This is a genomic window from Dokdonella sp., assembly GCF_035511235.1.
Taxonomy (GTDB): domain Bacteria; phylum Pseudomonadota; class Gammaproteobacteria; order Xanthomonadales; family Rhodanobacteraceae; genus Dokdonella.
Map to the genome: position 1 here is coordinate 1 of NZ_DATKFQ010000045.1, position 113,618 is coordinate 113,618.

102 protein-coding genes, 1 pseudogene and 1 riboswitch (1 of these 104 running past the window's edge) are annotated in these 113,618 nt (G+C 69.7%); of the genes and pseudogenes, 40 read left to right on the forward strand and 63 right to left on the reverse strand.

Annotated elements, in window-relative coordinates; all coding sequences use genetic code 11:
- From VMR06_RS17630 to VMR06_RS17645, 4 genes are all read right to left on the reverse strand, one after another.
- On the reverse strand, nt 1-899 hold an 899-nt coding region (locus VMR06_RS17630), incomplete at its 3' end, for an ABC-F family ATP-binding cassette domain-containing protein (RefSeq protein ID WP_325378827.1).
- 104 nt (nt 900-1,003) lie between these two features.
- Nucleotides 1,004-2,131 carry a TIGR03032 family protein gene (locus tag VMR06_RS17635; protein WP_325378829.1) on the reverse strand — a complete coding sequence of 376 codons (1,128 nt, stop codon included), beginning with the start codon at nt 2,129-2,131 and terminating at the stop codon, nt 1,004-1,006.
- 212 nt (nt 2,132-2,343) lie between these two features.
- Nucleotides 2,344-3,240 (reverse strand): acyltransferase, encoded by an 897-nt coding sequence (locus VMR06_RS17640; protein WP_325378831.1) that lies wholly within the window; start codon nt 3,238-3,240, stop codon nt 2,344-2,346.
- Between the two features lie 8 nt (nt 3,241-3,248).
- Nucleotides 3,249-4,508 carry a 6-phosphofructokinase gene (locus VMR06_RS17645; protein ID WP_325378833.1) on the reverse strand — a complete coding sequence of 420 codons (1,260 nt, stop codon included), beginning with the start codon at nt 4,506-4,508 and terminating at the stop codon, nt 3,249-3,251.
- A 150-nt stretch (nt 4,509-4,658) separates the two neighbouring features.
- Here VMR06_RS17645 and VMR06_RS17650 point away from each other — a divergent pair, with 150 nt between their 5' ends.
- Genes VMR06_RS17650 through VMR06_RS17665 form a run of 4 tightly spaced genes read left to right on the forward strand, consistent with a single transcriptional unit; the run spans nt 4,659 to nt 8,135 of the window.
- Nucleotides 4,659-5,222 carry an adenylate kinase gene (locus VMR06_RS17650; RefSeq protein ID WP_325378835.1) on the forward strand — a complete coding sequence of 188 codons (564 nt, stop codon included), beginning with the start codon at nt 4,659-4,661 and terminating at the stop codon, nt 5,220-5,222.
- Nucleotides 5,223-5,276: 54 nt separating this feature from the next.
- Nucleotides 5,277-6,635, forward strand: coding sequence for a UDP-N-acetylmuramate:L-alanyl-gamma-D-glutamyl-meso-diaminopimelate ligase (gene mpl / locus VMR06_RS17655; protein ID WP_325378837.1), 1,359 nt, complete (start codon nt 5,277-5,279; stop codon nt 6,633-6,635).
- A 44-nt stretch (nt 6,636-6,679) separates the two neighbouring features.
- Complete coding sequence (locus VMR06_RS17660) at nt 6,680-7,279, forward strand: LON peptidase substrate-binding domain-containing protein (protein ID WP_325378839.1); 600 nt, start codon at nt 6,680-6,682, stop codon at nt 7,277-7,279.
- Nucleotides 7,280-7,313: 34 nt separating this feature from the next.
- Nucleotides 7,314-8,135, forward strand: coding sequence for an NAD(P)-dependent oxidoreductase (locus tag VMR06_RS17665; RefSeq protein WP_325378841.1), 822 nt, complete (start codon nt 7,314-7,316; stop codon nt 8,133-8,135).
- Between the two features lie 7 nt (nt 8,136-8,142).
- Here VMR06_RS17665 and VMR06_RS17670 read toward each other — a convergent pair whose 3' ends face one another.
- The 23 genes from VMR06_RS17670 to xerD form a co-directional block, all read right to left on the reverse strand.
- Nucleotides 8,143-9,057, reverse strand: coding sequence for a class I SAM-dependent methyltransferase (locus VMR06_RS17670; protein ID WP_325378843.1), 915 nt, complete (start codon nt 9,055-9,057; stop codon nt 8,143-8,145).
- Complete coding sequence (locus tag VMR06_RS17675) at nt 9,047-10,288, reverse strand: ABC transporter ATP-binding protein (protein ID WP_325378845.1); 1,242 nt, start codon at nt 10,286-10,288, stop codon at nt 9,047-9,049. The genes VMR06_RS17670 and VMR06_RS17675 overlap by 11 nt, the downstream gene beginning before the upstream one ends.
- Before the next feature lie 109 nt (nt 10,289-10,397).
- A complete protein-coding gene (locus VMR06_RS17680) occupies nt 10,398-11,174 on the reverse strand; it encodes an ABC transporter permease (RefSeq protein WP_325378847.1) in 777 nt (258 codons plus the stop codon).
- Between the two features lie 90 nt (nt 11,175-11,264).
- A complete protein-coding gene (locus VMR06_RS17685; protein ID WP_325378849.1) occupies nt 11,265-12,206 on the reverse strand; it encodes a peptidylprolyl isomerase in 942 nt (313 codons plus the stop codon).
- A 121-nt stretch (nt 12,207-12,327) separates the two neighbouring features.
- Nucleotides 12,328-13,626, reverse strand: coding sequence for a hypothetical protein (locus VMR06_RS17690; RefSeq protein WP_325378851.1), 1,299 nt, complete (start codon nt 13,624-13,626; stop codon nt 12,328-12,330).
- A gap of 17 nt (nt 13,627-13,643) precedes the next feature.
- On the reverse strand, nt 13,644-15,104 hold the full coding sequence (locus tag VMR06_RS17695; RefSeq protein ID WP_325378853.1) for a hypothetical protein: 1,461 nt from the start codon (nt 15,102-15,104) through the stop codon (nt 13,644-13,646).
- A 188-nt stretch (nt 15,105-15,292) separates the two neighbouring features.
- Nucleotides 15,293-15,856 carry a hypothetical protein gene (locus VMR06_RS17700; RefSeq protein ID WP_325378855.1) on the reverse strand — a complete coding sequence of 188 codons (564 nt, stop codon included), beginning with the start codon at nt 15,854-15,856 and terminating at the stop codon, nt 15,293-15,295.
- A complete protein-coding gene (gene gspD, locus VMR06_RS17705) occupies nt 15,853-18,159 on the reverse strand; it encodes a type II secretion system secretin GspD (protein ID WP_325378857.1) in 2,307 nt (768 codons plus the stop codon). The genes VMR06_RS17700 and gspD overlap by 4 nt, the downstream gene beginning before the upstream one ends.
- A 137-nt stretch (nt 18,160-18,296) precedes the next feature.
- Entirely contained in the window at nt 18,297-19,004 is a 708-nt protein-coding gene (locus tag VMR06_RS17710; RefSeq protein ID WP_325378859.1) for a type II secretion system protein N, read from the reverse strand.
- Nucleotides 19,001-19,612 (reverse strand): type II secretion system protein GspM, encoded by a 612-nt coding sequence (gspM, locus tag VMR06_RS17715; protein WP_325378861.1) that lies wholly within the window; start codon nt 19,610-19,612, stop codon nt 19,001-19,003. Before gspM ends, VMR06_RS17710 begins: the two co-directional genes overlap by 4 nt.
- Nucleotides 19,602-20,780 carry a PilN domain-containing protein gene (locus VMR06_RS17720; protein ID WP_325378862.1) on the reverse strand — a complete coding sequence of 393 codons (1,179 nt, stop codon included), beginning with the start codon at nt 20,778-20,780 and terminating at the stop codon, nt 19,602-19,604. Before VMR06_RS17720 ends, gspM begins: the two co-directional genes overlap by 11 nt.
- Before the next feature lie 2 nt (nt 20,781-20,782).
- A complete protein-coding gene (locus VMR06_RS17725) occupies nt 20,783-21,691 on the reverse strand; it encodes a type II secretion system protein GspK (protein WP_325378863.1) in 909 nt (302 codons plus the stop codon).
- The gene (locus VMR06_RS17730) at nt 21,688-22,431 is read right to left on the reverse strand and encodes a prepilin-type N-terminal cleavage/methylation domain-containing protein (RefSeq protein WP_325378865.1); all 744 of its coding nucleotides are present in this window, start codon (nt 22,429-22,431) and stop codon (nt 21,688-21,690) included. Before VMR06_RS17730 ends, VMR06_RS17725 begins: the two co-directional genes overlap by 4 nt.
- Nucleotides 22,428-23,033 (reverse strand): prepilin-type N-terminal cleavage/methylation domain-containing protein, encoded by a 606-nt coding sequence (locus VMR06_RS17735; protein WP_325378867.1) that lies wholly within the window; start codon nt 23,031-23,033, stop codon nt 22,428-22,430. The genes VMR06_RS17730 and VMR06_RS17735 overlap by 4 nt, the downstream gene beginning before the upstream one ends.
- 30 nt (nt 23,034-23,063) lie before the next feature.
- Entirely contained in the window at nt 23,064-23,522 is a 459-nt protein-coding gene (locus VMR06_RS17740) for a GspH/FimT family pseudopilin (RefSeq protein ID WP_325378869.1), read from the reverse strand.
- Nucleotides 23,523-23,562: 40 nt separating this feature from the next.
- A complete protein-coding gene (gspG, locus tag VMR06_RS17745; RefSeq protein ID WP_325378871.1) occupies nt 23,563-23,997 on the reverse strand; it encodes a type II secretion system major pseudopilin GspG in 435 nt (144 codons plus the stop codon).
- A 30-nt stretch (nt 23,998-24,027) separates the two neighbouring features.
- On the reverse strand, nt 24,028-25,245 hold the full coding sequence (gene gspF / locus VMR06_RS17750) for a type II secretion system inner membrane protein GspF (RefSeq protein ID WP_325378873.1): 1,218 nt from the start codon (nt 25,243-25,245) through the stop codon (nt 24,028-24,030).
- Between the two features lie 10 nt (nt 25,246-25,255).
- Nucleotides 25,256-26,968 carry a type II secretion system ATPase GspE gene (gene gspE / locus VMR06_RS17755; protein ID WP_325378875.1) on the reverse strand — a complete coding sequence of 571 codons (1,713 nt, stop codon included), beginning with the start codon at nt 26,966-26,968 and terminating at the stop codon, nt 25,256-25,258.
- Between the two features lie 46 nt (nt 26,969-27,014).
- Entirely contained in the window at nt 27,015-27,689 is a 675-nt protein-coding gene (locus VMR06_RS17760) for an exosortase H-associated membrane protein (RefSeq protein WP_325378877.1), read from the reverse strand.
- 1 nt (nt 27,690) lies between these two features.
- On the reverse strand, nt 27,691-31,542 hold the full coding sequence (purL, locus tag VMR06_RS17765) for a phosphoribosylformylglycinamidine synthase (RefSeq protein WP_325378879.1): 3,852 nt from the start codon (nt 31,540-31,542) through the stop codon (nt 27,691-27,693).
- Between the two features lie 110 nt (nt 31,543-31,652).
- The gene (locus tag VMR06_RS17770) at nt 31,653-32,387 is read right to left on the reverse strand and encodes a DsbC family protein (protein WP_325378881.1); all 735 of its coding nucleotides are present in this window, start codon (nt 32,385-32,387) and stop codon (nt 31,653-31,655) included.
- 26 nt (nt 32,388-32,413) lie between these two features.
- Complete coding sequence (locus tag VMR06_RS17775; protein WP_325378883.1) at nt 32,414-33,175, reverse strand: DsbC family protein; 762 nt, start codon at nt 33,173-33,175, stop codon at nt 32,414-32,416.
- 162 nt (nt 33,176-33,337) lie between these two features.
- The gene (gene xerD / locus VMR06_RS17780; protein WP_325378885.1) at nt 33,338-34,270 is read right to left on the reverse strand and encodes a site-specific tyrosine recombinase XerD; all 933 of its coding nucleotides are present in this window, start codon (nt 34,268-34,270) and stop codon (nt 33,338-33,340) included.
- A 167-nt stretch (nt 34,271-34,437) separates the two neighbouring features.
- On the opposite strand from xerD, the gene VMR06_RS17785 reads away from it, so the two are divergent.
- The 3 genes from VMR06_RS17785 (at nt 34,438) to dxs (ending at nt 38,137) form a co-directional block, all read left to right on the forward strand.
- On the forward strand, nt 34,438-35,496 hold the full coding sequence (locus VMR06_RS17785; RefSeq protein ID WP_325378887.1) for a hypothetical protein: 1,059 nt from the start codon (nt 34,438-34,440) through the stop codon (nt 35,494-35,496).
- Entirely contained in the window at nt 35,496-36,050 is a 555-nt protein-coding gene (locus tag VMR06_RS17790; protein ID WP_325378889.1) for a GTP-binding protein, read from the forward strand. Before VMR06_RS17785 ends, VMR06_RS17790 begins: the two co-directional genes overlap by 1 nt.
- Before the next feature lie 197 nt (nt 36,051-36,247).
- The gene (gene dxs / locus VMR06_RS17795) at nt 36,248-38,137 is read left to right on the forward strand and encodes a 1-deoxy-D-xylulose-5-phosphate synthase (RefSeq protein ID WP_325378891.1); all 1,890 of its coding nucleotides are present in this window, start codon (nt 36,248-36,250) and stop codon (nt 38,135-38,137) included.
- 227 nt (nt 38,138-38,364) lie between these two features.
- On the opposite strand, the gene prmC is transcribed toward dxs, so the two are convergent.
- The 3 genes from prmC to VMR06_RS17810 form a co-directional block, all read right to left on the reverse strand.
- Nucleotides 38,365-39,213 (reverse strand): peptide chain release factor N(5)-glutamine methyltransferase, encoded by an 849-nt coding sequence (gene prmC / locus VMR06_RS17800; RefSeq protein WP_325378893.1) that lies wholly within the window; start codon nt 39,211-39,213, stop codon nt 38,365-38,367.
- Nucleotides 39,210-43,307: a hypothetical protein gene (locus VMR06_RS17805; RefSeq protein WP_325378895.1), complete on the reverse strand. Its 4,098-nt coding sequence runs from the start codon at nt 43,305-43,307 to the stop codon at nt 39,210-39,212. Before VMR06_RS17805 ends, prmC begins: the two co-directional genes overlap by 4 nt.
- A 116-nt stretch (nt 43,308-43,423) precedes the next feature.
- Entirely contained in the window at nt 43,424-43,975 is a 552-nt protein-coding gene (locus VMR06_RS17810) for a Pycsar system effector family protein (RefSeq protein ID WP_325378897.1), read from the reverse strand.
- 368 nt (nt 43,976-44,343) lie between these two features.
- On the opposite strand from VMR06_RS17810, the gene oxyR reads away from it, so the two are divergent.
- On the forward strand, nt 44,344-45,276 hold the full coding sequence (oxyR, locus tag VMR06_RS17815) for a DNA-binding transcriptional regulator OxyR (RefSeq protein ID WP_325378899.1): 933 nt from the start codon (nt 44,344-44,346) through the stop codon (nt 45,274-45,276).
- Nucleotides 45,277-45,421: 145 nt separating this feature from the next.
- The gene (gene rnk, locus VMR06_RS17820) at nt 45,422-45,838 is read left to right on the forward strand and encodes a nucleoside diphosphate kinase regulator (RefSeq protein ID WP_325378901.1); all 417 of its coding nucleotides are present in this window, start codon (nt 45,422-45,424) and stop codon (nt 45,836-45,838) included.
- A 51-nt stretch (nt 45,839-45,889) separates the two neighbouring features.
- Here rnk and metB read toward each other — a convergent pair whose 3' ends face one another.
- The 4 genes from metB to VMR06_RS17840 all read right to left on the reverse strand — a co-directional run bounded on the left by metB (nt 45,890) and on the right by VMR06_RS17840 (nt 49,466).
- Nucleotides 45,890-47,083, reverse strand: coding sequence for a cystathionine gamma-synthase (gene metB / locus VMR06_RS17825; RefSeq protein WP_325378903.1), 1,194 nt, complete (start codon nt 47,081-47,083; stop codon nt 45,890-45,892).
- Nucleotides 47,080-48,072 carry an alpha/beta fold hydrolase gene (locus tag VMR06_RS17830; protein ID WP_325378905.1) on the reverse strand — a complete coding sequence of 331 codons (993 nt, stop codon included), beginning with the start codon at nt 48,070-48,072 and terminating at the stop codon, nt 47,080-47,082. The genes metB and VMR06_RS17830 overlap by 4 nt, the downstream gene beginning before the upstream one ends.
- Nucleotides 48,073-48,125: 53 nt before the next feature.
- Nucleotides 48,126-48,243, reverse strand: a riboswitch (SAM riboswitch).
- A gap of 60 nt (nt 48,244-48,303) precedes the next feature.
- Entirely contained in the window at nt 48,304-49,221 is a 918-nt protein-coding gene (locus VMR06_RS17835; RefSeq protein ID WP_325378907.1) for a DMT family transporter, read from the reverse strand.
- A complete protein-coding gene (locus tag VMR06_RS17840) occupies nt 49,218-49,466 on the reverse strand; it encodes a DUF2007 domain-containing protein (protein ID WP_325378909.1) in 249 nt (82 codons plus the stop codon). Before VMR06_RS17840 ends, VMR06_RS17835 begins: the two co-directional genes overlap by 4 nt.
- Nucleotides 49,467-49,618: 152 nt before the next feature.
- On the opposite strand from VMR06_RS17840, the gene VMR06_RS17845 reads away from it, so the two are divergent.
- From VMR06_RS17845 to dbpA, 14 genes are all read left to right on the forward strand, one after another.
- Nucleotides 49,619-49,915, forward strand: coding sequence for a DUF3253 domain-containing protein (locus VMR06_RS17845; protein ID WP_325378911.1), 297 nt, complete (start codon nt 49,619-49,621; stop codon nt 49,913-49,915).
- Nucleotides 49,915-51,123, forward strand: a complete 1,209-nt coding sequence (locus tag VMR06_RS17850) for an acyltransferase (protein ID WP_325378913.1) — start codon at nt 49,915-49,917, stop codon at nt 51,121-51,123. The genes VMR06_RS17845 and VMR06_RS17850 overlap by 1 nt, the downstream gene beginning before the upstream one ends.
- 72 nt (nt 51,124-51,195) lie before the next feature.
- A complete protein-coding gene (locus VMR06_RS17855) occupies nt 51,196-52,926 on the forward strand; it encodes a glutamine--tRNA ligase/YqeY domain fusion protein (RefSeq protein ID WP_325378915.1) in 1,731 nt (576 codons plus the stop codon).
- Nucleotides 52,923-53,285, forward strand: a complete 363-nt coding sequence (locus tag VMR06_RS17860) for a hypothetical protein (RefSeq protein ID WP_325378917.1) — start codon at nt 52,923-52,925, stop codon at nt 53,283-53,285. The genes VMR06_RS17855 and VMR06_RS17860 overlap by 4 nt, the downstream gene beginning before the upstream one ends.
- On the forward strand, nt 53,285-53,845 hold the full coding sequence (locus VMR06_RS17865) for a nucleoside deaminase (protein WP_325378919.1): 561 nt from the start codon (nt 53,285-53,287) through the stop codon (nt 53,843-53,845). The genes VMR06_RS17860 and VMR06_RS17865 overlap by 1 nt, the downstream gene beginning before the upstream one ends.
- Nucleotides 53,846-53,897: 52 nt before the next feature.
- Nucleotides 53,898-54,971 carry a 23S rRNA (cytidine(2498)-2'-O)-methyltransferase RlmM gene (gene rlmM / locus VMR06_RS17870; protein ID WP_325379030.1) on the forward strand — a complete coding sequence of 358 codons (1,074 nt, stop codon included), beginning with the start codon at nt 53,898-53,900 and terminating at the stop codon, nt 54,969-54,971.
- A gap of 55 nt (nt 54,972-55,026) precedes the next feature.
- On the forward strand, nt 55,027-55,782 hold the full coding sequence (locus tag VMR06_RS17875; protein ID WP_325378921.1) for a TVP38/TMEM64 family protein: 756 nt from the start codon (nt 55,027-55,029) through the stop codon (nt 55,780-55,782).
- Between the two features lie 53 nt (nt 55,783-55,835).
- Nucleotides 55,836-57,527, forward strand: coding sequence for a hypothetical protein (locus tag VMR06_RS17880; RefSeq protein ID WP_325378923.1), 1,692 nt, complete (start codon nt 55,836-55,838; stop codon nt 57,525-57,527).
- An 84-nt stretch (nt 57,528-57,611) separates the two neighbouring features.
- Complete coding sequence (locus tag VMR06_RS17885; protein ID WP_325378925.1) at nt 57,612-57,869, forward strand: hypothetical protein; 258 nt, start codon at nt 57,612-57,614, stop codon at nt 57,867-57,869.
- A 194-nt stretch (nt 57,870-58,063) separates the two neighbouring features.
- Nucleotides 58,064-59,221 carry a right-handed parallel beta-helix repeat-containing protein gene (locus VMR06_RS17890; protein WP_325378927.1) on the forward strand — a complete coding sequence of 386 codons (1,158 nt, stop codon included), beginning with the start codon at nt 58,064-58,066 and terminating at the stop codon, nt 59,219-59,221.
- 237 nt (nt 59,222-59,458) lie between these two features.
- Nucleotides 59,459-62,053 (forward strand): glycosyltransferase family 2 protein, encoded by a 2,595-nt coding sequence (locus VMR06_RS17895; protein ID WP_325378929.1) that lies wholly within the window; start codon nt 59,459-59,461, stop codon nt 62,051-62,053.
- 118 nt (nt 62,054-62,171) lie between these two features.
- Entirely contained in the window at nt 62,172-63,920 is a 1,749-nt protein-coding gene (locus tag VMR06_RS17900; RefSeq protein ID WP_325378931.1) for an autotransporter assembly complex family protein, read from the forward strand.
- A complete protein-coding gene (locus VMR06_RS17905) occupies nt 63,917-67,657 on the forward strand; it encodes a translocation/assembly module TamB domain-containing protein (protein ID WP_325378933.1) in 3,741 nt (1,246 codons plus the stop codon). The genes VMR06_RS17900 and VMR06_RS17905 overlap by 4 nt, the downstream gene beginning before the upstream one ends.
- Nucleotides 67,658-67,797: 140 nt before the next feature.
- Entirely contained in the window at nt 67,798-69,162 is a 1,365-nt protein-coding gene (dbpA, locus tag VMR06_RS17910; protein ID WP_325378935.1) for an ATP-dependent RNA helicase DbpA, read from the forward strand.
- Between the two features lie 136 nt (nt 69,163-69,298).
- Here the strand turns inward: dbpA and prpC are convergent, their stop codons facing one another.
- The 4 genes from prpC to prpB all read right to left on the reverse strand — a co-directional run bounded on the left by prpC (nt 69,299) and on the right by prpB (nt 72,647).
- Nucleotides 69,299-70,447, reverse strand: coding sequence for a bifunctional 2-methylcitrate synthase/citrate synthase (prpC, locus tag VMR06_RS17915; protein ID WP_325378937.1), 1,149 nt, complete (start codon nt 70,445-70,447; stop codon nt 69,299-69,301).
- Entirely contained in the window at nt 70,444-71,067 is a 624-nt protein-coding gene (locus VMR06_RS17920; RefSeq protein ID WP_325378939.1) for a DUF1003 domain-containing protein, read from the reverse strand. The genes prpC and VMR06_RS17920 overlap by 4 nt, the downstream gene beginning before the upstream one ends.
- A gap of 64 nt (nt 71,068-71,131) precedes the next feature.
- On the reverse strand, nt 71,132-71,737 hold the full coding sequence (locus VMR06_RS17925; RefSeq protein ID WP_325378941.1) for a hypothetical protein: 606 nt from the start codon (nt 71,735-71,737) through the stop codon (nt 71,132-71,134).
- Between the two features lie 13 nt (nt 71,738-71,750).
- Nucleotides 71,751-72,647 (reverse strand): methylisocitrate lyase, encoded by an 897-nt coding sequence (gene prpB, locus VMR06_RS17930; RefSeq protein WP_325378943.1) that lies wholly within the window; start codon nt 72,645-72,647, stop codon nt 71,751-71,753.
- A gap of 139 nt (nt 72,648-72,786) precedes the next feature.
- On the opposite strand from prpB, the gene VMR06_RS17935 reads away from it, so the two are divergent.
- A complete protein-coding gene (locus tag VMR06_RS17935; protein ID WP_325378945.1) occupies nt 72,787-74,016 on the forward strand; it encodes a citrate synthase in 1,230 nt (409 codons plus the stop codon).
- Nucleotides 74,017-74,105: 89 nt separating this feature from the next.
- On the opposite strand, the gene VMR06_RS17940 is transcribed toward VMR06_RS17935, so the two are convergent.
- Complete coding sequence (locus VMR06_RS17940; protein WP_325378947.1) at nt 74,106-74,228, reverse strand: hypothetical protein; 123 nt, start codon at nt 74,226-74,228, stop codon at nt 74,106-74,108.
- Nucleotides 74,225-75,475 (reverse strand): MFS transporter, encoded by a 1,251-nt coding sequence (locus tag VMR06_RS17945; RefSeq protein ID WP_325378949.1) that lies wholly within the window; start codon nt 75,473-75,475, stop codon nt 74,225-74,227. Before VMR06_RS17945 ends, VMR06_RS17940 begins: the two co-directional genes overlap by 4 nt.
- Before the next feature lie 136 nt (nt 75,476-75,611).
- Here VMR06_RS17945 and VMR06_RS17950 point away from each other — a divergent pair, with 136 nt between their 5' ends.
- The 3 genes from VMR06_RS17950 to VMR06_RS17960 all read left to right on the forward strand — a co-directional run bounded on the left by VMR06_RS17950 (nt 75,612) and on the right by VMR06_RS17960 (nt 77,549).
- Nucleotides 75,612-76,178, forward strand: coding sequence for a TetR/AcrR family transcriptional regulator (locus VMR06_RS17950; RefSeq protein WP_325378951.1), 567 nt, complete (start codon nt 75,612-75,614; stop codon nt 76,176-76,178).
- A 94-nt stretch (nt 76,179-76,272) separates the two neighbouring features.
- A complete protein-coding gene (locus VMR06_RS17955) occupies nt 76,273-77,100 on the forward strand; it encodes an SDR family oxidoreductase (protein ID WP_325378953.1) in 828 nt (275 codons plus the stop codon).
- A complete protein-coding gene (locus VMR06_RS17960; protein WP_325378955.1) occupies nt 77,097-77,549 on the forward strand; it encodes a PaaI family thioesterase in 453 nt (150 codons plus the stop codon). The genes VMR06_RS17955 and VMR06_RS17960 overlap by 4 nt, the downstream gene beginning before the upstream one ends.
- A gap of 48 nt (nt 77,550-77,597) precedes the next feature.
- On the opposite strand, the pseudogene prpE reads toward VMR06_RS17960, so the two are convergent.
- From prpE to VMR06_RS17990, 6 genes and pseudogenes are all read right to left on the reverse strand, one after another.
- Nucleotides 77,598-79,496: pseudogene (gene prpE / locus VMR06_RS17965) on the reverse strand (propionate--CoA ligase); the annotation flags it as partial.
- A 355-nt stretch (nt 79,497-79,851) separates the two neighbouring features.
- Complete coding sequence (metJ, locus tag VMR06_RS18165; protein WP_345786055.1) at nt 79,852-80,307, reverse strand: met regulon transcriptional regulator MetJ; 456 nt, start codon at nt 80,305-80,307, stop codon at nt 79,852-79,854.
- Nucleotides 80,308-80,700: 393 nt separating this feature from the next.
- The gene (gene gcvPA / locus VMR06_RS17975; protein WP_325378957.1) at nt 80,701-82,065 is read right to left on the reverse strand and encodes an aminomethyl-transferring glycine dehydrogenase subunit GcvPA; all 1,365 of its coding nucleotides are present in this window, start codon (nt 82,063-82,065) and stop codon (nt 80,701-80,703) included.
- A 110-nt stretch (nt 82,066-82,175) separates the two neighbouring features.
- Entirely contained in the window at nt 82,176-82,571 is a 396-nt protein-coding gene (gcvH, locus tag VMR06_RS17980; RefSeq protein ID WP_325378959.1) for a glycine cleavage system protein GcvH, read from the reverse strand.
- A 142-nt stretch (nt 82,572-82,713) separates the two neighbouring features.
- On the reverse strand, nt 82,714-83,802 hold the full coding sequence (gene gcvT, locus VMR06_RS17985) for a glycine cleavage system aminomethyltransferase GcvT (protein WP_325378961.1): 1,089 nt from the start codon (nt 83,800-83,802) through the stop codon (nt 82,714-82,716).
- Nucleotides 83,803-83,888: 86 nt separating this feature from the next.
- On the reverse strand, nt 83,889-84,926 hold the full coding sequence (locus tag VMR06_RS17990; protein ID WP_325378963.1) for a type IV pilus twitching motility protein PilT: 1,038 nt from the start codon (nt 84,924-84,926) through the stop codon (nt 83,889-83,891).
- 147 nt (nt 84,927-85,073) lie between these two features.
- On the opposite strand from VMR06_RS17990, the gene VMR06_RS17995 reads away from it, so the two are divergent.
- The 4 genes from VMR06_RS17995 to VMR06_RS18010 all read left to right on the forward strand — a co-directional run bounded on the left by VMR06_RS17995 (nt 85,074) and on the right by VMR06_RS18010 (nt 87,682).
- Nucleotides 85,074-85,754: a YggS family pyridoxal phosphate-dependent enzyme gene (locus VMR06_RS17995; RefSeq protein WP_414648170.1), complete on the forward strand. Its 681-nt coding sequence runs from the start codon at nt 85,074-85,076 to the stop codon at nt 85,752-85,754.
- Nucleotides 85,755-85,825: 71 nt separating this feature from the next.
- Entirely contained in the window at nt 85,826-86,650 is an 825-nt protein-coding gene (gene proC, locus VMR06_RS18000) for a pyrroline-5-carboxylate reductase (RefSeq protein WP_325378965.1), read from the forward strand.
- Between the two features lie 13 nt (nt 86,651-86,663).
- Nucleotides 86,664-87,242: a YggT family protein gene (locus VMR06_RS18005; protein WP_325378967.1), complete on the forward strand. Its 579-nt coding sequence runs from the start codon at nt 86,664-86,666 to the stop codon at nt 87,240-87,242.
- A 47-nt stretch (nt 87,243-87,289) separates the two neighbouring features.
- On the forward strand, nt 87,290-87,682 hold the full coding sequence (locus VMR06_RS18010) for a DUF4426 domain-containing protein (protein WP_325378969.1): 393 nt from the start codon (nt 87,290-87,292) through the stop codon (nt 87,680-87,682).
- A gap of 24 nt (nt 87,683-87,706) precedes the next feature.
- On the opposite strand, the gene VMR06_RS18015 is transcribed toward VMR06_RS18010, so the two are convergent.
- The 3 genes from VMR06_RS18015 to pdxH all read right to left on the reverse strand — a co-directional run bounded on the left by VMR06_RS18015 (nt 87,707) and on the right by pdxH (nt 90,515).
- Nucleotides 87,707-89,017, reverse strand: coding sequence for a 2OG-Fe(II) oxygenase (locus tag VMR06_RS18015; protein WP_325378971.1), 1,311 nt, complete (start codon nt 89,015-89,017; stop codon nt 87,707-87,709).
- Between the two features lie 65 nt (nt 89,018-89,082).
- A complete protein-coding gene (locus tag VMR06_RS18020; protein WP_325378973.1) occupies nt 89,083-89,892 on the reverse strand; it encodes an ABC transporter substrate-binding protein in 810 nt (269 codons plus the stop codon).
- Complete coding sequence (pdxH, locus tag VMR06_RS18025; RefSeq protein WP_325378975.1) at nt 89,892-90,515, reverse strand: pyridoxamine 5'-phosphate oxidase; 624 nt, start codon at nt 90,513-90,515, stop codon at nt 89,892-89,894. The genes VMR06_RS18020 and pdxH overlap by 1 nt, the downstream gene beginning before the upstream one ends.
- Here pdxH and VMR06_RS18030 point away from each other — a divergent pair.
- On the forward strand, nt 90,514-91,341 hold the full coding sequence (locus VMR06_RS18030) for a kinase (RefSeq protein WP_325378977.1): 828 nt from the start codon (nt 90,514-90,516) through the stop codon (nt 91,339-91,341). The genes pdxH and VMR06_RS18030 overlap by 2 nt on opposite strands.
- A 9-nt stretch (nt 91,342-91,350) precedes the next feature.
- On the opposite strand, the gene VMR06_RS18035 is transcribed toward VMR06_RS18030, so the two are convergent.
- The 6 genes from VMR06_RS18035 to hslV all read right to left on the reverse strand — a co-directional run bounded on the left by VMR06_RS18035 (nt 91,351) and on the right by hslV (nt 97,859).
- Nucleotides 91,351-92,892, reverse strand: coding sequence for a hybrid sensor histidine kinase/response regulator (locus VMR06_RS18035; RefSeq protein ID WP_325378979.1), 1,542 nt, complete (start codon nt 92,890-92,892; stop codon nt 91,351-91,353).
- Nucleotides 92,889-93,392 carry a Rab family GTPase gene (locus VMR06_RS18040; RefSeq protein WP_325378981.1) on the reverse strand — a complete coding sequence of 168 codons (504 nt, stop codon included), beginning with the start codon at nt 93,390-93,392 and terminating at the stop codon, nt 92,889-92,891. The genes VMR06_RS18035 and VMR06_RS18040 overlap by 4 nt, the downstream gene beginning before the upstream one ends.
- On the reverse strand, nt 93,389-95,092 hold the full coding sequence (locus VMR06_RS18045) for a hypothetical protein (RefSeq protein WP_325378983.1): 1,704 nt from the start codon (nt 95,090-95,092) through the stop codon (nt 93,389-93,391). Before VMR06_RS18045 ends, VMR06_RS18040 begins: the two co-directional genes overlap by 4 nt.
- An 18-nt stretch (nt 95,093-95,110) precedes the next feature.
- Nucleotides 95,111-95,653: a hypothetical protein gene (locus VMR06_RS18050; RefSeq protein WP_325378985.1), complete on the reverse strand. Its 543-nt coding sequence runs from the start codon at nt 95,651-95,653 to the stop codon at nt 95,111-95,113.
- 273 nt (nt 95,654-95,926) lie between these two features.
- On the reverse strand, nt 95,927-97,264 hold the full coding sequence (gene hslU, locus VMR06_RS18055) for an ATP-dependent protease ATPase subunit HslU (protein ID WP_325378987.1): 1,338 nt from the start codon (nt 97,262-97,264) through the stop codon (nt 95,927-95,929).
- A gap of 61 nt (nt 97,265-97,325) precedes the next feature.
- Nucleotides 97,326-97,859 carry an ATP-dependent protease subunit HslV gene (gene hslV, locus VMR06_RS18060; protein WP_325378989.1) on the reverse strand — a complete coding sequence of 178 codons (534 nt, stop codon included), beginning with the start codon at nt 97,857-97,859 and terminating at the stop codon, nt 97,326-97,328.
- A 153-nt stretch (nt 97,860-98,012) separates the two neighbouring features.
- Here hslV and VMR06_RS18065 point away from each other — a divergent pair, with 153 nt between their 5' ends.
- Nucleotides 98,013-98,453 carry a hypothetical protein gene (locus VMR06_RS18065; protein WP_325378991.1) on the forward strand — a complete coding sequence of 147 codons (441 nt, stop codon included), beginning with the start codon at nt 98,013-98,015 and terminating at the stop codon, nt 98,451-98,453.
- A gap of 479 nt (nt 98,454-98,932) precedes the next feature.
- Here the strand turns inward: VMR06_RS18065 and VMR06_RS18070 are convergent, their stop codons facing one another.
- The 4 genes from VMR06_RS18070 to lptM form a co-directional block, all read right to left on the reverse strand.
- On the reverse strand, nt 98,933-99,832 hold the full coding sequence (locus tag VMR06_RS18070) for a tyrosine recombinase XerC (RefSeq protein ID WP_325378993.1): 900 nt from the start codon (nt 99,830-99,832) through the stop codon (nt 98,933-98,935).
- Nucleotide 99,833: 1 nt separating this feature from the next.
- Nucleotides 99,834-100,520 (reverse strand): DUF484 family protein, encoded by a 687-nt coding sequence (locus VMR06_RS18075; RefSeq protein WP_325378995.1) that lies wholly within the window; start codon nt 100,518-100,520, stop codon nt 99,834-99,836.
- A 102-nt stretch (nt 100,521-100,622) separates the two neighbouring features.
- Entirely contained in the window at nt 100,623-101,432 is an 810-nt protein-coding gene (dapF, locus tag VMR06_RS18080; protein WP_325379034.1) for a diaminopimelate epimerase, read from the reverse strand.
- Nucleotides 101,433-101,491: 59 nt separating this feature from the next.
- Entirely contained in the window at nt 101,492-101,614 is a 123-nt protein-coding gene (lptM, locus tag VMR06_RS18085; protein ID WP_325378997.1) for an LPS translocon maturation chaperone LptM, read from the reverse strand.
- A gap of 107 nt (nt 101,615-101,721) precedes the next feature.
- On the opposite strand from lptM, the gene VMR06_RS18090 reads away from it, so the two are divergent.
- A complete protein-coding gene (locus VMR06_RS18090; protein WP_325378999.1) occupies nt 101,722-102,399 on the forward strand; it encodes a hypothetical protein in 678 nt (225 codons plus the stop codon).
- A 13-nt stretch (nt 102,400-102,412) separates the two neighbouring features.
- On the opposite strand, the gene VMR06_RS18095 is transcribed toward VMR06_RS18090, so the two are convergent.
- Nucleotides 102,413-102,886 (reverse strand): GNAT family N-acetyltransferase, encoded by a 474-nt coding sequence (locus VMR06_RS18095; protein WP_325379001.1) that lies wholly within the window; start codon nt 102,884-102,886, stop codon nt 102,413-102,415.
- A gap of 217 nt (nt 102,887-103,103) precedes the next feature.
- Between VMR06_RS18095 and VMR06_RS18100 the strand changes: the two genes are divergently transcribed.
- Together VMR06_RS18100 and VMR06_RS18105 are read left to right on the forward strand one after the other, a co-directional pair.
- Nucleotides 103,104-104,588, forward strand: coding sequence for a RimK family protein (locus VMR06_RS18100; protein WP_325379003.1), 1,485 nt, complete (start codon nt 103,104-103,106; stop codon nt 104,586-104,588).
- Nucleotides 104,589-104,814: 226 nt separating this feature from the next.
- On the forward strand, nt 104,815-107,055 hold the full coding sequence (locus VMR06_RS18105) for a hypothetical protein (protein WP_325379005.1): 2,241 nt from the start codon (nt 104,815-104,817) through the stop codon (nt 107,053-107,055).
- Here the strand turns inward: VMR06_RS18105 and VMR06_RS18110 are convergent.
- On the reverse strand, nt 106,983-107,456 hold the full coding sequence (locus VMR06_RS18110) for a hypothetical protein (protein ID WP_325379007.1): 474 nt from the start codon (nt 107,454-107,456) through the stop codon (nt 106,983-106,985). The two genes, VMR06_RS18105 and VMR06_RS18110, sit on opposite strands and share 73 nt — an antisense overlap.
- A gap of 353 nt (nt 107,457-107,809) precedes the next feature.
- Here VMR06_RS18110 and VMR06_RS18115 point away from each other — a divergent pair, with 353 nt between their 5' ends.
- From VMR06_RS18115 to VMR06_RS18125, 3 genes are read left to right on the forward strand one after another with little or no spacing between them, the layout of a single operon-like run.
- Nucleotides 107,810-109,600, forward strand: coding sequence for a monovalent cation:proton antiporter-2 (CPA2) family protein (locus VMR06_RS18115; protein WP_325379009.1), 1,791 nt, complete (start codon nt 107,810-107,812; stop codon nt 109,598-109,600).
- Nucleotides 109,597-110,925: an FAD-binding oxidoreductase gene (locus VMR06_RS18120; RefSeq protein ID WP_325379011.1), complete on the forward strand. Its 1,329-nt coding sequence runs from the start codon at nt 109,597-109,599 to the stop codon at nt 110,923-110,925. Before VMR06_RS18115 ends, VMR06_RS18120 begins: the two co-directional genes overlap by 4 nt.
- Complete coding sequence (locus VMR06_RS18125; protein ID WP_325379014.1) at nt 110,922-111,689, forward strand: SDR family NAD(P)-dependent oxidoreductase; 768 nt, start codon at nt 110,922-110,924, stop codon at nt 111,687-111,689. The genes VMR06_RS18120 and VMR06_RS18125 overlap by 4 nt, the downstream gene beginning before the upstream one ends.
- A gap of 58 nt (nt 111,690-111,747) precedes the next feature.
- On the opposite strand, the gene wrbA is transcribed toward VMR06_RS18125, so the two are convergent.
- A complete protein-coding gene (gene wrbA / locus VMR06_RS18130; RefSeq protein WP_325379016.1) occupies nt 111,748-112,347 on the reverse strand; it encodes an NAD(P)H:quinone oxidoreductase in 600 nt (199 codons plus the stop codon).
- Nucleotides 112,348-112,581: 234 nt separating this feature from the next.
- Here wrbA and VMR06_RS18135 point away from each other — a divergent pair, with 234 nt between their 5' ends.
- Nucleotides 112,582-113,076 carry an acyl-CoA thioesterase gene (locus tag VMR06_RS18135; RefSeq protein WP_325379018.1) on the forward strand — a complete coding sequence of 165 codons (495 nt, stop codon included), beginning with the start codon at nt 112,582-112,584 and terminating at the stop codon, nt 113,074-113,076.
- Between the two features lie 384 nt (nt 113,077-113,460).
- Here VMR06_RS18135 and VMR06_RS18140 read toward each other — a convergent pair whose 3' ends face one another.
- Nucleotides 113,461-113,618, reverse strand: partial view of a hypothetical protein gene (locus VMR06_RS18140; RefSeq protein ID WP_325379020.1) — the end only. Its footprint extends 244 nt past the window's final position; only the last 158 of its 402 coding nucleotides appear in the window; its start codon lies off the right edge, out of view — the gene reads right to left on this strand; its stop codon occupies nt 113,461-113,463.

Below are 113,618 nucleotides of genomic sequence, written 5' to 3' on the forward strand. Positions count from 1 at the left end.
ATCCGGATCTGCCGCTCGGCGCGCACCGCCTCGGTGCCGGTCAGCTTGGCCAGCCGCTTGACGCGCGACTGCGCCTGGCGCGCCTTGCTGGCCTTGGCCTTGAAGCGGTCGATGAAGGCCTGCAGGTGCGCGCGCTCGGCCTGCTCCTTCTCGAACGCGATCTGCTGCAGCCGCAGATGCTCGGCGCGCTGGCGCTCGAAACTGGTGTAGTCGCCGCTGTAGAGCTTGGCGCGCCCTTCGTGGAGGTGCAGCGTATGCGTGCACAGGCCGTCGAGGAATTCGCGGTCGTGCGAGATCATCAGCAGCGTGCCCGGATACTTGAGCAGCCACTGCTCGAGCCAGAGCACGGCGTCCAGATCCAGGTGGTTGGTCGGTTCGTCGAGCAGCAGCAGGTCGCTCGGCATCATCAATGCGCGCGCCAGGTTCAGACGCACGCGCCAGCCGCCCGAGAAATCCGAGACCGGGCGCTCGTGCGTGTCGGCCGCGAAGCCGAGACCGTGCAGCAGGCGCCCGGCGCGCGCGGTCGCGTCGTAGCCGTTGATCTCGGCCAGGCGCTGATGCGCGGCCGCAACGCCGTCCCAGTCCTCGGCCGCCATCGCCGCCGCCTCGGCACGCAGGATGCCGTGCACCTCGGTGTCGCCGGACAGCACGAAATCGATCGCCGGATCGGGCAGCGAAGGCGTCTCCTGGGCAACGCTGGCGATGCGCAGCCGCCCGGGCAGGTCGAGGTCGCCGCGGTCGGCCTCGACCTCGCCCATGATCGCGGCGAACAGGCTCGATTTGCCGCAGCCGTTGCGGCCGACGACGCCGACGCGCGCGCCGGCATGCAGCGCGATGTCGACATCGGACAGCAGCAGGCGCTCGCCGCGCCGCAGGGCGAAGTTTCGGAAGGCAATCATGATCGGCGTAGTGTAGCCGATCGGCTCTCGCGGACGCGTCGCGCCGCCCGCATCCGCTGCCGATCGTCGCGCGCCGCTGCGGACGATCGCCCGACGTGGCGGCGCTATGCCTTCGCGGTGCCGGCCGGCGCGGACGAGAACTTGACCTGGCGCAGGGCCTCGTCCGGCAGCGCGTAGGCCGATTCGAGCAGTTCGCCCTCGTGGACGATCTCCGGGAACAGCGTGCCCGGCAGCGCCTGCACCGCGAAGATCTCCTGGACGCCGCCGGTGAACTTGAGCAGGCCGATCGTCTGGCCGGTGCCGATGTGGACCGCCCAGACGCCGGAGAGCCGGTCGGCATTGTCCTCGGTGATCGGGATGTCGGTGAACGCGTTGCTCTCGCGCAGCTGCGACAGGCCGATGAACGCCACCGGCCCGAGGAAATCAAGTCCGCGCGCGAAGCCCGGCACGCGCGCCACGTCGGTCTTGGCGCCGGTCTTCGGATCGACCGTCACCAGCGCGCCGCGACCCGATTCGAGGACCCAGAGCCTGTTGTCGTACCAGCGCGGCGAGTGCGGCATCGACAGGCCGCGCGTGACGACCTTGTTGGACTGCATGTCCAGCAGCACGCCGCCATCGCGCTTGTTGACGCGCCAGCCCTGCGGCGTATTGGTCTCGCCGAGTGCGGTCAGATAGCGCGGGCGGCCGTCGCGCATGCCCAGGCCGTTGAGGTGGCAGCGGTCCTCCGGCGCGAGATGGCTGACGAACGAAGGCCGCCAGCGCGGCACGAAGCTCGACTTGGTGTCGAGCGTGCACAGGCACGAGAACAGCGTATTGACGAACCACAGCTCGCCCGACCGGTCCCAGGCCATCTCGTGGATGTCGATCGCGCCGGTGACGTGGCCGCGCCGCGCCAGGTAGACCGCGTCGTGCCGCGGCGGGTCGTTCAGGCGGGCCGCCACGGCCGGCATGTTGCGGAATTCGGCGATCTCCACGCGCGTGCCGAGCGCGATGCGCTCGCCATCGGCAGCCAGGCCCATCGGCCGGTCGAACGTGCGGAAATGCGTGTTGATCGACGCGCCGTCCGGCCGCAGGATGACCAGCTTGCCGGCCTGGTAGGTACTGACGATCAGGCAGCCTCCGAGCTGGCGCAGCAGGTCGGGGAGATTGGTCGTGTGGACGCTGGCCAGGGCCGAGGCGACGGCCTCGGCGTCAGCCGGATCGGGCGCGGAAGTCGGAGTCGGGCTGCTCATCGGTCGGACGTGTGCTGCGAACGGAGACGAACGCGCATCGTTGACGATCTGCCGGGCGCTTGCAATGGCTGCGGCCTCGTCAGCGGCGCATCGCAGCGCGGTCGTGCGGCACCGGTCCGGCGCCGCGCGGCACGCTCGGAGGCGGACGCGGGCGCGCCACGAACGCGAGCAGGCGGTGCGCCCGCTGCCGACGCCCGTGCTCGCGGTCTTCGTCAAGAGGGGTTCAGTGCTGCCTCGATCGTGGCGTCCTTGTCGCGCCACAGCGCATTGATCCAGTCCTGGAAGCGCGCGCGCGCCTGCGGATCGCGCTCGTAGCCGCCGTCGAGCCGATCGCGCGGCACGGCCAGGCGCCGCACCACGACACGCACCTGGCGGACGCGACCGCTCAGCAGATCGGTGACGCTGGGCCGTCCCTGCGGATAGATCACGGTGACGTCGAGCACGGCCTGCATCAGATCGCCCATCGTCTCGAGCACGAACGCGACGCCGCCGGCGCGCGGCGGCAGCAGATGGCGATACGCAGACCGGCTGGCCGCGTGCTTGGCCGGCGTGAAGCGCGTGCCCTCGACGAAGTTCATGACCGACACCGGCAGTTCGCGGTAGCGCTCGCAGGCCCGTCGGGTCGCCTCGATGTCCTTGCCGCGGAGCTCCGGCCGCCGCTCGATTTCGGCACGCGAGTAGCGCCGCATGAACGGAAAGTCGAGCGCCCACCACGCCAGCCCCAGCACCGGCACCCAGATCAGCTCGCGCTTGAGGAAGAAGCGCATGAACGGAATGCGCCGGTTGAACACCGACTGCAGCACCGGAATGTCGACCCAGCTCTGGTGATTGCACAGCACCAGATACCATTCGTCGCGGCGCAGCCCGTCCAGTCCGTCGACCTCGATGCGGGTGCCGCCGAGCGAGGCCATCAAGGCGCTGTTGACCGCGATCCAGTTCTCGGCGATCGCGACCAGCGCGCGCGACAGCCCGCGCCGCCACGGCGCGATCGGCAGCACGAATTTCAGCAGCGCCAGCACGAACAGCGTCGAGGCATGCACGAAGGTGTGGGCCGCGATCAGGATCGACGCGATGGAGACGGTCAGGACCTGCCGGAGCCGTGCGCGCATGCTCGGACTCAGGCGTCCGGCTCGTAGGCCGGCAGCACGCGCTCGACCGCGACGTTGCGCAGTCGCACGTAGCGCGGCAGCCCGTCCTTGCCGGACGGCGGCGGATCCTCGCCGCGGATCAGCGGCTCCAGGTAGCGGCGCGCGCGCTCGGTGATGCCGTAGCCGTCGCGGCGGATGAACGAGCGCGGCAGCTTCTTCTCGGCATTGGCCACCTTCGTCAGCGGTATCGGCTCGATCTTCCACCTGTACGGCGTGTCCGAGGTCCGCACGATCGCCGGCATCACGCCGCTGCGGCCGGCCAGCGCATAGGCGACCGCCGCCTTGCCGACCGCGACCGCATGGGCGACGTCGGTCCTGGACGCCAGATGCCGCGCCGAACGCTGCAGGTAGTCCGGCTGCGCCCAGTGGTACTTCAGGCCGAGGCGGTCCTTGATCAGCTGCGCGATCCACGGCGCGACGCCGCCGAGCTGGACGTGCCCGAACGCATCGCGGCCGCCGGTCTCGGACACGAAGCGTCCGTCCGGCATCTTGACGCCTTCGGAGACGACGACCGTGCACCAGCCGACGCGCTCGACGGTGGCCTTCACGCGCGCGAGGAAGGCCTCCTCGACGAACGGCACCTCCGGAAACAGGATGATGTGCGGCGGATCGTCGCCGCCCTTGCCGGCGAGGCCCGCCGCGGCCGCGATCCAGCCGGCATGGCGCCCCATGACCTCCATCACGAAGACCTTGGTCGAGGACTCGGCCATCGAGGCCACGTCCAGGCTGGCCTCGAGCACCGAGACCGCGGTGTACTTGGCGACCGAGCCGAAGCCGGGGCAGCAGTCGGTGACCGCCAGGTCGTTGTCGACGGTCTTGGGCACGCCGACGACCGACAGCGGATAGTCCAGCGCGCGGGCCGCCTGGGCGATCTTCAGCGCGGTATCGGCCGAGTCGTTGCCGCCGTTGTAGAGGAAGTAGCGCACCTCGTGCGCGCGCAGCACCTCGATCAGCCGTGCGTACTGCGCGCGGTTCGCCTCGAACGTGCCGAGCTTGAACCGGCACGAGCCGAACGCGCCGCCCGGCGTGTGGCGTAATGCCGCAATCGCCGCCGCCGACTCGGCGCCGGTGTCGATCAGATCCTCGCGCAGCACGCCGACGATGCCGTTGCGCCCGGCCAGCACCGGGATGCGGCGGCGGCGTGCCGCCTCGATCACGGCGCCCGCAGTCGCATTGATCACCGCGGTGACGCCACCCGATTGCGCATACAGCAAATTGCCGCGTTTCATCGCTCCTCCACCGTCGCCGGGGCCGTTTGACACTCCCGGGTGCACCCGTTAGCGTAGCCCGCGCTCGTTTTGAGGGTCTGCCTCTCGTCGGGGCAGTCTAGCGGATCGCGACAGTCCGGATCGCTCCGCCCACATCCAACGGAACACTCTATGCGACTCGTCCTGCTCGGCGCGCCCGGATCGGGCAAGGGAACCCAGGCGGCCAGACTGAAGACCGCGCTCGGCATCCCGCACATCTCCACCGGAGACCTGCTGCGCGCCGCCGTCAAGGCCGGAACCCCGCTCGGCCTCAAGGCCAAGGCGGTCATGGAAGCGGGTCAGCTGGTCTCCGACGACATCGTGCTGGGCATGCTCGAGGAACGTCTCGCGCAGGCCGATGCGGGCGCCGGCTTCATCCTCGACGGCTATCCGCGCAACGTCGCGCAGTGCCGCGCGCTGGAGGCGCTGCTCGAGCGGATCGGTCAGCCACTCGACATCGCCGTCAAGCTCGACGTGCCGAACGAGACGATCATCGGCCGTTGCGAGATCCGCTACGAGGCCGAGGGCCGCGCCGACGACAAGCCCGAGACCGTGCGCGAACGCCTGCGCGTCTACGCCGATCAGACCGCGCCGGTGGCCGACTACTTCGCGAGCGTCGGCAAGCTGAGCGTCGTCGACGGCGTCGGCGAGCTCGACGAGGTGTTCGACCGCATCATGGCGGCACTGCCGCGCTGACGCCCGCGCGAAGGCGCTGAACCGACCGCACCGGCCGCGCCGGGAACGGGCCCGATGAAACTGCACATCCTCGGCATCTGCGGCACCTTCATGGGCGGGATCGCCGCTCTCGCACGCGAGCTCGGCCACGAGGTCGAAGGCTCCGACGCCAACGTCTATCCGCCGATGAGCACCCAGCTCGAAGCGCTCGGCATCGCGCTCGACGCCGGTTACGCGGCCGGGCATCTGATGCCGCCGCCCGATCAGGTGATCGTCGGCAATGCGCTGTCGCGCGGCAATCCGGCGGTCGAATACATGCTCGACGCGCGCCTGCCGTACCGCTCCGGCCCGCAGTGGCTCGGCGAGCACGTGCTCGGCGACCGCCAGGTGCTGGCCGTGGCCGGCACGCACGGCAAGACCACGACGACCTCGCTGCTGGCCTGGCTGCTGGAGGCGCAGGGCCGCTCGCCCGGCTTCCTGATCGGCGGCGTGCCCGGCAACTTCGAGCGCTCGGCGCGCGTCGGCAGCGGTCCGTTCGTGATCGAGGCGGACGAGTACGACACCGCGTTCTTCGACAAGCGCTCCAAGTTCGTGCACTACCGGCCGTCGATCGCGATCCTCAACAATCTCGAGTTCGACCACGCCGACATCTTTCCGGACCTGGCCGCGATCGAGCGCCAGTTCCATCACCTGGTCCGCATCGTGCCCGGCAACGGACGCCTGATCGTCAACGCCGAGGACCGCAACCTGGCACGCGTGCTCGCGATGGGCTGCTGGACGCCGGTGGAGACCTTCGGCATCGATGCCGGCGACTGGCGCGCCGAACTGGTCGAGGCGGACGGCTCGGCATTCCGCGTCAGCCATCGCGGTACGCCGTTCGGCGAGGCGCGCTGGCCGCTGGTCGGGCGCCACAACGTCATGAACGCGCTGGCTGCGCTGGCCGCCGTGCACGCCGCCGGCGGCTCGGTCGCCGAGGCGCTGACGGCACTGGCGGACTTCGCCAGCGTCAAGCGCCGGCTCGAGCGCCTCGACGCCGGCCGGCACGGCGGCATCGCGGTCTACGACGATTTCGCACACCATCCCACCGCGATCGCGACGACGCTCGCGGGGCTGCGCGCCCGCGTCGGCGACGCGCGCATCCTGGCCGCCGTCGAGCCGCGCTCGAACTCGATGCGGCTCGGCGTGCACGCCGACGAACTCGCGCCGTCGCTGCGTGACGCCGACCGGATCGTCTTCCTGCAGCGTCCGGAACTGCCCTGGGACGCTCAGCGCGTGATCGCGGCGCTCGACGGCCGCGGCCAGGCTGCCGCCAGCGTCGACGCGCTGCTCGAAGCGCTCGGCGCGCTCGCGCGCCCGGGCGACCACGTGGTGTTCATGTCGAACGGCGGATTCGAGGGCGCGCCGCAGCGGTTCGCCGCGCGGCTGCGCGGCTGAGGGGCCGATCGCTGCCGGTACGCGGCCTTGCTAGACTCGTCGCGATGGCTTCCGCCGACCGCAACGACCTCCCGCTGTTCCCGCTGTCCAACGTGCTGTTCCCGGGCGGCGTGCTGCGGCTGCGCATCTTCGAGCCGCGCTACCTGGACCTCGTCCGCGAGTGCTGCCGCGACGGCAGCGGCTTCGGCGTGTGCCTGATCATCGAAGGCCACGAAGTCGGCGCTCCGGCGGTGCCGGCCGCGATCGGCACGATCGCGCGGATCACCGATTTCTACACGCTCGAGCGCGGCCTGCTCGGCATCACCGCCGAGGGCGGCGAGCGGTTCCGGGTCGAACGCACGCGCGTGCGCGACAACGGCCTGATCCGCAGCGAGGTGTCGCGCTGGGAAGCCGAGGCGAGCGAACCGGTGCCGGCCGAGTTCGGCCTGCTGCCGGTCATCCTCGACCGCCTGCTCGGCCAGATGAACCTGCCGGCGCGCAACGAAGACCGGCGCTGCTTCGACGATGCGAGCTGGGTCGGCTTCCGCCTCGCCGAGGTGCTGCCGCTGGCGACCGACGAGCGTCAGCAGATGCTCGAGACCACCGATCCGCTGCATCGGCTGACGCTGCTGCGCGATGCGCTGCCGCGCTTCCAGCGCGAATGACCGCAGTACCCATCCGAGATTCCGAGGAACCGACATGACTTCTCTGGCCGGCAAGACCCTCTTCATCACCGGCGCCTCGCGCGGCATCGGGCTGGCGATCGCGCTGCGCGCGGGCCGGGACGGCGCGAACGTCGTGATCGCCGCCAAGAGCGACGTGCCCAATCCGAAGCTGCCCGGCACGATCCACAGCGCCGCCGCCGCGGTCGAAGCCGCCGGCGGCCGGGCGCTGGCGCTCAAGGTCGACATCCGCGAGGAGGATCAGGTCCGCGCGGCGATCGAGCACACCGTCGCCACGTTCGGCGGGCTGGACGTCCTCGTCAACAATGCCAGCGCGATCTGGCTGCGCGGTACGCTCGACACGCCGATGAAGCGCTTCGACCTGATGCAGCAGGTCAATGCGCGCGGCAGCTTCGTCTGCGCGCAGGCCGCGCTGCCGCATCTGCTCGCCGCCTCCAATCCGCACATCCTGACGCTGGCGCCGCCGCCGTCGCTCGATCCGCGCTGGTGGGCGCCGCATACCGGCTACACGCTCGCAAAGATGGGCATGAGCCTGGTCACGCTGGGCCTGGCCGCCGAATTCGCCGGCCGCGGCATCGCGATCAACGCCTTGTGGCCGCGCACGATCATTGCCACCGACGCGCTGAACATGATTCCCGGCGTCGCGCTGGAACGCTGCCGCAAGCCGGACATCGTCGCGGAAGCGGCGCATGCCATCATGACCACGCCGGCTGCCACGCTCAACGGACGCTTCCTGATCGACGAGGACGTGCTGCGTGCGCGCGGCGTCGAGGACTTCTCGGGCTATGCGGTCGACCCGGCGCAGACGCCGCTGATCGACCTGTTCCTCGAGGACTGAAGCCCGTTCAGCGCAGCCAGCGCCGCCAGCCGCGCGCCGGACGCTCGCGGTCGGCAGTCGCCGCCTGATCGACGGCCTGCGCCCGCAGACGGGCCACTTCCGCCTCGAGCTCGGCGATGCGCGCGCCGGCCGCCATGTTCTGGCGCACCTCGTGGTTGTAATGCGCATACACCGATTCGCCGCGGTCGCCGAACAGCGACAGCGCCGGCAGCTCGGCCGGGAGCTCGCCGCGGCTGCAGACCGCGACGTAGTAGATCGGCGCGTAATCGAGTCCCGGCACCGGCGCATCTCCGGCCTCGGTCGAAGTCCACAGCTGGCTGCCGCCCGGCGTCCGGTCGAGCGCCCACAGCGCCGACTGGAACAGCAGCTTCTGGCCGTACAGCCGGATGCTGCGGAAATGCGGGCTCAGCAGATCGATCAGCTCCTCGCGGTAGAGCTCGCGTACGTGAAACTCGTTCTGGAAACCCATCGCATCGGAGTACGTGCGCTTGTCGGGCGAAGAGATGATCAGCAGGCCGTCCGCCGCCAGGACGCGCGCGAAGCCCTCGATCAGGCGCTCCTGCGCGTGCAGATGCTCGAGCGTCTCGAACGAGACGACCACATCGAAGCGCGCGTCCTCGAACGGCAGTCGCGTCGCGTCGCCGTGCACGAACTGGAGATTCGGCCGCGCGCCGTAGCGCTGGCGCGCATGCGCGATCGCCTCGCCGGACAGATCGACGCCGACGACGGACGCCGCCGACCGCGCCATCAGATCGGACCCGTAGCCCTCTCCGCAGGCGGCATCGAGCACGCGCCTGCCGCGCACCACGTCGAGCGCGAATGCATAGCGGTGCCAGTGCTCGTACCAGATCTCGCGCACGCATTCGGGCGTGAAGCGCTCGCCGGTGAATGCCAGCGCGTCGGTATCGGTTTCATCGGTCATCGGACACCTCGTCGGTTCGGTGCACGCCCGAGCCGGCATCGGGCCAGCGGTGCTCGAGTCGGACCAGCCCGAACTCGCGCGACTCGCCGCGTATCGTGACGGCACGTTCGACGGTATCGAATGCCCGCACGCCTTCGCTGTCCATCGAATGCACGCGCAGGCTGTAGCTGCCCGGCAGCAGCGGCAGTCGCGGAAAATCGATCCTCGCGACGAATCCATCGCCCTCGCGGATCGGCGCGACGGACTCCATCTCGGTCGTCACGCCGTAAACCGGCGTGCCGTCGGCGCGCGCGAAGCCGAACGCCACGACCGGCAAGCGCCCGTCGCGCGAATGGATCCTCGCTTCGACATGCAGATCCGCGCCGCGCTCGAGCACCGTCGGCCGGTCCGCCGCCATGCCGTTGAGTGCGAGGCCGGTCACCGCGAACTCCTGCGAGGCGTCGACCTTGTGCGACAGCGCCGCCTGTTCGCCGCTCTTGCGCTCCTGGTAGGCGAGGTAGGCCTGCGTCACGTCGAATACGTCGCCGTACGCCGCCACACTGCCGTCGCGCAGCCAGAGCGCGTGCCGGCACAGCTTCTGCACGTGGTACATGCTGTGCGACACCAGCAGCAGCGTGCCGCCGGCACCGAGGTAATCCTCGATCCAGCGAATGCACTTCTTCTGGAATGCCTCGTCGCCGACCGCGAGCACCTCGTCGGTGATCAGCAGGTCCGGCCGCAGCGCGGCCACGACCGCGAAGCCGAGTCGCACGACCATGCCCGAGGAGTAGTGCTTGACCGGTTCGTCGATGTAGCGGCCGATATCGGCGAACGCGATGATCTCCTCGAGCTTGGCGCGCAGCTCGGCCGGCTTCAGACCGTACAGCACCGCACTCATCGTGATGTTGTCGCGCCCGCTGTACTCGGGATGGAAGCCGGCACCGAGTTCGAGCAGGGCACCGACGCGTCCGTCGACGCGCACGCTGCCCTCGCTCGGCGTCAGCACCCCGGCGATCAGTTTCAGCAGCGTGGACTTGCCTGCTCCGTTCTCACCGATGAGCCCGAGCGATTCTCCACGCCGGACGCACAGATCCACATCCCGCAGCACCGGGATCGAGTCGACACCGCGGCGTCCGGTGATCAGCGATGCCAGCGCTCTCAGGCGATCACGACGATGGAACACCTTCGGATAGCGCTTGCCCAGGCCGGAAGCCTGCACCAGCACCGAGGACGGGCCGGAGTCGGGGGTCATCGCTGGCCCCGCACGGCGAGGTGGACGATCGAGGCCGGCCGGACGCCCTCGCCGTTGCACCACGGCGCCCGCGTGCGGGTCTCTCGTTCGCGTACCGAGGGCCGGGCGTTCAAAGGAAGTCCTCGAAATGCCGATCCAGGCGCCGGAAGAACCCGCTTCCGATCAGCAGCGCCGCCACGGCGACCAGAACGGCGATCGCCAGCCGCGTCGGATCGATCTGCCCGTACCCGAGCAGCACGCTGCGGAAACTCTCCGCATAGAACGTGAACGGGTTGAGGTCCAGCCAATGCCGCAGGTGCTCGGGCAAGGATTCGCGCGCGTAGAACACCGGCGCAGCGAACATCATCAGCATCAGGATCTGACCCAGAGCCTGGATCAGATCGCGAACGAACACCTGCAGCGCGGAGAGGATCAGAGCCAGTCCGGTCGTCAGCAGCAGCAGGGGCACGTACAGCAGCAGCGCCAGCGGCAGACCGGCCAGGTCGATACGGTGGCCGAGCAGCTTCAGGATCAGCACGATGGCGACGAAGCCGAGCGAATGGACCAGGAAGCTCGCACCGACCGCCGCGAACACGAACACCTGGCGCGGCAGCGCGATCTTGCCGATCAGTGCAGCGTTTTCCTGGATCGCCGTCGTCGAGCGCAGGATCGCTTCGGAGAATGCGGTCCAGGGCCACAAGGCCGTCACCAGGAACGGAACGAAGCCCGGCGCATCGCTGCCGGGCAGCCGCGCCTTGAACACGTGCACGAAGACGAACGTATAGACGGCCAGTTGCACCAGCGGCTGGATGAGCGCCCACAGACCACCGCTGAAGCTTCCCGAAAAGCGGTTGCGCAGCTCCCGCCGCAGGAACTGACCGATCAGTGTCAGGGAATGCGTCGGCACGTCGGCGAATGGCTAGCGGATTGTGGCGGGCTTAGGAGCGGACCGATCGCCCTGCTCGGTCTTGGCATCTGGAGAGAGAGACGATCGCTCTCAAGGACTGCTCTTCGCGGCGGGGGTCGCGTAGCGGTCCCGCAGCGAGGCGAGCGCCTCCGGGTTCGCCTCCAGCGGCGTCTTGCGCAATCCGCCGACGTACTCGTCGACGGCCAGCCGCACGTAGTCTCGCTGCTTCTGCTCGATGATCGCGTCCTTCACTTCGGCGAAGCTCAGCTGCCGATCCTCTACCCGCGAAGTCACTTTCAGGATGTAGAAGCCGCTGACGGTTTCGACTGGGCCGGTGACTGCACCCGGGCCGGCGGCTGACCGAGCCGCGGCTTGAAGCGCGTCGGGATGACGATCCGACCCGACGTCCTCGAGTTGGCCGACTTCGATGTCGGCCTGACCGGACTCGGCCAACTCCCGACTGATCGCGTCGAAGTGTTCGGAGCTGCCATCGACTCGCTTCATCAGCTCGGCTGCTCTTTGCTGCGCCGCGGCGACGCTGTCGGCTTTGGGCTTGCCGCGCGCTCGCTCCAGTTCGGTCTTCACCAGAATGTAATCGGCGTCGATCCGACCGGCCTCCACGTAGCGTTTGCGATCCGCCTGATAGCTCTCCTCGGCAAGCGCGGTCATATCGGGCACGTTCGAAGCGTCCCGGATGCGTTCGATCTGCTGTCTGAAAAGCACGTCATCGGGCGTCTGCGCAGCCTGTGCCTTGAGGATCGGATCGGAACCGATATGGTTCTCGCGCACATCCCGAGCGACCAGTTTCTGGCTGAGCAGATTCTGCAGCACCTGCTCGATGCGCTTGGGGCTGTCGAAGAAACCGGCCCGATCCTTCTCGGGGATCGTCTCGGCGAAGCGGTCGACGTCTTCGAAGCGTACGTCGATGCCGTCCTGGCGGACCAGAACGTCTGCGGGCAAGCCTTCGGCTAGACAGGTCGCAACCGGACTGGCCACGAGCAGGGCGAGACATACCACTTTCTTCAACATCATCAGACTGTCGATTCGCTAAAAAAAGCCGCTTCGTCGTGCGAAGCGGCTTTCGGTCGGTGACGATAGGCCAGCATCGGTGAAACATCCGGACGCATCGTGTGGATGCACCCGGACGAGAACGTCACTGCGATGGCGGATCGGGACAAGGCACAGCGGTGTCGAAGCACTGTGCCTGATACTGCATTCGACAAGCTCCAGATCCCGCCGCGCATTCGGTCGGTGTCTGCGGAGTCGTCGGCAGGGCAGCATAGATCATGTTGATGTAGTACTTCTGCCCCACCTGCAGATTGCACGCGGCCGAGCCACCGACGCTGTAGAAGAGCGAACCGGACCCTCCCATGCCGCTCCTGAAGCAAGTCGGCGGAATCGCGGGGCTGGTCTGGGACGTACCGAAGTCACCGCACAACGTGCTGATCGTCATCGATATTCCCTGTCCGCCGCCGCCCCAGTCCTGAAATGCGGTCGGACTGCCGGCGAGCGAGAAATTGCCGGTCATCGTCGGCGTAAACTCCAGCGACACGTACTGGCGGCCACCGAACTGCACACCAGCGACGATGTTCCGACGGTGCGGCCACGGCAGCAATGTACCGCCCTGATTGCCGTTACGGCCAAAGACATGATCCCATTTCGTCGTCGGCGAGACGACCGACACCCCTGTGCCGGACTGATAACGCACGGTGCCCTCGGTCACGCGAGTCCAGCCGGTCGGCGCGACGCAGCCAGTCGGCGCAGCCGCGACCGTCGCCGAGATTTCCGACACATTGGCGGTCTGGGCGTTGCCGTTGTACGTACACGTCAGCTTGAACTTGTAGGTTCCGGCGACAGCGGGCGTCAGCGTCAGGTCGTGCTGGGCCGCACAGCTCGACGTCGAGTTACATGCCACGCCGCTGGTCGGCCACGGCCAGGAGCCTTGCTGGCCGGCCGGAATCTCGCTGCCGTCGTAGACGCACAGGTCGGCATTGCTCGCCGCCCACTGTACCTGCGTGCTGGCACCTATCGTCCAGTCGCCCGGCAGCGCCCAGTTGGCCGGACCCGGATTGATCAGAGGCGTTGGCGGCGGCGCCGTCTGACAGTTCTGCCCGAACGTGCCCGTCGCCCTCAGGTGACCGGTACTCGGGTCAGCCGTCACACCCGACGCATTGGTCGTGAAGATGCACGGATTCGGCGACTGGGTAGGATCGGTCAGTTCGATCACGGTCTGGCCGTGCGCGACAGATGAGACGGCCAGGAAGGCCGTGAGTGACACGAAGCAGCGATTCAAGCGGGACATGAGCGGCATTGCAGGGCTTCCCTGAACATAAGCGCTCGGATTGTAGTTCGTTTTCTCGCGGAGCGGTGCAAATTCGTCGTTAAATTTGCGCACGCCCTTAACGCCTGAAAACAAAAAAGAGGGGGCTTGCGCCCCCTCTTCTTGAAACACCAAGTCGAGCTTGGAGATTACGAGCAGACGCTCTCACCCGCCGTGCACGACCGGCTCGAACGATGACGATACACGCCCGAGTAGTTCGACATCACGCCAGCGGTCACGTTCTCGTTGACCAAGTTGGTCGCCCAGAAGCCCGTGGTCGGCAGACCATGGAACACGTTGCCGTTCAGCGACGGACGCAGCGCGTGCGCTTCGCCGGCCGGGGTCAGGTCGAGGCGGACCCAGCCATCCGTACCCACGGTCGGGCGGATGTTGGTGACCAGCTTCGAACCCAGCACGCCGGACTCGGTCGGAGCCGCGCTGACGTCCAGGAAGCTGATGACGTTGGTCTCACGGCACAGCGACGACGGCGGGGCACCCGGAGGCGGCGGCGAGAAGCCCGACGTCGGGCCGGACGTGGTGCGCTCTTCGCGGTCGTAGATGCTGATGCCGATCTCGACGCACGAACGACCCGAAGCGAACGCCTCGGTGAACGGCGCAACCGGAGCGGCCGCGTTGAACAGACGGTCGACGTAGAAACGCTTGGTCGGGAACGTCACGACCCAGTCCGAGTTCGCGCCGATCGCCGGAGCGACGGTGTACTCGTTGTAGATCGAGTCGGCCGTCAGCGTGGCGCTGACCGCATCGATCGCCGTGCGCGGATCCGTGGCGTCATAGACGCTGGTCGCGACGTACGTGCCCAGCGGCACGAACGCGGTAGCGGTGGCGCCACCGGCGTCGTTGACGCTCGACAGAGCCGGGAACAGGTTCTCGGTACCGGTGAAGATCGTCGTGGCCGAGAAGCCGTCCAGCGCGTCGGCGTTGAACGAGTAGTAGGTACCCTGACCGACGTTGGCGATGGCGCCGCCGCCGAACAGACCGCCGCTCGGCGCCGACATGTCGGCGTTGGCAGCAATCAGATTACGAACGGTCGCGCAACCGCCCGGCGTGCCGCTCGAGCCGTGCGTGATGGCGTTCTCGGTCGAACCGGTGAGCGTCGCCATTTCGATGATCTCGAAATGACCTTCGCGAGTACGGTTGATCGTCTGCGGACCGGAATCGCCGGCATAGCCGAACGAACGGAACTCGACGTACGGTGCACCGCCAACCGTGCCCTCACCTTCCGTGAAGGCCGGCGAGGTGCAGCTGCGATCGCGCGTCAGGATGGCGGCGCCTTCGCTCTCGACACCGATGTCCTCGAGCGCGAAGATCGTCGCGGTCCACACGTCGTAACGCGACAGCCACAGGTTGAAGTCGAGCACTTCGCGGCTGTTGTAGCCTTCCAGGAAGCGGACCTTGACGGCCTTGCCACGGCTGGTGGTGTTGACGACCGACAGATAGGTCTGCTGACCCTTCTCGACCGTGTAATACGGATAGAGCAGGACCTGGCCGAGACCATCGGGATTCAGGTCGACGGCGTTGGCCAGGCTCGCGAAGCCTGCGACGCCGGCGATACCGGCGATCACAGCAGTCGTCAAGCTGTTCTTCTTCATCACAAACTCCTAATTAGGACCACAGGGCTTTTTTGCTTTCACCAGTCCCACGCCGGCGATCAGCGACTCCCCGACTGCCGCTATCGGGACTGGGCAACAGCGCCGCCATGTTAAGGCAAAGGAAAGTGGCATGCAATCCCCACCTGGAACCCCATCTTATGGCAGCGAAATCAATCACTTGATGCTCATCATTCACTCGGCAGATAGTACCAGCGACCGCCCGATCGGATCCAGGTTTCACGCAGCGGAGCGAATGTTTCCTGAGGCTTTGCGACACCCAGACCGGGCAGGCGGATCGTATGGTCGACCAGCAGGAACACGTTGCAGCGATCGGCCTCGCACTCCTTCTTGACGAAGGTCACCTTCTTCCAGCCGATCGGCCGCGCATTCATCGCCGCCGCGTAGGTTTCACGCGTGCGCGTGGCGCGATAGCCGGGCGACAGCAGGTCGTAGGCCTTGTCGGCCTGCCGGGCGATCAGAAAGTCCCAGCGCTGTACCGCGAGCGCATCGATGGCATCGGGCGAACGGCCGCCGCGCACGCCGCCGGCGGCACAGCCGCCGATCAGTGCGGCCAACGCGGCACAGGCGAGAAGACGTCCGAGAAGGCTGCGCCTGGGATTGTCGAGAATCATCTTGAGGTCCTTAGGAGGGGTGGAGCGCGTGTCGTGCCGTGAACCGGCGATCCGGCGCAGCCGCCACACGGGGCGACGCTCGGACATCGCCGAAACGTCACGGTTCAATCCGGCACTCACGGCGTCGGCTGCAGCGGCACCGTCTCGGCCGGGCGCAGCGGTTCGATCGTCACGTTGGATTTCGGCAGCGGGCGCAGCGACTCGAACTGGCGCTGGTATTCGTCGGTCACGCTGCGCGCATCCTGGCTGTTGGCGATCACCTGCGGCGTGATCACGACGATCAGCTCGGTGCGCTGACGGGCCTTGGTGGTGCTGCCGAACAGCTTGCCGATCAGCGGAATCTTGCTGAGACCCGGCACGCCCGATTCGCCATTCTGCTCGTTCTCCGAGATCAGGCCGCCAAGCAGCACCGACTCGCCGCTCTGCACCGCGATCTGCGTCTGCAGCTGACGCTGGTTGATCGGCGGGTTGCCGTTCGCGGTCGGCGTACCGGGATTGCTGACCTCCTGCGAGACCTCCATGTAGACCAGACCACCCGGATTCACGCGCGGCTTGACCTGCAGGATGATGCCGGTGTTGAGGTACTGCACGGTGCCGTAGCCGGAGGACGTCGTCGCCTGGGTCGCCGACGATCCGGTTCCGACCGTCGTCGGCACCGTGTAGCCGGTGTAGTAGGTCTGCTGCACCGGAATCTGCTGGCCGACGTTGATCTGCGCTTCCTGGTTGTTGGTCACGACCAGCGAAGGTGCCGACAGCACCTTGGCCACGCCGCTCGTCTGCAGCGCGCTCAACGCGACCTGGAACTTGCTGTTGAGGTACGACCAGAAGATCGTGGAGGACGCTGCGCTGGGGCCGGCATCGCCGAGCAGACCGCGCTGACGATCGTGCGTGCGCACGTAGGGCTCGCCGTTCGGATAGCCCTCGCCCTGCAGGCCGGCGAACCACCACTGCACGCCGTACTGGAGGTCACCGGTCAGGCTGACCTCGAGAATCTTCGTCTCGATGTGGACCTGCAGCGGCGCGATGTCGAGCTTGCGGATCGCGGCCTGCACCGAATCCCATTCCGAAGGCGTCGCCATCACCAGGATCTGGTTGTTCTCCTCGATCGCCGTGATGCGCATCTGGTTGTCCTCGCCCGAGCCGCCGGAACTGGCCGGACGCGGCGTCGACTCGGTCTTCGGCGCCTCGGTCTGTGCGTTCTGGGTCTGGCGATTGCCGTAACCCATCGACGAGCCGCCGGTGCCGCCGAGCGCGCCGACGGTCACCGGCTTGAGGCCTGGCGCGACTGATCCGGACGTGCTGCGCCGGCCGCCGCCGCCACCGCTCGCGCCGAAGATGTCGCTCAAGTAATCGGCCAGGTCGACCGCCTTGATGTTCTTGACGTCGTAGGTGTAGAGCTGGGTGGCGTTCTCGGCGGCGCCGGTGTCGAGACGGCGCAGCCACTGCTCGGCCTGCTCGAGATATTCCGGCTGCGGCGTGATCACGATCACCGAGTTGACCGATTCCAGCGGCATGAAGCGGAACATGCCGGCCAGCGGCGATTCGCCCTCGGCACCGAACAGCTTCTGCAGCTCGGGCAGGATCTTGCCGACCTCCTGGTGCTGAAGCGCGTACACGCCCATCGACATGCCCTTGAGCCAGTCGACGTCGAAGGTCTCGATGGTGCGCTTGTAGTTGACCAGTTCCGACGCCGTGCCGGCCATGACGAGCAGGCTGCGCGCGGTGTCGATGTTGATGATCGCTTCGGGCTTGGCGTAAGGCTTGAGCAGATTGGCCATCTGCGAAGGCGATACGTAGCGCAGCGGGAACACGCGCAGCTCGTAGCCGCGCGCCGCGTCCGGCGGCGCGATGCGCGGCGTCAGCTTGCCGGGAATCGCATCCTTGAGCTGCAGCACCGTGTACCGACCGCCTTCGCGGACCAGCGTGTTGCCGGTCCATTGCAGCAGCGTCTCGAGCGTCGACATCGCGTCCTCGGGACGGATCGGCTTGGACGTGGAGAACGTGACGTTGCCGCCGACGTTCGGCGCGATGATGTAGTTCTCCTGCAGCAGATCGCCGAGGATCGCCTTGACGACGGCCTGGATCGGCTGATTCTCGAAGTTGAACACGACCTGGCCTTCGCCAGCGGCCGCCGTGCCCGAACCGCGTGCGGCCTGCTCGTTGAAGAAGCGGCCGGTGCCGACCTGGATTTCCGGCTTCGGCGGCTCGCGGCGCGCACTCTCGTCCGGATTGATCGAGATCGCCCCGCTGCCGCGCTCCTGCTCGTCGGCCGCCGATCGCAGCACTGGTGTCGGCGTGATCGCATTGTCCGCGGTCATCGGACCGCCTTCCGGAGCGGTGGCGCGCGGAGCCGGCGTGGTGGCGCAGCCGGCCACCAGGGCCAGCGAAAGCGCGATCAGCAGGGTCTTCGGTTTCAACGACACGTCACTCTCCATCAACTTGACCGCAGCATGAGGCGGTTCTGCGATACGGCGATCCAGGCTATGCGAGGCTTCGCGAGCGTCTGTCCAGGCGGGCTCCCGCGCGGCACGCGGTCGAGCGGACGTAGGTTTCGATCGCATCATTTTTTCTCACCCGCCTGCTGTTGCTGCCGCAGCTTCTCGGCTTCCTCGCGCATCTGGCGCCTGCGCGCCTCGATGCGCTTGGCGAGGTCTTCGTTGCTGCTGCCGCTCTGTACCGGCTGCCCACCCGCCGACGGGTTGGCCGGCCTGACGTTGCCGGGCGGCGCACCGCCCGGCGAGCGCATGTTCGGCGGCGGCACCACCGTGCCGGCGACCTCGAGCTCGACCTCGCTGCGCTCGTTGTTGATGCTCTCGAACACGACCGAACGCGGGTTGATCTGAACCAGCGTCCAGGCGGCCTGGTCGCCCTCCAGCGGCATTCCGACCTTCAGCGAGAGCGGCTGGTTCCGCGTCTTGTCGGTGATCAGCGCGATACGCGTCTGCGGCGTGACGATCACGCCGGTCAGCTGGATGTTGAGCGGCACCTGCGGCGGGGCGTCGCTGGCCGCGGTCGCCTCGACCGGAGCCGGCTGGCGGTCCTCGTTGAACAGCGGGCGCTGATCGATCGCGGCGAAGGTCGTCAGCGGCGGCGGCACGAACGGGGCGCGGTCGATGCTGCCCGCGGCGAGCTGACGCGCGCCTTCGGTGTCGCTCAGCCAGCCGTAGCCGCGCCCGTAGCCGGCATACAGCACGAGCAGCAGGGCGCCGAAGAACGCGCAGACGCCGAGCAGCACCCGGGTGGTCATTTCGGCGGCGCGGATGTTCATTTGGGCGCCCTCCCCGACTGCCTGATGTAGCCCGACAGATTGAATCGTACGTCCAGCGGCTGCACCGCGGCGCGACCGCCCGGCGGCACGTAGCTCTGCTGCTTGTAGATCATCAGCTGGTCGGCGAACAGATACGGCTTGCCGCTCTCCAGGTCGTACAGCACGGCCGACAGCTGCTCCAGATCGCAGCGCATGCGCACGCTGATCGTGACACGCCGGTACAGCTCTTCCTCGGTGCTGGTGTAGGACTGCGAGCTGACCACCTGGCAACGGTTGCTGTCGGGCGCGTGTTCGCCGACGACCTGCTTGAGGCGCTGGATCAGGCTGGCCGACGCCGCATTGACGTCCGCCTCCGGCATGAAGGCCTGGTTCTCCTGCTCGTAGGCGCGGATTTCGCCCATCTTGAGGTCGATCTGCGGCTGCTCGGCGATCGTGCGCGCGAAACGCAGCTGCTGCTCGCGCAGATCGGCCATCTGCTCGGTGTACTGCAGATGCGGCGACACGAACCACCAGTGGAAACCGAGCATGTAGACCAGCAGCAGCACGATCGCCAGCAGGATCACCGCCAGCAGCCGGCCGTCCTTGGGGGCCTTGATCTCAAGCGCCATCGCCGGCCTCCTTGCCACCTTCGCCTTCCGCGCCCTCGGCCGCGGTCGTCCGCTTGAGGCCGGCCGTGATCTGGAAGCGTTCCTTGCTCGTTCTCGCATCGGGCTGGATCGCGCCCTGGAACGTGGGATTGGCCAGGTAAGGCGACTCGGCGAGCAGGCCGATCAGCTTGGCCGCCTCGCGGCTCTGCCCCTGCAGCTGCACCTGTCCGTTCTCGATGTTCATGCGCTCGAGAAACGTGTCGTCGGGTATCCGCTGCGTCAGATCGGCCAGCACCGCGACCATCAGCGGCTCGTTGCGCTTCTTGTCGGAGAGGAAATTGGCGCCGGAGATCGAGTCGACCAGGCTGCGCTTGAGCTCGGACACCTGCCGCGCCTGCGCGTCGGACTGGCTGACCTTCTCGCGCATCGACTCGACCGCCGCGGCGCGGTTGTCGAGCCACTTGGACATCGCCAGCAGCAACAGCACCACGGCGAGGACGATCAGGCCGAGATTGAGTGGCAGGCGCAGATCGCGCCGGTGCGCGCGCCGCTCCGGCGGCAGCAGGTTGACGTGGCTGCGCTGGCCGCCGTGACCGGCGCGCCAGATGTCGACGCCGTCGATCGCCAGCGCGCCTCCGGCCAGGCCGGTCAGTTCGGCATCCAGTGCCGGCCGCGGCAGCAGTACCAGCTCGATCTGCAGGTTGCGGCCGGAGGGATCGCGGCCGACGATGCGGCTGTCGAAATAGACCTGATCGGCCTTGAACGGGGTCTGCCGGTCCATCTCGAACGACAGCACCTGGCGCAGGTTCTCTTCCGCGGCGGCCGGCAGCGTGATCGTCCGGCGCAGGACGCGGCTCGAATCGATGCAGTAGATCGCCTGGACCGCCGGATCCTCGATGCGTTCGCGCAGCCGCCGGTACTCGGCGACCTGTGCCTCGGCAGACAGGCTGCGCGCGATGCGGCCCAGCTCGGTCGGCGCGGCGCGTCCGCGCTCGCGCAGGACCACCACCTCGTCGCCCTGCTGCTCGAGCAGCAGCGTCTCGTTGCGGTCGGCGATCCGGTCGCGCCAACGCTGCGGCAGACAGGCGAGCAGGCTCTCGCCCCACCAGGCGAAGAACGCCGGCAGCGGAGTCTTGGCAAGGCGCGTCCGCAGACGCGCCAGCTGTCTGTCCAGCGTTTCGATCAGCACGTTCAGGAATTTTCCCCATCCCGCCAACGCAGGATTGCATAAGGGCGCCCCGCGGCACCGGCGCCGCCCATGCGGACCGTGGCGTCCAGTTCGGCACTGGCACCATTGGGCAGCGTCGCACGGCAACGCACACTATACGTCAGCCCCCCTCCGTCCGCCATGAGCGGGGTCCCGTCGGGCAGCGTCAGGCTCTGCAGCTCGGGCGAGCCGGGCTGCAGCATCTGGCGCTGCTGGATCAGCTGCTGGGCGTAGTCGTTGGTCATGCCCGGCAGCGCCCGCAGCGCCTCGATCGGGGCATAGGCCGCGCTCGGCGTGTTGCGGCCGGAATAGATCGTGATCGCCGGCTCGATCGCGGTGAAGATCTCGTAGCTCATGCCGAGCACCTGCTGCAGCTCCGAGACGGTCTCGAACGGCCCGTTGCGCGGGCCGTAGGACAGCCCCACGTCCTTGTAATCCTTGGCCTCGGCGCCGAGCGGCCGGGCCAGATCGTCCGGATCGCGCCAGTCCTCGATCGCGTCGGCCAGCTCCTGGGCCTTCTCGAACTCGACGCCGGCCGAGGTCAGCAGATTGGTCATCACCATGATGTCGGCGGTATTGATGTCGATCTTGCCGGCATCGTCGGTGATCCGTACATCGATCTCGGCGTCGCCGAACGCGAACCGGTAGCTGCGTCCATCGGCCTGCCAGCGCTGCATCGGGTCGTGCATGCGCAGTTCGTAGACGGCCAGGTTGAGGCCGGCCTCGGCGGCGTAGCGCGCCTGCGTGGTCTCGAACAGGTGGCGCGACTGCAGGTTTTCGGTACGCGCGATCATCGAGAAGCTGCCGAGCAGCACCGCGACCATGGCGATGACCCAGAGCACCAGGACGAAGGCGATGCCGCGCTGCGCCCGCGCCAGCGGTGCGCGGCTCATCGGATCTGCCCCTGCATGTTCTTCTGCGGCACGCCGTAAGCCGACTGCGGCGGTGGCGACTGGCCCGGAATCGGCTGCTCGCCGTCGCGTCCGATGTACGGCCGCCGCATCGAGCCGACGTCGAGCACGAGCGGAATCTCCATGTCCGGGAAGACCGCCTGGCTGTCGTCGGCCATCTCGAGCCGGATCCGCACCATCACCGGGGTCAGGCTCGGATCCTCCCAGTCGTCCTGCCAGTCGCCGAGATTGCCTTCCTCGTCGAAGCCACGGTACTCGAAGCGGCCGCCGCGGATGCGGTCGACCAGCATCACCGGTTCCAGATCGGCTTCGCGCAGCTGACGCAGGTCGAATCCGTTCAGCATCGCATGGGTGAACACCAGCTCCTTGCCGCCGCGCACGTTGGCCAGTTCCAGCGTCTGCACGTACGGGCCGCCCTTGGACAGGTAGCCCGGCATCGGCGCGACGAAGCGCATGAAGTCGCGCTTGCCCTCGAACACGAAGTTGACGCCGGTGCTGTCGTCGCGGTCGAAGCCGAGCGGCATGCCGCGGCTGATCTGGCGGCGGATGAACTCCTGCGCGACGCGGATCCGGTTGATCGTGTCGACGGCGCTCTCGCCGGACTGCATCGCCTTGACCGTGGTCCTGATCGCGCCATAGGTGCCGGCCAGCAGCAGGCCGAGCAGCATCGTGGCCAGCATGACCTCGATCAGCGTGAAGCCGCGGGCGCGCACCGCGCTCATCGCTTGGTACCGCCGGCCCGGCTGCCGGTCGCGCCGGCATTGGCGGACGGCGCCTGATTGCGCATGCTCGGCATGTTGACGCCGCCGCCCGCCATGCCGCTGCCGTCGTCGGGATTGGTCGCCCGCAGCGTCGAGAAGGTCTCGCTGCGCGGGTTGTTCCTGGACCCCCAGATCACGGTCAGGTCGAGCTGGTAGATCTCGACCGGCGACACGCTCAGCGCGCCGCTGTTGCCGACCTGGGCCGCCGCGGCCACCTGCTGGCCGGCCTCGAGGCCGGCAATGCCACCGCCCATGGCCTGCGGCGGCACGATGCCCTGCGGGTCCACCTTGTGGATGCGCAGTTCCCAGCTGTAACGATCGTCGAAGCGCCCGGACGAATCGCCTTCCTCGATGCGCTCGCCGACGCCGACCACATCGAGCCGCGACTGCGCCCACAGCGCGGCCTGCGTGTACTCGGCCGAGCGGCGCGTGGTGTGCAGCGAGGTGGCGAGAATCTGCATCTGCACGCCGACCGCGATCGCGAACACGAGGAACGCGGCGACCATCTCGATCAGGCTGAAGCCCCGAGCGCGGCGCGGAGAGAAGGAAGTGGGACGCGGCATGCCAGTCTGACCGTGCTGTACCGGTTTCGTTCAGTCGGGCGGCTGGTCGAGCGTGATCTCGCCGGTCAGCCACGCCACGTTGATGCGCCAGACCCGCTCGCCCATCAGCACCGCAATGTTGCCGCCGGTCGAGCTGCCGTCCGGGAAGAAGCGGATGCCGCCGGCGTTCTCGCCGGTCAGCTCCTGCTCGGCCGTCGTCAGCTGCAGCTTCATGTCCTTGGGCAGCTCGACCGAACCGCGATTCGGCGCCTGGTAGCTGTTGTGCTCCAGGTCCAGCATGAGCACCTTCTGCTCGCCCTTCACGATCGCCTGGCCGCGCGTATAGCGCAGCGCGGCGACCAGATCGCGGCTGGCCGCACGCACCTTGGCGGTGGTCAGGCTCTTGGAGAACGAGACCGAGACGACCGTCAGGATGATCGCGATCAGGACCACGACCGCGATCATCTCGATCAGCGTGAAACCCCGGGAACGCGGACGGAGGGCGCGCACGGCGATGGCTCGAGGCAGCTGCGCGCGCCGTGCGGGCGGCTTACTGCCAGTTGCCGTAGTCGGAGTTGAGGTCGGCGCCGCCGGTCTGGCCGTCGCGACCGAGGAAGACCAGATCGAAGTCGCCGTGCTCGCCGGGCGCCTTGTACTGGAACGCATTGCCGAACGGATCCTTGAGGTCCGATTCCTTCGCGTACGGGCCATTCCAGTTCTTGGCGTTGCCGCCGCGTGTGACCAGATCCTCGAGCCGCTGCGGCGGCGAGCCGTTGTCGAGCGCATAGGCCTCGACCTTGCCGGCCAGCGACTGCACCTGGGCCTTGCCGGCGTTGTACTTGCCGGTGTTGACGCGATTGCCGACGTTCTGCACGACGATCGTCGCGACGATGCCGATCAGAACGATGACCGCGAGCATTTCGATCAGACTGAAGCCGCCGCTGCGCGACAGCGAACGGGCGAAGGGGCGATGGGGCAGATTCATGGGAGACCTCGTATCGGAAGGTGCGGAGTCTTACTGTATCGAACCGGCGATATCCATGATCGGCAACACGATCGCCAGCATGATCATGGCGACGATCGCCGTCATGACGACGGTCGTGAGCGGAACCAGCGCGGCCAGCAGCCGGTCCAGGGTGTTCTTGACCTCGATGTCGAAGGTGTCGGCCACCTTCATCAGCATCGCGTCGAGCTGGCCCGATTCCTCGCCGACGCTGATCATCTGCAGCGCCAGTTTCGGGAACTGCTTGGACTGCGTCAGCGAATAGCCGAGCCCGCCGCCGGTCTTGACCTCTTCGGTGGCCTGTTCGACCGCCGTCGCCAGGACCGTATTGCCCATGACGTTGCGCGCGATCGCCAGGCCGTTCAGCAACGGCACGCCGTTGTGCAGCAGCGTACCGAGCGTGCGCGCGAGCCTGGCGATCTCGAGCTTGCGGATCAGCTCGCCGACCAGCCTCAGGTTGAGCAGGCGCTGGTCCATCTTGAGCCGGCTGGCCGGATCGGCCATCTGCCGGCGCACCCAGCTGACCGCGAAGATCACCAGGCCGATCAGCAGCCACCAGAAGTTCTGCAGCGTCGAACCGACGCCGAGCACGATCCGCGTGATCAACGGCATCTCCACGCCCATGTCGGCAAACATCGGCGCGAACTGCGGCACCACGTAGGTCAGCAGCACCAGCAGCGACAGCAGCACCATGCCGACCAGGAACGCCGGATAGATCATCGCGTTGATGACGCCGGCCTTGAGCAGGCGCGAGCGCTCCAGATAGTCGCCGAGACGCTTGAGCGTGTCGTCGAGCGAGCCGCCGGCCTCGCCGGCCCGCACCATGTTGATGTACAGGCGCGAGAAGTTGCCGGTCTCGTTCTCGAGCGCATCGGACAGCGGCGCGCCGCCGCGCACGTGGTCGCGGATGCGCTCGAGCATCTGCCGCGCCTTCTCCGATTCGGGCAGGTCGAGCAGGATCTGCAGCGCGCGATCGAGCGGCTGTCCGGCGCCGAGCAGGGTCGCCAGCTGCTGAGTGAACAGAACCACCTGCTGCTCGCGCAGCGTGGCCTTCTTGAACATGCCGGCGAACAGACCGGCGCCCGATCCGGTGCCGGCCTCACGCACGTCCAGCGGAATGTTGCCGGCGTCCTGCAGCTTGAGGATCGCCTCATCGTACGAGGCGACGTCGAGCTGCCCCTCGAGCGTGTCGCCGCCGGGCGTGACGGCCTTGTAGCGATAGAGCGTCATAGGGGGCGCCTCAGCCTTCCTGGGTCACGCGCAGCACTTCCTCGAGCGTCGTCGAGCCGCCGAGCGACTTGACGATGCCGTCCTCGTACATCGTGCGCATGCCTTCGGCGCGCGCCTGCTCTTCCAAGGCACCCATCGTCGCCTTCTGCATCACCTGCCGCCGCAGCGCATCGGTCATGACCAGGAACTCCATGATCGTCGTGCGCCCGAAGTAGCCGCTGGAGTTGAGCGGCGAGGGCATCGGCTTGTACAGCTTGATCGGCCGCTCGTCGGTGTAGCGCTCGAGATTGAACTCGCGGATCACCTCCGGCGGCGCCTCGTACGGCAGTGCCGTATTGCGATCGAGCCTGCGCACCAGGCGCTGCGCGAGGATGCCGTTGACGGTCGAGGTCAGCAGGTAGTCCTCCACGCCCATGTCGAGCAGACGCGTGATACCGCCGGCCGCGTTGTTGGTATGCAGCGTCGAGAGCACCAGGTGTCCGGTCAGCGCGGACTGGATCGCGATGCGCGCGGTCTCCAGGTCGCGCATCTCGCCGATCATGATGATGTCCGGATCCTGACGCACGATCGAGCGCAGCGCATGCGAGAAGTCCAGGCCGATCTGCGGCTTGGCCTGGATCTGGTTGATCCCCTCGATCTGGTATTCGACCGGGTCCTCGACGGTGATGATCTTGACGTCGGGCGTGTTGAGCTTGGACAGCGCGGTGTACAGCGTCGTCGTCTTGCCCGAGCCGGTCGGACCGGTCACCAGCAGGATGCCGTGCGGCTGGTCGAGCACTTTCATGAACTTCGGCAGGAACTCGTCGGTGAAGCCGAGCGTCTCGAAGTCGAATACCACCGCCTCGCGGTCGAGGATACGCATGACCACCGACTCGCCGTGCGCGGTCGGCACCGTCGAGACGCGCAGGTCCAGCTCCTTGCCCTGCACGCGGATCATGATGCGGCCGTCCTGCGGCAGGCGGCGCTCGGCGATGTTGAGCTTGGCCATGATCTTGATGCGCGAGATCACCGCGGCGGTCGAGGCCGCCGGTGGCGACTCGACTTCGTGCAGCACGCCGTCGATGCGGTAGCGCACCTTCAGCCGGTTCTCGAACGGCTCGATGTGGATGTCCGAGGCGCGCTGTTCGACTGCGCGCTGGATCACCAGATTGACCAGGCGGATCACCGGCGCCTCGGACGCCAGGTCGCGCAGGTGCTCGATGTCGTCCTCGCCGCGGCCGCTTTCGTCGCTGAGGTTCTCGACGATCGTGCCCATCGCCGAGCGCCCCTGGCCGTAGTAGCGCTCGATCAGATCGTCGATTTCCGATCGCAGCGCGAGGCGCACCTGCACCTTGCGACCGGTCGCCAGCTTGACCGCTTCGAGCGGGTACGGGTCGGCCGGGTTGGCGATCAGCAGCGTGATCTCCTCGTCGGTCTCGGCGATCGGACAGACATGGACCTGTTTGAGGAAGCGCACCGACAGCTGCACGTTCGGCGGCGGCGTCTCGGGGAACTCCTTGGGCGGCAGCAGCGCGATGTCCATCAGCTCGGACATCGCCTCGGCCATGTCGCGCTCGGACACCAGGCCCAGCCGCGTCAGCAGCGACAGCAGGCTCGAACCGGTGTTGTCCTCCTCGTGCAGGCGCCGGCCGCGCACGAGATCGGTCTCCTTGAGGCGGCCGCGCGCGACCAGGAACTGGCAGACGCGCTCGCCAAGCACCTCTTCGGCGACGACGGCGGGCATGCCGGCGGCAGGTTCGATCACGCTGGCCAACACAGGCGATTCCGATTCATTCGACATGGCTAAGACTCTGCTTTCGGTCGCCAGGTTCCCCGGGCGGCCCGACCAGCGATTCGATGAACGTCCGGTTGAAGCCCACCCACAGCGCCACCGGAACCAGGGCGGGGAGGATCAGATAACCGAACTGATAGGCCAGCGCAATCACATTGGGCTCGAGTCCGGCCCTCTGCGTCGCGGCCACGCCGGGCGCCCCGGACTGGAACGCGACGATCTTGATGCTCTCGGCGACGACGCCGAACGACTGCGCCAGCCAGATCACCGCGAACGCGGCCGCCAGCTGCAGCAGGCGCCGCCGCACCGGCATCGGCGTAGCCAGCGTCAGGCCCGAGAACAGCGGCAGCGCGTAGCCATAGACCATCGGATTGACCGTCGTCTCGAGCACGCCGAGGCCGACCCGGCCGCCTTCGTCCGCACGCACCAGCACCGTCGTCGTGATGTCGAGCAGGTAGTCCGCGTGCCCCAGCACCTGGCCGGCATGATCGATCGCCTGGCCACCCTGAACGAGACCGCTGAACAGGTCCGGCCAGACACCGACCAGGATCGCGCGCGCCGCCACGCCGACCGGCCAGACCAATAGCGGCGCCAGCACGAACCAGCACACGAAACTGAGCGGTAGCCACAGCAGCGCCTTCAGGGCGAATTCGCGCAGCGGCGACAGTCTCATCTCAGCCGATCCAGGTTCGCGCGTTGCGGAACAGCCGCATCCACGGAGAATCCTCGGCCCATTCGCGCGGCCGCCAGCTCATCTGCACGCTGCGGAAGACGCGCTCGGGGTGCGGCATCAGGATCGTCACGCGTCCCGATGCAGCCGTGAATCCGGTCGCGCCGCCCGTCGATCCGTTCGGATTCAGCGGATAGCGCTCGGTCGCCTTGCCGGCATCGTCGACGTAGCGCAGGCAGACGTCGGCCTGCCGCGCAGCCGCGGCATCGGCATAGCGCGTGCGGCCTTCGCCATGCGCGACCACGACCGGCAGACGCGAGCCGGCCATGCCGGCCAGCAGGATCGACTGCGACTCGAGCACCTCGAGCGTCACCAGGCGCGCCTCGTACTGCTCGGACGCATTGCGCTCGAACGTCGGCCAGTGCTCGGCACCCGGAATGATCGGCTTGAGCTGCGCCATCATCTGGCAGCCGTTGCAGACGCCGAGCGCAAACTTGCCGGCGTCGTCGAAGAATGCGGCGAACTGGTCGCGCAGCGCCGGGTTGTAGAGGATCGAGGTCGCCCAGCCGCGTCCCGCACCGAGCACGTCGCCGTAGCTGAAGCCGCCGCAGGCGGCCAGTCCGACGAAGTCGGCCAGACGATGCCGGCCCTGCTGCAGATCGGTCATATGCACGTCGATGGCGTCGAAGCCGGCCCGCGTGAACGCGGCCGCCATCTCGATCTGGCCGTTGACGCCCTGTTCGCGCAGGATCGCCACGCGCGGCCGCGCACCGGTCGCGACGAACGGCGCCGCGACGTCCTCGGCCGGATCGAAGGTCAGACGCGGCACGATGCCGCGATCGCCCTCGTCGCAGCGCCAATCGCGTTCGGCGTCGGCGCTGGCCGGGTTGTCGCGCAGGCGCTGCACCGCCGAACTGGTCTCGCTCCAGGCCGACATCAGGTCGGTCCAGGCCCACTTCGCCAGCGTGCCGTCGCCCTGCAGCAGCTGGATGCGCAGCTTCTCGACCGGGCGGCCGACCACATGGGCCAGCGCGCGCAGCCCGTGGCGGTCCAGCAGCGCTTCGAACGCCGCGCGGTCGGCACTGCGGATCTGCAGCACCGCGCCGAGCTCCTCGCAGAACAATGCCCCGAGCGTGTTCTCGCCCCAGCCGTCGAGGCGGACATCCAGACCGCAGTGGGCGGCCAACGCCATCTCGATCAGCGCGACGATCACACCGCCGTCGCTGCGGTCGTGATAGGCCAGCGCCAGACCGGCCTGGTGGACCTCGGTCATCATCTCGAGGAATGCACGCAGCCGCTGCGGATCGACGTCGGGCGCGAGGCCGCCGGCGCGCTGCGAGCATTGCATCAGCACCGAACCGCCGAGCCGGTTGGCGCCGCCGCCGAGGTCGACCAGCCATAGCTCGGTGTCGCCGCAGTCGAGCGCCAGCTGCGGCGTCAGCGCGCCGCGCACGTCGGCGACGCGCGTGAACGCCGAGACCACCAGCGACACCGGTGAGACCGTGCGCTGCTCCTGGCTGTCGGCGGACCAGCGCGTGTGCATCGACAGCGAATCCTTGCCGACCGGGATCGAGATGCCCAGTGCCGGGCACAGCTCCATGCCGACCGCCTGCACCGCGTCGTACAGCGCGGCGTCCTCGCCGGCCTGGCCGACGGCCGCCATCCAGTTCGCCGACAGGCGCACCTCGCCGAGCCGCACCGGCGCGGCCGCCAGATTGGTCAGTGCCTCGCCGACCGCCATGCGTGCCGATGCCTTCGCGTCGAACGCGGCCAGCGGCGTGCGCTCGCCCATCGCCATCGCCTCGCCGGCATAGCCGTCGAAATCGACCAGGGTCACCGCACAATCGGCGACCGGCACCTGCCAGGGTCCGACCATCGGATCGCGCGCGCAGAGGCCGCCGACGCTGCGGTCGCCGATCGTGACCAGGAACGACTTGCTGCCGACCGCCGGAAAGCGCAGCACGCGCTGCAGCGTCTCGTCGAGCTCCAGGCCGGCAGTGTCGGCGATCAGATCGAGCCGCTTGGGCTTGCGCACCGCCTCGCGCTGCATGCGCGGCGGCTTGCCGAACAGCACCTCGAGCGGCAGATCGATCACCTCGCCGCCGAGCAGCGGGTCGGACACGAGCAGACGGCGCTCGGCAGTGACCGTGCCGACGACCGCGTAGACGCAGCGCTCGCGCGCGCACAGCGACTCGAACAGCGCCAGCGCGTCCGGACGCACGCCGAGCACGTAGCGCTCCTGCGACTCGTTGCACCAGATCTGCATCGGCGACAGGCTCGGATCGTCGCAGGGGATCTTGCGCAGGTCGATGCGGCCGCCGACCGAGGAATCGTTGAGGATCTCGGGAATCGCGTTGGACAGTCCGCCGGCGCCGACGTCGTGGATCGACACGATCGGATTGTCCTCGCCGCGCGCCCAGCACGCGTCGATGACCTCCTGGCAGCGCCGCTGCATCTCCGGGTTGTCGCGCTGCACCGACGCGAAGTCGAGCTCGGCGCTGCTGCTGCCGGCCGCCATCGACGAGGCGGCGCCGCCGCCGAGGCCGATCAGCATCGCCGGACCGCCGAGCACGATCACCGCGTCGCCCTCGCGCAGCATCTGCTTGGTCACGTGATCGCGGCGCAGATTGGCGATGCCGCCGGCGATCATGATCGGCTTGTCGTAGCCGAAGCGCTTGCCGGGCTCGCCGTTGTCCTGTTCGAACGTGCGGAAGTAGCCGCCCAGGCACGGACGCCCGAATTCGTTGTTGAACGCGGCCGCGCCGAGCGGCGCGTCGCGCATGATCTCGAACGCGGTCGCGAAGCGCGGCGGCAGCGGCCGTTCCGGCTCCCACGGCCGCGCCAGCCCCGGCACGCGCAGATGCGAGACCGAATAGCCGACCAGGCCGGCCTTGGGCTTGCCGCCGCGCCCGGTCGCGCCCTCGTCGCGGATCTCGCCGCCCGAGCCGGTCGCGGCGCCGGGGAACGGCGAGATCGCGGTCGGATGGTTGTGCGTCTCGACCTTGATCGCGTACGGCACGGCTTCTTCGTTCGCACGATAGCGCCCGTCCGAGGGCGACGCGTAGAAGCGGCGGGCGAGGCTGCCCTCGATCACGGCGGCGTTGTCGGCATAGGCCGACAGCGTATGTGCCGGCGACACCGCATGGGTGTTGCGGATCATCGCGAACAGCGACTTGTCCTGGGCGACGCCGTCGACCGTGAACGCGGCGTTGAACACCTTGTGGCGGCAGTGCTCGGAGTTGGCCTGCGCGAACATCATCAGCTCGGCGTCGCTCGGATCGCGTCCGAGCGCGCGGTAGCTGTCGGCCAGATACGCGATCTCGTCGTCGGCCAGCGCCAGACCGAGCCGGCGGTCGGCCGCGGCCAGCGCCGCCTGCGGATCGGTACCGAGCGCGACGGTCTGCAGCGACGCCGGCGCGCCGGCGTCGAACAGCCGGGCCGCCTCGGCCAGCGAGGTCACGACCGACTGCGTCATCGGGTCGTGCAGCGCCTCGAGCATTGCCTGCCAGGCGGACGAACCGGTCGCCGGCGGCCGCTCCAGCTCGATCGCCATGCCGCGCTCGACGCGCCGTACCGGCAGCCCGCAGCCGCGCAGGATGTCGGTCGCCTTGCTCGACCACGGCGAGCGCGTGCCGAGCCGCGGCACGATCCACAGCGTCGCCGGCCGCGGTGAGCCGGGGACGGCCTGCAGCGTCTCGTACAACCGCGGATCGCCGGCGGTGCCGGGATCGGCCGCTACGAAGTAAACATGCCGGGTGTCGCGCAGACGGCAGTCGCGGACTTTCGCCGCGAGGGCGGCGTTGATCCGGTCGACGCGGAAGGGCGACAGCGCGGTCTGGCCGTCGATCGCAATCATGAGGGTCGGGAGCGGAGGAGCATCGGGAAGCCGCCTATTCTAGCCGATGCGCGCGCGATCCTCCCGCCCGGAGGCGATGCCCGGGCCGCACGGCCCGGGCGTGGCGCGGTTCAGCTGCCGGACTTGGCGCCGTCGAGCTGCTGCAGGCGCTCGAGCATCTGCGCCGGCGGCAGATAGCCGCCGATCTTGACGCCGCCCGGCGAGTAGATCGCCGGCGTGCCGTCGACGCCGACGTCCAGACCGAGCTGGAACTGTGCGGCGATCGGATTGTCGCAGGTGACCGGCGTCGGGGTCGCACCGCCCTTGGCTGCGGTGAACGCCGCCTTCTTGTCCTCCGCGCACCAGACCGAGACGGCCTTCTTGTACGACGGCGAGTCGATACCGCTGCGCGGGAAGAACAGATAGTCGAACTCGATGCCGAGCTTGTTGTACTCGGCCACTTCCTGGTGCAGCTTGCGGCAGTAGCCGCAATCGATGTCGGTGAAGACGGTCAGCTTGTACTTGGGCTTGTCCGGCCCGAACGCCAGCACCTGGTCCGGCGGCACGTTCTTGAGCTTCTCCACGCGCGCCTTGCCCAGACGCACGTCGGTCAGGTCCGAGCGCGTCGCGGCGTCGTAGAGCTTGCCCTGCAGCAGATAGCGCCCGTCGTCGCTGACGTAGACCAGTTGCCCGCCGAGCAGCACCTGGCGGAACCCGGCCATCGGCGCCGGTTCGATCGAATCGATCGTCGCCTGCGGCACCAGCTTCAGGATCGCCGCGCGGGCAGCGTCGTCGGCCTTGTCGGCGGCCGTCGCGGCCAGCGGCAGCAGGCCGGTGAGTAGGACGGTCAGCGTGGAGCGCATCATGGTGGCCTCGGCGGTTCGAAGAAGGTCTAAGGAGCGGAAGCGGCGGCCAGGCGGTCGAGCTCGGCGGCCAGGCGGTCGGGGGACATCGCGATCTCGGGCGCCACGTGGGTGCCGTCGGCCGCGATCAGGGTCGGCGTGCCGTTGATGCCGAGCGAGTCGGCCAGATGGGTCAGTTCGTTCAGCGGGTTCGGGCAGGTGGCCGGCGCCGGATCCTGGCCGGCCATCGCGGCGTTGAACGTGGCGATGCGGTCCTTCGAGCACCAGATCGCCTCGGACTTCTTGTCGGCGCCCGGATGCAGGCCGACCAGCGGGAACAGGATGTAGTCCACGGCGATGCCGTGCGCGTTGTACTGCGCGATCTGCTCGTGGAAGCGCTTGCAGAACGGGCAGTCGATGTCGGTGAATACCGTGACCGTATGCCGCGGCTTGGCCGGCGCGTAGATCAGCTTGCGCTCGTCCGGCACCCGGGTCAGCGCGGCGCGGCGGACGCGGTTGCGGGCCGTGTCGCCGAGCTCGCGGCGCTGCTCCACGTCGAACGCGCCCCCCTCGAAGACCAGCTTGCCGTCCTTGCTGACGTAGAGAATCTTGACCCCCGACAGCACCTCGTAGAAGCCCGGCACGACCGATTCCTGGATCGCGTCGATCGGCAGGCCCGGCGCCAGCTTGGCGACCGTGGCGCGTGCAGCGGCGTCGTCGGCGGCCTGCGCGAGCGGCGCCGCGGCCAACGCGAGCGCAAGCAGGATCAGGCCACGCTGCAGCGTGTGGCGGAGGAACGCGGGATTGAACATGGATGACCTCTGTCTGGGTGCCCTGGCCGGCGACGTCGGCCCGACGCAGGCCACGCAGCCGAACCCGATCGGGCATGGACCGAACACGGACGGAAAGGTTCCCGCCCGGATCGGCCATCTTCTCACGACCTTGCCGCGGCGGCCAAACCGCCGCCGCATCGTTCAGCCACGCGGATGGTGACGCGCATGCAGCCGCTTGAGTCCTTCCTTGGCGACGTGGGTGTAGATCTGCGTCGTCGTCAGCGAGCTGTGGCCGAGCATCATCTGCAGCGCACGCAGATCCGCGCCGTGGTTCAGCAGATGCGTCGCGAACGAGTGGCGCAGCACGTGCGGCGAGATCCGCGAGGACGCGATGCCGACCGCCGCCGCGTGCTTCTTGACGATGTTCCAGAACATCTGGCGGCTGAGGCCGGCACGCCGCGCCGTCACGAACAGCGCCTCGGCCTGGCCGCCCTTGAGCAGGGCCGGACGGGCCGATATGACATAGCGCTCGAGCCAGTGGCCGGCTTCGGCGCCGATCGGCACCAGGCGCTCCTTGCCGCCCTTGCCGACGACGCGCAGCACGCCCTGGCGCAGATTGACCTGCGCGGCGGTCAGGCCGACCAGTTCGCTGACGCGCAGGCCGGTCGCATAGAGCAGCTCGAGCATCGCGCGGTCGCGCAACCCCAGCACGGTATCGACCGCGGGCGCCCGCAGCAGCGCCTCGACATCGGCCTCGCCGAGTGCCTTGGGCAGCGATCGCGGCAGTTTCGGCGCGTCGACCAGCAGGGTCGGGTCCTCGACGAGGCGCCCTTCGCGCTGCAGCCAGCCGTAGAACTGGCGCAGGCACGACAGCAGGCGTGCCGTCGAACGCGCCTTGTAGCCGCGGCCGCTGGTCCCGCCTTGCGTGCTGCGCCGGGCCAGGTAGTCCTGCAGCTGCGCGCGCGTCGCGCCGGCCAGCGTGCCGCCCGCGCCGGCCAGCCAGCGCGCGAAACCCTGCAGATCGCGCCGATAGCTGGCGACGGTGTTCTGCGCGAGGCCCGTCTCGGCCCAGGCCGTGTCGACGAAGCGCTCGACGAGCGCTTGGTCGGACGGGGTCGCTGCCGCTTGTTCCATCAAGGTGACACCTGCCGACAGAATGTGACGAAAACCAATCCTTCACCGGCACCGTCCCTTCCGCGACGCGGCCGGGACTTCTCGAAAGCTTGCGCCAGCGCGCGTTTTGGCCCGGATCGGGCATGGCTCAATACGCCGCGCGGGACAGCCTGGCAGGAGATGGTCCGATGTCAATGTTCAATGGATTGATCGAGTCGCCGCCGGGCGCAGCCGCCGCGGCGGCGCCCGGGCATCAGGCCGACGGCGGCGCGCCGCTGCACGTGGCGGCATACGGACTCGAGGCGGGCGAACTGCACACGCTCGGTGCGATCCTGCACGTGCTCAAGACGCGCACCGAGGCCGCCTGGGAACTCGGCGACCTCGACCGGGCCGATTTCGTGATCGCGCCGCTCGCACTGGCGCGCGATCCCGATCACGGCCTGCCGCTGCGCGGGCGCAACGTCATCCCGCTGGTCGCCGAGGACGGCCCGCTGCCGCGCGAAGGCGACCTGGTGCTGACCTCGCCGATTCGCGTGATGGCGGTGCTCGAGGTGCTCAACCTCGCCTCGCGCCGGCTCGGACAGGTGCCGCAGGCGCCGCCCGAGGTGCCCGCCAGGGCCGACGAGTCCGCTCATGCCGATTCGAGCCTGGGCGCCGTGCTGAGCGCATCGCTGGCGCGCACGCGCGACGATCACGCGCTGAGAATCCGCATCCTCAGCGCCGGCACGATCTACGTCTGGCCGAGCGAACGCCGGTTCCACGTCGATTTCCCGCTGTCGATGCTGCCGCGCATCGTGATGGAACGCCGGTTCGTCATGACCACCGCACCGGTCCGGGCGCCCGAACTGGCCGAGATCCGGCCGCAGGCGATGCCGCTGACGCCGCTGCTGTGGAGCATCGGCATCGCGCAGACCCGCTGCACCGACCCGTCGGCGACGGACGCCTACCGCCTGCTGCGCTGGCCCGAGTTCGATCGCCTGCCGCACGAGATGGGCCATCTGCGCCTGTGCGGCGTCATGGCCGGAACCGCCTGGACCGTAGAGGACCTGCAGCGGCACAGCGGCCTGCCGGCGCCGTTCGTCGCCCGCTTCCTGCGCGCCTGCGTGGCCTGCGGCTATGCGACGACCGAACCGCGCGCGGCCGAGACGCCTCCGGCCGCCGTGCGGACGCCGCATGCGTCCGCGAACGCCGAAGGCGGCCTGCTCGAGCGGCTGTGGCGCCGCCTCGGCTTCGGAGCCGCCGCCTGATGGCCCGCGAGCACGTCATCCTGTTCGCCGGGCCGATGGGCGCGGGCAAGACCACGGCGATCGCCAGCCTCAGCGAGATTCCGGTCGTGCGCACCGAAGCGCACAACACCGACACCGACCGCCATGCCAAGGCGACCACGACGGTCGCGCTCGACTACGGCGAGATCACGCTGGCCGACGGCGACAAGGTGCGCCTGTACGGCCTGCCCGGCCAGGAACGCTTCGATTTCATGTGGCGCATCCTGGAGCCACGCGCGATCGGCATGGTGCTGCTGATCGACAATGCCGGCGCCGATCCGCTCGCCGACCTCGACCATTATCTGAACGCGTTCGCGCGATTCCGCGATCGCGGCGCCGTCGTGGTCGGCATCACGCGCTCCGACCTCGCGCGGCAGCCGTCGATCGACGACTACTACGCACGCCTGCGCAACCGCGCGCTGTTTCTGCCGGTGCTTGAGGTCGACGCCCGCGATCCGGCCCAGGCCGGCATCCTGCTCTCGGCCCTGATCGTTTCGATCGAGGCCCGCAGCGGCGCGGCGAGCGCGCCGGCCTAGGCGGCCGGCTCCCGGTTGGCGCTCGCCGCGGACCGGGGCTCGCGACGCCGCCGTGGTCGGGGCACCGCGAACGGCGCCCCGGATGCCCCCGTTTGCCCGCGCATTGCCCGCCGCCGCACCTGAACCGCCCGCGGCGCTTCCTTGCTCCGCCCGTCCGGCTGACCGAAAATGGCGGCCCGTTGAACGCGTCGCCCCTGATGATCGATCCCAGCCGCTATCCGCGCCTCGCGCGCATCGACAGCCCCGCCGACCTGCGTCGGTTTCCCGAATCGGAGCTGCCGGACATCGCCCGGGAGGTGCGCGAGTACCTGATCGAGTCGGTCGCGACCTCCGGCGGCCACTTCGGCGCCGGCCTCGGCGTGGTCGAGCTGACCGTCGCGCTGCACTATCTGTACGAGACGCCCGAGGACCGTCTGGTCTGGGACGTCGGCCATCAGTGCTATCCGCACAAGATCCTGACCGGCCGCCGCGACCGCATCACCTCGATCAAGAAGAAGGACGGACTGGCGCCGTTTCCGCGGCGCGAGGAGAGCCCGTACGACACCTTCGGCGTCGGCCATTCCTCGACCTCGATCGGCGCCGCGCTCGGCATGGCGCTGGCGGCGCAGCGCAAGGGCGACCCGCGCCGCGTCGTCGCGGTGATCGGCGACGGCGCGATGACCGCCGGCATGGCGTTCGAGGCGCTCAACCACGGCGGCGACGTCGAGCCGAACCTGCTGGTGATCCTCAACGACAACGGCATGTCGATCAGCGAGAACGTCGGCGCGCTGACCAAGATGCTGGCGCGGCTGATGACCAGCAGCACGCTCAACCGCATCCGCGAGCACGGCAAGAAAATGATGAGGCGCGACAGCTTCCTGTGGCGCTTCATCAAGCGCTGGGAAGAGCACGCCAAGGGCATGTTCATGCCGAGCACGCTGTTCGAGGAGTTCGGCTTCCACTACTCCGGCCCGATCGACGGCCACGACCTGCCGCAGCTGGTGCAGGCGCTGCGCACGCTGCAGGGGCTCAAGGGCCCGCAGCTGCTGCACGTGATGACGACCAAGGGCAAGGGCTATCCGCCGGCCGAGCGCGAGCAGATCGAGTACCACGCGGTCGGACCGTTCGATCCGCAGGCGGGCCTCGCGCGCAAGGGTGCGTCGAAGCCGACCTACACCGACGTGTTCGGCGACTGGCTCTGCGACATGGCGCAGGCCGACGAGCGGCTCTACGCGATCACGCCGGCGATGCGCGAAGGCTCGGGCCTGGTCCGGTTCTCGAAGGAACACAAGAACCGCTACTTCGACGTCGGCATCGCCGAGCAGCATGCGGTGACGCTGGCCGCCGGCATGGCCTGCGAAGGCGCCAAGCCGGTCGTGGCGATCTACTCCACGTTTCTGCAGCGCGCCTACGACCAGCTGATCCACGACGTCGCGCTGCAGGATCTCGACGTGCTGTTCGCGATCGATCGCGGCGGCGTGGTCGGCCCCGACGGTGCGACGCATGCCGGCAGCTTCGACCTGTCGTACCTGCGCTGCATCCCGAACATGGTCGTGATGGCGCCGGCCGACGAGGACGAGTGCCGCAAGCTGCTGACGACCGGCTTCCGCCACACCGGACCGGCCGCGGTGCGCTACCCGCGCGGCACCGGACCGGGCGCGGCGATCGATCCGGCGCTGACCGACCTGCCGATCGGCAAGGCCGAGCTGCGCCGCAGCGGCCACGGCGTGGCCCTGCTCGCGTTCGGCGCGATGGTGCAGCCGTGCGCGAAGGTCGCCGAGGCGATCGATGCGACCCTGGTCAACATGCGCTTCGTGCGGCCGCTCGACGAGGCCCTGATCCTCGAGCTCGCGCGCAGCCACGCGGCGCTGGTGACCGTCGAGGACAATGCCGTCGCCGGCGGCGCCGGCAGTGGCGTCGCCGAACTGCTGACCGCGCATGGTCTGGCCGTGCCGCTGCTGCAGCTCGGCCTGCCCGACCGTTTCCTCGAGCACGCCAGCCGCGAGGAACTGCTCGCCGAGTGCGGGCTCGATGCGGCCGGCATCGAAGCGGCCGTGCGCGCCCGCTACGGCGCGCATCTGGCGCTGCCGCTGCGCCAGGCCGGCTGACGATCGCACGCTCGCCGCGCGCATTGGCGCTGCAGCGCGCCGCCAGTCGGCTGCGGCGCATTCATGCCGCCGGGGACGCACATGAAACGGGACCGTCGCGCCTGCGCGACCGGTTCGCGCGCGGTGACGGCTGCGCAGCCGCAGTCCGCTTCGATACCGAGCAAGCCGGCTGCCGCACCCGCAGCGCAGACGGTTAGCCCAGATGTCGCCGAGCGCGTACGCCGGCCTCAGCCCGGCAGGCGGCCCAGGCTGACGCGCTCGCGCGCTTCGATGTCGCGCGCGGTCTCGATCTCGACCATCCCGGCCGTCTCGAGCAGCGCCCGCACTGCCGCGCCCTGGTCGTAGCCATGCTCGAGCAGCAGCCATCCGCCGCGCTGCAGATGCGCCGGCGCGTGCGCGACGATCGTGCGAATCGCATCCAGGCCGTCGGCGCCGGACGCCAGCGCCGCGGCCGGCTCGTGACGCAGATCGCCGCGCGCCAGATGCGGATCGCCGTCGCGGATGTACGGCGGATTCGATGCGATCAGCTCGAAGCGCCCGGTGCCGAGCGCCGCGGTCCAGTCGCCCTGCGCGAACGCGACGTTGGCCAGGCCCAGCCGCTGCGCATTGGCCTGCGCGACCGCCAGCGCCGCCGCGCTGGCATCGGTCGCGGTCACCCGGGCCAGCGGCCGCTCGCTGGCCAGCGCCAATGCGATCGCGCCCGAGCCGGTGCCGAGATCGGCGATCCGCGCCGGCGCGCGCGCATCGATGCGCTGCAGTGCGAGCTCGACCAGAATTTCGGTATCGGCGCGCGGAATCAGCACGTCCGGCGTGACCGTGAGGTCGAGCGTCCAGAAACCCTGCGAGCCGATCAGATATGCCAGCGGCTCGCCGGCCGCGCGGCGCTCGACCAGCTCGGCGAAGCGCAGCGCCTGCACGGCGCCGGGTTCCGCGTCGCCGTGCGCATAGAGCCAGCCGCGCGGCTGCCCGAGCGCGGCCGCCATGAGCCGCTCGGCTTCCAGACGTGCGGATTCCGACGCTGCCAGCCGTGCCGCGGCCGCCGACAGCAGACCGCTCACCGTTGCCGCCGCGCTCATGCCGGCGGCGGTGACGGCGGCGGCAGATCGCCGATCGGATCGAGCTGGGCGGCCGGCGCCGGCGAGCGCCAGTAGCCGCCGCGCTGCCAGGCCGCGAATCCAAGCCGCAGCCAGTCGACGACGGCCCAGGCCAGCCACAGCGCCCAGGCCAGCATCGCCAGCTTGTAGACCCACAGCGGCAGCGAGATCGCGCCGGCCACCGGCAGCGCGTCGGCACTGCGATCGGCGAACCAGCGCAGCAGCTGCGCGTCCGAGCCGTTGCCGGTCACGTACATGTCCGGCGCGCCGAGCAGGCCGTTGCGGATCGCATTGAACATGCACAACAGCGCGGCCAGCGTCAGCACCGGCAACGCGATCTGCACGAGGTTGAAGCGCAGCGCGCCGGCCGGCGCGTGACGGCGGCGCGCGTCCATCGCGAACAGCCAGACCGCGACCACGATCAGGGCCGCCCACGAGAACGTCGAGAAGCCGAGGCCGAGCAGCAGCCACTGGTGCATGCGAAGCGGCGAATGCCGCCAGCGCGCGAGCATGATCGCGGCGATCACCATCACCAGCAGTTCGCCCCAGAGCAGCACGGCCGGACCGACCGGCGGACCGTACGCGGCCAGCAGCCAGCGGTCGTGCGGCAGCCGCAGAGACAGATCGATGTTGGCGGCCGGCAGGCCGAGCGAGACCGCCGGTGTCGTGACCCGCGTCGCGATCGGCGACGCCTGCCGGAACGTGATCTCGACCTGCTGCAGGCCCGGCACGACCGGGACGGTCAGGCGCCCGTCCTGCAGCCGCAGATTGAGCGCCTCGCCGCCGCGCCGGACACCGATCAGCTCGGCGCCTGCCGGCAAGGCGAGCACCTGCTCGCCGCCCTGGCTGGCACGCAGATCCAGCTGCACGGTGTGCGTGGCCGCGCGCTGGCCGATCTCGCTCGACAGCGCGACGCGATCGATCGCGCGCGTCGCGCCGGCGACCGCGGTCGGACGGGTGATCTGAAGATTCAGCGTCTCGCCGGGCAGCGGATGGAACTCGAAGACGCGGTAGTCGGCGGCCGACTCCTGCGCGGCGTCGAAGCCGGCTTCGGGCACGCCGTCGAAGCGAACGTTCCAGATCGGGCTGACCACGATGCGCCAGGTCTCGGCATGACCGCTCAACGGCGGCGCGGTCAGCGTCAGCGTATCGCGCGGGTCGAGCGTCGCGGCGTACTCGGCCTGGTCCTCGCCGTCGGCGATCGGCAGCTCGACCCGGCCCTCGGCGACGCGCGCACCGGCGCTCAGCACGCGTTCGCCCGGCAGCGACGGGATGTTCGCGACCAGACCGCCCTCGCGCGGCGCCATCCGCTCGATGCGCGTGGTGACGCGCCAGTCGACGTCGAGCGAGAGCTCGCGCACGACGCGGACGAACGGCGCGAACTGCTGGTCGCCGCCCGGCACGCGCGCGCCGTCTGCGCCTTCGCGCAGCCGGATCAGACTCAGCGTTTCGGTCAGCAGGCGCCCGTCGGCGCTGCCGGCGGCCTGCCAGCCGCTGCCGGAGAACGCGATGCGGCGCGGCTCGAGCGGAAACGCCAGCGCCACCTTGTCGGCCAGTGCCTGCCAGCGCAGCTCGACGCGATGCACGCCGCGCGGCACCAGGATGCGCGCGCCGCCGGCGACACCGGCGATGCCCTCGATCATGCCGTTGTCGAGCCGCGCCGCGCGCAGCGCCAGCGTCGTGTCGTCGGCCGGCACCGGCACCGCGCTGCGCTCGAGCGCGTGCACTTCGAGCACCGCGACGACCTCGTCGCCCTCGGCCGAGAGCTCGGCGAGCGCGATGTCCGCACACTGCGGCGCGCAGCGCGGCGCTTCGACCAGGCGATCGCGCAGCTGGCCGAGCAGCTCGTCCGACGGGAAACCCTGTGCCTGCGCCGATGGCGCGAACACCGCCGCCGAGCACGCCCATGCGACCGCCGCCAGACCCGCCGCGGCCGGCCGCACGCGCACCGGCAGCAGCGGCGCCTGCCGCACCAGCCGCCAGATCAGCACGGCCAGTAGCGCGACCAGGACCAGCTTGAGCGGCCGCACCAGCCACGGCGGCGCGATCAGCAGCCGCACCTCCTGGCTCGGCAGTACCGGTCCGCTCCATTCGAGCCGGTAGGTGCGGCCGAGCCGCCAGCCCGGCTCGCCGCCGCCGGTCTGCACGACGCTGGTCTGCGCATAGCGCTTGAGCGCCTGCGAGCGCAGATTGCGCGATCCGGTGACGGTAACGCTTTCGAGCACGTCGTCGGCTTTGGCCCGTTCGGCAGGCTCGGGTGCCGGCGGAGACGGAGGCGGCGGCGCCGGCTCGGACATCACCATCGTATCGGCCGCACCGGCCGCGATCTGCGCATAGGCCGGCTCGACCGGGCCGCCGCCGGCCTCCAGCTGCGGATACAGCGCCGTGCGCACCTGCGTGATCGCGAACGGCAGCGTCACCACGACCAGCAGCGCGAGCGCGACCAGGCGCGCGAGCGCGGCCACCTCGGCCAGGCGTCCGTCCGGCAGCGCGCGCGCGATCAGCCCGAGCGCGAGCGCCAGCATCAACGTCCACAGCGGCGCACCGGCTTCCTGATAGCCGATCAGCAGGTACGCCAGAACCAGCAGACCACCGGCCCAGCCGAGCAGGCGCGCGCCGAGCAGGATCACGACCGCCGCGACGAACACGTCGAGCAGGGTCCAGCCCGACAGCCAGCTGCCGAGCGCACGGTCGGTGCCCGGCGCCGCCAGCAGGCGATAGCCGTACGGCAGGTGCAGCGTCGTCGTGATCCGGTCGAACACCTGCTGCCAGCCGGCGATCGGCAATGCGCCGGATCCGGCCTCGATGCGCACGCCGGCATCGAGCGCGACGTCGGGCGTACGCCATTCCACGCCGGTCCAGCCGCCCTGCCCGGCTTCGGTCACCAGTAGCGGCTCATCGTCGGCGCGCGCCTGCGCGCGCTGCACGACGAACGGCGGCGCCGCGTCGAAGCGCCATCCGCTGTTCATGCGGCCGTCGATGCGGTCGCGGCTGAACCAGCCGCGACCGTCGAAGTCGAGCCAGGCCTCGCGCACGAGCTGCAGGCGATTGGCCTCGTCAGCCGCCGCGCCGCGCGAATGCTCCTCGATCTGCAAGCGGTCGCCGTCGGCCAGCGCGAACGCCGGCAGGTCGCGCCAGGCGGGCGGCACGTCGGCCTGCTGCGGATCGACCTGGGTCGTCCCGCTCGCGGCCGTCACGCGCAGGCGCGGCGCCGCGGCATAACTCCAGATTTCCTGGCTCGGCCACGGCGCGGCCGGCACGCGTGCAGCCGCCGCGGTCAGCGGACCGGCGGCGCGCGCGGTCAGGACCAGGACGTCCGAGCCCGGCTGCACCTGCACGCGTAGGCGGCCGTCGTCCTCCAGGCGCACCGGCCAGCCCGCCTCGCTGTCCAGTGCGAGCGCGACGAACCCTTCCGGCAGCGCCGGCCCGATGCGCTCCTCGCGCGCCTGACCGGACACGCCGATCTGGATCCGCGTCGTCAGCACGGCCGGAACACCGTCGTCGAGGCGCCGATGGACGCGCAGGTCCACGCTGTCGGCCTCAGCCGCGACGGTCGCGCCGCGACCGAGCGTCAAGGCCTCGCCTTCGCGCTGCACCGGCACGATCGGCCGGCCGTCGACGCTGAGCGCGATCAGGGCGATCGCGCGCGGCACGCGCAGCGACTGCGGCCGCTGCGTCCACGGAATTTCGGCGCGCACCTCGTGGCTGCCGCTGCCGAGCCACAGCGCGGGTCCCCCGTGATCGACCACCGGCGTCGCAATGCCGCCGACCGTGACGCGCTGCGGCCAGTGCTCGGCGTCGCCCGGCAGCGGCACCCAGCCCTCGGCCTCGAGCTGCCAGTGCTGCGACAGGCGCGCGCCGGCGGCATCGGCCGCGATCGTCAGCGTGCCCGGCCAGGCGCACAGATAATCGTCCTGCGCGTGCCCCCGCCGGCCGGCGAGCAGCGTGCAGGCGCGAAACGCGTCGTTCTTGAGCACCCAGCCGCGCCATTCCTGCAGCGCCGGCGGCGTCGTCTCCTGTGCGATCGTCGACAGCGGCAGCAGCAAGGCGATCAAGCCGATCCAGAGGCGATGCATCGTCGATTCCTTCTTCGTGATGGGCGTGGCAGCGGTCAACGGCGAGCCACGTGCGGCGGGGTTGGTGTCTTGACCGGCGGGACGGCAGCGCGCGCCGGACGATCGTGCGGCGGCCCCTAATGTGCCAGGTGGCGGACCAGCTGCTCGAGGCTGGCCAGGACGAAGCCGGTCAGGAAGAACAGATAGCTCCAGCGCAGGTAGCGGTACTTGTGCTGGGCCAGATAGACGCCGAGCGCATAGACGTCCAGGGCCCAGGTCGCGTAGGGCGACCCGTCGGGCGCCAGCACGCGCGCGACCTCGGCCAGATAGCGCTCGCGCGGCAGCGCGGCGAAGTGGCCGAAGAACAGCAGATTGAAATGCGGCGGCAACGGCCCCTCGCCGACCGGAACCGGCCGGTACTTGGGCAGCACCGCGAGGATCGCCAGCAGCAGCGCCAACAGCGTGAAGCCCGCCAGGATCGTCACCGATACGCGCAGGTCCGGATCGGACAGCCGCCCCAGCGACAGCGTCAGCACGATCGAGGAGACCGTGATGATGATGTTGGCCTTGGTATCGGCCATGTTCGACAGCAGCACGTGGTGCTGCTGGGCGGTGCGCAGCAGATTGTCGGTGGTGTTGCGTTCGGGCACCCGCGCGAATGCGTCACGGGGTTCGGCGGCGTCGCGCATCGGGGCCTTCCATCGCGAGGATCGCGGCATTCTAGGCCAAGTCTCCGGACGCGCGGCGGCGGCCGGATCGCGCCGGCGGCCCGGCTGTCGCCGGGCCGCCGATCCGAATAGGTGGGCGACGGAAGCGGGGAGGGTTTCCGTCGCCCGGGCGGCATCGTGGGGAGGGGGGAGTACGATGCCAGCCGAGCGTGAGGAGCGAAGTCCTCGAACGCCTGAGCCAGCAGATGGGGACCGGTCCGATCGCTTCAAGGGCTGCGCCCGAATGCCGCAGGGGCCCGTCGCGAAGCTGCCCGCGGGACGCCGCGCCCCGGGTATGACGCTTATGGAATGGGCTATCATCGATAGCCCTCATCTATGGGCGATCCGCCATGAACCTGCGCGACCTCCGCTATCTGGTGGCGCTCGCCGAGCACAAGCACTTCGGCCGTGCCGCCGAGGCCAGCTTCGTCAGCCAGCCGACGCTGTCGACGCAGATCCGCAAGCTCGAGGAGGAGCTCGGCGTGGCCCTGGTCGAGCGCACGCCGCGCAAGGTGCTGCTGACCGAGGTCGGCCAGGAGATCGCCGCGCGCGCGCGCGACGTGCTCAACGAGGTCGACCAGATCAAGGCGATCGCGCGGCGCACCGTCGATCCCGAGTCGGGCACCTTGCGCCTGGGCATCTTTCCGACGCTGGGCCCGTATCTGCTGCCGCACGTGATCCCGCGCATCCGCGAGCGCTTTCCGCGCCTGGAGCTGCTGCTGACCGAGGAGAAGACCGAAGTCGTGCTGCGCCTGCTGCGCGAAGGGCGCCTCGACGCCGGCATCCTCGCCCTGCCGATCCACGATCCGCAGCTGCACAGCCGGTTCCTGTTCGAGGAGCCGTTCGTGCTGGCGGTGCCGGACGACAGCCCGCTGGCGACGCGATCGGCGCTGCGCCTGGACGATCTGGCCGACCAGAGCGTGCTGCTGCTCGAGGACGGCCACTGCCTGCGCGATCAGGCGCTGGAGGTCTGTCAGCTCGCCGGTGCCGGCGAGAAGGCCGGTTTCCGCGCGACCAGCCTGGAAACCCTGCGCCAGATGGTCGCCGCGCACGTCGGCATCACGCTGCTGCCGGTGCTCGCGGTCAAGCCGCCGGTGCCGCAGGCCGCGCACGTGCGGCTGGTGCAGTTCCGCAAGCCCGCGCCGAGCCGCAAGATCGCGATGGTCTGGCGCAAGAGCTCGGCACTGGGCGGCTTCATCCAGTCGCTGGCCGACCTGTTCGCCGAGCTGCCGGCCGACCTGCTCGATCCGGGTGCCGGCGCCGCGGCGCCGGATCGCACATGAGCCGCACCCGCCTCCAGCGGACCGGCGAACCCGCCGCGATTTGAGAAAGCCGGCACGATCGGCTAGCGTTGCCGGATCGACGCGCGTCGGGCAGCAGATTCCCGGCGCGTTTTCGTATCTCGAGGTTTTTCAGGAGTTGTTCTTCGTGGCCAGCACCCCCGCACCGATCACCGTGTCCAGTCTCGACCTGGAGCGCATCGAACAGTTGCTCGACCTGCCGGCGCATCGCGATGCCGCGGGCGCCCAGGCGCTGCGTGGCGAGCTGGCGCGCGCGGCGATCGTCGATCCGCCGCAGATGCCGGCCGATGTCGTCACGATGAACTCGACCGCGCGCGTCGTCGACGAGGCAAGCGGCGACACGCGCGAACTGACCCTGGTCTATCCGCGCGACGCCGACGGCTCGCCCGGCAAGGTCTCGGTGCTGGCGCCGGTCGGCGCCGCGATGCTCGGCCTGCGGGTCGGCCAGACGATCGACTGGCCGCTGCCGGCGGGCCGCTGGCTGCGCCTGCAGGTGACCGGCATCGCCTACCAGCCCGAGGCCAGCGGCCACCTGCACCGTTGAGCGGCGGGCCCGCCTGACCGCGGGTCCGCCGCCGTTGCCGGCGGCCGCGTCCTAGGCCGCCGACGCGGCCCGCGTGCTGCCGATCGCCGCCTCGACGCGCGCCAGCGCGTCCGCGACGTCGCCGCGCAGATCGGCCTCGTCCTCGATGCCGACCGACAGCCGCAGCAGACCGTCGGCGATGCCGGCGCGCGCGCGCGCCTCGGGCGCCATCGCGGCATGCGTCATGCCGGCTGGATGGCAGACCAGGCTCTCGACGCCGCCGAGCGATTCGGCCAGCGTGAAACAGACCAGGCCGTCGACGAACGCGCGCGCGGCCGCCTCGCCGCCGGTCAGCTCGAAGCTCAGCATCGCGCCGAAGCCCGACTGCTGGCGGCGTGCCAGCACGTGTCCGGGATGATCGGCCAGGCCCGGGTAGTGCACCGCGCGAACGGCCGGGTGCGCATGCAGCTGTTCGGCCAGCGCGCGGGCATTGGCTTCGTGCCGCGCCAGACGCACCTTCAGCGTGCGCAGGCCGCGCAGCGTCAGATAGCTGTCGAACGGCGCACCGGTCAGGCCCAGACAGTTGGCCCACCAGGCCAGCCGTTCGCCGAGGGCCGGCTCGCGCCAGATCACCGCGCCGCCGACCACGTCGGAATGGCCGTTCAGATACTTGGTCGTCGAATGCACGACGACGTCGGCGCCGAGGCCGAGCGGCTGCTGCAGCAGCGGCGAAAGAAACGTGTTGTCGACCGCGACCAGCGCGCCGGCCGCGTGGGCGGTCTCGGCGACGTGGCGCACGTCGGTGATGCGCAGCAGCGGATTGGACGGCGTCTCGATCCAGACCAGCTTCGGGCGCTCGTCCAGCGCGGCGGCCAGTGCCTGCGGATCGTGGAAGTCGACGAAGCGCACGCGGTACAGGCCGCGCCGCGCCTGTGCGTCGAACAGCCGCCAGGTGCCGCCGTAGCAGTCATGCGGCGCGATCAGCAGATCGCCCGGCTCGAGCACCGCGGCGGCGACCAGCGCCACCGCGGCCATGCCGCTGGCGGTCACGGCCGCGCCGCTGCCGCCCTCGAGCTCGGCCAGCGCGCCAGCCAGCGTGTCGCGCGTCGGGTTGCCCGAGCGCGTGTAGTCGTAGCTGCGCTTCTGGCCGAAGCCGGCGAAGCTGAAGTTGGTCGACAGGTACAGCGGCGGCATCACGGCGCCGTGCGCGGTGTCGGCATCGACGCCGGCGCGTACCGCGATCGTGTCCCGAGAGAGCGTACTCATGCGCAGTCCTCCGCAGCCAGCGCGTGCCGGAAGATCCCGGCGATGGTCTCGTCTTCCTTGAGGAAGGCATCGTGACCGTAGATCGAATCGAATTCGCACAGCTCGGCGCGCGGCCCGAGGCGCTCGGCGAACGCGCGCAGCGTCTCGATCGGCACCAGCAGGTCGCCGCGCACGCCGACCACGGTGACCGGCGCGGCGATCGTCCCCGGATCGCAGCGATGCGCGTCGAGCGAGGCCGACAGCGTCACGAAGGCGTCGGCCGGGAAGCGCGCCGCGAAACGGGCGCCATGCGCGTCGAGCCAGTGCTCCAGGCACTGGGCCGGCTCGGCGCCGCCAAATCGCGATTCGAGCTCGCCGGGCGTGCGATACGACAGCATCGCCAGCTGCCGCGCCTGGGCGACCGCGGCGGCGCGATGCTCCGGCGCGGCGGCGGCGACCAGGCCGCGCTGCAGGCCGCGCAGGCCGCGCGCCCAGGCGCTCGCCTGCGGACCGGCGCTGATCACGACCGCGCGCCCGATGCGCTCGCCGGCCAGCCGCGCCAGATGCTGGACGACGCAGCCCCCGTACGAGGCGCCGATCGCGACCGCGACGCGCGCGATGCCCAGATGATTGAGCACCGCAAGCACCGCGGCGGCCTGATCGGCGCTGTCGATCGCCGGAAATGCCGCGTCGCCGGCGCGCGGGCCGGTCGAGCCGCCGGCACCGCCGAGCCAGTCGATCGACACGATGCGCAGCCGCCGCGGATCGAGCGCACGACCGGCGCCGCACTGCGCCGACCACCAGCGATCCGGGTCGCGGCCGGCCGAGATGCCGCCGAGCACGACCACCGCCGGCAGGCCGGGATCGCCCCAGGCCTGCCAGGCGACGTCGGCGTCGATCAGGGTCCGGCCGCCGGCGAGCGCGAGCGCCGACAGGCGCAATACGCCGCGCAGCGGCTGCGCACAGGCATCGGGAAGATCCGGCGAATCGAGAGGAAGGACGGCGGCCACATGCTGCTCCTGATCTGATCGGCGCGACCGGAGCAGCGCGCACGAGGCGCGGCCGCTCATCTCCCGAAGCCCGGCCGATGCCGGCGGCTTCGCTGGAATTGGCACCGTGCGACGGATGTCGCGGTTGCCCCGGCGTCTCAGACCCAGTGTCTCGACCGGTCGCGATGAGTGGCCGGCACTCTACGCAGGCATATCGCCCGCGTCAATAGGCGTATAGACGTCTATACGTCCTTACGTGGACGACACGGAAGGCGATCGGCTGCGCCCGGACCGCCACGAGCCGATGAAGATGCCGAGCAGCGAGAGGCCGACGCCGAGCCAGTCGAGCGTCCGCGTCGGCCGTGCGAAGATCGCCACGTCGAGCAGGAACGACAGCGCCGGCTGCAGCAGCAACAGCAGCCCGACCAGCGAGGCCGGCAGCTGCGGCATCGCGCGCACCAGCAGGATCCAGCCGATCACCTGGCCGAACAGCGCGAGTCCGAGCAGCGCGCCGAACGAACGCAGGTCGGGAATCTCGAACGAAGCGCCCTCGCCGAGCATCGACGCGGCGAGCACCGCGGCGCAGATCCATGAGGTCACGCCGATCAGCTGGGCCGGCGCCAGCGCGACCTGGCCGCTGCGCTGCAGGTGACGCGTCGTCAGCAGGTAGACCGCGTAGGCGACGCCGGTCAGCAGGCCGAACATCACGCCCTGCCGGTAGACCGCGTCGAACCGCCCCCATTCCAGACCGACCAGCAGGTACAGCCCGACCAGCGCCAGCGCGGTGCCGATCAGGAACGGCGGCCCGAGCCGCTCGCGGTACAGCACGACGCCGGCCAGCGCCATCAGGAACACCTGGAAGTTGCCGAGCAGCGTCGCCAGTCCCGGTCCGACCTGGTGGATGCTGCGATGCCAGAGCATCAGATCGACCGCGAACGCGATGCCCGGCACCAGCAGCCAGGCGACCGTACGCAGCCGCAGCGGCCGCCAGGCGCGCAGCACGATCAGGCCACCGGTCAGCATCAGCGCGCCGAACAGCATCCGGTAGAACGCCGAGGTGGTCGGCCCGACGCCGGCGAGGCGCACGAAGATGCTGGTCGTGCTGATCAGCGCAGCGCCGGCGCTCATCTGCCAGACCGCCGCACGCGGCACGGCCGGCGCCGAACTCAAGCCAGCAGCTCGCTCAGATCGTCCGGCGGCGCTGGCGCGGCAGGGTCGAGCTCGGCCAGCAGCTTGCGCGCCGCGGCCAGGTCCTCGTCGCCGACCCAGAGCACGTACAGGCCGAACGGCGGCATCTCGCCGAGCGCGCCGGACAGATACTCGCCGCCGAGATGGACGCGGATGCCGCCGGATTCGAGCAGACCCTTGCGCAGGTGGGCGTCGATGAGCGAGTCGGTGCGGCAGGCGATCTTCACGGCGCCACTTTGCCGCAAAGCGCGCCGCGCGGTCCAGGGCGCTTCGGCGGCGCGTCGGCGCGGCCTTCGTCTGGACGCTGCCGGCCGATCGGCGCATGATGCGCCCCGCCGCGCCGCACCGCTGCCACACCCTGCGACCGACTGCCGACCCGATGGTTCAGCTGCCCGATGACGAGCTCGCCGATACGCTGCGCGCCTGCGTCCTGCAGCTGCTCGGCGCGCAGCGCCGCTCCGGCACGATCGACATCCACGATGCCGCACGCAGCGCCGCGCTGAAGATCGGCTGCGACTGGCGCGACCTGATGCGGCCGCTGCGCACGGTCGCCACGACGATGATCGACGACGGCATCCTCGACGCCACGCAGGGCGAGGCCGCCGTCGACATCCGGCACGCACGCGGCCCGGTGCGGCTGCGGCTGCGCGATGCCGCTCCGGCTCGTCCGGCCTGATGCGGCCGGGTCCGGGGGCGCGGCCGGCGGCCGCCATCCCCTGCAGCGAGAAACCCCCGCACAGCGGGCCACCCGGCGCCGCCGCGTACACGATTCCCGCACTCGACGGGCTGCGCGGCTTCGCCGCCCTGTGGGTGCTGCTGTTCCACGTCTGGATGATGACCGGCCTGCCGAGCATGCGCCCGTTCGACGGCGCGCCATTCGGGCTCGAGGCTTTCCTGACGATGGGATGGGCCGGCGTGGACCTGTTCTTCTGTCTGTCGGCCTTTCTGCTGGTCCTGCCGTTCGCGCGCTGGCGCTACGCGGGCGCGACCCGGCCGGATACGGGACGCTACCTGATGCGGCGCGTGCTCCGGATCTATCCGGCCTATCTCGTACAGTTGGCGATCTTGCTGCTGATCGCGGCCGTGTCCGGGCACGGCCGCACGCTGGGCGGCGGTGAGCTGATCGCGCACCTGTTCCTCTGGTTCAACCTCGGACAGGACTGGGTCGCGCCGCTGGTCGGCGTCTGGTTCACGCTGCCGATCGAGTTTTCGTTCTATCTGGTCCTGCCGCTGATCGCCCCGCTGATCGACCGCAGGTGCTGGCCCTGGCTGCTGCTCGCCTCGATCGCCGTGGCGGTCGGCTACCGGATCTGGGCCTACGCGATCACCGCAGCGGACCCGCTCGCGATACGCATCGCCGAGATCGAGCGCCTGCCCGGGCGGATCGATCAGTTCGTGATCGGCATGCTCGCCGGCGCGGCCTTCGTAGCGGCCTCGATCCAGGGCTGGCGCCCGCGGCGGCCGGCGCTGTGGTTCTGGGTCGGCGTCGCCGGCATGGTCGTGCTGAGTGCCGCGATGATCCGGATCGCCGACCGCTACTGGTCCGGCCATCCGCTGCTGTACGTCTGGCACGGGCTTTTCAGCCTATGCCTGGCGCCGGTCCTGCTGGCCTGCGCCTGGGGCGCGCGCCCGGGCAGCGGCCTGTTCGACAACCGGCCGATGCGGTATCTCGGCAAGACCAGCTTCGGGATCTATCTGTGGCATATGCCGATCCTGATTCCGATCCTGCCGCACCTCCCGGCGTCGATGTCGCCCGCCGGGCGGTTCTGGGCGCTGCTGGCCCTGGTCCTGCCGGCCACGCTGCTGGTCGCGCACCTGTCCTACGTCTGGATCGAGCGCCCATTGCAGCGCGGCGGCGGGCAGGTTCGCGCGCGTACGCGCTAGGGACGGCGCGCCGATCCGGCGACGGCCGCAGGCCCAACGGGTAGACTTGCCGCTTTGCCCGTCGACCCACGCATGAGCGAATCGTCTCCCGCCAATCACTTCATCCGCCAGATCGTCCTGGACGATCGCGCCGCCGGCAAGCACGGCGGGCGGGTCGCCACGCGCTTTCCGCCGGAGCCCAACGGCTACCTGCACATCGGCCATGCCAAGTCGATCTGCCTGAACTTCGGCCTCGCCGGCGAGTTCGGCGGTACCTGCAACCTGCGCTTCGACGATACCAATCCGGTCAAGGAGGACGTCGAGTACGTCGCGGCGATCCAGGAGGACGTGCGCTGGCTCGGCTTCGAGTGGACCGAGCTGCGCCACGCCTCGGACTACTTCGAGGTGTTCTATCGCTGCGCCGAGAAGCTGATCCGCAACGGCCGCGCGTTCGTCTGCGACCTCAGTGCCGAGCAGGTCCGCGAATACCGCGGCACGCTGACCGAACCGGGCCGCAACTCGCCGTACCGCGACCGCTCGGTCGAGGAGAACCTGGACCTGTTCCGGCGCATGCGCGCCGGCGAGTTCGCCGACGGCGCGCGCACGCTGCGCGCACGCATCGACATGGCCAGCGGCAACATCAATCTGCGCGATCCGGCGCTGTACCGGATCCGCCGCGTGCCGCACCAGAACACCGGCGACGCCTGGCCGATCTACCCGATGTACGACTACGCGCACTGCATCTCCGACGCGGTCGAGGGCATCACGCATTCGCTGTGCACGCTCGAGTTCGAGGACCACCGGCCGCTCTACGACTGGTGCCTGGACCAGCTCGACCTGCCCGGCGATCCGCAGCTGACCGAACCGCTGCGCGCCGCCGGCCTGCGCTGCGAGCCGAGCCGTCCGCAGCAGATCGAGTTCTCGCGCGGCAATCTCGACTACACGGTCATGAGCAAGCGCAAGCTGATGGCGCTGGTGCAGGACGGCCTGGTCGACGGCTGGGACGATCCGCGCATGCCGACGCTGTCGGGCGCGCGCCGCCGCGGCTTTCCGGCCGCGGCGATCCGCGCGTTCTGGGAGCGCATCGGCATCAGCAAGCAGAACAGCGTGATCGACGTCGGCGTGCTCGAGGGCTGCGTGCGCGAGGCGCTCGACGCGACCGCGCCGCGCCGCCTGGCCGTGCTCGATCCGCTGCGCCTGGTGCTGACCAATCTGCCGCACGGCCACGAGGAGCGCCTGTCGTTCGCGAACCACCCGAAGAACGAGGCGGCCGGCAGCCGCGAAGTGCCGTTCTCGGACACGCTGTGGATCGAGCGCGAGGACTTCATGGAGGTACCGGTCAAGGGCTTCCACCGCCTGGTGCCCGGCGGCGAGGTGCGGCTGCGCGGCGTCGGCATCGTGCGCTGCGAGGAGGTCGTCAAGGACGAGACCGGCGCGATCGTCGAGCTGCGCTGCACGCTCGACGCCGACACTCGGCCCGGCCAGTCCGGCGCCGAGCGCAAGGTCAAGGGCACGATCCACTGGGTCAGCGCGCGCCACGCGCTCGAGGCCGAGGTGCGCCTGTACGACCGCCTGTTCGACACGCCCGACCCCGACGACGACGCCGACGGCAAGACCTACCGCGATCACCTCAATCCGGCATCCAAGCGCATCGTGCGCGGCTATCTGGAGCCCTCGCTCGACACGGTCGCCAGCGAATCGGCCTGGCAGTTCGAACGGCTTGGCTATTTCGTCGCCGACCGCCACGACCACGGCGCGGCCCACCCGGTATTCAACCGCATCGTCACGCTGCGCGATTCGTGGGCCAAGGGCGCCGGCCGATGAACCTGCGCGCGGCCGGCTGGCTGGTCTGCCTGGCCGTGCTGGCCGGCTGCAGTCCGTCGCCGCCGGCCGCATCGACCGCTCCGGCGCGCGCGTCGGCAGTCAGTGCCGCGGCGTCTACACCGGGCGAGGTCGACTACCGCTGCCGCGTCGACGCCGACTGCGCGGTCAAGGACGTCGGCAACTGCTGCGGCCGCTATCCGGCCTGCGTCAATCGCGACAGCCCGACGTTTCCGGACCAGGTCGCCGCCGAATGCGCGCGCACCGGCATGTCCGGCATCTGCGGTTATCCGGAGATCAGCGGCTGCCGCTGCGTCGAGCAGCGCTGCGCCGCCGTCACCGATTCGGCCGAGACGCACTGATGCTGTATCTGCAGATCCACCTGACCCTGCCCGCCTGGATCGCCGACGCGGTCGACCTGCAGCGTCGCTACGCCGACGACGAGGCGAAGGTCGCGCTCGCGATCGAGCTGTCGCGCCGCAACGTCGAGCTGCGCAGCGGTGGGCCGTTCGGCGCGGCAGTGTTCGACGCGGATGGCCGCGTGATCGCCGTCGGCGTCAACCGCGTCGTGCCGCACACCTGCTCGGTGGCGCATGCCGAGATGATGGCCTACATGAGCGCGCAGCAGCGTCTGCAGCGCAAGCGCCTCAACGAGGACGGCGGCCGCTACGCGCTGGCGACCAGTTCGCAGCCGTGCTGCCAGTGCTACGGCGCGACGGTCTGGGCCGGTGTCGACGCCCTGCTGATCGGCGCGCGCGCCGAGGACGTGATGACGCTGACCGAGTTCGACGAGGGGCCGCTGCCGGCCGACTGGATCGGCGAGCTCGAACGGCGCGGCATCGCGGTGCGGCGCGACATCCTGCGCGAGCAGGCGCGCGAGGTGCTCGGCTTCTACGCGCGCAGCGGCGGCGCGATGTACTGAGCGGCGCGCACCGCCGCCCGCCCCGCATGCCGACCGATCGCTCGTGACCGCCATCGCCACCGAATCCGCCCGGCCGCTCGACGGCTTCCTGGCCTGGTGCCGTCCGGGCTTCGAGAACGACTGCGCGCAGGAGCTGGCCGCGATCGACGCGCAGCTGGCGACCGGCGGCTACGCGCGCGCGCGGCGCGACAGCGGCTACGTCGAGTTCATGCTGCCCGACGAAGCGGCCGCGACGCGCTACGGCCGCGCCGTCGACTGGCGCGCGCTGACGTTCGCGCGGCAATGGCTGCGCCTGCGCGCGCGCATCGACGCCTTGCCGGCCAGCGACCGGCTCGCCGTGCTGCTGCCGGCGATCCGTGCCGCCGGACCGGCCTTCGCCGATGCCTGGATCGAGTCGCCCGACAGCGATGCCGGCCGCGAACTGTCCGGTCTGTGCCGCTCGCTCAACGCGGCCCTGGTCGCCGCGATGAAGCGCGAGCGCCTGATCGATCCGGCCATGCCGCAACGCCTGCACGTCGCCCTGCTCGATCCGGCTACGGCCCTGCTGGCCGTGGCGGACGTGTCGCGCAGTGCGCCGTGGCCCGGCGGCATTCCGCGCCTGCGCTTTCCGAGCAGCGCGCCGAGCCGCTCGACGCTCAAGCTCGAGGAGGCGTTCCTGGTCCTGCTCGACGAGGCTGAACGCGAACGCGCCTTGCGCCCCGGCATGAGCGCGGTCGACCTCGGCGCCGCGCCGGGCGGCTGGACCTGGCAGCTGGTGCGCCGCTCGATCCGCGTGACCGCGGTCGACAACGGGCCGATGGACGCGTCGCTGCTCGCGTCCGGCCTGGTCGAGCACCGCCGCGAGGACGGCTTTCGCTACCAGCCGCCGCGGCCGGTCGACTGGCTGGTCTGCGACATGGTCGAACAGCCGCGCCGCGTCGCGGCGCGGATCAGCGACTGGCTCGCCGCCGGCTGGTGCCGGCATGCGATGTTCAATCTCAAGCTGCCGATGAAGAAGCGCCACGAGGAGGTCGTGCTGTGCCGCGAGCGGATCGCCGAGGCGGTCGCCGGCCGGCGCCTGGACTGGCGCGCGCGCCAGCTCTATCACGACCGCGAGGAAGTGACCGTCTACGCCGCGCTGCGCTGAGCACCAGCCGCTATGCTAGTGCGCCGCGTGCTGCCCCCTCTTTCGATCGATCCCGATGAAACGCCTGTCCTCGTTCCTGCCGCTGCTGCTGCTGATCGCCGCCGGCGGCGCCCTCTACGCGTCCGGCCTGCTCGACGGCCTGCATCCGGCCGCGCTGATCGAGCGGCACGGTGAACTGCAGCGGCAGATCGCGGCCCATCCGCTGACCGCGGCCGCCGCGCAGATCGCCGCGATGACGATCGCCGCCGCGACCGGCCTGCCCGGCGCGGTGCTGATCGTGCTGACCGGCGGCATGCTGTTCGGCGCCGCATACGGCACGCTGCTGTCGACGATCGGCCTGGTGCTCGGCACCGCGCTGCTGTTCGTCGCCAGCCGGCGCGCATTCGCCGGCGCCGAGCGGCCGCCGCCGGCGCTGATCGCCCGGATCCGATCCGGCTTCGAGACGCATCCGGTCAGCTATACGTTCTTCCTGCGTCTGGTCTCGTTCTTTCCGTACGGCGCGGTCACCGTCGCGCTGGCCTGGCTGCGCTGTCCGCGCGTGCTGTTCTTCGGCGCGAGCACGATCGGCGGCACGGTCATGACCGCGGTGGAGACCAGTCTGGGCGCCGGCCTGGCCCGTTCGCTGGCACGCAGCGGCCGCCTGGACCTCGGCGTCCTGACGCGTCCGGAGGTCGTGCTGCCGATGCTCGGCATGGCAACCTTATCGTTGCTACCTATTCTGGGTAGTCGCGTAAGGCACGAATTTGCCAAACATCAGAACGCTCGTCGGATTAGCGGCACCGAAAAACTCGGCAATCCGGAGCTCCAATGAGTCATAAGTCAGTCCGATTCTCCCGCCCCACGCCTACGATCGATGGAATCAGCATGAGTCCAAGCGACCGCGGCGGCAAGGCATTGATATGGATGATCTCACTCACGGCCATTCTCTTCGTGGTAATGAGCTTGAGTCCTGGATATCTGATGGGATCGGGTCCTTTCTGGCAGCAGCTCTCCGGAGATGCTGCTCAAGGCCAGATCGGATGGTTTTACTTCGCTCGGGATGAGTGGCGCTGGCCTTTACTGGCGACCGGCAACTACAACCTCCCGGAGGGAGGAAATTTGTTGCTGTCTGATAGCCTTCCTCTTTTTGGCGTACCGGCAAAAATTCTGTATCAAGCGTTCTGGCCCGAGGGCTCTTTACCCCCTATCTACATGGGTGCCTGGGTAGGCCTATGCCTGCTTTTACAAGTTCTCGCCGGCGCAAGACTGATATGGGTATTGGGTGGTCGCAGCCCTCTCGCACTGATCTCCGGCACGCTCATTCTTGCTTACACGCCAATCCTCCTTTTTCGCTTCGGCCACGCCACACTGATGGGGCATTTCCTCATCCTGCTTACGTTGACCGGCTATGTAGAAGGTTCACGCCGTGAACTCTCGGTCCGTTACTGGGTTGCCCTCTGCGCCGTACCCATTTTTTCGCTTTGGATAACGCCCTACTTGGCGGTGATGACCGCCCTACTGGTTGTGACAACGATCGCTGACCAGTTGCGCAGAAGCCGCTTAAGTGCGATGGGGGCAGCGGCGCGCCTGGGCATCATGGGGGCGGGGGGAGCAGCACTGATTGCAATGAGTGGCCTGCTGAGCTATCGCACACTTAATCTCGGCGACTACGGTGTTTATTCTCTGAATTTGCTGGCACCTTTCGTACCAACCCCTGAAACCACAGCCGGAAAGCTTCTATACGGCGGATACCCCAGTCTCCCTGGAATTCATCAATGGGAGGGCATGGCGTATCTGGGCACGGGTGTTCTGCTGCTCTGCTTGGCAGCCCTCCCAGCTCTGAAGGATTGGCGGTTCAACGTAAGCAAGCATCTATGCCTGATGCTCGCCGTTCTGTGCACGCTCGCTTTTGCCATCTCTAATCGAGTCGGATTGGGTGCGAACGAAGTTCTTCATATCGCGCTGCCCGAATCACTGATCGGCGCGCTCTCAACACTGCGTGGGTCGGGGCGCTTTGTATGGATTGCGGTTTACGTGGTGATCGCAGCGGCGGTAGCTGCTACTCTTCATCGATACGGACAAAGAAGGGGCTCGATCCTACTCGCGATTGCTGGATTGCTTCAGATTATCGACGTAGCCCCGATGCAGATCAGTTTGCGCAACAAAAGCACATCACCAGCGGTCAGCCATATCGACGGCACCACCTGGATGACCTTAATGGAAGATCACGACGACATCTTCCAGTTTCCTTCGTTCGAATGCGGAGGCCTGTTCGGGAGAGGCATTCCAGGCACCCATATGGATGAACTGGAAATCCACGCCATCGCGGCCCGAATGAACAAGCCGAGCAATAGTGCCTACTTGGCCAGATACATCAAGGACTGCGAGCAAGAACGAATCGACGCAGGCACTGGACACCGGCGCGACCGCACCCTGTATTTGTTTCGCAGTGACCAGACTACCGGGCAGTGGCTGGCGGAACATGGCGAGCTTTCACATGGATGCGGATATTTGGATAACGTGGTGATTTGCTCAGGCCACCAAGATTTATCCTGGATTGACAAAACGACCGAATAGTATATTTGAAAATATTTCTTCTATCACACTCAAATGCATACTCCGCAATTGATATACATGTCTCGTGAGCGAGGGGATTCAAAAATGAGAACATCACAATTCACTATATTTCTTTTTCTTCTGACAGCAATCCTTTCTCCACAACTTAGCTTCGCCCAGGTCATCGGCCCTCCCCTCCCCGCACTGGGCGCCCGATTTGTTTCGCAAAACGTGCGCCCCCTGCTCTCGCCGGGACAGTCCTACCAGGTGAGCATCACCATGCAGAACGCCGGAACGACCACCTGGTCAGCCGGAACCAACTTCTATCTCGGCTCGCAGAATCCGCAGGACAACACCAACTAGGGGCTGCACAGAGTCTCCCTTCCTGCCGCGACCTCGGTCGTGACGGGAAAGACCTACACTTTCAACTTCACAGTTACCGCACCGACAACGGCCGGAACCTACGACATGCAATGGCGGATGTTGCAGGAAGGAGTAGCCTGGTTCGGCGATTCCACCCGCAATGTAAGCGTGAACGTATCGACCGCCAACACCAAGTGAACATCTGCACCGGCGTCTATGCGGACGCTACTGGTGCGATCGCCGCCGCTGCCGCGATCCAGTCCTGTCTCAATCTTACAGTGTCCGGCTCTACGTTCCGCCTGCCCGTCGGCACCTATCTAGTGGACAACCAGATAACGCTCAATCGGCCGGTCACCTTCGGCACGATCCCACCCGTGTTTAGCCCCTCTGGAAACTGCGAGAACATCCCCTGCGCGACCCTGCTGGCCGCTCCCACTCTGCATGCGCCACCACCCGGTGGCTGGCCAGCGCCAAGAGCGGTTCTGCAGGTTAGCAGCCCAAACGTCAAGATCGATTTTCTGGCCATCGACGGTGACCGGAACTCGAGACTGTTTTCATGGGCCGGATCGCAGTGCAGCGTCTTCAACAACAGCTTCGGCTTCAACGTTCTCGTCCTCGCCGACAACGTCTCGTTCACCCGGAATTTGAGCACACGCGCGCTGTGCGCCACTGCGCTGGGCTGGTATGGCTCGAGTGCAATAGTCACCGATTCCTCGTTCATCGCGAACGGCAATCACTACACGCGAGGCGTATGGGCCGACGGAATCACCATCGGTTCGGACAACGCACAGATTCTACGCAACCGCATCCTGGACAGCAGTGACGTCGGCATGGTCCTCATGTACGGCAAAAACAGTCTGATCAAGGACAATCTGATCGAACAGAATACGCAGCCCATTTTCGGTGGACTGGTCGTGTTCCGGCAACTTGGACCAGGCGGCGTCCCACTTAGCGATGGGGATTACACCGGCACGGTGGTGACCCAGAACACACTCGAATGCCAGAAGAACTGCTTCGTCGGCCTGCACGTCGGAGCGCGGCCCTGGCAGAGCGGAGAGAGCTCACGAGTGTTCGGCGTGACGGTACACGGCAATACCGTCCACGATTCGGCTTTCGGTGTCTCCGCTTCGATCGCCGGTACGATCACCTCGCCCGTTCACATCTACAACAATACGGCTACAGGTGCCTTTTCCATCGCGTTCGTCAACCTGTGCGCGAACACGTCCCCAAATGGAGGCTCCAACTACAACATCGCCCCCACCGGCGACACCCTGGGCAATCCCATCGATTCCGTGATCGATCACCATGGAGATACGACGGTGTACACCCAGTTGCCGATGTGCAATCCGTAGCGGTCTGTCCGCCGGGCGCCTGCGAGCGCCCGGCGCTTCCGTGACCAGCCGGACCTGCCAGCGGGGCGCGCACGGCCGTTGGGGTTGGAGTATCAGCCAGTCAGCCGCCCCGGGGGCAGCTAGCCACCATACTGAAGCCAGCAAATCCGCTCGATTGAGGGTATTCAGGCCGTTGGGCTATGCTGCAAGCCTTTGTCCGGCGCGGCGTTCGCGCCTTCGCTACGCCGAGGCCGCCGCTTGACCCCAACCGTTCAGACCGCCCCCGTACAGAAATCGTTCTGGCGGGCCTTGGCGCTCAGCCTGACCATCGCGGTACTCAATTTCGGTCTCTGGGCCTGGCTCAACCGCCCCACGCCGATCGCCGACTGGAACGGACAGGTCGGCGGCTTCGCGTTCAGCGCGTTCCAGCGCTATCAGGATCCGACCAAGGACGTCTATCCGAGCGAGGCCGAGCTGGCCGGCGACATCCGCCTGATGGCGCAGTACACGCGCCGCATCCGCACCTACGCCTCGCTGGAAAGCCCGCAGATTCCGCGGCTGGCGCGCCTGTACGACATGAAGGTCATGGCCGGCGCCTGGCTCGACCGCCGCGCCGACCACAACGACCGCGAACTCGAGGCCCTGGTCACGCTGTCGCGCAAGTACGACAACATCGAGCGCGCGATCGTCGGCAACGAGTCGGTGCTACGCGGCGACGTCACGGTCGAGCAGCTGATCGGCTACCTCGACCGCGCGCGTGCGCAGCTGGACATCCCGGTCTCGACCGCCGAGCCGTTCTTCGTCTGGGAACGCAACCCGGAACTGGCGCGCCACGTCGACTTCATCACCGTGCACCTGCTGCCGTACTGGGAGCGGATTCCGCGCAAGGATGCGATCGGCTTCACGCTCGGCCAGTACCAGCAGCTCAAGCGGCTGTTCCCGGACAAGCCGGTGGTGATCGGCGAAATCGGCTGGCCGTCCAACGGCGACCGCAAGGAGTACGCGCAGCCGACGCTGGCCAACGAGGCGCAGTTCCTGCGCGAGTGGTTCAACGTCGCCGCGCGCGAGAACATCGACTATTACGTCATGGAGGCCTTCGACCAGCCCTGGAAGGAGGCCAACGAAGGCCGCGCCGGCGCCTACTGGGGCGTGCTCAACGCCAATCGCCAGCCGAAGTTCGCGTTCACCGGCCCGGTCGTGGAGGACACCACCTGGCCGTGGAAGGCCGCGGCCGCCTCGCTGCTGGCGCTGCTGCCGATGTTCTGGTTCGCGCGGCACTTCATGCGCTTCCGCACCGCCGGGCTGTGGTTCTTCCTGATCCTGATCCAGCTCGGCGGCACCTTGCTGGTGTGGTCGGCGACGCTGCCGTACGACTTCTACCTGAGTCCGCTGGACTGGACGATGCTGACCCTGCTGCTGCCGGCGCAGGTCGCGATCATCCTGGTGCTGCTGATCAACGGATTCGAGTTCACCGAGGTGATCTGGCGGCCGCGCTGGCTGAGGCACTTCGGCCTGCTGACGCCGCAGCCCGGCGATCCGCAGCCGTTCGTGTCGATCCACCTGGCCTGCTACAACGAGCCGCCGGAGATGGTGATCCTGACGCTCGACTCGCTGGCCGCGCTCGACTACGAGAACTTCGAGGTGCTGGTGATCGACAACAACACCCGCAACCCCGAGGTCTGGAAGCCGCTGCAGGCCTACTGCGAGAAGCACGGACCGCGCTTCCGCTTCTTCCATCTGGAACCGTGGCCCGGCTTCAAGGCCGGCGCGCTGAACTACGGCCTGACCGTCACCGATCCGCGCGCCGAGGTGATCGCCGTGGTCGACGCCGACTACGAGGTGCGCAGCGACTGGCTGCGCGCGCTGACCGGCTACTTCCGCGATCCGAAGGTCGCCGTCGTGCAGTGCCCGCAGGCGCATCGAGACTGGGAGCACAACGCGTTCCGGCGCATGTGCAACTGGGAGTACGACGGCTTCTTCCGCATCGGCATGCACCACCGCAACGAGCGCAACGCGATCATCCAGCACGGCACGATGACGATGGTGCGCAAGGACATGCTGGTCGACACCGGCAGCTGGTCGGAATGGACGATCTGCGAGGACGCCGAGCTCGGCCTGCGCCTGATGCATGCCGGCTACGATCTGGTCTACGTCGACGAGGCGATCGGCAAGGGGCTGACGCCGGCCGACTTCAAGGCCTACAAGTCGCAGCGCTACCGCTGGGCGTTCGGCGCGATGCAGATCATGAAGGCGCGCTGGAACTGGATGGTCTCGGCCGACAGCCCGCTCAGCCGCGGCCAGAAATTCCACTTCCTGACCGGCTGGTTCTCGTGGTTCGCCGACGCGCTGCACCTGGTCTTCACGCTGATGGCGATCGCCTGGACCGTCGGCATGGTCGGCTGGCCGCAATACTTCGCGCTGCCGCTGCAGCTGTTCCTGGTGCCGATCATCGGCTTCTTCGTCTGCAAGGCGGTGTTCGGCATCGTGCTCTACCGGGTGCGCGTGCCGTGCTCGTGGAAGGACACGATCATGGCCTCGATCGCCAGCATGGGGCTGTCGCATGCGATCGCGCGCGGCATCTTCCAGGGGCTGTGGCAGAAGAAAGGCGAGTTCGTCCGCACCGCCAAGAGCCGCCGTCTCGGCGCCAAGCCCAACCCGTTCACGTCGGTGCGCGAGGAAGGCCTGATGGCGCTGGCGCTGGGTGCCTGCATCGTCGGCATGATCCATTCGATCGGCTTCCAGTACGTCGAAGGCAAGCTGTGGATCGCAATCCTCGCCGCACAGTCGATTCCGTACCTATCGGCGCTGGTCGGCGCCTGGGTCGCGCACCGTTCGGGCGAGGCCAGCGGCTGAACGGCGCCGCACCGGACGTGTCGCGGATGCAAGCAATTGAAACGTGCGCGGCCGGTCCAGCCCCATCGCCGTGCCTCGTTTGCTATAAGAGCGGGACCCGGTTCCGATGGCGCTCTGCATGATCGATCCACGCCACCCCGGTCGCGCGGCCCTGGCAGCCGCCGCCGTCCTGCTGCTGGCCGGCCCCGCGTTCGCGGCCCGGCTGAGCGTCGAGCTCGAAGGCCTGGACGGCCCGCTGCGCGAAGCCGCGCTGGCGCGGCTGGAACTGGCGCAGTATGCCCAGCGCGAGGTCAGCCCCGCCCAGGCGCGGCGCCTGTACAACCGCGCCGAGGGGCAGATCCAGGCCGCACTCGAACCCTACGGCTACTACAACGTCGGCGTCCAGGGCGAGCTCAAGCAGAGCGGCGACACCTTCACCGCGGTGCTCGAGGTCAAGCGCGGCGAGCCGGTGCGCGTGACCGACGTGGATCTGCGCATCGACGGCCAGACCGAGGGCATCCGCGCGATCGACCAGGCGCGTGCCGCGTTCCAGCCGCGCGTCGGCCAGCCGCTCGACCACACCGCCTACGAGCGCAGCAAGGCCACCGTATCGGCCGCGCTGTTCGGCAGCGGCTATCTCGACGCGACGCTCGGCACGCACCGCGTCGAGGTCAGCCGGTCGAGCAATGCCGCCGAGATCGATCTGGTCTGGAACGCCGGCCAGCGCTACCGGTTCGGCGAGACGCGCTTCGAAGGCGGCCAGTTCGCCGACGACTTCATGGCGCGCTACATCCCGTGGGAGCCCGGCAAGGACTACTACTCGCAGGACCAACTGCTGAGCTTCCAGCAGCGCCTGGTCGACGCGAACTACTTCGCGATCGCCCAGGTGCAGCCGAACGTCGAGGCCGCCGCCGACGGCCTGGTGCCGATCGACGTGATGCTGGCGCCGGCCAAGCGCACGGTCTATACCGGCGGCGTGTTCATCGGCACCGACACCGGTCCGGGCGTGCGCGGCGGCATCGAGCGGCGCTGGGTCAACGATCGTGGCCACAAGCTCAACTTCGAAGCCCTGCTCGCGCAACGCCTCAGTACCGTCACCGGCCTGTACCAGATCCCGCTGCCGGGCCCGGACAACCATGCCTACAACTTCGGCGCGACCTACCGCGACGAGGATACCGACACCAGCCAGTCCAAGACGCTGCGCCTGACCGCGAACGATTCGCGGATCTGGCACGGCTGGCTGCGCACGGTCGGCGTCAATTTCCTGACCGGCGACTTCAAGGTCGCCGACGTCGAGGGTTCGACCACCCTGCTCTACCCGGAAATCTCCTTCGCGAAGAAGCGCGCCGACGATCTCACGTTTCCGCGGCGCGGCTGGTCGCTGACGCTCGCCGCTCGCGCCGGCGCCGAATCGGTGCTGTCCGATACCAGCTTCGCCCAGGTCACCGCCGACGCGAAGTGGATCCGCGGCCTCGGCGACAACAGCCGCTTCATCGCGCGCGGCTCGCTCGGCTACACGCAGGTCAGCAATTTCGACCGGCTGCCGCCGGAACTGCGCTTCTTCGCCGGTGGCGACCGCTCGATCCGCGGTTACGCGTTCCAGACGGTCGGTCCGCGCAACGGCGAGGACGACGTGATCGGCGGCAAGCAGCTGGTCGTGGCCAGCGCCGAGTACGAGTACTACTTCTCGCAGAACTGGGGCGCCGCGGCCTTCGTCGACAGCGGCGACGCGTTCTCCGGCGGCAACTTCGACCTCAAGGTCGGCGCCGGCTTCGGCCTGCGCTGGCGCTCGCCGGTCGGCATGGTGCGCGTCGACCTGGGCACGCCGATCGGCGACCGGCACGCCAGCGGCGTCGAGCTGCACATCATCATCGGGCCCGACCTATGAAATGGCTCAAGCGGATCGCGATCGCGCTGCTGATCGTGCTGGCGATCGCCGCAGCGGCGCTGGCCTGGCTGCTCAACACCGGCGCCGGCGCGCGCTTCGTGCTGGCGCGTGTGCAGAGCACGCTGGACGGCAAGCTCGCCATCGAGCGCAGCAGCGGCACGCTGGCCGGCCCGCTGCGGCTGGAAGGCGTGCGCTACCGCGATGCCGAGGCCGGCGTCGACGCCAAGGTCGGCGCGCTGACCGCCGACGTCGCACTGACCGCGCTGTTCGGCAGGCGTGTGCTGATCCGCCAGCTCGACGTCGAGGCGCTCGACGTCGCGCTGACGACGGTGCCGCCGAAACCCGAGGAGCCGGCCGAGCCGTTCTCGCTCGAGCCGCCGATCGACATCGCGCTCGAGCGCTTCGCGCTGCGCGGTGCCGCGATCAGCCGCGACGGCGAGCCGCTGTTCGCCGCCGACAGCCTGACCCTCGCCGCGGCCTGGACGCACGCCGGCCTCGCCGTGCGCGAGCTCGCCCTGCGTGCGCCGGACGGCCAGGTCGACCTCGACGGCACGCTGGCCACGCATCAGGGCTATGCCGGCAAGGGCCGTACGACGTTCCGCTGGCGCGTCGCCGAGACCGAATATGCCGGCACGCTCGATGCCGACAGCGACGGCAAACGGGCGCAGCTCGCGCTCAAGCTCGAATCGCCGATGGCGGCCACGCTCGACGCGACCCTCGGCCAGAACGATCGCTGGCCGTGGACGCTCGCGCTCGACGTGCCGCGCTTCGACCCCAGGCGGCTCGCGCCCGAAGCCGGCCTCGCCTCGGCGGCCGTCTCGCTGCGCGGCGAGGGCGATCTGGAACGCGGCAGCCTCAGCGGCGACGTCGCGCTCGACGAACGCCGCCTGCATCTGCAGCCGCTCGACTACACGCTCAAGGATCAGATCCTGCGCATCGAGGTGCTCGGCCTGACCAGTCCGGACTTCGAGGGACGTCTGGACGCCAGCGGCGAGGTGCGGCTCGCCGACGAGCCGGTCAGCGCGACCGCCCACGTGACCTGGAACGACCTGGTGCTGCCGGCCGATCTCGCCGGCCAGGTGCTCGCCAGCTACGGCACGCTCGACGTCGAAGGCAGCGCGGCGGCGTATGCGGCACGCGGCAGCCTGTCGGTCGGCCCGCCCGGACAGCTCGCCGATCTGACGCTCGACCTCAGCGGCACGCCCGAGGCGATCGCGCTGAAGACGCTGGCGCTGGTCCAGCCCAACGGTGGCCTCGACGCCAGCGGCACGGTCACGCTGCAGCCGGCGCTCGGCTGGGACATCCAGGCCAAGGCGCGGCGGCTCGATCCCGGCGCGTTCGCGGCCGACTGGCCCGGTGCGCTCGATTTCGATCTCGGCAGCCGCGGCACGCTGACCGACCGGGGTCCGGACACGACGCTGCGCATCGAGCGCCTCGGCGGCACGCTGCGCAAGCGGCCGGTCGGCGGCAGCGCCGAGCTCTCGATCAAGCCCGATTTCATCGTCGACGGCGATCTGAAGCTGCGCTCCGGCGGCAGCACGATCGAGCTCACCGGCCGCGGCGGCAACCAGACCGATGCCAGCCTGCGCCTGGCGATCGGCTCGCTGGCCGACTGGCTGCCCGATGCCGCCGGCCGCCTCGGCGGCGACTTCCGCGTGCGCGGCCGCTGGCCGGCGCTCGACGTCGACGGCACGGCCGAAGGCGGCGCGATCGCGCTCGGCGATCTGCACGTCGATACGCTCGCGCTGACCGCCCGCGTCTCGAATCTCGAGAACCCTTCGGGCCAGGCCACGCTGACGCTCGGCGGGCTCAGCCAGGGCGAGCTGCACTTCGACAGCCTGGCCGTCGAGGCCGACGGCAACCAGGCCCGCCATCGCCTGCGTCTGGCCGGCGCCGGCAAGCCGGCCGACGTCACGCTGGCGCTGTCGGGCAGCGCAGCCGGCGGCCGCTGGAACGGCACGCTCGAATCGCTCGGCCTCGCGGTCGCCGGGCCGCGCGAGGTCACCCGCTTCGACCTCGCCGCGCCGGCCGCACTCGGCTGGGACGGCCAGCGCTTCACGCTTGCCGACAGCTGCCTGACCGGCGCCGATGCGCGCCTGTGCGTCGGCGGCAGCGGCGGCTCCGACGGCAGTCTCGCCGCGCGCTACCGCATCGAATCGCTGCCGCTGCGCACGATCGTGCGCCTGGCCGCGCCGGACGCGCCGGTGCGGCTGCGCGGCGAGATCGACGGCGAAGGCGAGGTCCGCCGCGATGCGTCGGGCGCGCTCAACGGCCGCGCGACGCTGAGCTCGGACGAGGGCAGCGTCATCTACGTCGACGCCGGCAGCCAGCCGCTGCTGAGCTATACCGGCTTCGCGATCGAGGCGACGTTCTCGCCGACCTCGAGCGTCGCGACGGTCAAGGCCGGGCTCGACCAGAACGGACGGCTCGACGGACGCGTCCAGCTCGACGGACCGCTCGGCGGCGACCCGGCACTTGGCGGACGCGTCACGCTGAATCTGGAGAGCCTCGCCTTCGTCGAGCTGCTGACCAGCGAGGTCGCCAATACCCAGGGCCGCGTCGCGGCCGACTACGAGCTCGGCGGCACGCTGTCGGCACCGCGCCTGTCCGGCGCCCTGAAGCTCGAGAACTTCGCGACCGAGGTGCCGATCGCCGGCCTCAAGCTGCGCGACGGCCAGGTCTCGCTGCGCGCCGAAGGCGCCGACCGCTTCGTGCTGGAAGGTTCGATCGCGTCCGGCCAGGGCACGCTGAGGATCGACGGCGACGGCGGACTGGCCGCCGATGCGCCGCTGACGATGACGATCCGCGGCGAGAACGTGCTGGCCGCCGACATTCCGGCCGCCAACGTGATCGTCTCGCCGGATCTGAGCATCGAGCGCAACGCCAGCGGCACCTACGTCACCGGCAAGGTCGCCGTGCCGAAGGCCAACGTCGACGTCAGCAAGCTGCCCGGCGGCGGCGCCAGCGCGGCCTCGCCGGACGTCGTGATCGTCGACGCCGAGCAGGTCGAGCCGGGCCAGGCGCCGCCGGTCGTGGTCAACGTCTCGGTCGAGCTCGGCGATCAGGTCAAGCTCGCCGGCTTCGGGCTCGACGGCACGATCGCCGGCAACCTGCGCATCAACCAGCGGCCCGGCCGCGCGCCGACCGGCACCGGCACGCTCAACGTCGGCGGCACCTACAAGGCCTACGGCCAGGATCTGAAGATCGAGACCGGCCGCGTCCTGTTCGCCGGCACCGCGCTCGACAATCCGGGCCTGGACATCCGCGCGGTGCGCAAGATCGAGGCCGACGACGTCACCGCCGGCCTGATGATCCGCGGCACCGCGATCGTGCCGGTGCTGACGGTATTCTCGGAACCGGCGATGGAGCAGTCGCAGGCGCTCTCGTACCTGGTGACCGGCAAGCCGCTGTCGGCACTCGGCAGCGGCGAAGGCGACATGCTCGGCACGGCGGCGCGCGCGCTCGGCACCGCCGGCGGCGACCTGCTCGCCAAGAGCATCGGCAAGCGCATGGGCGTGGACGACATCGGCGTCGCCGACAATGCCGCGCTCGGCGGTGCCGCGTTCACGGTCGGCAAGTACCTGTCGCCGAAGCTGTATCTGAGCTACGGCGTCGGCATCTTCGAGCCCGGCGAGGTCGTCACGCTGCGTTATCTGTTCCACCGGCGCTGGAACTTCGAGGCGCAGTCGGCCACCAACGGCAATCGCGCCGGCATCAACTACCGCTACGAAAAGTAGCCGCGGCGCCGCGCGATCGCGGCGAACGCACGGCGGCATCGCCGACACCACGTTTCCGCGGCCGCGCCGATCGAGCGCCGGCAGGCGTGTCCGATCGGGCATGCGCCCTGCCGGCCGCGGCAAGATGCGATCATGCACGCATGACCGACTTCTCGACACTGCCGCTCGCCCCTGCCCTGCAGCAGGCCCTCGCCGCACTGGACTACGTGCAGATGACGCCGGTACAGGCGCAGAGCCTGCCGCCGATCCTCGACGGGCGCGACGCGATCGTGCAGGCGCGCACCGGCAGCGGCAAGACCGCCGCGTTCGGCCTCGGCCTGCTCAGCGCGATCGATCCCGCGGTCGTCGCCGTGCAGGCCCTGGTGCTGTGCCCGACGCGCGAGCTCGCCGACCAGGTCGGCAAGGAGATCCGCCGCCTCGCCCGCTTCGTTCCGAATCTCAAGCTGCTGACGCTGTGCGGCGGCATCGCGCTGCGTCCGCAGCTCGCCTCGCTGACGCACCCGCCGCACGTCGTGGTCGGCACGCCCGGCCGCATCCAGGAGCTGATCGATCTGGGCGCGCTGCTGCTGGACGGCGTGCGCGTGCTGGTACTCGACGAGGCCGACCGCATGCTCGACATGGGCTTCCTCGACGCGATCGACGGCATCGCGGTCAGCCTGCCGCGCGATCGCCGCACGTTGCTGTTCTCGGCGACCCTGCCGCCGCCGATCCGCAGCGTCAGCCAGCGCCTGCAGCGCGAGCCGGCCGAGATCACGGTCGCCGACGCCGAGCCGGCGATCGAGCAGCGCTTCCACGAGATCGACCCGGCGCGGCGCTTCGACGCCCTGCTGCGCGTGCTGAACGCGCATCGCCCCGAGTCGGTGCTGGTGTTCTGCAATACGCGGCGCGACACCGAAAGCGTCGCCGAGCGGCTGCGCGGACTCGGCCACAGCGCCGCGGCGCTGCATGGCGATCTCGACCAGCGCGAGCGCGAGGACGTGCTGGTGCGCTTCGCACATCGCAGCTGCGTGATCCTGACCGCCACCGACGTCGCCGCACGCGGGCTGGACATCGACGATCTGCCGCTGGTGATCAGCTACGACCTGGCCAGCGACGCCGACAGCCACGTCCATCGGATCGGCCGCACCGGGCGCGCCGGACGCAGCGGTCTGGCGATCGCGCTGGCGGCGCCTGCCGACATGCCGCGCGCGAACGCGATCGAATCGCGCCTCGGCACGCGGCTGCGCTATGCGCCACTGCCACCGGCCGAAGCGGGACCGCCGCTGTCGGCGCCGATGCGGACGCTGTGCATCGACGCCGGCCGCCAGGACAAGCTGCGCCCGGGCGACGTCGTCGGCGCGCTGACCGGCGACGCCGGCCTCGCCGCCGACCGGATCGGCAAGATCGCGGTGTACGCGACACGCACCTACGTGGCGATCCGTGCCGACAGCGCGGCGAGCGCACTGGCGCGGCTGCGCGCCGGCCGCATCAAGGGCCGCACGTTCCGCATCCGTCCGCTCGACTGAGAACGCGAACGCACGGGGCCCGCCGATCGCTTGCGAGCCGTAACGGATCCTCGTCGCGCGGCGTGGACGTCGGCACGCGACGAAGGCGACGCGCGGTGATCGGGAAGAAGGCGCGGCGCCTCCCGCCCGGGCGCCGTCAGCGCTGCGCGATCGGCACGAAGGCGAGGTCTTCCGGTCCGGTGTAGTTCGCGCTCGGGCGGATGATCTTGCCGTCGATGCGCTGCTCGATCACGTGTGCGCTCCAGCCCGACGTGCGCGCGATCACGAACAGCGGCGTGAACATCGCCGTCGGCACGCCCATCATGTGGTAGCTCACCGCGCTGAACCAGTCCAGGTTCGGGAACATCTTCTTGATCTCCCACATCGTCGACTCGAGCCGCTCGGCGATGTCGAACATCTTCATGTTGCTCTGCTCGGCCGAGAGCTCGCGCGCGACTTCCTTGATGACCTTGTTGCGCGGATCGCTGACCGTGTAGACCGGATGCCCGAAGCCGATCACGACCTCCTTGCGCTCGACGCGGGCGCGAATGTCGGCCTCGGCCTCGTCCGGCGAGGCGTAGCGCTTCTGGATCTCGAACGCGACCTCGTTGGCGCCGCCGTGCTTGGGACCGCGCAGCGCGCCGATCGCGCCGGCGATGCACGAATGCATGTCGCTGCCGGTGCCGGCGATCACGCGTGCGGTGAACGTGGACGCGTTGAACTCGTGCTCGGCGTAGAGGATCAGCGAGGTGTGCATCGCGCGCACCCACAGGTCCGAGGGCTTCTCGCCGTGCAGCAGGTGCAGGAAGTGGCCGCCGATCGAATCGTCGTCGGTCTCCACCTCGATGCGCCTGCCGTTATGGCTGTAGTGGTACCAGTACAGCAGCATCGATCCGAGCGAGGCCATCAGCTTGTCGGCGATGTCGCGCGCGCCGGGATGGTTGTGGTCGTCCTTCTCGGGCGCCACGCAGCCCAGCGCCGAGACCGCCGTGCGCATCACGTCCATCGGATGCGCCGACGGCGGCAGCTGTTCGAGCACGGTCTTGACCGAGGCCGGCACGCCGCGCAGCGACTTCAGCTTGGCCTTGTAGCCGGCCAGCTCGGCGACCGTCGGCAGCGTGCCGTGCACGAGCAGATAGGCGATCTCCTCGAATTCGCAGGCGGTGGCGACGTCGAGGATGTCGTAGCCGCGATAGTGCAGGTCGTTGCCGGTGCGGCCGACCGTGCACAGCGCGGTGTTGCCGGCGGCGGTGCCGCTCAATGCAACGGACTTCTTCGGCTTGAACGGGATGGCGGTTTCGCTCATGGGGATTCCCTGTCTTGGCTTTCGGGGTTGGAAGCGGGTTCGCCGTTGCCGACGCCGGCCTGCCGCTCGAGCAGGCGCTGCAGCATCTGGATCTGGCGGTTCTGCAGCTCGACGAGCACGGCCCAGTCGCGCTCGCGCAGCGCATTGAGCTTCTCGTGGACCTGCATGATCTCGAGTTCGGCTTTGACGTTGACTTCGTAGTCGTGCTGCGCGCCGAGACGATCGGCCTCCGCCTGGCGGTTCTGGCTCATCATGATGATCGGCGCCTGCAGTGCGGCCACGCACGACAGCACCAGGTTGAGCAGGATGTACGGATACGGATCGAACGCCTCGCGTGCGAGCACGAAGGTGTTGAATGCCATCCACCCGGACAGCAGCACCAGGAAGCTGATGATGAACGGCCAGCTGCCGCCGATCGCAGCGACACGGTCGGCGACGCGATCGCCGAGGCTGCGCGCGCTGTCGAGCTCGCGCACGATGTTGCGCGAGACGCTGCGCCGTGCGATGAAGCGCTCGATCACCGCGCGCTCGTCGGCCGGCAGTCCGTCCAGCTCGGTCTGCAGCAGCTTGCGCGCGGTCTGGCGCGGGTCGATCCGCGCGAACGGAGACGAGGGTTTCATCGATGCGGCCTCGACGGACGGGTGCACGAGCCGACGGCGTCGGGTGCGCGGCCGTCCTTCGTGTTCACTTGATCGGATTCCCGAACCAGGCCTGATCCTTCCAGCCGCGGTTGGTCGATACCAGGACGATCCAGTCGCGGCGTTCGCCGTCGACGGCCCTGCCGTCGGAACCGAGCGCGCCGAGCGCGAACAGCTCGCGGCTCCAGGGTTCGATCTGGCTCGGTCGCCACGTGTAAACGGCCCGGACGATCCAGTAGCCCTCGCGCTCGACCGGCGGCGTGTAGACCTCGATGCGATCGAGCTTGCGCTTGGCATAGCACAATCGCCACGCGATGCTCTCGCGACGGATGTACTCGCGCCCCCGGGCCGTCAGTTCGATCACGCGCTTGGGACCGTCGCTTTCCTCGATCGTTGCGGACGTCACGAGGCCGATCTTCGCCAGTGCATCGATCCGCGCATCGGTGCCGGGCCGGCGCCGCACGAAATGGTCCGACGCCAGGCTCGCCTTCCCATCCTCATCGAGCGGCAACCAGACCGTCGTCTCGCACACCGGCCTGCCGTCGATCGCCGCGGCCACCGCGGCCGCCACGTCGGCCTCCGCCGGCATCGGCGGTTCGGCCGCGCGCGCGAAAGCAGATGCCAGCAGCGGCGGCAACAACAAAGCAAGCATGGCCTTCATCACGTCACCCCCGGGGCTTGGTTCCCGCGAACAGCGCGTCGAGCCGCTGCTCGTAGGCGTGATAGCCGATGCGGTCGTACAGCTCCTCGCGGGTCTGCATCAGGTCGATCACGTTCTTCTGGTGGCCGTCGCGGCGGATCGCCTCGTAGACGGTCTCGGCGGCCTTGTTCATCGCGCGGAACGCCGACAGCGGATAGAGCTGGATCGCGACGCCGACCGAAGCCAGCTCCTCGCGCGTGAACAGCGGCGTCTTGCCGAACTCGGTGATGTTGGCGAGCACCGGTACCTTGACCGCTTCGACGAAGCGCTTGTACGTCGGCAGGTCGTAGGCGGCCTCGGCGAAGATGCCGTCGGCGCCGGCCTCCACGCACAGCAGCGCGCGTTCGATCGCCGCGTCGACGCCCTCGACCTGGATCGCATCGGTGCGTGCGATCAGGAAGAAGTCCGCATCGGTCTTGGCGTCGGCCGCGGCCTTGACCCGATCGGCCATCTCGGCCGCCGAGACGATCTCCTTGCCGGGCCGGTGTCCGCAGCGCTTGGCGCCGACCTGGTCCTCGATGTGGCAGGCGGCCGCGCCGGCCTTGATCAGCGACTGCACGGTGCGCGCGATGTTGAACGCGCTCGGGCCGAAGCCGGTGTCGATGTCGACCAGCAGCGGCAGATCGCACACGTCGGTGATGCGGCGCACGTCGATCAGCACGTCCTCGAGCGTATTGATGCCGAGGTCCGGCAGGCCCAGCGAGCCCGCGGCGACGCCGCCACCGGACAGATAGATCGCGCGATAGCCGGCGCGGCGCGCGAGCAGGGCGTGATTGGCGTTGATCGCGCCGATCACCTGCAGCGGCTGCTCCTGGGACAGGGCGCTGCGGAAGCGCGCACCGGCGGACGTGGGGGATGTCATGGAAGCGGTCCTCGCGGGGATTCTAGGGATCGGTGTCCGGGCGTGCACGACGCCGTGCGTCAGAGCCGGTGCCGGGTCGGCGCGAAATCTGGCACCATCGGACGCATTGATCAATCTTGATCGATCCGATCAACATATCGTGAGCGAGAACGATTACATCCCGGCGTCCGCGGCGATCGCCGTACTCGGCATCAGCGCGGCGACGCTGTACGCCTATGTCAGCCGCGGCCTGATCGAGTCGCGGCCCGGCGAGGATCACCGCAGTCGCGTCTACCGGCGCCGCGACGTCGAGCGCCTGGCCTCGCGCAAGCGCGCCGGCCGTGGCGCGGCGCGCGGTGCCGCGCAGAGTCTGGACCGCGGTCTGCCGGTCATGGAGACGCGTATTTCACTGATTCGTGCGGACGGCCCGTACTACCGCGGCCAGTCGGCGATCGGCCTGGTCCGGTCCGGCGCCGCGCTCGAGGATGCGGCGCGCGTGCTCTGGGACTGCGGCGAACGCGATCCGTTCGCGCCCGCGCCGCTCGAGGTCTGGCCAGCCTCGGTCGCGGCGATCCTGGCCGATGCGCGGCTGCCGCCGCTGGAGCGCACGCTGGCGGCGATCCCGCTGCTGGCGATCGAATCGCCGCATTCGTTCAGCGCCTCGCCGGTGGCCAGGCGCGAGACCGCCGCGCGCCTGCTGCGCCAGAACGCGGCCCTGCTGATCGGCCGGCGCGCCGATGCGCGGCCGGTACACCGCGTGCTCGCGCACCACTGGAAGCGCGGCGACGCACGGCTCGATACGCTGGTGCGCGCGGCCCTGGTGCTGTGCGCCGATCACGAACTCAACGTCTCCGCGTTCGCTGCGCGCGTCGTCGCCTCGACCGGCGCGCACCTGCACGCGACCGTCTGCGCGGGCCTGGCCGCCTTGTCGGGGCCGCGTCACGGGGGCGCGACGACGCGCGCGTATGCGTTCATCCGCGAAGCGCTGCAGGCCGATTCGATCGGCGCGTTCGTATCGGCGCGCTGGCGGCGTGGCGAGGACCTGCCCGGCTTCGGCCACGCGCTGTATCCGGACGGCGATCCGCGCGCACGCGAGCTGATGGCGCTGATCGAGGCGGCACGGCCGCGGCCGCGGCGCTGGGACGCGATCGCCGCGCTCGCCGCCTGCGTCGAGGAAACCAGCGGGCAAGGCCCGAACATCGACTTCACGCTGGCCGCGATCGCGGCCGCGCACGATCTCGCCGCGGAAGCCGCGTTGACGCTGTTCGCGGCCGGCCGCGTCGCCGGCTGGCTGGCCCATGCGCTCGAGCAGCAGAGCCTGGGCGGCCTGATCCGGCCGCGCGCCCGCTACGCCGGCCGGATGCCGGCCGCCGGCGACGCGCTCGGCTGACGCGTCGCGTCCATCGGCACGCGCGCCGAACGACATCCGCGACAGCCATACGTCCGACCGAGGCGCATCGCCGCGGCCGGCGCCGCCGATCAGCAGATCATCGCGCCGAGGCTGGACAGGAAGATCGCGCCGCCGTGCCGCGCCCACAACCCCAGCGCCGCGGCGATCAGCAGCAGTACGGCGACGCCGATCGCGATGCGCCGCGCACTCATGTCGCCGCTCCGAACGCGGCCCGCGCCGGCTTCGGGAACGCGGCCGCGTCGCGCGTGGCGACGCTGAGCACGGCCGCGAGCACGCCGAGCGCAATGCTGACCTGCCAGATCGCGAGATAGCTGCCGGTATGGTCGAACAGCCAGCCGGCCCACCAGGCGCCGAAGAAGGCGCCGACCTGGTGGCTCAGGAACACCACGCCGTTCAGCGTCGACAGATGACGCAGGCCGAACATCGAGGCCACCGCGCCGCTGGTCAGCGGCACCGTGCCGAGCCACAGGAAGCCGAACACCGCCGCGAACGCCAGCGCGCTCGCCGGCGTCAGCGGCAGCCAGATGAAGGCCGCGATCGCGACGGCGCGGCCTGCATACAGGCCGGCGAGCAGGCGCGGCCGCGATCCGCGCCCGCCCCAGACGCCGAACAGGTAGGACCCGAATATGTTGAACAGGCCGATCAGCGCCAGCGACCAGGCGCCGATCGACGCGGCAATGCCGCGATCGACTAGGTACGCCGGCAGATGCGTGCCGACGAAGGCGATGTGGAAGCCGCAGACGAAGAAGCCGCCGTTGAGCAGCCAGTAGGGCCGGTGCCGCGACGCGTGGCGCAGGGCTTCGCCGAGCCGCCAGTCCGGCTCGCCGACCGCGCGCGGCGAGGCGGCGGCGCCGCTTCCGGCGGCACGGAAGCCGAACGCGGCGACCCCGATGCTGAGCACGAGCACGCCGAGTCCGAGCAGCGACGCGCGCCAGCCGATCGCCGCGATCAGCGCCTGCGCGAGCGGCACCACCGCGAACTGGCCGAGCGAGCCGCCGGCCGTGACGATGCCGAACGCGACGCTGCGCTGCTCCGGCGCGACCAGGCGCCCGACCGCGCCGAGCACGATCACGAACGTCGTCGCGCTCATCGCCAGGCCGATCAGCACGCCGAGCGACACGACCAGGCCGGTCGCGCTGCCGATCGTCGCCGCCAGCGCCAGACCACCGGCATAGACCACGGCACCGCCGATCAGGGTCGCGCGCGTGCCCCAGCGTTCGGACAACGCGGCGACGAACGGCTGCACCAGGCCGAACAGCAGGTTCTGCAGCGCGATCGCAAAGCCGAAGCTCTCGCGCGCGATTGCCAGATCGCGTCCGACCGGCTGCAGCAGCAGGCCGAAACTCTGCCGCACCCCCATGCTGATCGTCACGATGAACGCGGCCGCGGCCACCGCGATGATCGCGCTGCGCGTCCAGTCGGATCGGGCCTCGGTCATCGGCGCATACCTCGAAGAGAAGAACGCCGCGGGATCCTGGCACGGATCGACCCGTCTCCGCGGCGCGAGGCTGGATTGTATGATGACCATCATTTAAAGTGTCAAGCCATCTTTGTGATCGGACCGGGGTACGGCCATGCGGGTCAGCAGGGAACAGGCGGCGCTCAACCGCGAGCGCATCATCGAGCAGGCCGCGGTGCTGTTCCGCGAGCACGGCATCGACGGCATCGGCGTGGCCGACCTCATGAAGAGCGCAGGCCTGACCCACGGCGGCTTCTACGGGCATTTCGCATCGAAGGACGACCTGGCCGTCTGCGCCTGCGAGCACGCGCTCGCGCAGTCGCAGGCGCGCTGGTCGCGACTGCTCGCCGAGGCCGGTGACGACGCGCTGCCGGCGCTGATCGCCTCCTACGTCAGTCCGCGCCATCGCGACCGACCCGGCGGCGGCTGCGCACTGGCCGCACTCGGCGGCGAGGCGCACCGGCATGCACCGGCATTGCGGCAGGCGTTCGAGCGCGGCCTGCGCGCCCTCGCCGACCTGCTCGCGCGCGCGCTGCCCGGGCGCTCGGCGCAGGCGCGCCGCCGCCGGGCGCTGGCGACGCTGGCCGGCATGGTCGGCGCGATCGTGCTCGCGCGCGCGGTCGAGGACCGCGCGCTCTCCGACGAGATTCTCGCCGCGACCGGCGCTGCGCTGACGCACTGATCGCCCGCCTGCCCCCGTCGATACCGCGCCGACGCCACGCCCGCCGCATCGATGGTCGCCTCCCTCCTTCCCGTCCGCTGCGAAGATCACCGCCATGAACACGCCCGCCCCAACCCGGCCGATCGCTCTCGTAACCGGCGCCTCGTCCGGCATCGGCGCCTGCTACGCCGACCGGCTGGCCCGCCGCGGCCACGACCTGATCCTGCTCGCGCGCGACGAGACGCGGCTGCGCCAGCAGGCCGAGCGCATCGGCGCAGATAGCGGCGTCGCGATCGAGCTGCTGCGTGCCGACCTGACCGAGCGCCGCGATCTGGAGCGGCTGACCGCACGCATCCGCGACGACGCCGCGATCGACCTGGTCGTCAACAACGCCGGCATCGCCACGCCCGGTCCGCTGCTCGGCGCGGACCTGGCCCGCGTCGATGCGATGCTCGCGCTCAACGTCGTCGCCGCCACGCACGTCGCGATCGCGTCGGCGTCGGCATTCGCCGCGCGCGGCCATGGCACGCTGATCAACATCGGCTCGGTCGTCGCGCTGCTGCCGGAACGCTTCAACGGCGCCTACAGCGGCGGCAAGGCCCATCTGCTGAACCTGAGCCAGGCGCTCGAACAGGAAGCCGCGCCGCACGGCGTGCGCGTCCAGGCCGTGCTGCCGGGCGCGACGCGGACCGAGATCTGGCAGCGCGCCGGCGTCGCCATCGCGAGCTTGCCGGCGCAGATGCTGATGGACGTGGGCGATCTCGTCGATGCCGCGCTGGCCGGGCTCGACCAGGGCGAGCGCGTGACGATTCCGTCGCTGCCGGATCCCGCGCAATGGGAGCGCTACGCGCAGGCGCGCCTCGCGCTGGCGCCGGACCTGTCGCGCGACACGCCGGCCGCGCGCTATCGCGTCGCGCCCGCGGCGGCGGAGCCGCAGGCATGAGCCGGCTGGTCGACGAGACCGGCGCCGGCCTGTCCGGACTGGCGCAGCTGCGCGCGCTGCTCGCGTCCGGGCGGCGGCCCGGCATCGCGGTCGCGCTCGACTTCGACCTGTCCGTCGTGGAAGAGGGACGCGCGGTGTTCACCGGCACGCCCGGCGAGCACGCCTACAACCCGATCGGCTCGGTGCACGGCGGCTATGCGGCGACCCTGCTCGACTCGGCCTGCGGCTGCGCCGTGCATACGCGCCTCGGCGCGACGCAGACCTATACGACGCTCGAACTCAAGATCGCCTACCACAAGGCCCTGCACGCCACGGTCGGACCGATCGAGGCGGAGGGCCGCGTGGTCAGTCTCGGCCGGCGCGTCGCGTTCGCCGAGGCGCGCATCACCGACGCCGAAGGCCGGCTCTACGCGAGCGCGACCTCGACCCTGCTGATCATCGAGCGCTGAAGCGGCCGCCGATCCGGCGCACGGCTCGCACCGCGGCCGCCGTCGCGATCAGGTGCCGCCGCTCGGCCCGCGCTCGAGTGCACGGCGGCACTCCTCCAGCGCAGCCGGGTCGTCCAGCGTCGACAGGTCGCCCGGATCGCGCTGCTCGGCCAGCGCCTGCAGCGAGCGCCGCAGCAGCTTGCCCGAGCGCGTCTTCGGCAGCGCGTTGACGACGTAGACGCGCGCCGGACGGGCGACGCCGCCGAGCTGCTCGACGACACGCTGGAGCATGCCGCTGGCCGCGCTCTCGGGACTGTCGTCCGTGGCCTGCCTGAGTGTCGCGAACACCACCGGCACCTGCCCCTTCAAGGCGTCGTGCACGCCGACCACCGCCGCTTCGGCCACGCTCGGATGGGTCGCGACCGATTCCTCGATCTCGCGCGTGCCGAGGCGATGACCGGCGACGTTGATGACGTCGTCGGTACGGCCGAGGATGAAGGTGTAGCCGTCCTCGTCGCGCACGGCCCAGTCGAGCGAGCTGTACAGCAGCTCCTTGAAGTGGCTGAAGTAGCTGCTCAGGAAGCGCTGATCGTCGTTCCAGACCGTCGTCATGCAGCCCGGCGGCAGCGGCGGCTCGATCACCAGCACGCCCTTCTGTCCGGGCGCCGCATCGGCGCCGCTGGTCTCGTCGATCACGCGCAGCTTGTAGCCGAGATTCGGCAGGCCCGGCGAGCCGAACTTGATCGGCTTCAGATCGAGGCCCGGCAGCAAGGTCAGCACCGGCCAGCCGGTCTCGGTCTGCCAGTAGTTGTCGATGACCGGCTTGCCGAGCCCTTCGTTGATCCACTGCGCGGTCGGCTCGTCGAGCGGCTCGCCGGCAAGGAACAGCCATTTCAGTGCCGACAGATCATGCCGGCGCAGCCACGACGCGTCCTGCTTCTTCAGCACGCGGATGCCGGTCGGCGAGGAGAACATCGTGCGCACGCCGTAGTCGGCGCACAGCTTCCACCAGATGCCCGGATCCGGATGGGTCGGCAGCCCTTCGTACAGCAGCGAGGTGGCACCGGCGATCAGCGGCCCGTAGACATTGTAGGAGTGCCCGACCGCCCAGCCGACGTCGGACGTCGAGAACATGACCTGCCCCGGTCCGACGTCGTAGACCGTGCGCATCGACAGCGCCAGCGCGACCGCGTAGCCGCCGACGTCGCGCTGCACGCCCTTGGGCTTGCCGGTCGTGCCGGAGGTGTAGAGCAGATAGCTCGGCTCGTTCGATTCGAGCCAGGTCACCTCGACCTGCGCGCCTTCGTGGCGCGCGCGCAGCGTCGCGTAGTCGAGGTCGCGGCCGGGCAGCATCGCGATCGCCGCATCGAGCCCGCGGCTGACGATCAGCACCTGCGCCGGCGGACACGCGGCAGCCGCCAGCGCCTGATCGACCAGCGGCTTGTACGCAATGACGCGCCCGCCGCGCATGCCGGCGTCGGCCGCGATCAGCAGCTTCGGCTTCGCATCGTCGATTCGCAGTGCTAGGTTGTGCGCGGCGAATCCGCCGAACACCACCGAATGCACCGCGCCGATGCGCGCGCAGGCCAGCATCGCGAAGACCGCCTCGGCCATGTTCGGCATGTAGATGACGACGCGATCGCCCTTGCCGACGCCGAGCGAGACGAGCACCGCCGCGAAGGTGTTGACCTCGCGATGCAGCTGGCGATAGCTCAGCTCCCGGGTAACGCCGGTCTCGCTCGACACGGCGACCAGGGCGAGCTGATCGGCGCGCTCGGCCAGGTGCCGGTCGAGCGCGTTGTAGCACAGGTTGGTCGTGCCGCCGGCGAACCAGCGCCGGAACGGCGGATCGACGTATTCGAGTATCCGCTGCGGCGGCCGCTGCCAATGGATGGCCTGGGCGTGTTCGGCCCAGAACGCTTCCGGGTCCTCGATCGATCGGCGGTAGGCATCTTCGTAACGCATGGCGGTCCTCGTCGCTGCGGCGTGCCCGAAGACTAGAGGAAGACCCCCGGCACCGACGTTGGACTTTGGTCGAATCGGCGCGAGCGGACGCGAAGAAGTGCCCGGACCGATATCGCCGATGCGCGACACGCGCATGCGGACGTACCGCGGAGCGGTACGCCGGATCGACGCAGGGAGACGAGGGACGAGGCGGCCGGCGAGGGCCTGGACGCTTCGGCGAAATGCTCCCCCTGCGCTGGGCAACCGCAGGGAGAGTAATTTCGGTGGGCTCTTTCTTACAGCCTTATGCGACTACAGCGGCGATCCGCGAGGGTTGTCGCCGCGTCTTGCAGGTACTTCTGAAAACGAACAGATCCGCTTACTTCTTCGCGGTCTTCTTGGCTGCGGCCTTCTTCACCGCAGTCTTCTTGACGGCCTTCTTCGCGGCCGGCTTCTTGGCGGCGGCGGTCTTCTTCACGGTCGCCGACTTGGCCTTGGCGACGGTCTTCTTGGCCGCCTTCTTGACCGCGGTCTTCTTCACGGCGGCTTTCTTGGCGGGCTTCTTTGCAGCTTTCTTTACGGCTTTCTTTGCAGTGGCCATATCGCGTCTTAGCTCCTCGTCAGTTGGCAGTTTTTGCCCAGTAAAAGCGTGAAGGAATGCTTCGCACAGCAGATCGCTGTTGGTGGCGTGGCGCAGGTTCTTGACCTGGCGGCGAGTCCGCTCGTCGGACAGCAGCTGAAGAATGTGGAGCGGAATCGACACCGTGATTTTTTTCACTGCCCCCGATTTGGAGCCGTGCAGCACGTAGGGGTCGACGAACCTTGATGCAGCCATGATTCCTTAAATCATCATTGTCACCGGCGCAGAAATTATTCCTGTCTTGCAGTCGTGTCAACAGATTTTTTATGCGAAACAAGGGCTTCGGAATACCCCGCCGGACTGCCGATAACCGCCTCCGCTAGCTCGCCCGGCGCCGTCCTTATCCACATCCTAGGATGGACGTCTAGACGTCTTTACGTCCTGAAGAAAAAACATGGCGCGCGGCGCGAAAGTCGCTAAAACACCGGGGAATACCGCACTTTCAGCGGAATCGCCGGCGCCGCACGACAACATCGCGCACGCAAACGCCGCGCCGCATCGCACCGGCCGAAGCGGCGCGATGCGGCAGGCGAGGCGATGCCGGGAGCTTGACTGCCGTCTGAACGGCGACGGCAAAAGAGGGGCGACTCAGGCGAGCGTGGCGGCCAGTGCCTGGGCGAAACGCTCGATGTCGGCGCTGGTCTTGGTCTCGGTCGCGCAGACCAGCAACGCGTCGCCGAGCTCGGGATAATCCTCTTCGAGCGCATAGCCGGCGACGATGCGATCGCCGGCGAGACGCTCGACGATCTCGCTCGCCGGACGCGGCAGCTTCAGCGCGATCTCGTGAAAGACCGGACGATCGAACAGCACCTGGACGCCGTCGATCGCGGTCAGGCGATCGCGCAGCGCACGCGTGTTGTTCATGCTCGCGCAGGCGACGCGATGCAGACCCTCAGGGCCGAGCAGTGCGAGGTAGATCGTCGCGGCGGTGACCAGCAGGCCCTGGTTCGTGCAGATGTTCGAGGTCGCCTTGGCGCGGCGGATGTGCTGCTCGCGCGCCTGCAGCGTCAGCGCGAAACCTTCCTTGCCATCGAGATCGGTGGTGCGGCCGACGATGCGGCCCGGCATCTGCCGCACCAGATCCTGACGGCAGGCCAGGATGCCGAAGTACGGGCCGCCCGAGGACAGCGGCACGCCGAGCGGCTGGCCGTCGCCGCAGACGATATCCGCGCCGGCAGCGCCCCACTCGCGCGGCGGCTTGAGCACGGCCAGCGACATCGGGTTGACGAGGGCGATCACCAGCGCGCCCTGCGCGTGTGCCCAGTCGGTCAGCGCGTCGACGTCCTCGAGCGCGCCGAAGAAGTTCGGCTGCGGGATCACCAGCGCGGTGAATGCACCCACGTCCTGCTGCGCGAGCGCGGCCGGATCGACCGCACCGGCGTGGACGCCGTCGCGCGCGATGTCGACCTCGACCACCGCGATGTCCTGCAGCTCGACGATCGTCTTGAGCGTCTTGCGATAGGCCGGGTGGACCGAGCGCGGCACCAGGATCCGCCGCGGCCCCTTGCGCACGCAGCGCTCGGCCATCAGCGCGGCCTCGGCCAGCGCCGTGGCGCCGTCGTACAGCGATGCGTTGCTGACGTCCATGCCGGTCAGGCGCGTCAGCATCGTCTGGTATTCGTAGATCAGCTGCAGCGTGCCCTGGCTGGCCTCGGCCTGATACGGCGTGTAGGCCGAATAGAACTCGCCGCGCGAGACGACCTGCCAGACCGCGGCCGGGATGTGGTGCTCGTAGGCGCCGGCGCCGGCGAAGCACAGCGGCGTGCCGTCCTGCGCGGCGCGCTCCTTCATCAGGCGCGTGACGTCCATCTCGCCGAGGCCCTCGGGCACCCGCTCCAGCGCGGAGATGCGCAGCGAGGCGGGGATCTCGTCGAACAGGTCCTCGATGCTGCCGACGCCGATCGCCTGCAGCATCGAACGGACATCGGCTTCGGAGTGGGGAATGAACGGCATGGCGGAATACTCGATCTCGGCGCGGAGGCCAGGGGGACGGCGCACGGGCCCTCAACGGAAACGGCCCGCGCCAGGCGCGGGCCGCCGTCCGGTCGCCCGGCGTGATGCGATCAGTGCTCTTCGTTCTCGACCAGCTCGGCGTAGGCGTCCGGGTCGAGCAGTTCCTGCAGCTCGTCGCGGCTGCTGGCCTTGACGACGAACAGCCAGCCGTCGCCGTAGGCGTCCTCGTTGATCGTCTCGGGCTTGTCGGCCAGCGACTCGTTGACCGCGACGATCTCGCCGCTGACGGGCGTATAGACGTCCGAGGCTGCCTTGACCGACTCGACGACCGCGCAGGCGTTGCCGGCCTGCACCTCGTCGCCGACGCTCGGCAGCTCGACGTAGACCAGATCGCCGAGCAGGCTCTGCGCGTGGTCGGAAATGCCGACGGTGACGGTGCCGTTGTCCTCGACACGGGCCCACTCGTGGGACTTCATGAACTTCAGATCGCCGGGGATCTCTTGCATGGCTCGAATCCTGGGTTGGGCTGCGGCGCATTCTATCAGCGCGCCGCAACGAAGCTGTATAGGTGGGAATCCCGGTGCGAAGCGCGCCGGCGGCCGGAGCGCGCCGGCCGCCGACGGGAGCCGGCAGGCCGATCGGCCGCGTTCAGACGCCCGGGGCGGCCTGCCCGTCGCGCACGAACGGATACTTGACGACGCGCACCGGCACCAGACGGCCGCGGATGTCGACCTGCACGCCGTCCTCGCCGGCAGCGGCCGGCACCCGCGCGAACGCGATCGACTTGCCGAGCGTCGGCGAGAACGTGCCGGACAGGATCTCGCCGTCGCCGGCCGGCGTGGCCACGCGCTGGCCGTGGCGCAGCACGCCCTTCTCGTCCATGACCAGGCCGATCAGCTTGCGCGGCGCGCCGGCGGCCTTCTGCGACTCGAGCACGGCGCGGCCGATGAAGTCGCGGCCTTCGTCGAGCGCGACGGTCCAGGCCAGCCCGGCCTCGTACGGCGAGACGCTCTCGTCCATGTCCTGGCCGTAGAGGTTCATGCCGGCTTCCAGGCGCAGCGTGTCGCGTGCGCCGAGACCGGCCGGACGCACGCCGGCGGCGTGCAGGCGATCCCACAGCGCCACCGCCTCGCCTTCCGGCACGATGATCTCGAAACCGTCCTCGCCGGTGTAGCCGGTGCGCGCGATGAACAGGCCGTCGCCCTCGCAGGCGGCGAACTTGCCGATCTTGCCGGCCCTGGCGCGGGCCTCCTCGGACAGCAGCTCGAGCACCTTGGCGCGCGCGTTCGGGCCCTGCACGGCGATCATCGCCAGATCGCGGCGCTCGCTCACGGCGACCTCGAACGCGGCGGCCTGCCGCTCGATCCAGGCCAGATCCTTGTCGCGCGTGGCGGCATTGACGACGACGCGGAACCATTGTTCGTCGAGGTAGTAGATGATCAGGTCGTCGATGACGCCGCCGCGCTCGTCGAGCATGCAGGTATAGAGCGCCTTGCCCGGCAGCTTGAGCTTGTCGACGCTGTTGGCGACCAGATGGCGCAGGAAGTCGCGCACGCGCGCGCCGCGCAGGTCCACGACGGTCATGTGCGAGACGTCGAACATGCCGGCGTCGCGACGCACCGCGTGATGTTCCTCGATCTGCGAGCCGTAGTTCAGCGGCATGTCCCAGCCGCCGAAATCGACCATCTTCGCGCCGAGCGCGCGATGGCTTGCGTTGAGGATCGTCTGCTGGGTCATCGCCGCGTCCGCCGAAAGGAGGCGCGCATTATCGGTGCGACGGCGGCTGCGGCCAAGGGCCTGCGCAGCGCGCCGGCCCGGACGCGTTACTTGAAGATGTCCTTGTTCTTGGCGTAGCCGATCGCCTGCTGGCGCGTGACCAGGCCGCGCCGCACCAGATCCTGCAGGCACTGGTCGAGCGTCTGCATGCCGTGCTGCTGGCCGGTCTGGATCGCCGAGTACATCTGGGCGACCTTGTCCTCGCGGATCAGGTTGCGGATCGCCGGGATGCCGACCATGATCTCGTGCGCCGCGATGCGGCCGCCGCCGACCTTCTTGAGCAGGCTCTGCGAGATCACCGCGCGCAGGCTCTCCGACAGCATCGAGCGCACCATCGGCTTCTCGCCGGCCGGGAACACGTCGATGATGCGGTCGATCGTCTTGGCCGCCGAGCTGGTATGCAGCGTCGCGAACACCAGGTGGCCGGTCTCGGCCGCGGTCAGCGCCAGCCGGATCGTCTCCAAGTCGCGCAGCTCGCCGACCAGGATGTAGTCCGGATCCTCGCGCAGCGCCGAGCGCAGCGCCTCGTTGAAGCCGTGCGTGTCGCGGTGCACCTCGCGCTGGTTGATCAGGCACTTCTGCGAGGTATGCACGAACTCGATCGGATCCTCGACGCTGAGGATGTGCGCGTACTCGTTCTTGTTGACGTGGTCGACCATCGCCGCCAGCGTCGTCGACTTGCCCGAGCCGGTCGGCCCGGTCACCAGGATCAGGCCCTGCGGCTGCTCGATCAGCTCCTTGAACACCTTCGGACAGCCCAGGTCCTCCAGCGTCAGCACCTCCGACGGAATCGTCCGGAACACCGCGCCCGCACCGCGGTTCTGGTTGAACGCGTTGACGCGAAAGCGCGCCAGGCCGGGGATCTCGAACGAGAAGTCGACCTCGAGGAACTCCTCGTAGTCACGGCGCTGCTTGTCGGACATGATGTCGTAGATCAGTCCGTGGATCTGCTTGTGGTCGAGCGACGGGATGTTGATCCGGCGCACGTCGCCGTCGACGCGGATCATCGGCGGCAGGCCCGCCGAGAGATGCAGGTCCGATGCCTTGTTCTTGACCGAGAATGCCAGCAGTTCCGCGATGTCCATCGAACACTCCCCGTTGCCGATGCGCGGCAGTATAGAGCCAGTCATGCGATTTGAACCGAGAAGTACGGCGCCCGGGCCGGGCATGCGCCGCACCGCCATCGAATGCCCGATCGGCGCCGCGAACGCCGGCCCTCGCGGTGTGCGGCGATGAACGCGGCGGAGACGCCGTACGCCGCAGTCATGCACCGCATCGCAGGCGCGGCCGACGCCGCCGGCCGGCCCGGCGGCGTCGGCCTGCTCGCGGTCAGCAAGGGCCAGAGTGCGGCGGCGATCCGCGCGCTGGCCGCGGCCGGGCAGCGCGCGTTCGGCGAGAACTACGTGCAGGAGGCGCTGGCCAAGCAGGCCGGACTCGCCGACCTGCCGCTGACCTGGCATCTGATCGGCGCGCTGCAGTCGAACAAGTGCCGCGAGGCGGCGCGGCATTTCGACTGGCTGCACACGCTCGACCGCGCCAAGCTGATCGAGCCGCTGGCGCGATATCGCCCGGACGACCGGCCGCCGCTCAACGTGCTGATCCAGGTCGACATCGACGAGGAGGCCAGCAAGTCCGGCTGCCGGCCCGGCGAGATCGAAGGCCTTGCGGCCGCCGTCGCGCGGCAGCCGCGCCTGCGCCTGCGCGGTCTGATGGCGATCCCGGCGCCGTGGCCCGAGATCGAGCGGCGCCGCGAGGCGTTCGCGCGCATGCACGCGCTGTTCGATCGCCTGCGCACCGCATATGCCGGCGTCGACACGCTGTCGCTCGGCATGTCGGCCGACTTCGAGGAGGCGATCGCCGCCGGCTCCACCCTGGTCCGCATCGGCACGGCGCTGTTCGGCGCGCGCCGCTGAGCGCGGCGCCCGCTGCCGGCGGCGGACGACTTGCTATCCTTCACGCCTGACTCGTCGGCGGCGTTCCTGGCATGACCTCATCCCTCCCCGCGGTCGCCTTCATCGGCGGCGGCAACATGGCCTACAGCCTGATCGGCGCGCTGCGCCGCGGCGCGCTCGCCGCGACGATCGCGGTGGCCGAGCCGGACGACGCGCGCCGTGTGCTGCTGGCGAAGGACTTCGACGCGGCCGTCCATGCCGACGCGGCCGCGGCGGCGACCGGCGCCGACCTGATCGTGCTCGCGGTCAAGCCGCAGGTGCTGCGCACCGCCTGCGCGCAGGTGCAGGCGGCGCTCGGCGGGCGCCGTCCGCTGATCGTGTCGATCGCGGCCGGCGTGCGGATCGAGCAGATCGACGCCTGGCTCGGCGGCGGCTTCCCGATCGTGCGCGCGATGCCGAACACGCCGGCGATGATCGGCGCCGGGGCGACCGGCCTGATCGCCAACGCCGCGGTCGACGCGGATCAGCGCGCGCTGGCCGAGTCGCTGCTCGGCGCCGCCGGCCGTACCGCCTGGATCGCGCAGGAGTCGCTGATGGACGCGGTCACCGCGCTGTCGGGCTCGGGCCCGGCCTACTTCTTCCTGCTGGTCGAGGCGCTCGAGGATGCCGCGGTCGCGCAGGGCCTGCCGCGCGAGGTCGCCCGCGCGCTGGCCGCGCAGACTTGCCTCGGCGCCGGCCGCATGCTGGTCGAGGGCGATGCGTCGCCGGCCACGCAGCGCGAGAGAGTGACCTCGCCCGGCGGCACCACGCAGGCGGCGCTCGAGGCGTTCGCCGCCGGCGGTTTCCGCGATCTGGTCGCGTCCGCGGTCGAGGCCGCGGTCCGGCGCGGCCGCGCGCTGTCGTCGACCTCGCCCTGAACGGACACCCCCGATGAGCTACTTCGCCGATGCCGGCCAGATCCTGATCCGTTTCGTGTTCGGCGCGCTGATCACGCTGGTCGTGCTGCGCGTGCTGCTGCAGATGGTCCGCGCCAACTTCTACAACCCGATCTGCCAGTTCCTCTACAAGGCCACCAATCCGGTGCTGATGCCGCTGCGCCGCGTGGTGCCGTCGTGGCGCAACCTCGACGTCGCCGGCGTGCTGCTGGCTTGGCTGCTGAGCGCGATCCAGCTGGCGCTGCTGTTCGCGCTGGCCGGCGTCTCGCCGAAACTGACCGGGCTGGCGGTCATGGCGGTCGCCGACCTGATCGGCTTCGTGCTGCTGCTGTACATGGCGCTGATCATCGTGCGCATCCTGCTGAGCTTCTTCCCCGGCAATGCGCGCCATCCGATCGTGCCGCTGATCTACCAGCTGACCGATCCGCTGCTGCGGCCGCTGCAGCGCATCCTGCCCTCGTTCGGCGGGCTGGATTTCTCGCCGATGGTCGCCTGGCTGCTGATCACGCTGGCGCGCGTGCTGCTCGTGCAGCCGCTGCTCGACCTCGGCGCCGGCCTGGCACGCGGCGCATGAACGCCCGGCACCTCCTCTTCACCGCATCGCTCGTGCTCGGCGCCCCGATGGCCGCGCCCGCCTCCGCGCAGCAGCACGAGACGGCCGGCCACACGATCCTCTACAGCGTGCTGGCGACCGATCAGCTCAATGCCGAGGTCGCGCGCCGCTACGGCATCGAGCGCAGCGACCGGCGCGGCCTGCTGACCGTCATCGTGCGCCGCAAGGATGCCGCGGCCGGCGATCCGGCCGTCGCGGCGCGCATCGCCGGCACCGTGCAGTCCCTGCTCGGCGAGCCGCAGACGCTGCGTTTCCAGGAGGTGCGCGGCGAGGATGCGGTCGACTATCTCGCCACGTTCGCGCTGCGCCGGCCCGACACGCTGCGCTTCACGCTCGACGTCACGCCCGAAGGCGGCAAGGCCGAGACGATCCGCTTCCAGCGCGAGTTTCCGGCCGACTGAGATGGCGTCCTTCCGGGTCGCGGCTCAGTGCACCAGCACGGCCTCGATCAGACGGAACGCCAGAGCACGCCGATCGCCGGAGTCGCCGTCCGCAGCCGGCGTCCAGCTGCGGTCGCTGCGGATCCGCAGGTTCAGCGGCGTGTCGGCCCGCGCCCGCAGCGGCAGCCGCAAGATGGCGCGCGCACCGGGTCGCAGCGCATGCTCGGTCCGCTCCGCCCCGATGGCGATGTCCAGCTTCGCCGCGTCACCGATCTGCGGCGGCGTCCAGATCGTCAGCTCCAGCGACCTGGCCGCGCGCGTCGGCACCAGCGTGGCGTCCAGCGCGGGCCCGACCCAGCCGTCCGGCCACAGACCGCTGACGCCGTGCGGCTGCGTGGCGTATCCCTGCAGCGGCAGACGCTGCGCGCCGCGCGCCTCTTCGAGCGCGTGTTCGAGTGCCTGGATCTGAGCGCCGAACTGCCGCTCGCGGTCGTACAGATAGCGCAGCTGCGTGCGCAGCCGCGTGAAGCGCCGCCGGGCATCGCCGACGTCGGCGTCCTGCAGCACGTGGCCGGCCGTCCAGTTCCGCGGCATCGCCTCCGGCACGTAGATCGTGCCGTGCGGCGGCGCGGTCTGCTCGGGCGGGCGCTCGCGCGTGTACAGATAGATCGCGAACGACTTGCGCGACAGGCCGGCGGCCGATTCGGGCAGGTCGATCGCCGAGAAGCCGTGCCAGGAGTTCTCGGTCGTCTCGAACAGCGCGCAGGTATTGAAGGTCGGCGCGATGCGCACGCCGCGGTCGTCGGCGTCGTTCCACGGGTCGGCGTGCAGTGCCAGCTCGCCGCCCCAGGATGCTTCCCAGACCGGGTTGAGGTAGACGATCAGGTTGATGCGCCGGTGCCAGCGCGTGCGCGGGTGGTAGTTGAAGTCCACGTGCGCGTCCAGGCTCTGGCCGTGGCGGTTCTCGTGGGTGCCGCCGCCGACGTAGTCCGGATCGTAGAGCAGATCCGGAATGCCGGTGATCCGCGAGACCACGTCGAGGAAATCCCCGGTCTGCAGATAGGCGTCGAGCCTGCGATACGCCTCGGAGATGTCGCGCACGTCCATGCGCACCGCCTTGCCGCCGACCCGCCCCATCTCGTCGAGCGCATGGCGCGCCTCGAAGCCCGGGAAGTCGGCGAGCAGGCCTTCGCACAGCGCGCGGTCGAGGAAGTCCGGGATCACCACGTGGCGGAACGGCACGGCCGCGGCGAACGTGTCGGCCCAGTGCTGCAGCTGCATGCGCACCCCCGGGCCCAGGCAGGCCGACGCAGCGCGATCGGACGGTGCGGATGTGGCGAGATCGTGCGAAGTCATGAGCGGCATGTCGCGCAGGAGAGAAAGGGGCGTCCAGAGACAGGCGCGGCGCGGGGTCGGTTCCCTCAGCCGGCGCGGCGCGGGTGCGCATGCGCGGCCGCTGAGATCAGCCGGTGCAGCGCGTCCAGCCCGTCGAACAGCGCGGCCGGACCGGGCTGCAGGATGATCGGCGACTTGATCTCGTGGACCTGGCCGCTGGCGACTGCCGGGATCGCGGCCCAGCCCGGCCGTGCCGCAACCTGGGCCGGCCGGAAGCGCTTGCCGCACCACGAGCCGACGATCAGCTCCGGCGCACGTGCGATCACCTCGCCCGGATCGGCGAGGATGCGGTCGCGTGCCAGCGGCTTGGCGGCGCGCTCGGGAAACACGTCCTCGCCGCCGGCGATGCGGATCAGCTCGGCGACCCAGCGGATGCCGGTGATCGGCGGATCGTCCCATTCCTCGAAGTAGACGCGCGGCCGGTACGGCAGCCGCTCGCCGGCCCGGCGCACCGCGTCCAGATGCGCTTCGGCGCGCGCGGCCAGCGCCTCGGCCGCGGCCGCCGCGCCGACCAGCCCGCCGAACCGGCGGATGTAGTCGACGATGCCCTCGACGCTGCGGTGATTGCTGATCCAGACCTCGACCCCGGCGCGGATCAGCGCCTGTGCGATGTCGGCCTGGATGTCCGAGAAGCCGATCGCCAGATCGGGCTCCAGCGCGAGGATCGCGTCGATCTTCGCGCTGGTGAACGCCGAAACCTTCGGCTTCTCGCGCCGCGCCGCCGGTGGCCGCACGGTGAAGCCGGAGATGCCGACGATGCGGTCCTGCTCGCCGATCGCGTAGAGGACTTCGGTCGGCTCCTCGGTCAGGCAGACGATGCGCCGCGGACCGGCCATCACGGATAGAGATTGCGCCGCGACCACTGTCCGTCGCCGCTGCGCTCGTACAGATCGCGGTCGTGCAGTCGGTATTCGGCGCCGAACCAGAATTCGATGCGATCGGGCGCCAGCACGTAGCCGCCCCAGTGCGGCGGACGCGGCACCTCGGCGCCGGAATAGCGGGCCTCGGCCTCCGCGTAGCGCGCCTCGAACGCCGCGCGATCGGGCAGGGTCTGCGACTGCCGCGAGGCCCAGGCGCCGATCTGACTGCCGCGCGGACGGCTCGCGAAGTAGGCGTCGGAATCGGCCTCCGGCAGCCGCTGCACGCGGCCTTCGACGCGCACCTGCACCTGCTCGCGCAGGCGCTTCCAGTGGAAGCACAGCGCCGCCTGCGGATGCGCCGCCAGCTGCTGCGCCTTGGCGCTCTCGTAGTTCGTGAAGAAGCGGAAGCCGGCGGCATCGACCGCCTTGAGCAGGACGATCCGCGCCGAGACGCGGCCGTCGCCATCGCAGGTGGCCAGCGTCATCGCGGTCGGCTCCGGTTCGCCGGCCTGCTCGGCCTGGGCGAGCAGGCCGGCGAAGCCGGCGATCGCCTGCTGATAGAGTGGATCGACGTCGTAGGGGCGTGTGGATTCGGTCATGGCGGCAGATGCTAACACCTGGAATGCGGGCTTCGTCGCGGCGCTGCTGGACCGGCTGCCGCGACCGCAGCGCGGCAGCACGGTGGTCGGACTGAGCGGTCTGCAGGGCAGCGGCAAGAGCACGCTGGCCGGCCAGCTCGCGGCCGCGTCACGCGCGCGCGGCGTCGAGACGCAGGTGCTCTCGCTGGACGACGTCTACTTCGGACGGCGCGAGCGCGGCCGTCTCGCCCGCCAGGTCCATCCGTTGCTGCGCACGCGCGGCGTGCCGGGTACGCACGACGTCGCGCTGCTGCTGGCGACACTGGCCACGCTGCGGCGCGCGAGTGCGGCGCGGCCGGCACGGCTGCCGCGCTTCGACAAGGGCACCGACACCCGGCTGCCGCCGTCGCGCTGGCGGCGCGTGACGCGCCGGCCGGCGCTGATCGTGATCGAGGGCTGGTGCCTCGGCGTGCCGCCCGAGCCGCCGGATGCACTGGCGGTACCGGTCAATGCGCTGGAACGCCGCGAGGATCGCGACGGGCGCTGGCGCCGCTACGTCAACGACCGCCTCGCCGGCGAGCACGCGCGGTTGAACGCGCGGCTCGATTACCTGGTGATGCTGCAGGCGCCGGACTGGCCGGTCGTCGCGCGCTGGCGCACCGAGCAGGAACAGGCGCTGCATCGGCGCGGCGCGCCGCAGGCGATGGACGGCCCGGCGCTGCGGCGCTTCCTGATGCACTACGAGCGGATCAGCCGGCACGCGCTGGCGGTGCTGCCGGCGCGTGCCGACTGTGTCGTCCCGCTCGATCGCCGACGCCGGCCCGGCCCGCCGCGCGTGCGCAGGTGACGGTGCCGCTCAGCTGCCGCGCTGCAGCGCGCGCTGGATCGTGTGGATGAAGCGCGACAGTTCGATCGGCTTGGTCAGGAACGTGCTCGCACCGGCCTTCAGCGCGGCGTCGTGGGCCTCGCGTGAGGCATTGGCCGATACCGTCACGATCGCGCCGCGATAGCCCTGCGCGCGCAGCCGGAACACCAGCGCATTGCCGGACGCGCCGGACAGGTGCACGTCCACCAGCAGCACGTCGGGTGGTTCGCGCAGGGCGGCAGCCTCGCCGGCGACGGCGTTGTCGTGGATCTCGACCTTGAAGCCGAGGTCGAGCAGCAGCGATTCGAGCAGATGCGCGACGTCCGGATCGTCGTCGACGACGATCGCCGTGCGCGCTCGCGTCCACAATTCAGTCCGATCCGGCGTCTCGGCGATCGCGTCGGCGCCGGTCGTCCTGACCTGCTGCGGCAGCTCGACGCGGAAACGACTGCCCTGCCCGGGCGCCGAGTCGAGCGTGATCCGGCCGCCCATCTGCTGGACCAGCCGGCGCACGATCGAGAGGCCGAGCCCGGCGCCCTTGCGTCCGCCCGGACCGCCGCGATTGAACGGCTCGAAGATCCGTTCGCGATACTCCGGCGGGATGCCCGGCCCGGTATCGGCGACGTCGATCGTCAGCTGTCCGTCGGCGAACGCGAGACCGACCGCGATGCGCCCGGCGATGGTGTAGCGCGCCGCGTTCGACAGCAGGTTGACCAGGATCTGGCGCACGCGCAATTCGTCGTAGACCGGCCGGTCCTCCTCGCGGACGCGGATGTCGAATATCAGCTCGAGCCGCTTGTCGTCGGCCAGCGGCCGGATCATCGCCTCCACGTCGCGCGCCAGCGCGATCAGGTCGATCTCGTCCGGATGCAGCAACGCCGCACCGCTGTCGCCGCGGCCGTACTCGAGCAGGTTCTCGGCCAGCGTGAACAGGTACGTCGCATTGCGCTGGATCGCGCGCAGCGCCGGTACCGCATCGGGATCGCGGCCGATCACGCGCTCGAGCAGGTGCAGATAGCCGAAGACCGAAGTCAGCGGCGTGCGGAACTCGTGGCTCAGCGTCGAGATCAGGGCCGACTTCAGCGCATTGGCCTCCTCCAGCTCGCCGCGCTCGCTCTCCAGGTCCGAGCGGATCCGCTTGAGCAGGCCGATCGCCTTGCTCTTCTCCTGTCCGGCCAGGGTTTCCTCGTTGGCGATCTGCTGCTGCGCCTGCTGGCGCGCGTGCTCGGCGCCGGCATCGAGCAGCAGGATGTGAAAGCCATCGCGGTCCGGCAGGCGATGCAGATGCGTGCTGCGTCCGCCCGGCAGCACGATGAACGGCAGCTCGCAGGGCTGGTCTTCGTCCATGCCGATGAACAGGTCGCGCAGCAGGTCCGCGCTGGCGGACGGATCGGCCTCGGCGCCGAACACGGCCGGCTCGCCGCTGCAGCCGAGAAAGCGGCCGTCGGACGCGTAGCTGAAGACGGTCGGATGCAGGCGCGCCAGCACCGTGTGCTGCAGATGGGCCAGCACCGGCGCCGGCAGCGCACTCACGCCGGCAGTTCCGCGGTCAGTGTCGCGAACGCGCGGGCGACGCCGTCGCCGCTGAGCGCGCTGGTCTCGAACACCGGCAGACTGTTGCGCAGCTCGGCCACGGTCAGGGGCTCGATCTCCCAATGCTCGATCAGGTCCAGCTTGTTGAGCATCAGCACGGCGGCCGCCTCGGGCACCACGGCGCGCGCCTGCATCAGCAGATCCAGCGCGGTGCGCAGCGTCGCGGCGCGGGTGCCGTCGGCGACCATCAGCAGGCCGCTGGCACCGCGCAGATAGCTGGCGGCCAGCGTGTCCACGCCGTTGCGGCCGGCCATGTCCCAGACCACCAGCTTGCAGTCGGTGCCGTCCGGCCGCGCGACCTCGCAGGTGTCGACCTTGACGCCGACCGTGGTCAGGTACTTCTCGGAAAACGTGCCGTGGACGTAGCGGGCGACCAGGCTGGTCTTGCCGACCCCGAAGTCGCCGAGCATGCAGATCTTGCGGGCAGTGGCACGAATCATGGGCGCGACGATAGCGCCATGTGGATGTACGCACTGCGCTCCAGTGGGCGATCCTGGAAATCCGGATCGGTATCGCCCGCCACGCGGATCAGGGCGGCCGGCACGCCGCGCTCGATCAGCGCCGAGCGCAACCAGGCGCCGCGCCCTTCGCGCAGGCCCGCGTTGGTGCGGTCGGCGCCGGTCGCGTCATTGCAGCCGACCGCGACCAGGGTGACCTCGACACCGGCCACCGCGGCACGCTGTTCGATGCCGCGCAGACGCTCGGCGAGGTCGTCGACGAACGCCTCCGAGGCCGGCACGGCCGCCACGCCGCGCTCGAACACACCTTTTATTTCAGGCAGTTGGCGGGACAGCTGCTCGAGTTCGGCGCGCGCGACATCGGCCGGAGTCGCCGCAGGCGCGACCTCCAGGCGCACCTCGCGCACGCCGGCGATCATCGGCGCGCGCAGGCGGGCCGTGTCCAGCCAGTCGCTCCCCGCCACGCCCTCGAGTCCGAGCACGCCGCCGCTGACGGTCAGCCGCACCGAGTCGGGCGGCGCCAGCAGCCGCCGCGCGCGGCGCAGCACGATCGCGTCGTCGGCCGACAGATACCCCTGCACGGCCAGCTGCGGTGCGCCGCCGGCCGCGCGCATCGCGGCGAGCAGCGGCTCGAGCGGCGCGGCGTCAGGATCGAGCAGGCCGTGCACGACGACGGCAGGCCGCCGCGTATCGTCCAGCCCGGTCAGGACGAAACCCGGATGCGCGCCCAGATGGGTGCGCAGCGCGTCCATCCGCGTCTCCCAGCTGCGGTCGCGCAGCAGGTGCCAGGCCAGCGCGGTGACCGCCGCCAGGATCACCAGCAGCAGCGGCCACCAGGCGGTACGGCGGCGCGGTTCGGCAGTGGCCGCGTCGCGCGTCAGCGCGGCCAGATCGAGCGCCTCGGCGCTGGCCGAGGCGACCAGCTCGCCGGACGCGCCGTCGGCATCGATCGCCGCATGGATGCGCTCGAGCCGTTCCTGCAGCCGCGCGTACAGCGCGCTGCCCGGCACGCCGCGGATGAAGCAGGCCAGGTTCGCGCGCGGGCCCTGGATCAGCCACAGCACGTGCTCGCCGACGCGCGCCGATTCGAGCGTGTCGCCGCCGTCGCGGCCGACCGAATCGCTGACGAAGTCGGCGATCGCGGTCAGCATGCCGGCGATCGCATCGGCGTCCAGCGCCGGCAGCTCCGGCGCCGAGGCGCGGTGCAGCACCAGGCCCGAGGCGCGCTCGATCAGGAACAGATGATCGACCTGCCAGGCCAGCGTGTGCTTGAGCACGACCTCGGCGTACGGCACGCCGCTGCGCCAGGCCTCCACGCGCCAGGCCAGGCCGCGCAGCGTGAAGCTGCTCTCCAGCGCCTGGTTGATGTCGGCGACCAGGCCGCGCATCGCCTCGCCGACGGCCTTGCGGATGGTCGGGCCGATGATCGGGAACAGGGCGTCGATGATCAGATGGCGGTTGCCGCGCACCGCGTTGCCGAGCGCGGAGGCGACCGGCGCGGCCATCGCGCGCGCGAAACGCTCGCGCTGCGCGCCGGACTGGACCGCCTCGAGCGCCTGCGGCAGGCGCTCGGCAAGACCGTGCTGGCGCGATTCGGCCACGTCCAGGCGCTGCGCGGCCGCCGCCAGCGCACGCCGATCCTCCTCGAGGAGGATCTGCCGCAGCCGATCCAGATCGTTCACGGCGGTGCCGCGCGCGGTTTACTTGGCGACCGGCAGGTCGAAATGGCCCTTGAGCCGCAGCGCGACCTCGGTCATCAGCGCGGCGAGGTCCTCGCGGCCGACCTTTTCGGCGCGCAGGTCGCCGCTGCTGCGCACCAGCGCGGCGTCGAGCTCGCCGGCGCGCCGCGCCAGCGCGGCTTCCAGTTCGGCCAGCGCGGCGCGCAGCCGTTCGTCGGTGGCGCCGAGCTCGTGCTGGAGCGCGTCGATGCCGGCGTTGATCTCGCTGCGCGCGGTCCGCGCGGCCTGCTGGACGCGCGACTCGAGGTCGTCCACCGCGCTGGTGCGGTCCTGGACTTCCTTGCGCAGCTGCTGGGCGAGCTTCTCGAACTGCTCGTCGAGGCGGCGCTCGAGGCGCTTGAGCTGCTCGTTCTGCATGTCCTGCAGGCGGGCCAGGTCGGTGGCGAGCCGCTGGTCGAGCTCGACGAAGCGGCGCTCGTAGTCGCGCATCTGCCCGCCGAACAGGATGTCGCGGATCTGATCGACGTTGCGGTCGGCTTCGGCTGGATTCTTGATGTCGGACATGACGCGATTCCCTGACTGGCCGGTGGTCGCCGTGGATTCCGTGCCGGACCGCGTACGGGCGGCGGCGTCCGGCTGGAGGACGCTGCGGGTGGCATCCCGCTCGCGTACACGCTTTCGCGCTGATCTGGCCATGCGGTTCACCCCTTGTCCTACGGACCCGGTGCGCGCAGGACCGGCCGCCCGCGCGCGGCGCCATCGTAGCGCGTCGGCGGGCCATTGAGCCACCTCATCCGCCAGGCCGCGATTTCCGCGGCCCGGCGGCGCAAGGCGCCCTCAGAGGATGTAGCGCGACAGGTCCTGATCCTCGACCAGGCCGGCGAGGTGGCGATCGACGTAGTCGGCGTCGATCACGTAGCGCTGGCCGCTCTTGTCGGCCGCCTCGAACGAGATGTCGTCGAGCAGCCGCTCGAGCACCGTGTGCAGGCGCCGCGCGCCGATGTTCTCGGTGCGCTCGTTGACCGCGAACGCGGTCTCGGCCAGCCGCGCGATGCCGCTGTCGGCGAATTCGACGCTGACGCCCTCGGTCGCCAGCAGCGCGGAGTACTGCTTGGTCAGCGCGTGATGCGGCTCGCCGAGGATGCGCCTGAAATCCTCGGCGGTCAGCGCCGAGAGCTCGACGCGGATCGGGAAGCGGCCCTGCAGTTCGGGAATCAGGTCCGAGGGCTTGGCCAGCGAGAACGCGCCCGAGGCGATGAACAGGATGTGGTCGGTGCGCACGATGCCGTACTTGGTCGACACCGCGGAGCCTTCCACCAGCGGCAGCAGGTCGCGCTGCACGCCTTCGCGCGAGACGCCGGCGCCGCTCCACTCGCCGCGCTGCGCGACCTTGTCGATCTCGTCGATGAAGACGATGCCGTTCTGCTCGCAGTTGGTGACCGCCTGCGTCTTGATCTCCTCGTCGTTGACGAGCTTGCCGGCTTCCTCCTCGACCAGCAGCGGCAGCGCGGCGCGCACGGTCAGCTTGCGCTTCTGGCTGCGCTGGCCGGCCAGCGACGAGAACATGCCGCGCAGCTGGTTGGTCATCTCCTCCATGCCGGGCGGCGCCATGATCTCGAGGCCGACGTTGAGCGCGACGTCGATCTCGATCTCGCGCTCGTCGAGCGCACCTTCGCGCAGCTGCTTGCGCAGCTTCTGGCGCGTGTCGGCGTCGCGCGTGTCGGCCTGTGCCGGCTCGTTCGCGAAGCCCACGCCCTGGCGCCGCGGCAGCAGCGCGTCGAGCACGCGGTCCTCGGCGCGGTCCTCGGCCTGCGAACGCACGCGCGCCTTGGCCTGCTCGCGCGCCATCTTGAACGCCGCATCGGCCAGGTCGCGCACGATCTGCTCGACGTCCTTGCCGACGTAGCCGACCTCGGTGAACTTGGTCGCCTCGACCTTGATGAACGGCGCGTTGGCCAGGCTCGCCAGGCGCCGCGCGATCTCGGTCTTGCCGACGCCGGTCGGGCCGATCATCAGGATGTTCTTCGGCGTGACCTCGTCGCGCAGCGGCGCGTCGAGCTGCATGCGCCGCCAGCGGTTGCGCAGCGCGATCGCGACGGCGCGCTTGGCCGCCTGCTGACCGATGATGTAGCGGTCCAGTTCGTTGACGATTTCGCGGGGGGTCAGTTCGGACATGGGCTCGGCGTGGTGAGCGAAGGGAGAGGACGGTCGGCGATCGGCGCGTACAGCGGCCCGATCACAGTTCCTCGACCGTCACGTTGTGATTGGTGTAGATGCAGATGTCGCCGGCAATCTTCAACGCCTGCTCGACGACGGCACGCGCGTCCAGGTCGGTGTTCTCGAGCAGGGCGCGCGCCGCGGCCTGCGCGTACGGGCCGCCGGAGCCGATCGCGATCAAGCCGTGCTCGGGCTCGACCACGTCGCCGTTGCCCGACAGCAGCAGCGACACGTCCTTGTCGGCGACCGCCAGCATCGCCTCCAGGCGGCCCAGGCGGCGATCGGTGCGCCAGTCCTTGGTCAGCTCGACCGCGGCGCGGGTCAGATTGCCGCCGAAACGCTCGAGCTTCTGCTCGAACAGCTCGAACAGCGTGAAGGCGTCGGCGGTGGCGCCGGCGAAGCCGGCCAGCACGTCGCCCTTGCCGAGCCGGCGGATCTTGCGGGCGTTGGCCTTCATGACGGTGTGGCCGAGCGTGACCTGGCCGTCGCCGCCGATGACGACGCGGCCGTTGCGGCGCACCGAGACGATGGTGGTGGCGTGGAAGGATTCCATCTGCGATCCGGGGACGAAGGGGAACGGCGGAGGTGGGGGGCCGCGCCGCGCTTTCCAAGTCGCGGCGCTACGGCGCCGGCATGCGGCGGCCACCCCGGCCGGTTCAGCCGCCGCGGCCTATCGTGCAGGTCCGTTCAGTCCCCGGAGCCCCTCATGCCTCTTCGACTCGTGACGCTCGCGGCCTGCATCGCGGCCGGCGTGCTGACCGGCTGCGATGCGCCGCCGCCGGCGACCTCGTCCACTGCGTCGACGCCGCCGACCCCTGTACCGGCCGCACCGGCTGCCACGGCCACGCCGGACGCCACCGCAACCGACGCCTGGATCGGCCAGTGGACCGGTCCCGAGGGCACCTTCCTGCGGATCGAGGGGACCGACGCCCCCGGCCGCTATACGATCACGATCCACGATCTCGACCAGGCGCGCCGCTATGAAGGACGCACCGATGGTCAGCTGATTCGCTTCGACCGCGACGGCATCGACGGAAGCGAGGCGACGATCCGCGCCGGCGACGGCGACGCCACCGGCATGAAGTGGCTCGCCGGCAAGCGCGACTGCCTGGTGATCGCAATCGGCGAGGGCTACTGTCGCGACTGACTGGCGATACGCATCCCCGCCCCCCGTTCCGCCGTTGCTGGCTTAGCTCTTGCTGCTAGCTCTTGCTGCTAGCTCTTGCTGTTGGCTGTTGGTGCGCCTAAAGCGAGCCGAGCATCGGAGGTCGGCCAGGCCGAAGAGCTGCCCCGTGTCTGAGCGCAGCGAGTTGGGGCAGCGTGCCTGGGCGACCGAGAAGCGCAGGGCACCGGCGCGGCGCAGCCGCGTCGGCGCGGGCGGTTTTGGTGACTTTTTCCAAGAAAGAATGTCCGGGAGAACATTCTTGACGTCGCGATAGCGACGGCCCGGAGGGCGGACGCCAGGGATGGCGGTCCGCAAAAAAGTCACCCGCTCGCAGAGCGAGCGGAAGCTCTTGACCTTGATCTTCCGATCTTGATCTTCCAACTGATGCCTGGACTCGAGGCAACAAAGTCGAAGGCGAAATCCAAAGCTGCCGGGCGCCCGGCACTGCCGCAACCCACCCGTCAACCGCCCCCGCGCCGGCGCGCGCGCGGATGCGCCGCGTCGTAGACCTTGGCCAGGTGCTGGAAGTCCAGGTGCGTGTAGATCTGCGTCGTGCCGATGTCAGCATGGCCGAGCAGCTCCTGCACCGCGCGCAGGTCGCCGGAGGATTCGAGCAGATGGCTCGCGCACGAGTGCCGCAGCAGATGCGGATAGACGCGCTTCCAGATGCCCTGCTCCTTGGCGCGGCGGCGCACGCGGGCGCGCGCGGCATCGGTCGACAGCGGCCGGCCGCCGCGGCCGCGGAAGATCGTCGCCTCGTGCGCCGGCGTCTCCTGCGCATGCAGGGCGCGCAAGGCCTCCAGCGCATGACGGCCGACCGGCACGATGCGCGTCTTGGAGCCCTTGCCGAGCACGGTCAGCTGCGCCTCGGCGAAATCGAGGTCGCGCCAGCGCACCGAGACCAGCTCGGCCACGCGCAGGCCGCTCGAGTACAGCAGCTCCAGCATCGCGCGATCGTGCACGGCCTCCGGCGAATCGGGCGGCACGCTCACCAGCGCGCCCATCTCGTCAGCGTCGAGCACCTGCGGCAGCTTGCGGCGGAACTTCGGCAGGCGCACGCCGATCGCCGGATTGACCGCGACCTCGCCCTCGCGCGCGAGGTAGCGGAAAAAGCTGCGGCAGGCCGACACCAGGATGCGCAGGCTGCCCGGCGAGCGGCCGCGCCGGTGCTCGGCGGCGACCAGGCTGCGGATCAGCGCGGTGTCGCAGTCGGTCCAACGGCTGGATCCGGCCGCTTCCATGCGCGCCTGCAGCCGGGCCAGCTCGTCGCGGTAGTTGTCGATCGTGCCGGCCGCGTAGCGGCGCTCGACGCGCAGATAGTCGAGGAAGCCCTCGACGCGTCGGGCCAGCGGCGCGCTCATCTCACGGCGTCTTCGGGAACCGTGCCAGCGACACGGCGACCGCTTCGGCGATCAGCTTCAGGAAGATCGTGCCCATCCCGGGATGGAAGCGGTTCGGATCGGCCGAGCCGATCGCCAGCAGGCCGGCGTCGCCGATCGGCAGCAGCGCCGCCGAGGCGATCTGCGGCGCCTGCTCGCCGAACAGCGCGTCGAGCTTGTCCTGCTGCAGGCGGCCGCACAGCGGCTCGGCGCGCTTGAAGAACTCGGCGAACGCCGGCATCGCGGCGGCGCCGCCCGGCTCGGTGATCAGCCATTCGACCGACGGCAGGTCGCGGGCGGCGCGGAACAGCACCAGACGCACGTGTTCGGAGTGGAAGTCCTCGGTCAGGCTGGCCGCGACGTGGCTGACGGTCTCGGCCGGCGTCGTCGCGCGCATCAGCGACAGCGTCAGCATGTGCACGCGCACGGTCAGCTGCTCGTTGTCGTGCGCGATCTCGACCAGCTCGTGCAGGCGGCGGTTCAGATCGCGGTTCTTCTCGCGCAGCACCTCGAGCTGGTAGCTCGCCAGCGAGGCCGCGTCGCCGTGTTCGCGCGGCAGCCGCAGCGCCAGCGCGATGTCGGGAAACTCGGCCAGGAATTCCGGGTGGCGGCGCAGATAGCTGGCGACCTCCATCGCGGCCAGACCGTCCTTGACGCTGAGTTCAGACATGGCGTGTTCCTCGTCGTTTGCGGCAGGGTAACCGAAGCGGGCGGCCGCGATGCAGCGCGATCGCGAGTGTCCCGACGTCGGCCGGCTCGCGCACCGCGGCGATCAGAGCGCCAGCGCGCCGTCGAACACGAACGCGGCCGGCCCGGTCATCCACAGCGTCGCGCCGGGGCCGGACCAGTCGATGTCCAGGTCGCCGCCCGGCAGCGACACGCGCACGGCCGCGCCGACGCGGCCGCGCCGGTGCAGCACGGCGACGGCCGCGCAGGCGCCCGAGCCGCAGGCCAGCGTCTCGCCGGCGCCGCGCTCCCAGACGCGCAGCGCGATCGCGTCGCGGCCGCGCACCTCGGCGAAACCGACGTTGCAATCGCGCGGGAACGCCACATCGCGCGCCAGACGCGGGCCGATCGTCGCGACCGCCGCCGCGGCGGCGTCGGCCACCTCGATCACCGCGTGCGGATTGCCGATCGACACCGCGCCGAACTCGACGCGCGTGCCGTCGAGGTTCAGCGCGTAGACATCGGACTCGGCCGCCATCGCCAGCGGGATCGCCGCCGGCGCGAAGCGCGGCTCGCCCATGTCGACGCGGATGCGACCGTCGCCGAGCCGCTCGACCGCGACCGGGCCGGCCGGCCCCTGCAGGCGCAGCGGCCCCGGCGGCAGCGCACCTGCGCGATGCAGCCAGGCGGCCACGCAGCGCACGCCGTTGCCGCATTGCAAGGCCGGACTGCCATCGCCGTTCCAGATGCCGTACGCGAACGCGCAGTCCGGATCGCGGGCCGGCTCGATCGTCAGCAGCTGGTCGAAACCGACGCCGCGATGGCGATCGCCGAGCCGGGCGATGCCGGCCGCATCGAGCGGCAGCGGCGTGGCGCGGCAGTCGACGACGACGAAATCGTTGCCGATCCCGTGCATCTTCGTGAACGCCAGCGACCGCGGCACGGCGCTCGCGGCCGGCGCGGCGGCCACCGCGTTCACGGCGTCGCCGCGGCCGGCGTCTGACCGGGACGGACCAGATCGCCCTTGTTGCCGCAGGCGACGAGACCCAGCAGCACGATCGCCAACCAGACCGGGACGAGCAGGCGCGACTTGCGCATGGAACGGACCTTGCGAGCGGGAGGACCGGCGCAGTATAGCGGCGGGCCGATCGGCCCGGCGGCCCGGCGGCGCTGCCAAACGTGCCGGCACTGGGTATGCTGCGCCGATGTCGCTGATGCCGCTGATCGTCGCGCTGTTCGTGCTGGCCGCCGGTTGCCTCGTCGCCGGCCTCGGACAGGCCGTCGCGGCACGTCGGCGCTGGCGCCAGCGCCGGCGCGTCGGTGCCTGCATGCGCGGCTTCTGGAGCGCGGTGTTCGCCGGCCTCGGTGCGGTCGTCGGCGTGGCCGGCCTGGCGCTGCTCGGCTATCACCGCCTGAGCGAGGAGGCGGTGGTCGCGCACGTGGTCACGCGAGCGCTCGGCACCCAGCGCTACAGCGTGCGCCTGGAGCTGCCCGACGGCAGCGCACGCACGGCCGAGCTCGCCGGCGACCAGTGGCAGCTCGACGCACGCGTGATCAAGTGGCAGGGTACCGCGGTCATGCTCGGCGCACCGCCGCTGTACCGGCTGGACCGCCTGAGCGGCCGCTACCGCGACGCCGCGCAGGCGCGCCTGCAGCCGCCGTCGCTGATCGATCTCGGCGGCGACAATCCGCTCGATCTGTGGGGGCTCAAGCAGCGCCATCCGGCGTGGCTGCCGTGGCTCGACGCCGACTTCGGCAGCGCCGCCTACCTGCCGATGGTCGACGGCGGCCGCTTCCTGGTGACGCTGGCGCCGGCCGGCGGCCTGATCGCGCGGCCCGCCGACGAGACCACACGCATGCGCCTCGGTCAGGCCGGCTGGTGATGCGCCGCGCCGCTCAGGCGGTCGGCGTGCGCGACAGCGCCTTCTCGTAGCGCCAGCCGTCCTCGCCGTCCTCGTAGTAGCCCGGCAGCGCGGCCAGCCGGCGGTAGCCGTTGCGCTCGTAGAGCCGCTGCGCGGCCAGGTTGCCGGCACGCACCTCCAGCCGCAGCCGGCGGCAGCCGCTGCGCAAGGCCGCCTGCTCGGCCGCCTCGAGCAGCTGTTCGCCGACGCGACGTCCGCGAGCGTGCTCGGCCACCGCCATCGAGTACAGGCGCGCCAGATCGCTGCCCTTGCGGAAGAACACGACACAGGCGCCGAGCAGGCGCCGCTCGTGCAGCGCGACCAGCACGCGCGCGCTGTCGCTCTCCAGATGCCAGCGCCACTGGCGCGGGCTGATCCGGTCGCTGGCGAAGCTGGCGTTCTCCAGGTCGATCAGGGCCGGCAGATCGCCGTTGACGGCACGGCGGACACGCAAGGACACGAGGGGCATCGGCGGAACAGCTGCGAAGACCGCGCGCAGACTAGGCGCAGCGTCGTGCCGACGCAACCGGTTCGCGACGGCTGCCGCCTGCCGACTGAACGAGGCCTCGCCCTACGGCTCCCGCGCGCTGCCGGCTTGTGTCAGACTTCGCCGCCGCTCCGAAACCCGTCGTCTTCCCCCTGTCCGCGCAGCCGCCCGAGCGACCGGCCACAAGGCCTTCCCACGCATGAGCCGGCTTCTGATCGTCGTCGAAAAAGCCTCCGACTGGGGCTCGTACTACCCGTCCGACAACGTGGTCTCCGCGCAGGACTACCTCAAGCAGCCGCTCAGCGACGAGGACGAGCGCACCCAGGTCATCAACCTGTGCCGCAGCTACAAGTATCTGGGCACCGGCTACTACGTCTCGCTGCTGGCCGAGGCGCGCGGCCACAAGGTGATCCCGTCGGTGCGCACGATCAACGATCTGCGCCGGCGCTCGCTGTACGGCCTGGACATCGAGGACTTGAACGCCAAGCTCGGCAAGTTCCTGCCGGCCGGCGGCCGCGACACCACCGATTTCGGCATCCTGGTCTATTTCGGCGAGACCTCGTATCCGGCACTGGAGGACCTCGCGCGCCAGCTGTTCGAGACGTTTCCGTGCCCGATTCTGCGCATCGAGTTCGAGCGCGAGCGGGTCTGGCAGATCAGCGCGATCAAGCCGACCGGCCTGCACACCCTGTCCGACGAGCAGGAAGACGCCTTCGCGCAGTCGCTCGACAAGTTCTCGCGCAAGCTCTGGCGCAAGCCGCGCGCGCGGCGCAAGTTCCGCTTCGACCTGGCGATGCTGGTCGATCCGGCCGAGGCGATGCCGCCGTCGAACAAGCGCGCGCTCAAGCATTTCATCGAGGCCGGCAGCGAGCTCGGCATCGAGGTCGACACGATCGGCCGCAACGACTACCAGCGCCTGGCCGAATACGACGGCCTGTTCATCCGCGAGACCACCGCGCTCGACAACCACACCTACCGCTTCGCGAACAAGGCGGAGAAGGAGGACATGGTCGTCATCGACGATCCGGGCTCGATCCTCAAGTGCACCAACAAGATCTACCTGCACGACCTGATGCTGTCGCGCAAGCTGCCGATCCCGCGCACCGAGATCCTCTACCGCGACGAGTCCAAGCGCCTGGACGAGCTGGCCACGCGCATGGAGTTTCCGCTGGTGCTGAAGATTCCGGACGGCTCGTTCTCGCGCGGCATCGTCAAGGTCGAGACGCCGGGCGGCCTGCGCGAGGCGGCCGAGTCGCTGTTCCAGCACACCGCGCTGGTGCTCGCGCAGGAATTCATGTTCACCGAGTTCGACTGGCGCATCGGCGTGCTCAACCGCGAGCCGCTGTACGCCTGCAAGTACTTCATGTCGCGCGGCCACTGGCAGATCTACAACCACGCCGCCAAGGGCACTGCCAAGTCCGGCGGCTTCCAGACCCTGCCGATCCGCGAGGCGCCGGCCGACGTCGTCAAGCTCGCGCTCAAGGCCACCGCGCCGATCGGCGACGGGCTCTACGGCGTGGACATCAAGAAGGCCGGCGACCGGCTCGCGCTGATCGAGGTCAACGACAATCCGTCGATCGACGCCGGCGTCGAGGACGCCTATCTCGGCGACGATCTGTACCGGCGCATCATGAGCGAGTTCCTGCGCCGCATGGAGCGCAAGCGGCTCGGCGTGCGCGCCTGACGCCGTAGTGGCCGCCGGCAGGCGGTCTTTAGACGGGCTCACGGTGGTGCCGAACGACGCCGCGCCGAAGCGGCGCCGGCGCCAGCGGCGCGGCCGAATGCTGGGCGCGTCGTCCCGATGACACGGCCCTGGCGGCGCGATGCAGCCGGCCAGTCGATTGCATGCCTTGACGCGTGCTCTAGACTTCACGGCTCTCCCGAATGCGCACGAGACGCAGGATGCATCGATGCTGACGACCGACGCCGCGCAGTCCCGTGTCTCCCTGCTGCTGACCGTGCTGGCGATCGCCGCCACCGCAGCCTTCATCGGCATCACCGGCTGGCAGCTGACCTGGGGCGGTGGCCCGTTCCTCTGGCACATCAGCCACCCCTCGTCCTGGCAGGGCGCACTCGAGGCGGGCGGGCTCGCTGCGTCGATCGTCGCCGGCTTCCTCGTCAACCGGCGCTGGGCACTGCTGACACTGGTCGCGCTGCCGACGCTGCTCGTCCTGCGCCGGCATGGCAGCGACATCCCGCTGGCGCTGGACCTGATCCAGTTCGAGATCGTCATCGGCCTGGGCATGGCGCTGCGCCGGCTGCTGCGGCTTCCCGCGGCCACCGAATCGGCCGACTATCTGCTGGCCTTCCTCGCCGGCTTCGCGCTCTGGAGCGTCGCCGCCTGGACCGTCTCGGCGCTGAACCTGGGCTCGATCAATGCACTGCGCTGGCTGACGCTGCTGCTGGCGATCCCGGCCCTGTACGGCGGCCAGCGTCCGCTGTCGGTCTACCTGTGGCAGCGTCTGCGCGACCAGCCTGCCGCGGGCCGCTTCTGGGGGGCCGTGTTGCTGGCCTGGCTGATATCGCTGTTTGTCCGCAGCCGCTACGCGATCGGCTACGACTCGCTCTGGTACGGCCTGCGCGGGGAATTCGTGCTGGCGCCCGGCGACTCGCTTTTCGAGCCGCTCGGCCTGGTTTCGCCGGTGTACTACTTCCCGAAGATCTACGAAGCGTTCCTGCTGCCATTGAGCGGCCTGGGATCGAGCAGCGTGGTCGGCGGAATGGGCGTCCTGCTGCTGGTGTTGCTGCTGCTGACCTGCCGGCTGCTGATGCGCGCCGCCGCGGTGCCCGAGCGCGCGCAACCACCGCTGCTGGCGGTTATCGCGACGCTGCCGGCGCTGGCCAATTTCTCTTTCGAAGCCAAGCCGGACGTGTTCGCCACGCTGCTGGTGCTGCTGGCCGCGCTGTTCGGCATCGACTGGCTGCGCACGCGGCGCTGGCCGGCGCTGGCACTGATGGCCGCGACCGTGGCCCTGGCCTGCTCGGCCAAGATCGCCGCGATTCCGTTTGCCGGCGTATTGGTGCTGGTGACGCTGGCGGCGGCGCTGCGGCCACGCCAGCCGGTACCGCGCCTCGCACCCGAACGGGGCGTCGATGCCCGGTTGGCCAGCGCGATCCTCGCTCTTGCGCTTACCGCCGCCGCATTCGTGCTGGCACGCACCTGGTGGCTGACCGGCCTGCCGACGATCGGTCCCGACCCGCTGTTCAAGCTCTGGCTGGCCCTCGGCTTCGAGGTGCGCGAGCCGGCCGGCACGCTGAGCTGGACCCAGGTCCAGGACTGGCGCGAGATACCGCCATTGGTGCTGGATTGGCTGCTGCGGCCGCAGCGCCTGCCGCATATCGTGGTGTCGTGGACCGGCAACGTCTGGCTCTGGCTGGCCCTGCTGGCGCTGGCCGCGGCGGCGCTCGGCCGGCGCCGCGTGGCGGCGGTGACGCAGCGTCCCTGGCCCCTGCTCGCGCTGATCGCGATCGGCCTGGTCCTCGCGACAGGCAACCGCTACCTGGTGCGCGGCGGCGACGGCAATTACTTCCTCTACGCCCTGCTGCCGGCGATCATCCTCGCCGGCGGCGCCGCGTTCGGCCGACTTGCAACCATGCCGCGCGCGTTCGCGGTGGCGCTCGCCTGCCTGCCGGCCTTCGCGTTGTTCCAGGCCGGCTACAGCTTCGTCAGCGGCGCCTGGACGCCCGGCACGCGCGCACTCGATCTGAAATTCGACACCCGCTGGCGCGACATGCGCCGCCGCCGCGCCGACGAGCTCGAATGGGCTGGCCTGACCCGGATCGGCCGCCATCTGCGAGAGGCGGACGGCGTGCCACGCGTCACCGGCGCGGTCGAGGCGAATGCGAAGAACTGGCTGCCGGCCCGGTTCGAGGACGTCGAGACGATCAGTTACTCACGCCCAGACCACACCCGCAGCGGCGACGATTTGCGGCGGTTTATCGCGACGCACGGCATCGACTACCTGATCGTGCCGCGCCCTGACATCGACCGCGAACCACCCAGCGTGCCGGCCGCCCTCGCCAGTGCAGCGGCGGACCTGGCGCAGGCGCCGGGCGTGCAGCGCATCGTCGACCGCCGCTACGAATTGCTCGACCTGTCCGGACTGGACGCCGCCGAGCGCGCGCGCCTGCTGCGCGTCGCCGAGCGCTGACCGGGCGGCTGCGCGGATCCGCGCCGCGCGATGCGGCGCGCCGCCGGCCGGCGCAGGCGCACCGCGCGAAACCCCGTACCGAGTGCCGCCAGCCAGCGGCGCCGGGCCAGCCAGGCCAGGTTGATCGCCGGCGCCAGCACCAGCCAGAACGGCAGCGACCAGCCGAGCAGCGGCCCGGGCCGGGCGGCCGGCACCAGCATCACGATCAGGAGACCGGCCAGCGCCCATAGCAGCAGGCGGCGCCTCCGGCCGGCCTCGGTGCCGGCCGGCGGCGCCTCCGGCAGCGGCGGCCTGATCGTGCGCGAAGGCGCGCGACGCCGGGGCGAAGCGATGGCCGCAATGGCCGACCTGGAACGGACCGGCACGACGGCCGGCGGTAGCGACAACGGTGCAAGCAGCATGACGGGAGCCCTCCAGCGTGGGCGTCCAGCCTGAGTCGGCCGCGTCTCAGCGCCTGAGAAATGTCACGATCGTTCAGGATTCTGTCCGGAAGCCAACCGACCCCCATGCAATAATCGCGGCCCGATGCGCGCGGCGGCCGATTTCGTGGCCTGCGACACAGCAGCCCGTGCTGCGGATCCCAGGGACGGGCGCCGATCGCCGACCGCGGTCGCGAGGGAGGCACAGGCTGCGCCCGTGCCGCTCGATCGGACAGGCGGCTGGACACGCCCGTTCCGACGCCCCTTGAAGTCGAGCGCCCGCGCCGTTCCGAGCACCGGTGGCGTCAGGAGCCGGAGCCACCGCTGGAGCCCGCGTGCCGTCCCATCCGTTCCTGCAATACGCCGTCGTCCTGCTGCTGGTCGCGGTGATCGCCGTGCCGCTGGCACGGCGCTGGCGGCTCGGCGCGGTCGTCGGCTATCTGGCCGCCGGCGTGCTGGTCGGGCCGGACGGTCTGGGTCTGCTCGGCGAGAACGACACGATCGCGGAGATTTCCGAGCTCGGCATCGTGCTGATGCTGTTCGTGATCGGTCTGGAGCTCTCGCCGCAGCGGCTGTGGGTGATGCGCCGCCAGGTGTTCGGCATGGGCAGCCTGCAGCTGCTGCTGACCGCCCTCGCGCTCGGCGCGATCGCGGTGGCCTTCGGCCTGCGCTGGAAGCCGGCGCTGATCGTCGGCCTCGGTCTCGCGCTCTCGTCCACCGCGATCGCGTTGCAGGTCCTGGCCGAGCGCAAGGAGCTCAACAGCGAGCACGGCCGCCTCGGCTTCTCGATGCTGCTGTTCCAGGACGTCGCGGCGATCCCGATCCTGGCCCTGATCCCGGTGCTGGCGGCCAAGAAGATCGCGCCCGGCAGCGGCCTGGTCGATGACGTCCTCGACGTCGCGCGCATCGTGCTGGTGATCGGCGCCGTCGTCGTCGGCGGCCGCTATCTGCTGCGGCCGCTGTTCCGCGCGACTGCGGCTACGCGCATCCCCGAGGTGTTCACGGCCAGCGCGCTGCTGGTCGTGATGGGGACCGCCTGGATCATGGACGCGGCCGGCATGTCGATGTCGCTCGGCGCGTTCCTGGCCGGCGTGCTGCTGGCCGACTCGGAGTACCGCCACGAGATCGAAGCGCAGATCGATCCGTTCAAGGGCCTGCTGCTCGGCCTGTTCTTCATCAGCGTCGGCATGTCGGCCGACCTGCAGGTCGTGACCGGCCAGCCGGGTACCGTGTTCGCGCTGCTGGCGATCCTGATCGTCGTCAAGGCGGCGCTGCTGTTCGGCCTGGCGCGCTGGCCGGGCGGGCTCGGCAATACCCAGGCCGCCGCGCTCGCTGCGGTGCTGTGCCAGGGCGGCGAGTTCGCGTTCGTGGTTTTCACGCTGGAGGCCGCCAACGGCCTGATCACGGCGGCCCAGCGCGATCTGCTGATCGTCGTGGTCACGCTGTCGATGGCCTTGACGCCGCTGCTGGTGTCGGCGCGCGGGCGCTGGATCGACGGCGAGGACGCGCCGCGACAGCCGGCGTTCGAGCCGCTCGACGTGCCGCAGCCGCGCGTCGTGATCGCCGGCTTCGGCCGCGTCGGCCAGATCGTCGCGCGCGTGCTGCGTGCCAACCAGATTCCGTTCACGGCGATCGAGCACTCGATCGAGCAGGTCGAGTTCTCGCGGCGGTTCGGATCGCCGATCTTCTACGGCGACCCGACCCGCGCCGATCTGCTGCGTGCGGTGCAGATCGACAAGGCCGAGATCTTCGTCGTCACCACCGACGACCCGGAGGCCAACATCCGCACCGCGCGCCTGGTCAAGCGCATGTATCCGCACGTGCGCGTGTTCGCGCGTGCGCGCAACCGCCAGCACGTGTTCCGCCTGATGGACCTCGGCGTCGAGGTGGTGCGCGAGACCTTCCATTCCAGCCTGGTGCTGTCGCGCGACGTGCTCGCCTCGCTCGGCATGCCCGCGGAGCAGGCCGAGCGGCGCATCGCGCTGTTCCGCGAGCACGACGAGAACCTGCTGCGCGCCCAGCACCTGGTCTACGACGACGAAGCGGCCGTGATGCAGACCGCACGCGAAGCCCGCGAGGACCTCGAGCGTCTGTTCGAGGCCGACAGCAGCAAGGAGACTTCATGAAGGAAAGCCGCGGTTTCGCGGTCGGCGAACAGGCCCTGACCTCGTTCGACCGTCAGTTCTCGATGCGCTGCCGCGTGCAGCGCCCGGACCGCTACCGGCTGCTCGACGCGTTGCCGGCCGACGCGCCGCGCATCGCGCGCGGCTCGGGCGTGTCGTACGTGGCCGCCAGTTTCGGCGTCGATGCGATCACCCAGGACATGGCCGCGTTCGACCGCCTGCTCGCGTTCGACGGCGAGCGCGGCCTGCTGCGCGTGGAGGCCGGCGCGCGCATCGGCGACGTCGAGCGCTTCGCGCTCGCGCACGGCTGGTATCTGCCGGTCGCGCCCGGCCATCCGGCCGCGACGATCGGCGGCTGCATCGCCGCCGACGTGCACGGCAAGAACCCGGCGCGCGACGGCACGTTTCGCGCCCAGGTCGCCGCGCTGGAGCTGTGGCGCGACGGCGGCGGCGTCACCGTCTCCCCCGACCACGGCGGCGACCTGTTCGCCGACACCTGCGCCGGCTTCGGCCTGACCGGCACGATCGTCTCGGCGACGCTGCGGCTGGCGCGCGCGCCGGCGACCCTGGTGGTGCGGCGCATCCCGGTCGAGTCGCTCGCCGAAGCCGCCCAAGTGCTGCGCGACGCGCTCAACGTGCCGCTGCTGTACGGCTGGCACGACGGCCGTCCCGGTGCGTTCGGCCGCGGCGTGATCCGCATCGGTCTGGACACCGGCGACGCCACAGCGGCACCGCCGAGCCGGCTGCCCGATCTGCCGATCGCGATCGCGCCGTCGCGGATCCCGACCTGGAACCGGCTCGGCATCGCGCTGGCCAACGGCATGATCCGCCGCCGCTGGTGCCGTCCCGGCCAGAGCGCGGTGACGCTGGCCGACACGCTGTTTCCGCTCAACGCCGCCAGGCCGTACTTCGCCGGCTTCGGCAGCGCCGGCTTCGTCGAGGCGCAGTGGCTGGTGCCGCATACGCGCTTCGCCGCGTTCGCGGCCGGCCTCGAGGAGACCGTCGCGCGGATGCGGCCGCGGATCAGCCTGATCTCGAGCAAGCTGTTCGCCGGCGAGCCCGACGGTCTCTCGTTCGACGGCCACGGCATCGCCCTCGCGCTGCACCTGCCGGCACCGGCCGACGCCGCGCAGCGCGCGTTCCTCGACGCGCTGACCGAGCTCGCGCTCGCTCACGGCGGCCGGCCCAACCTGATCAAGGATTCCACGCTCGACGCCGCCGCCGTGCGCCGCGCCCTGCCCGGCTTCGAAGCCACGCGCGAACGGCTGCGGCGCTGGGATCCCGACGGTCACGTGCGCTCGGAACTGACGCGGAGAATCGGCCTATGAGCACCGCCAACCCGCTCGCGACCGCAGCCGCGGACACGGCCGTCGTCGTCGGCGCGTCCAGCGGCCTCGGCCGCGCGCTCGCGACCGAGCTCGCGCGGCGCGGCCATGCCGTGCTGCTGGTGGCCTCCGATCGCCGCGACGTCGACGCGCTGGCGGCCGACCTGCAGCTGCGCCACGGCGTGCCGGCGCGCAGCCTTGCGCTGGACCTGGCGCGCAGTGCCGATCCGGGCGCCGCGATCGGCGCCGCGCTCGACGGACTGCCGCCACTGGGCAGCGTGCTGATTCCGGCCGGCTGGTCGCGCCACGACGACGACGGCACGCTCGACAGCGCCGCGATCGGCCAGCTGCTCGCAATCAATCTGCACGCGCCGCTGGCGATCGCCCATGCATTGCTGCCGGCGCTGCTCGAACGCCACGGCACGCTCGTACTGTTCGGCAGCGTCGCCGCCGAGCGCGGCCGCGGCCGCAACATCGTCTACGCCGCCGCCAAGCGGGGTCTGGTCTCATTCGCGCAGAGCCTGCGCCATCGTCACGCCGACGGCGCGCTGCGCGTACAGCTGTATCAGCTCGGCTTCCTGCGCAGCAATCTCACGCATGGCCTGCGCCTGCCGCTGCCGGCGGCCGAGCCGGACGCGATCGCACGCGACGTCGTGGCCGGACTCGCACGCCGCAACGGCACGTACTATCGGCCCGGCTGGTGGGCGCTGGTCGCACTGATCGTGCGCAGCCTGCCGTGGTTCGTGTTCCGGCGCATGAAGGATTGACGGTGCCGCCGCGCGGCGCCGCCCGAGGAAGCCCGGGCCGGCCTGTCGCCGGAGCCGCTCAGCCGAACAGCTTGTTGGCGATCTCGGCGATGTGACGGCCCTGGAAGCGTGCGCCATCCAGTTCGATCGGACTGGGCTGGCGCGAACCGTCGCCGCCGGCGATCGTGGTCGCGCCGTACGGCGAGCCGCCGGCGACCTCGGTCAGCGTCATCTGCGCCTGGTAGCTGTACGGCAGACCGACCGTGATCAGACCGAAATGCATCAGATTGGTCAGGATCGAGAACAGCGTGACTTCCTGGCCGCCGTGCTGGGTCGCGGTCGACGTGAACGCGCCGCCGACCTTGCCGTTGAGCGCGCCGCGCGCCCACAGGCCGCCGGCCTGGTCGAGGAAATTCGCCATCTGCGAGGCCATGCGGCCGAAGCGCGTGCCGACACCGACGATGATCGCGTCGTACTCGGCCAGGTCCTCGATCTTCGCGATCGGCGCGCGCTGGTCGAGCTTGTAATGCGATGCGCGCGCGACGTCCTCGGGCACCAGTTCCGGCACGCGCTTGATGTCGACCGTGGCGCCGGTCTCGCGCGCGCCGGCGGCAACCGCCTCGGCCATCTGTTCGATATGGCCGTAGGCCGAGTAGTACAGCACCAGAACCTTGCTCATGAAGCCGTCTCCGTAGCGGGGAAGTGACCGGGCCCGCCCGCTGACGTGCGGAGCGGCGATGTCGTGCAGCCTAGGCGCGCCGGTGCGGCGCGCCTAGGCGGGGCCACGCATAAGACTGTTCACGCAGCGAAAACACTCGCATGCATTCGTGCGCGTTGGCGCTGCGTCATGTCATGCGATCGCGGTCCGGGGGGCTGCGTCTACAATCGCCGCACCGCCCCGACCGAGCCGCCGATGGACGATCTTCCGCACCGCCTGTCGATGACGATCCTGATGACGCCGGACATGGCCAACTTCACCGGCAACGTCCACGGCGGCACGATCCTCAAGTATCTCGACCAGGTCGCCTACGCCTGCGCCAGCCGCTATGCCGGCCGCTACGTCGTCACGCTCTCGGTCGACCAGGTGATCTTCCGCCAGCCGATCCACGTCGGCGAGCTGGTGACGTTCTACGCCGCGGTCAACTTCACCGGCCGCACCTCGATGGAAATCGGCATCAAGGTCGTCGCCGAGGACATCCGCAAGCAGCTGGTGCGTCATGCCAACAGCTGCTATTTCACGATGGTCGCCGTCGACGATGCCGGCGTGCCGGTCGAGGTGCCGGCCCTGGTGCCGCGCGATGCAGAAGAGCGCCAGCGCTTCGAAGCCGCACAGCTGCGCCGCGACCTGCGCCAGGAGATGGAACGGCGCAGCCAGGCGATCAGGATGGCAGCGGCAACGCCTAAGTAGGCACTTAGTCTGTCGGGCTAGTTATCAGAAGCCAAGCGGTTGTAGCCGTTGTAGAGCGTTGTCGAAGCGGAAGCCTAAACGCAGGTTGCGTGCTCCGCGCACAACTAGGGAGGGGGCCAGCGTTACGCCTAAGGCTGCAACGCAGGCAAGCAGCGGCGCCTCAGCTAGACAGACGCCCCTTGGCGCCCTCGATAATGCGAACCCAGCAGTGCGTCTATTTCCCCTCAAAACCCTCTGTCAGCAGCAAGTTGCGTATCGGATGTTCCCTTGGCACGCGATCCTGACCGACACGCATGAGCACATCCCGGCTGCTAAACCCTGAACTAGATGCCTCGTCGATCTATGATTTATGGAGAACGCGACTGACTTTTGGGTTGAGCACACCTAGCGTCTACCAAGCGAATTCTGCACAAAATCAATCATATACATCGACCATTCCTTATTTATCTCACACAATTGCCCTCCCTCATTCAGAGGAGTGCACGGCCTAATACTTGATAAGAGTGAGAATAATGCCTCTTCATGCGCCGGAGTGGAAGCAA

Coding starts and splice junctions, on each gene's coding strand:
- VMR06_RS17635 (WP_325378829.1), bottom strand. CDS start 2,131: ATGAGCAGCCCGACTCCGACTTCCGCGCCCGATCCGGCTGACGCCGAG.
- VMR06_RS17640 (WP_325378831.1), bottom strand. CDS start 3,240: ATGCGCGCACGGCTCCGGCAGGTCCTGACCGTCTCCATCGCGTCGATC.
- VMR06_RS17645 (WP_325378833.1), bottom strand. CDS start 4,508: ATGAAACGCGGCAATTTGCTGTATGCGCAATCGGGTGGCGTCACCGCG.
- VMR06_RS17650 (WP_325378835.1), top strand. CDS start 4,659: ATGCGACTCGTCCTGCTCGGCGCGCCCGGATCGGGCAAGGGAACCCAG.
- mpl (WP_325378837.1), top strand. CDS start 5,277: ATGAAACTGCACATCCTCGGCATCTGCGGCACCTTCATGGGCGGGATC.
- VMR06_RS17660 (WP_325378839.1), top strand. CDS start 6,680: ATGGCTTCCGCCGACCGCAACGACCTCCCGCTGTTCCCGCTGTCCAAC.
- VMR06_RS17665 (WP_325378841.1), top strand. CDS start 7,314: ATGACTTCTCTGGCCGGCAAGACCCTCTTCATCACCGGCGCCTCGCGC.
- VMR06_RS17670 (WP_325378843.1), bottom strand. CDS start 9,057: ATGACCGATGAAACCGATACCGACGCGCTGGCATTCACCGGCGAGCGC.
- VMR06_RS17675 (WP_325378845.1), bottom strand. CDS start 10,288: ATGACCCCCGACTCCGGCCCGTCCTCGGTGCTGGTGCAGGCTTCCGGC.
- VMR06_RS17685 (WP_325378849.1), bottom strand. CDS start 12,206: ATGATGTTGAAGAAAGTGGTATGTCTCGCCCTGCTCGTGGCCAGTCCG.
- VMR06_RS17695 (WP_325378853.1), bottom strand. CDS start 15,104: ATGAAGAAGAACAGCTTGACGACTGCTGTGATCGCCGGTATCGCCGGC.
- VMR06_RS17710 (WP_325378859.1), bottom strand. CDS start 19,004: ATGAACATCCGCGCCGCCGAAATGACCACCCGGGTGCTGCTCGGCGTC.
- gspM (WP_325378861.1), bottom strand. CDS start 19,612: ATGGCGCTTGAGATCAAGGCCCCCAAGGACGGCCGGCTGCTGGCGGTG.
- VMR06_RS17725 (WP_325378863.1), bottom strand. CDS start 21,691: ATGAGCCGCGCACCGCTGGCGCGGGCGCAGCGCGGCATCGCCTTCGTC.
- VMR06_RS17730 (WP_325378865.1), bottom strand. CDS start 22,431: ATGAGCGCGGTGCGCGCCCGCGGCTTCACGCTGATCGAGGTCATGCTG.
- VMR06_RS17735 (WP_325378867.1), bottom strand. CDS start 23,033: ATGCCGCGTCCCACTTCCTTCTCTCCGCGCCGCGCTCGGGGCTTCAGC.
- gspG (WP_325378871.1), bottom strand. CDS start 23,997: ATGAATCTGCCCCATCGCCCCTTCGCCCGTTCGCTGTCGCGCAGCGGC.
- gspF (WP_325378873.1), bottom strand. CDS start 25,245: ATGACGCTCTATCGCTACAAGGCCGTCACGCCCGGCGGCGACACGCTC.
- gspE (WP_325378875.1), bottom strand. CDS start 26,968: ATGCCCGCCGTCGTCGCCGAAGAGGTGCTTGGCGAGCGCGTCTGCCAG.
- VMR06_RS17760 (WP_325378877.1), bottom strand. CDS start 27,689: ATGAGACTGTCGCCGCTGCGCGAATTCGCCCTGAAGGCGCTGCTGTGG.
- purL (WP_325378879.1), bottom strand. CDS start 31,542: ATGATTGCGATCGACGGCCAGACCGCGCTGTCGCCCTTCCGCGTCGAC.
- VMR06_RS17770 (WP_325378881.1), bottom strand. CDS start 32,387: ATGATGCGCTCCACGCTGACCGTCCTACTCACCGGCCTGCTGCCGCTG.
- VMR06_RS17775 (WP_325378883.1), bottom strand. CDS start 33,175: ATGTTCAATCCCGCGTTCCTCCGCCACACGCTGCAGCGTGGCCTGATC.
- xerD (WP_325378885.1), bottom strand. CDS start 34,270: ATGGAACAAGCGGCAGCGACCCCGTCCGACCAAGCGCTCGTCGAGCGC.
- VMR06_RS17785 (WP_325378887.1), top strand. CDS start 34,438: ATGTCAATGTTCAATGGATTGATCGAGTCGCCGCCGGGCGCAGCCGCC.
- VMR06_RS17790 (WP_325378889.1), top strand. CDS start 35,496: ATGGCCCGCGAGCACGTCATCCTGTTCGCCGGGCCGATGGGCGCGGGC.
- dxs (WP_325378891.1), top strand. CDS start 36,248: ATGATCGATCCCAGCCGCTATCCGCGCCTCGCGCGCATCGACAGCCCC.
- prmC (WP_325378893.1), bottom strand. CDS start 39,213: ATGAGCGCGGCGGCAACGGTGAGCGGTCTGCTGTCGGCGGCCGCGGCA.
- VMR06_RS17805 (WP_325378895.1), bottom strand. CDS start 43,307: ATGCATCGCCTCTGGATCGGCTTGATCGCCTTGCTGCTGCCGCTGTCG.
- VMR06_RS17810 (WP_325378897.1), bottom strand. CDS start 43,975: ATGCGCGACGCCGCCGAACCCCGTGACGCATTCGCGCGGGTGCCCGAA.
- oxyR (WP_325378899.1), top strand. CDS start 44,344: ATGAACCTGCGCGACCTCCGCTATCTGGTGGCGCTCGCCGAGCACAAG.
- metB (WP_325378903.1), bottom strand. CDS start 47,083: ATGAGTACGCTCTCTCGGGACACGATCGCGGTACGCGCCGGCGTCGAT.
- VMR06_RS17845 (WP_325378911.1), top strand. CDS start 49,619: ATGGTTCAGCTGCCCGATGACGAGCTCGCCGATACGCTGCGCGCCTGC.
- VMR06_RS17850 (WP_325378913.1), top strand. CDS start 49,915: ATGCGGCCGGGTCCGGGGGCGCGGCCGGCGGCCGCCATCCCCTGCAGC.
- VMR06_RS17855 (WP_325378915.1), top strand. CDS start 51,196: ATGAGCGAATCGTCTCCCGCCAATCACTTCATCCGCCAGATCGTCCTG.
- VMR06_RS17860 (WP_325378917.1), top strand. CDS start 52,923: ATGAACCTGCGCGCGGCCGGCTGGCTGGTCTGCCTGGCCGTGCTGGCC.
- VMR06_RS17865 (WP_325378919.1), top strand. CDS start 53,285: ATGCTGTATCTGCAGATCCACCTGACCCTGCCCGCCTGGATCGCCGAC.
- VMR06_RS17875 (WP_325378921.1), top strand. CDS start 55,027: ATGAAACGCCTGTCCTCGTTCCTGCCGCTGCTGCTGCTGATCGCCGCC.
- VMR06_RS17880 (WP_325378923.1), top strand. CDS start 55,836: ATGAGTCCAAGCGACCGCGGCGGCAAGGCATTGATATGGATGATCTCA.
- VMR06_RS17885 (WP_325378925.1), top strand. CDS start 57,612: ATGAGAACATCACAATTCACTATATTTCTTTTTCTTCTGACAGCAATC.
- VMR06_RS17900 (WP_325378931.1), top strand. CDS start 62,172: ATGATCGATCCACGCCACCCCGGTCGCGCGGCCCTGGCAGCCGCCGCC.
- VMR06_RS17905 (WP_325378933.1), top strand. CDS start 63,917: ATGAAATGGCTCAAGCGGATCGCGATCGCGCTGCTGATCGTGCTGGCG.
- dbpA (WP_325378935.1), top strand. CDS start 67,798: ATGACCGACTTCTCGACACTGCCGCTCGCCCCTGCCCTGCAGCAGGCC.
- prpC (WP_325378937.1), bottom strand. CDS start 70,447: ATGAGCGAAACCGCCATCCCGTTCAAGCCGAAGAAGTCCGTTGCATTG.
- VMR06_RS17920 (WP_325378939.1), bottom strand. CDS start 71,067: ATGAAACCCTCGTCTCCGTTCGCGCGGATCGACCCGCGCCAGACCGCG.
- VMR06_RS17925 (WP_325378941.1), bottom strand. CDS start 71,737: ATGCTTGCTTTGTTGTTGCCGCCGCTGCTGGCATCTGCTTTCGCGCGC.
- prpB (WP_325378943.1), bottom strand. CDS start 72,647: ATGACATCCCCCACGTCCGCCGGTGCGCGCTTCCGCAGCGCCCTGTCC.
- VMR06_RS17940 (WP_325378947.1), bottom strand. CDS start 74,228: ATGAGTGCGCGGCGCATCGCGATCGGCGTCGCCGTACTGCTGCTGATC.
- VMR06_RS17945 (WP_325378949.1), bottom strand. CDS start 75,475: ATGACCGAGGCCCGATCCGACTGGACGCGCAGCGCGATCATCGCGGTG.
- VMR06_RS17950 (WP_325378951.1), top strand. CDS start 75,612: ATGCGGGTCAGCAGGGAACAGGCGGCGCTCAACCGCGAGCGCATCATC.
- VMR06_RS17955 (WP_325378953.1), top strand. CDS start 76,273: ATGAACACGCCCGCCCCAACCCGGCCGATCGCTCTCGTAACCGGCGCC.
- VMR06_RS17960 (WP_325378955.1), top strand. CDS start 77,097: ATGAGCCGGCTGGTCGACGAGACCGGCGCCGGCCTGTCCGGACTGGCG.
- metJ (WP_345786055.1), bottom strand. CDS start 80,307: ATGGCTGCATCAAGGTTCGTCGACCCCTACGTGCTGCACGGCTCCAAA.
- gcvPA (WP_325378957.1), bottom strand. CDS start 82,065: ATGCCGTTCATTCCCCACTCCGAAGCCGATGTCCGTTCGATGCTGCAG.
- gcvH (WP_325378959.1), bottom strand. CDS start 82,571: ATGCAAGAGATCCCCGGCGATCTGAAGTTCATGAAGTCCCACGAGTGG.
- gcvT (WP_325378961.1), bottom strand. CDS start 83,802: ATGACCCAGCAGACGATCCTCAACGCAAGCCATCGCGCGCTCGGCGCG.
- VMR06_RS17990 (WP_325378963.1), bottom strand. CDS start 84,926: ATGGACATCGCGGAACTGCTGGCATTCTCGGTCAAGAACAAGGCATCG.
- VMR06_RS17995 (WP_414648170.1), top strand. CDS start 85,074: ATGAACGCGGCGGAGACGCCGTACGCCGCAGTCATGCACCGCATCGCA.
- proC (WP_325378965.1), top strand. CDS start 85,826: ATGACCTCATCCCTCCCCGCGGTCGCCTTCATCGGCGGCGGCAACATG.
- VMR06_RS18005 (WP_325378967.1), top strand. CDS start 86,664: ATGAGCTACTTCGCCGATGCCGGCCAGATCCTGATCCGTTTCGTGTTC.
- VMR06_RS18010 (WP_325378969.1), top strand. CDS start 87,290: ATGGCCGCGCCCGCCTCCGCGCAGCAGCACGAGACGGCCGGCCACACG.
- VMR06_RS18015 (WP_325378971.1), bottom strand. CDS start 89,017: ATGACTTCGCACGATCTCGCCACATCCGCACCGTCCGATCGCGCTGCG.
- VMR06_RS18020 (WP_325378973.1), bottom strand. CDS start 89,892: ATGGCCGGTCCGCGGCGCATCGTCTGCCTGACCGAGGAGCCGACCGAA.
- VMR06_RS18030 (WP_325378977.1), top strand. CDS start 90,514: ATGGCGGCAGATGCTAACACCTGGAATGCGGGCTTCGTCGCGGCGCTG.
- pdxH (WP_325378975.1), bottom strand. CDS start 90,515: ATGACCGAATCCACACGCCCCTACGACGTCGATCCACTCTATCAGCAG.
- VMR06_RS18040 (WP_325378981.1), bottom strand. CDS start 93,392: ATGATTCGTGCCACTGCCCGCAAGATCTGCATGCTCGGCGACTTCGGG.
- VMR06_RS18050 (WP_325378985.1), bottom strand. CDS start 95,653: ATGTCCGACATCAAGAATCCAGCCGAAGCCGACCGCAACGTCGATCAG.
- hslU (WP_325378987.1), bottom strand. CDS start 97,264: ATGTCCGAACTGACCCCCCGCGAAATCGTCAACGAACTGGACCGCTAC.
- hslV (WP_325378989.1), bottom strand. CDS start 97,859: ATGGAATCCTTCCACGCCACCACCATCGTCTCGGTGCGCCGCAACGGC.
- VMR06_RS18065 (WP_325378991.1), top strand. CDS start 98,013: ATGCCTCTTCGACTCGTGACGCTCGCGGCCTGCATCGCGGCCGGCGTG.
- VMR06_RS18070 (WP_325378993.1), bottom strand. CDS start 99,832: ATGAGCGCGCCGCTGGCCCGACGCGTCGAGGGCTTCCTCGACTATCTG.
- VMR06_RS18075 (WP_325378995.1), bottom strand. CDS start 100,520: ATGTCTGAACTCAGCGTCAAGGACGGTCTGGCCGCGATGGAGGTCGCC.
- dapF (WP_325379034.1), bottom strand. CDS start 101,432: ATGCACGGGATCGGCAACGATTTCGTCGTCGTCGACTGCCGCGCCACG.
- lptM (WP_325378997.1), bottom strand. CDS start 101,614: ATGCGCAAGTCGCGCCTGCTCGTCCCGGTCTGGTTGGCGATCGTGCTG.
- VMR06_RS18090 (WP_325378999.1), top strand. CDS start 101,722: ATGTCGCTGATGCCGCTGATCGTCGCGCTGTTCGTGCTGGCCGCCGGT.
- VMR06_RS18095 (WP_325379001.1), bottom strand. CDS start 102,886: ATGCCCCTCGTGTCCTTGCGTGTCCGCCGTGCCGTCAACGGCGATCTG.
- VMR06_RS18100 (WP_325379003.1), top strand. CDS start 103,104: ATGAGCCGGCTTCTGATCGTCGTCGAAAAAGCCTCCGACTGGGGCTCG.
- VMR06_RS18105 (WP_325379005.1), top strand. CDS start 104,815: ATGCTGACGACCGACGCCGCGCAGTCCCGTGTCTCCCTGCTGCTGACC.
- VMR06_RS18110 (WP_325379007.1), bottom strand. CDS start 107,456: ATGCTGCTTGCACCGTTGTCGCTACCGCCGGCCGTCGTGCCGGTCCGT.
- VMR06_RS18120 (WP_325379011.1), top strand. CDS start 109,597: ATGAAGGAAAGCCGCGGTTTCGCGGTCGGCGAACAGGCCCTGACCTCG.
- VMR06_RS18125 (WP_325379014.1), top strand. CDS start 110,922: ATGAGCACCGCCAACCCGCTCGCGACCGCAGCCGCGGACACGGCCGTC.
- wrbA (WP_325379016.1), bottom strand. CDS start 112,347: ATGAGCAAGGTTCTGGTGCTGTACTACTCGGCCTACGGCCATATCGAA.
- VMR06_RS18135 (WP_325379018.1), top strand. CDS start 112,582: ATGGACGATCTTCCGCACCGCCTGTCGATGACGATCCTGATGACGCCG.